This window comes from Kitasatospora sp. NPDC022856 (assembly GCF_055561235.1).
Genome location: NZ_JBVHHE010000012.1, coordinates 115,344 through 229,334 on the forward strand (window position 1 = coordinate 115,344; position 113,991 = coordinate 229,334).

Consider the following 113,991-nt stretch of genomic DNA (forward strand, 5'->3'; position numbering starts at 1 on the left):
GGTCACCAGGGCCGCTCGAACGTGCTTCATCACTGCTCTCCTTCGGGTCCCGCAGGACGTGTCGCCCTGGGCCGGCGGCCGCACGGCCCCCCTGTCGTCTACGGCGGCACGGCGGGCTCCGGTTCACCGCCCTGAGGTGGATCCGGGAGCCGCCGGGAAGCCCGGACAGGCCGCTGAACTGCGGCGCGTCGGCGATCCGTAGAGCGGAGTGGACCGTGTGACCGCAGCCCGCGCCAGGAGGAGAACAATGACCGCCGGCCCCGACACCGCGTACCGCCCCGCACCGGCGGCGGCGCTCGACGCCTTCGGCACCGTCCTGCTGCCGCGGCTCGCCCCCGCCCCCTGCCCCGCCACCGCGTCGCCGGCCCCGCTGCCCGTCGCACACCCCGCGGCGCGGCCCACGCTCCCGGCGCCCGCAGCGCGGTTCGCTCCCCCGCGACCCACGGTGCCCCCGCCCGTGCCGCGGTTCGCTCCCCCGCAGCCCAGCCTGCCCCCGCCCGCCCCGCGCCCCCTTCCGGAGCAGCGCCGCAGCGTGCTGGCCGTGCTGCGCACCGGGGAGCGCCGTGGCCGCGAGCAGCTGCGGCTCATCCGCTCGCCGCTGCACGGCAGTTGCCGGATCGCCGTGATCAGCGCCACCGGCAACGTCGGCAAGACCTCGCTGGTGCGTGCCCTGGGAGCGATGCTCGCCACCGAACGCGGCGAGCCGGTGGCCGCGGTGGACGCGGGGGCGCCGTACCCGAACTCGCCGGTCCGGCCGGCCGGTCCGCCGGCCCGGGTGGGCATCACCGAGCTCGCGGCGGCGCTGCGCGGCGGCGGCCCGGCGGCCGTCGACCCCCGGCCGTACCTCTCCCCGACCCCGAGCGGGCTGGCCGTCCTGGCCGGCCCGGCGTACCCCGCGGTGGGCCGGCCGCTCGACGAGGGCGACTACCGCGCCGTCCTGGCGGCGCTCGCCGAGCGGTACCCGCTCACGCTGACCGACGCGGGCGCGGGGCTGCTCGACGGCCCGATGCGCGGCGTGCTCGACCTGGCCGACCAGCTGGTCCTCGTCACCACGCCGAGCGTGGACGGCGCGGGCCGTGCCACCGCGACCCTCGACCTGCTGCACGCCCACGGGTACGGGGAGCTGGCCGAACGCTCCGTCACCGCGATCTCGGCGGTCCCCGGCGCCGGGCGCCCGGTCCACCCGGCGGATCTGCGGGCGTACTTCGGCACCCGCTGCCGGGGCGTGGTGGAGGTGCCGTTCGACGAGCACCTCGCCAATGCCGCGGAGTCCGAGCCGGGTCGGCTCGGCCACCGCACCCGCCGGGCGGTCCGCGAGCTGGCCGCGCTGATCGGCGACGAGCTGTGGCGGGCGGGCCGACCCACCGGCTGGTGAGCCCACCGGCGGCCGATCCACACCCCGCCGCCCCGACCGCCGACCGGCACACCAACGCCGCCTCCGGCCGCTCACCGGCCGACCCGACAGCGGCCGCCACCCCCGCCTGCTCCCGAACGCCCGCTCCCCCCGCCGCCCCCGGCTGCCCCTCCCACCTGCCCCAGAACGCCCGCTCCCCGCCGGAGCTGCCCGAAAGACCCGCCCGTTCGGGCAGAAGACCGTGCCCCGACGTGCATACCTGGTATGCCCGGCCACTCCCCTGCCGGACGCCTGCCGACCGGCGGCCGGCCCGGGCGGCACCCCGCCACCAGCGGCCTGACCGCCCGCTCGGGCCGCCGTACCCGGCCCCGACCAGCCGCTACGCCCGGAGCCTGCGGACCCCGCCGACGCCCGACGGCCCGCCCCACCGGCCGTGGACATGGCACGAGCGCGTCAGGTAGACCTGTCCACCCGGCCTCCCCGGAGGCCGCCGGCGCCCGCAACCACCTGACCGCCGTCAGTGAACTCCTCACGAACGGCGGTCGTACGCCGGGCGCCGGAGCGCCGTTCGAGCCGCCGGTGGCGGCCGGAGCCGGGATGCTTCGCTGACGTACCGCCGTCCGCCGGACGGCCCGGACCGCTCGTCGGGCGTGGCTAGACTGCGGCCGAGATGTGGACGGGAAGCTGAGACGATCCGCTTCTACCTGGGGGGATCCGTGTTCATTCGACTGCTGGGGCCGGTGGAACTGCGGGCCGCCGACGGTCGCGCCGTCGAACCGGCCGGCCCCAAGCGGTGCGCCGTCCTGGCCCTGCTGGCGCTCGAACTCGGCCGCACCGTCCCGGTCGAGCGGCTCTTCGAGCTGCTCTGGGGCGAGGCCCCGCCCGCCCGGGCCCGGGCCGCCGTACAGGGGCACATCGCCGCGCTGCGCAAGCAGATCGCCGACTCCCCCTTCACCCTGCTGACCCGCGCACCCGGCTACCGCCTCGACGGCCCGGCCGAGCTGGTGGACGCGCTGCTCTTCGAGCGGCTCACCGCGCTGGCCGCCGGGGAGTGCGCCCCAGGGGGCGACGAGGCCGCCGTCAAGCTGCTGCGCGAGGCCCTGGACCTCTGGCACGGCGGCACGGCCCTGGCCAACTTGCCCGAGACCGGTCTGCGGCACGCCGTCGCCGACCGGCTCGACCGGCGCCGCACCCGCGCGCTGGAGTGCTGGGCCGAGCGCCTGCTGCGGCTCGGCCGGGGCGCCGACGCCGTCACCGACCTCGACCGCGCCGCCGAGGCCGACGGCCTCCACGAGCCGCTGGCCGCCCTGCTGGTCCGCTGCCTCCACCAGGCGGGCCGCTTCGCCGACGCGCTCACCGCCTACCACCGCACCCGGCGCCGGCTCGCCGAGGAGCTGGGCCTCGCGCCGGGCCGCGCCCTGCAGTCGGCCGTGGACGACATGCTCACCGCCGACCCGGACCCGACCCCTGCCGCACCCGCTGCCCCCACCTCGCCGCCCGTACCGGTCGACCCGGTCGACCCGCCGGCCCCCCGCCCGACCGTGAACCAGCTCCCCCGCGCGGCAGCACGGTTCGTCGGCCGCGAGGCCGAACAGCGCTGGCTGGACGCCGAGTGCGCCGGACCGCACGGCGGCGGCAGCCTCGCCGTCGTGACCGGGCCGGCCGGCGCGGGCAAGACCGCGACCGTGGTCCAGTGGGCGCACGCCGCGGCCGGCGCCTTCCCCGACGGCCTGCTCTTCGCCGACCTGAACGGCTTCGGCCCGGGCCACCGCACCGGCCCGGTCGAGGTGCTGGGCAGGTTCCTCCGCGCTCTCGGCGTCGAGGAGCGCGAGCTGCCGGAGGACCGCTACGCCCGGGCCGCGCTCTACCGGGCGCTGACCGGCCGGCGCCGGCTGCTGGTCGTCCTGGACAACGCCGGTGACGCCGAGGACCTCGCGGACCTGCTGCCGGCCGGGCCCGACTGCGCCACCGTGATCACCAGCCGCAGCTCCCTGGAGGACGTGGTGGTCACCGAGGGGGCCGCCCTGCTGCGGCTCGGCGCGCTGCCGGCCGAGGACGCGCTGGGCCTGCTGGAGCACCTGCTGACCCCGGCCCGGGTCCGGGCCGAGCCGGAGGCCTCGGCCACGGTCGCCGAGCTCTGCGACCGCCTGCCGCTCGCGCTGCGGATCGCCGCGGCCCGGCTGGCCGCCCAGCCGGGCTGGGCGATCGCCGACCTCGTGCCCGAACTCGCCGACGAGCGCACCCGCCTGCAGACCCTGGACACCCAGGGCGCGATCAGCGTGCGCAGCGCGCTGGGCCTGACGGTCCGCCGGCTCTCGGCCACCGCCGTCCACCTGCTCGCCCTGCTCGCCGCGCACCCGGGCCCGGAGACCGACGCCCACGCGGCCGCCGCCCTGCTGGCCACCGACACCGCCGAGGCCCGGCGGGCACTCGGCTCGCTGGCCGCCCACCACCTGCTCACCGAGGACACCCCGGGCCGCTACCGCCGGCACGACCTGATCCGCCTCTACGGCGCCGAACTCCTCGACGAGCGGCCGGCGTCCGAGCGCGCCGGCGCCACCCTGGCACTGGTGGACCACTTCCTGGCGGCCGCCGCGCACGGCGCGGGGCTGCTCCAGCCCGGCCTCGACCCGTTCGGTCCGCCGCCGCTGCCCGGTCCGGCCCGGCCGCGGCTGCCCGACGTGCGCGCCGCGCTGGACTGGTTCCGCGCCGAGGAACCCACCATCCGCGGCCTGGTCACCTCGGCGGCCGACCTCGGCGACCACCGGCGCGCCTGGCGGCTGGCCTACCTGGCCAACTGCCTCTACTACGGCGCCGGCCGCCGGACGGACCGGCTGGCCTGCCTGCGCGCGGGGTTGGAGTCGGCCGTGCTGACCGGCGATCCGGCCGCCGTCGCCTCGATGGAGGCCTCGACGGCCCGCGCGCTGAGCGGCCTCGGTCGGGCCGAGGAGGCCCACCGGCTGGCCCTGCGAGCGGTCACCCGCACCGCGGACGCCGGGGGCGACGTCCATGTGCACGCCCTCACCGTGCTGGCGGTGGCCAGCGCGGCCCGCGGCGAGCACGCCGAGGCCGTCCGGCTGGGCGAGCGGGCGATCGCCCTGGCCGGCGCGCACGGCCTCGCGGAGCACGCGCCCTTCGCGTTCAGCAACACCGCCGCCCTGCACGGCTTCGCCGGGGACGCCGGGCAGGCCCTGCGCCGGGCCCGGGAGGCCCGGGCGCTGCTCGCGGAGCACCCGCAGGCGACGTACCACCTGTCCGCCATGGTCAACGAGGCGCACGCGCTCCAGCAGCTCCGCCGCCCGGCCGAGGCCGGACGGGCCTGGCGGGAGACCATGGAACGCTGTCGCGCCGCCGGCGCCGTCCACCTGGAGGCGGTGGCGGAGCGCCACTACGCCGACTTCCTGCTGGACGCCGACCGTCCGGTGGAGGCCGCCTCGCACCTGCGGTCCGCGCACTGCCTGTACGAGCGGCTCGGGGACGCCGGCGTCGCCCGGCAGCTGGAGCGCCGGCTGGCCACGCTGGCCGGCGCGGTCACCGTGGCGCCGTCCGCCCGGCGGGCGTTACCGGCCGCGTCCGGCGCCTGCCGGAGCCGGCCGCCCGACCGCGGCAGCCCGTGCGGGGAGGTCCCGCGCCACCCGGAGGCCGGGGTGCGCCGGAGCACGGTGACGGTCCGGCGGGCCTGCCGGTCCGGTGACCACCACCGGGCCGCCGCCCGGCCGGGCCGGGTCTAGGACGGCCCGGTCTGGGACGGCCCGGGTCTAGGACGGCCCGGCGTCCCCGGCCAGCTCGGCGATCAGCTCCTGCACGCCGTCCTCGCCGAACCGGTGCAGCAGCATCGCCACCCACTCCACCACCTCGGCCCGCTCCAGCGGCGCCCACCCGGGCGCGGACGGGTGCTCGTCGACCACCAGCGCCTCGGCGACCAGGCGCAGCCCGTCCGGCACCGGCAGCAGCCGTGAGCCGTCCAGTCCGCGCAGGGCGAGCCGCCGGGCCGCCGCCGCGACCTCCGCGCCGCCGGCCGGCGGCGCCGGTAGTCCGTGGCCGCACCCCGCTTCGCCCGTCGGCGCCTCCTCCCGGGGCTCCGCGGCCAACCAGGAGGCGATCAGCTCCCGGATCTCCGGCTCGTCCGCCATCTCCACCATGCCAGCAAGCATGCCAGCGCCTCGCTCGGTCATCATCACCGTCATGTGAACGAGAACGGCTGCCACCCCGTGCAGCGTTCAACTACGTCCGCGACCTGCGCCGGGACCACCTCGCCCGCCCCCGGCGCCGTGGCGGACCGACCGTCGGCCACCCGGCCCGGGAGGCAGTGGTCCGTACACACCCCGTCACCCGCCCGGGCCGTTCCGCGCGCCCCGGCGGGAGCGCCGCTACGCGCCGACCGTTCCGTCGATCGCCTCGCGCAGGAAGTCGGCGTGCCCGTTGTGCCGGGCGTACTCGTGGATCAGGTGCAGCATCACCAGCCGCAGCGACACGTCCGCGCCCCACTTCGGCATGTAGCCCGTGACGTCCAGCGACTCCGCCTCCCGCTCGATCCGCCGGGCGTGCTCGACCTCCGCCGTCCAGGCCGCGAAGGCCTCGCCGCGGTCGGCGGCGGCCGCGTCGTACGCCACCTGGAAGTCGCCCTCGGGGGACCAGACGAGCGGGACGTCCTCCCGGCCGATCACCCGGCGGAACCACGTCCGCTCCACCTCGGCCATGTGCCGCACCAGTCCGAGCAGGCTCAGCGTGGACGGCGGGCTCGACAGCTGCTTCAACTGCTCCTCGGTCAGCCCCTCGCACTTCATCGCCAGGGTCGCCCGGTGGTAGTCCAGGAACGCGCGCAGCATCTCGCGCTCGCCCCCGGTCAGCGGCGGAGCGACCCGTGCGTCGGTCGTCCCGGTGGTCGTGGTCGCGGTCGTCGTGGTCGTCTCGGTCGTCTCAGTCATCTCGGTCTCCCGGTCGGGTGGGTGCGGGCACCCCGGCCGGGCACCGCTTCCATCCCAGGCCCATCCCGGCCCCGCTGTCCACCCGATATTCCCGTCCGCCCCGCACCGTGGGCCCGCCCCGTCAACACGCCGTCACTCGCCGTACCTCCCAGGCCTCATTCGTCACGGTCCGCGTTCGGACGCCGACCGGTTTGGGTACGTACCTCGGCGCGCCCGAGGTCCGGGCGCCCGCCTCACGAGGAAGCCGAGCAGCGATGGACCAGAACCGCATTCCCGCGACCGTCCGACGGACGTACGGCGTCGACGACCTGAGTCAGGCCCCCAGCTTCGCGGGCGGATTCATCAACTTCGGCGACTGGAGCGGCATCGACACCGACGCGCCCACCCCGGAGGACCGCATCCGCAGCCAGGAGGAGCTGTACCGCCGGGTGCTGCGCACGTTCCCGGTCCCCACCGAGCGGCTGCGGCTGGCCGAGGTGGGCTGCGGCCGGGGCCTCGGCGCGGCCCTCGCGCTCTGCGAGTTCCGCTTCGCCGCGGTGACGGGCGTCGACATCCACCCGGACCAGGTCGAGCGGGCCCGCGCGGTCAACGCCCGCGCGCTGGCGACGTTCCCGGACCGTCTCGCCTACAGCCTGGGCGCGGCGGACGACCTGCCCTTCCCGGACGCCGCCCTGGACGGCCTCTACTCCGTGGAGGCGGCCCAGCACTTCCGTGAACTGACCGGTTTCGCCCGCGAGTCGGCCCGGGTGCTGCGCCCCGGCGGCCGGCTGGCCGTGACGACATTCTTCAGCTCCGGCCCGGAGGTCGCCGAGCGGCTCAGCATCCTGCTCGGCAGCTTCGCCGAGGGCCTGGACGTCGCCCACCCGCTCGCCGCCTTCACCGACGACCTCACCGCCGCCGGCTTCACCGAGGTCACCGCCGAGTCGATCGGCACCGCCGTCTGGCCCGGTCTGGACCGCTACCTTAAGGACACCGTGCCGCCCGGCCACTGGGCCCGCAACTTCCTCGCCGCCTGGCAGAGCAGCCTGCTCGACTACCACCTCGTCACCGCCACCCGCGTCTGACCGCACCGGGCGGCGCCCCCGGCCGAAATCCGAGGCTCGACGTGACCATGGCGGTGCGCCACACTCTTCCCTTGGCAACACACGCGCTCCCACCGCACCGACCGCCCCATGCCGAGGAGGCGACGCAGCCGCACCGCGCCGCTTCCACCACCGCACATCGGAGAGCACACGGTGACCACGAGTCAGCAACTGGAGATCGACTTCTCGTCCGGCAGATCCGGCACGGGACCGGCCACCTGGGGCCAGCAGGCCATCTGGGACGCCGTGGGCCGGCTGGCTCCGGCCGACGCGCCGCGCTACAACATCACGGCCTCCGCCCCGCTGGACCCGGGCCTGCCGGTGGCGGTCGTGCTGGGCGCCCTGGAGGGCCTGCTCCAGCTGCACGACTCGCTGCGCACCCGGCTCGTCGAGGACGACCGGGGGCGACTGCGGCAGATCGTCGACCCGGCCGGCCGGCTGACCGTGCACACCCGCCGGTGCGACGGCGACGCGGCCGACCTCGCCGCGGTCGGCGCCGCCCTGCAAGAGGAGTTGGCGGCGCTGCCCTTCGACTGCACCGCGCAGTGGCCGATACGCGTCGGCCTGGTCGAGACGGCCGGGCTGGTCCGGCACATGGCGCTCGTCCTCTCCCACACGGCCCTGGACGGCGCGGGCATGGGACTGCTGGTGCTGGACCTCAGCGAGCTGGCGCAGGGCGCCTCGGTGGAAGCCATCAGCACCCTCCGCGGCGCCCAGCAACCGCTCGAGGAGGCGGAGTTCCAGACCTCCGCGCGCGGTCTGCGGCGCGATGTGAACGCCCGCGCCCATGTGGTGCGCAAGCTACGGCTGGGGCCGCCGCGGCTCTTCCCGCCCGCCGCGACCCACGCGCCGGAGCCCTTCCCGAACGCCGTGCTCAGCTCCCCGGCGCTGCTCCGGGCGGTCGACACGGTCGCGGCCGGCCACCGGGCGAGCACTTCGTCGGTGCTGCTCGCCGCGGTGGCGGTGATGACCGCGCGGCTCTCCGGCTCTCCGGACGCGGTGCTCCAGGTGATCGTCAACAACCGGTTCCTGCCCGGGCTGGCCTCCGCGGTGAGCCCGGTGGCCGGCGATGGCCTGTTCCATCTGCCGGACGCGGACGGCGAGTTCGGTGACGCCGTCCGCCGCACCCATGCCGCCTCGATCGCCACCTACCGGCACGCCTACTACAACAAGCGCCTGCTGGACGAGGAGATCGCCCGGCTGACCGCCGAACACGGCCCGCTCGCCGACCGCTCCTGCGTCTTCAACGACACCCGCGACCTGCTCCCGTCGATGCTCGCCGCGCCCGACACCGAGTCCGATCCCGACCCCGGGCCCGACCCCGGGCCCGACCCCGGGCCCGACTCCGACCACGACCCCCGAGCCGGAGCAGGGGCGGCCGACGCCGGCACCACCCTCACCTGGCCGGTCGAGTTCCCGCCGCGCCCCGGCCTCTCCTACGCCCTGGACGCGCTCCAGACCCCGGACGCGCTCCAGCTCGCGATGACGGCGGACAGCTCGGTGCTCCCCCGCCCCGCGATGGAGCGGTTCCTCTACGGCGTCGAGGCCCTGATCCTCAGCGAGGCCCGGGCGCTGGCCCCGGCCCTGGCCGTGCCCGCCTCCTGACCACCCGCGCCGCCGCCCCGCACGGGGGCCCGGCCGACCGCTCCACCGGTCGGCCGGGCCGGTGCGTCAGTGCCGCTGCTCGTGGACCGAGTTGGTCTCCTGGATCTTCTTCCACGACTTCGGCTCCGGCAGCTGCGCCTTGGCCGTCGGCGCCAGGGCCGGCGCGCCGGCCGCGCCGGGCGCCGACGCCGCCGGGACGCCCGCCGAGGAGAGGGCCGGCTTCGAGTCGGTGAACAGCCAGGTGTTGAAGAGCTCCCCGAGCGGCTTGCCGGAGATCCGCTCGGCGAAGGCCTGGAACTGCGGGATGGTGGCGTTGCCGTAGCGGCGCTCGGTCGGCCACCCCTTCAGGATCTTGAAGAACTTCTCGTCACCGACGGCGTTGCGCAGCGCCTGGATGGCCACCGCGCCCCGGTCGTAGACGGCTCCGGCGAACTGGTGGTCCGGCCCCGGGTCGCCCGGCCTGACCGTCCAGAAGGCGTCGCCGGCCGGGTAGAAGGAGTAGACGTAGTCGGCGAGCTCCTGTGCGGTGCCCTCGTTCTCGTGCTCGGACCAGAGCCACTGCGCGTAGCGGGCGAAGCCCTCGTTGAGCCAGATGTCGCTCCAGCGCTGGACGGAGACGCTGTCGCCGTACCACTGGTGGGCCAGCTCGTGCACGACGACGGCGGTGTTGGCGCCGCGCGAGAACTGGGCGGGGCTGTAGAACACCTGGGTCTGGGTCTCCAGGGCGTAGCCGGTCCTCACGTTGGGGACGTAGCCGCCGACCGAGTCGAACGGGTACGCGCCGAAGTAGCCGCTCAGCCAGTCCACCACCTCGCCGGTCCGCTCGACGCTGGCCCGCGCCGCGCCGTCGTTGTCGCCGAGGTCCTTGCTGTAGGCGGTGGTGACCGGCAGCCCACCGGGCGTGGTGTCGGTCCTGATGTCGAACTTGCCGATCGCCAGGGTGGCCAGATAGGTCGCCTGCGGCTTGGCCTCGCGCCAGTTGTAGCGCGTCCAGCCGGCCTTGGAGCTCTGGCCGGTCAGCAGGCCGTTGCTGATCGCCTGGGTGCCGTCGGGCACCAGGACGGAGACGTCGAAGGTGGCCTTGTCGGTGGGGTGGTCGTTGCTCGGGAACCACCAGGGCGCGCTCTCCGGCTCGTTGGCCGCGACGCCGCCGTCGGGGGTGCGCAGCCAGGCGGAGAAGCCGTCGCGCTTCACCTCGCCGGGCTTGTCCGCGTAGCGGACCACCACGGTCACCGGGCTGCCCTTGGCGAGGGGCCGGGCCGGGGTGATCTCCAGCTCCGACTCGCCGGTGGCGGCGAACGTGGCCGGGCGGCCGTTGACCAGGATCTCCTTGACGCCGAGCACGAAGTCCAGGTTGAACCGGGTGAGGTCCTGGGTCGTGGTGGCGAGGATGGTGGTGGTGCCTTCCAGTTCGTCGGTCACGGGCTGGTATTTGAGTCGGATGTCGTAGTGCGAGACGTTGTACCCGCCGTTGCCGGCGTTGGGGTAGTAGGTGTCGCCGATGCCCGCGGCGCCCGGGCCGCCCTGGGCGGCGGAGGCGGGGACGGTCAGCAGCAGGGCGAGCGCGCCGGCGGCGGCGGGGACGAGCATTCTCTTGCGCAAGGCGGTCTCCGGGGTCACTGGGACAGTGGGTCGGATCGATCCCTGTCCCGGCGGGCCCCGGCCCACTCCTCCGGGATGAAATGTTCATGAGAAGAAATGAGCCGACATGGCGCCGCCGCGCGCCCGTCACCCCCGACCGCTCGCGACCCGGACCCGACCCGGCCTCACGCCCCCAGCGCCACCGGCGCCCGCACCAGCGAGCCGTACTCCGTCCACGAGCCGTCGTAGTTCTTGACGTCCGGGTACCCGAGCAGCTCGGTGAGCGCGAACCAGGTGTGCGCCGAGCGCTCCCCGATCCGGCAGTACGCGATCACCTCGCGGTCCCGGGAGACCCCCTGCCTGCCGTACAGCGCGCGCAGCTCCTCGGCGGACCGGAAGGTGCCGTCGTCGTTGGCCGCCTGCGACCAGGGGATGTTCACCGCGCCGGGGATGTGCCCGGGCACCTGTGCCTGCTCCCGCGGCAGGTGCGGCGGGGCCAGTGCCTCGCCCCGGTACTCGGCCGGCGAGCGGACGTCGACCAGGACGGCGTCGGTGCCGGGCTTGGCGAACACCTCGGCCGTGGCCAGCACCTCGTCGCGCAGCGCCCGCACCTCGGGGTGTTCGGGCCCGCTCAGCCGGAGGGCGCTGTGCTGGTAGTCCATCACCTCCTGGCTGAGCTCCCGCTGCTCCAGCTCCCACTTCTTGCGTCCGCCGTCGAGCAGCCGCACCGGTCCGAAGCCGCGCAGCCGCAGCAGCCAGTAGGCGTAGGCGGCGAACCAGTTGTTGTTGCCGCCGTACAGCACCACGGTGGTGTCGTCCTCCACGTCGGCCGCGCGCAGCAGCTGCTGCACGCCCTCGCGGTCGGCGTAGTCGCGGCCCACCCGGCTGTGCAGGTCGGTGGTCCAGTTCCAGCCGACCGCTCCGGGGATGTGCCCCTGCCCGTACGCCGTGGTGTCCTCGTCCACCTCGACGATGCGGACGGTGCCGTCGTCGAGGTGCCGGGCGAGCCACTCGGTGGGGACCAGCGCCTCGGGGTGTGCGTAGCCGTTGCCGGTCATCGCCGCCCTCCTTCACTCGGACTCTTCGAACCTACGTCCGACCGCAGGGCCCGGCCACCCCCGCCCGCCGCGGCCCGCTATCCCTCGGCCCCGGCCGGCCGCACCACGTAGTACAGGTTGAGCACGTCGCCCTCGACCCGCTTCGTCTCCATCGCGCCGAATCCGGCCTCGGCGAGCATCCGGCGGGCCGTCTGCTCGCCCCAGACCGTGCCCAGCCCCGCACCGCCCTCACCGAGCGAGACCGTCATGCAGTAGAAGGTCGACAGCGCGTACAGCGCCGGGGCGAGCGGGTGGTCGATGTTCTCCTCCAGCCGGCTGCTGGCGGCGATGTCGCCCATCAGGAAGACGCCGTCCGGCCGCAGCGCACCGGCGACGGCGGCCAGCGTCCGGGCCGGGCGGGCCAGGTCGTGGATCACGTCGAAGGCGGTGACCAGGTCGTAGGAGCCGGAGAGCGCGGCGGAGTCGGCGACCTCGAAGCGGGCGTTGGCCAGGCCCAGCTCGGCGGCCTCGGCCCGCGCCGCTTCGATGCCGGCCTCCGAGATGTCGACCCCGGTGCAGCGGCTCTCGGGGAAGGCCCGGGCGATCAGGTTGACGGCGTGCCCCTGCCCGGTGCCGATGTCGAGGGTGTCGATCCCGGCCCGCAGCCGCTCGGTCAGCCCGGGCACGAGCGGGAGGATGGCCTCCACCAGGGCCACGTCGTACACCCGCCGCGACTCCTCGCCCTGCAGGGCCTGGAACCGCGGGTACGCCGAGTAGGGCACCCCGCCGCCCTTCCGGAAGGCCTCCACCACCTGCTGCTCGACCTCGCCCATCAGCGCCAGGTACTGCATCAGCCCGGCCATGTTGTCCGGGCCGGCCGCCCTGGTCAGGGAGGCCGCGTGCTCGGGCGGCAGCGCGTAGGTGGACCGCTGCGGGTCGTAGTCGACGATCCCGCCGACCACCATGGCGCCCAGCCACTCCCGGACGTAGCGCTCGTTCAGCCCGCCGGCGCGGGCGATCTCCTCACTGGTCGAGGGGGCGAGCCCGGCCATGGTGTCGAAGAGCTCGGTCTGATGGCCGATGCTGGCCATGAATCCCAGGCAGGCGTCGTTCAGCAGGTGCAGGGTGCGCCCCGCGAACTCCTCTTGCCGGACCGGATCGAGTGCCGAAGCGGACATCATTCCTCCTCCGCCGTCGGAGCCGACGCGAACCCCTCCCCCAGCCACGCTACGCCGCCCGCCCCGCGGGGGCCGATCGGCGGCGGCCCCACGGATCGGCGCGGGCGGCCCGGCGATGACGACCGGGCCGCCCCGCGCCCACCGGGGTCGGCCGGCTCAGGAGAAGACGACGGACCGCAGGTGGAGCCGGTTGCTGTACTTCTTGCCCGGGAGCATCACGAAGAAGACGTCGCCCGCGCAGTCGAAGTCGAGGTAGACCGTGGCCGTCGAGCGGGTGTGGTTCTCGGGCGCGAAGGCCGGAACGTCGGTGGTGGCGCCCGGGAGGTCGACGCACTCGCCGCTCACCTGGTCGGCCAGACCGGTCTCCGCCCCGCGGCCGACCTTGTAAAGGAAGTCACCGGTGGCCGCACCGGCGGAGGCGGGTACCGCGAGGACGAGGGCGATGGCGCTGGCGGCGGCGAGCGTGGCGTTGCGGAGACGCATGGGGGAGGGGCCTTTCAGGGCGGTACACAGGGGTACCGGGGAAACTGATGCGAGAACACCCTAGAAGCCCAAAAAGCGCAGAAACGGTTCTTCCAATCCACTCTTTCGAGTGGTTTAGACGGAAATGCCGCTACCTGGCACCACTCCCCCGCACATGCGTCCTCACCCCGGCGGTGCGGTGAAGTAGTACCCGGAGTCGATCAGGACCGGCAGGTACGCCTTCAGTGCGGCCACCGTCTGCGAACGGTCGCCGCCGCCGTCGTGGTTGAGCACGATCGCGCCCGGCCGGACGTCCTTCAGGATCCGCTCGGTGATCACCGAGGTGCCCGGCCTGGCCCAGTCGCGCGGATCCACCGACCACCCCATCGACCGCATCCCGAGCGAGGCGCTGACCTTGAGCGCGGCCGTGGACCAGTCCCCGCCGGGCGCGCGGAACCAGGTCGGCGGCTTCCCGGTGGTCCGGTTCAGCAGGTCGGAGGTGCGCTCCAGTTCGTCGCGCACCTTGCCCTCCGAGAGGCTCCGCAGATCCGGGTGGGTCCAGGTGTGATTGGCGATGTGGTGGCCCCGCGCCGCGATCTCCCGGACCAGCCCGGGGTGCTCGACGGCGTTCTCGCCGATCAGGAAGAAGGTGGCCCTGATCCGGTACTGCTCCAGCAGGGCCAGCACGGTCGGGGTGTGGCGCGGGTCCGGGCCGTCGTCGATGGTGAGGGCCACCACCCGGCGTTCGGCGTCGAGTTCGTACACCGGCTTGCTCTCGGCGGCCGTCAGCACCCGGGGCGCGGCGACCGGCGCGACCGAGGCGGCGGGTGCGGAGGAGGCGGGGGCGGCGGGCGCCGAGGCGGGGCCGGCCGCGGAGGCAGAGGCGGAGGGGGCGGGCGAGGGAGCCGCGGAGGGCGGGGCCGAGGCGGCCGAAGCCGTCGCGGCGGCGGCGGGCACGGCGGCGGGCCCGTCCGAGGCCGCACCGGCGGCCTCGGCACCCGGCGCGGCGGCGGCCGCGCCGTCCAGCCCCTCCGACCCCCGGCAACCGGCGACCCCGAGCAGCGACATCCCGGCCGCGACCAGTAGCAATCTACGCGAAGTAATCTGACGATCAGACAGCATGATCGATGCTTCCCCCGCGAACCGTCACGCCTCCCACCGGCAACTCCGACGGCCCCCAGCATCACTCCGACGGCCCAGCCCCACCGCACCCCGGCGGACCGGGTGACCACCGCCCCGACCGGACCGCTACGCTGACCTCCCCAGTGTGATGATCTGTCTTCAGAGGACGTGGCCATGACGACAAGTCAGGACTTCTCCGACCAGGCCCAGGACGACGCCGTCGAGCTGAGCGAGTGGCAGCGCTTCGGCGTCGACACCAGCGCTCCGCACTCCGCACGCGTGTACGACTACTGGCTGGGCGGGAAGACCAACTTTCCGCCGGACCGCGCCATGGGACAGGCCATCGAGCAGGCCGTCCCCAGCGTGAAGGCGATGGCCAAGGAGAACCGGGCGTTCCAGGGCCGCGCCGTCCGCTACCTGGCCCGGGAGCAGGGCATCCGGCAGTTCCTCGACCTCGGCACCGGCATCCCCACCTCGCCCAACACCCACGAGATCGCCGAGGCGGTCAGCCCCGGCACCCGGGTGGTCTATGTCGACAACGACCCGATCGTGCTCGCCCACGCCCGGGCACTGATGGTCTCCACGCCCGCCAGCCGCACCACCTACATCCACGCCGACCTGGGCAAGCCCGCCGAACTGCTCGGCGACCCGGCGCTCACCTCCACGCTGGACCTCGACCGGCCGGTCGGCCTGCTGATGATCGCCGTCCTGATGCTGGTCGCCGACGAGGACGACCCGTGGGCCAAGGTCGCCGCGCTGCGCGACGCGCTGCCCAGCGGGAGCTGTCTGGCGCTCACCCACCCCACCCAGGACTTCGACCCGGCGAGCGTCGCCAAGGTCGCGGAGGCGGCCCGGGCCGGCGGGATGACCCTCGTCCCGCGCACCCGTGACGAGGTCGCCGCGTTCTTCGACGGCTGGGAGCTGATCGAGCCCGGGGTCGCCCCGGTGATGGGCTGGCGCCCGGACGGCGAGCCGCCGGCCGACCCGACCGCCGCCTACTACTGGGGCGGCGTCGCCCGGAAGCCGTAGGCGCGCCCGTCGGCACCCCCCGGGGCGGACCGGCCCCGGGGGCCCGCTATTTCAGCAGCCTCGACAGCCGCCGGTCCGCGAGCGGCTTGCCGCCGGTCTGGCAGGTGGGGCAGTACTGCAGCGAGGAATCGGCGAACGACACCTCGCGAACGGTGTCCCCGCAGACCGGGCACGGCTGCCCGGTCCGGCCGTGCACCCGCAGGCTGAGCTTCTTCTCCGCCTTGAGGTCCCCCGCCGCCAGCCCGCGGGAGCGCTCCACCGCGTCGCGCAGGGTGGCGCCGAGCGCCTCGAACAGCCGGGCCCGCTCGTCCTCCGTCAGGCTCGACGCCAGCTTGTACGGCGACATCCGGGCCGCGTGCAGCACCTCGTCCGAGTAGGCGTTGCCGACCCCGGCCAGCACGCCCTGGTCCCGCAGCACGCCCTTCAGCCGGCGGCGCTCGCCGCTCAGCAGGGCGGTGAAGTCCGCCAGGGTGAAGCCCGGGTCCAGCGGGTCCGGGCCGAGCCGGGCGACACCGGGGACGGCGGCCGGGTCCGTCACCACGTACACCGCGAGCCCCTTCTTGGTGCCCGCCTCGGTGAGGTCGAAGCCGTCCCCGTCGGGCCCCTCCAGCCGCACCCGCAGGGCCAGCGGGTTCTTCCCGCCCGGGCGCGGGGGCTCGGCCGGCAGGCTGTCCTTCCACCGGAGCCAGCCGGCCCGGGCCAGGTGGACGACCAGGTGCAGGCCGCCGGCCTCGATGTCGAGGAACTTCCCGTGCCGGGTGACGGGGCCGACCGTCCGCCCCTCCAACGCCGTCACCGGCGGGTCGTAGGTCTTCAGGGCGCTGATGGCCACCGGCTGCACCCGGGCGATCACCCGCCCGGTCAACCGCTCGGACAGGAAGGCGCTGAGGGCCTCGACCTCGGGCAGCTCCGGCATGCGCCCAGTCTCGCGCAGACCTCCGGCCCCCGCCCGCCGGTCGCCTTCCGGTCGTCCGGTTGTCCCGGTCGTCCGGTTGTCCGGTTACCGCCGCTCTCGTTGCCCCGCGGCGGCCGGTGGGCGCAGGCTGGAGGTGCCCCGCACCACCGCAGCGCCCGAGCCCGGGAAAGGTCCGGCCCCCTCATGAGCACGCTCGAAGAGCAGATCGACATCGATGCCCCGGTGCTGGCGGCCTGGGAGCAGCTGCACCGGGTCCACGACTACCCGCGGTTCGTGGGCGGGGTGCGCAGCGCCTACCCGCACGGCACCAGCCTCGCGCACCTCGGGGTGGAGATCGGCGGGACCGAGCGCGACGTCGAGACCGAGATCACCGACCGGGGCCGGGGCCGGGTGATGGCCTGGCGGACGCTGAACGGCCCGCGGCTGCACGGCGCGTTCGCGCTGCTCCCGCTGGACCGGAGCCACACCCGGCTGCAGATCCGCGTCGAGTACGACCCGGAGACGGTGCAGCAGGTGTTCGGCGGGCCACGCGGCTTCGCCCAGGCCGGCGCGATCGAGCGGGTGGTCCGTGCCGACCTGGAGCTGTTCCGGGAGATCGTCGAGGCCCGGACGGCCGCCGCCCGCCCCGGGCCGGCTGCCGAGAGCCCGCGATAAGGATCGAATAAGCCCAGCTCAGAGCTGGTGGTGAGGATCTTCACAGGAGTCCGTCGGCCAGGTCGTCCACCGTTCAACCTGTGGCAGACTCGGATGCCATGAGTACCGGCCCGGCCACCAGGACGCTTCGCGCGGCGATCTTCGCCGCGCTGGCCGTGCTGCTCGCCGGGCTCGGCCAGGTGCTGGTCACCGGACGCCCGCTGCCGCTCGGCACGCTGGCCGTGGCCGGCGGCGCCGTCTTCGCGGTGGCGTTCGCCCTGGCCGGATCCGAGCGCGGCTTCCCGGCGATCGCGGCGGTCTTCCTGCCGCTGGAGCTGGGTCTGAGCGCGCTGTTCGACTTCGCCCAGAGCACCTGCCCCTCGCTCCCGCCCGGCTCCGCGCGCGGCTTCGAGCCGCTGCTGTGCGGCGGCGGCTCGCTCGGCGGGGTCCTGCTGGGCCACGGTGTCTCCCGGTCCGCCGGCCTGCTGGTGCTGCTGGCACTGCACGGCGCGATCGCCCTGGCCGCCGCCTTCTGGCTGCGCCGCGCCGACGCCGCGCTGAGCGCGTTCGCCGCCTCCGCCCGGGTGCTGGGCGACTTCGCCCGGCGCTTCCCGGCCGCCGCCGGCCACTGGCTGCTGCTGCTCGCGGCGCCCGTCCCGGCCCGGCCGCTGGTGCGGATGCCGTTCCCGCGCGCCAGCCGCGTGCGCGTCCCCGTCGAGGACGTGCTGCTCAGCCCCGCCGTCCGTCGTGGGCCTCCGGTGCCCGTCCCGGCCTGCTGAGAGCACTCTCCCGAGCGTTTCCCGGCCGGTCGTTCTCGCCGCGCGCCCGTGCGCGCCCGCCCGTCACCGACCGAGAGCACAGGACGACACCCGCCATGAGCAAGAAGCCCCAGCCGATCAACGCCAGGACGACGAACACCCGGACCGCCAGGAGCGAGGCCCGGCGCGCCGCCACCGAGCGGATGCGCGAGGAGCGCGAGCGCACGGAGCGGGCGGCGAGGATCCGCCGCCGGACGATCGTCGGCGCCGCCTCCGCCGCCGTGCTGGCGCTGGCCGCCGGTGTGGCCTTCGCCGTCGGCGGCTCCTCCGGCCCGGCCGACACCGCCGCCGCCGGGCCGCTGGTCGTCCCCGCCAACGCGGGCGGCGCCGACGGCACCGTGATCACCTACGGCAAGGCCGACGCCCCGCACACCCTGGAGATCTACGAGGACTTCCGCTGCCCGTACTGCGAGCAGCTGGAGACCACCAATGGCAAGACCGTCCAGCAGCTCGCCGACGACGGCACCTACAAGATCGAGTACCACCTGGCGACGTTCCTGGACCAGGGCCTGGGCGGCAAGGGCTCGCGCACCGCGCTGGCCGCCGCCGGGGCGGCGCTCAACGAAGGCGTGGACAAGTTCAAGCAGTTCCACGACGTGCTGTACGCAAACCAGCCCGACGAGCGCAACGACGGCTTCGCCGACGTGAACCGGCTGCTGGACCTCGCCGAACAGGTCCCGGGTCTGAAGACGGACGCCTTCGTGAAGGCCGTCCAGGACGGCACCTACGCCCCGTGGGCCAGTCAGGTGAACAAGGCCTTCGACAGGAGCGGGGTCACCGGCACCCCCACGGTGAAGCTGGACGGTACCAAGCTCGACGTCTTCACGAACGGCGCGCCCGTCACTCCCGAGCGCTTCACCGCGATGGTCAAGCAGGTGACCGGGTGACGGCCGCCGGTACGGTCGCCGCACCCGCGCGCGGCCACGGCGCGAGCCGGCCGTTCGCGCTCCTGCTGCTGATCGGCGGCGCGATCGGGATCTTCGCCTCGGCCGTCCTCACGCTGGACAAGATCCGGCTGCTGGAGGACCCGTCGTACGTCCCCAACTGCAACATCAACCCGATCATCAGCTGCGGCTCGATCATGCGCAGCGACCAGGCCCAGGCCTTCGGCTTCCCCAACTCGCTGCTGGGCCTGGTCGGCTTCGCCGTGGTGATCGCGATCGGCGCCGGCCTGCTGGCCGGGGCGACGTACCGGCGCTGGTTCTGGCTCGGCCTCCAGGCCGGGACGGTGTTCGGGATCGGTTTCGTGACCTGGCTGATGTACCAGGCGCTGTACCGGATCGGCGCGCTCTGCCCGTACTGCATGGTGGTCTGGGCCACCATGATCCCGCTGTTCTGGTACACCACCCTGCACAATCTGCGCACCGGCGTGATCCCGACCCCGCGCGCCCTGCGCCCGGTGGTGCGGGAGGCCGCCCGCTACCACTGGGTGGTGCCGGCGCTCTGGTACGCGGTGATCGTGCTGCTGGTCCTCGACCGGTTCTGGTACTACTGGCGGACGCTGGTCTGAGCCTCCCACCGGCTCCGGGCTCGTCGCGGCCCGGAGCCGGTACCTCCGGATTCGATGCCCCCGGCGTCGGGGCTCAGACGCCGGCCGGCTCGAACGCGTAGGCCGCCACCTCGGCCAGCAGCGCCGCCCGGCGGTCCTCGTCCAGGAACGAGGCGCGGAAGGAGTTGGCGGCGAGCAGGCGCAGCGTCTCGGGCGCGAGCGCGAGGGCCCCGGCCACCGCACGGAAGTTGTCGTCGACGTAGCCGCCGAAGTACGCCGGGTCGTCGGAGTTGACGGTCACCAGCAGGCCGGCCGCGAGCATGGCGGGCAGCGGGTGGTCGGCCAGCGTGTCGACGCAGCGCAGGCGCACGTTGGAGAGCGGGCAGAGGGTGAGCGGGATCTGCTCGCGGACCAGGCGGTCGACCAGCGCCGGGTCCTCCAGGCAGCGCAGACCGTGGTCGATCCGCTCGACCCCGAGGACGTCCAGGGCCTCGGTGACGTACGAGGCCGGGCCCTCCTCCCCCGCGTGGGCGACCCGGTGCAGCCCGGCCTCGGCGGCGCGCCGGTAGACCTCGCGGAACTTGGCCGGCGGGTTCCCGACCTCCGCCGAGTCGAGCCCGATCCCGGTGATCCGGCCGAAGTGCGGCCGGGCGGCCTCGAAGGTCTCCAGCGCGGACTCGGCGGACTCGTCCCGCAGGAAGCACATGATCAGCCGGGTGCTGACGCCGTACCGCTCCTCGCTGCGGTCCAGGGCCCGCCCGAGGCCCTCCACCACCACGTCCAGCGGCACCCCGCGGGCGGTGTGCGCCTGCGGGTCGAAGAAGATCTCGGCGTGCCGCACCCCCTGCCCGGCGGCCCGGGCCAGGTACGCGTCGGCGAGGTCGGCGAAGTCCGCCTCGGTGCGCAGCACCGTCATCAGCGCGTAGTAGAGGTCCAGGAAGGACTGCAGGTCGCTGAAGGAGTAGGCCCGGCGGAGCTCCTCGGTGTCGGCGTACGGGAGCGTGACGCCGTTGCGCGCGGCGAGCGCGAAGGCGAGTTCCGGCTCCAGGGTGCCTTCGATGTGCAGGTGGAGTTCGGCCTTGGGCAGCGACATGGGTGATCGTTCCGAGTTCTGGGAGGGAAAGGAAGGGACGTCAGGATAGTCATCGTACGATCCGGTCACCCGATCACCACCTCGCCGGGCCCCCGTGGGCGGCGGCCGGGCCGCACGCCTCGCGAAAGCCCCCGGGGGCGACGACACTGCCGGTACGGGAGTCCCGTCGGCACGCCGGTGTACCGGCCGCGGTCGGGGGCACCCGGGTACGGGGGGATTCGCGCCGAGGAGGTAGTGGACCATGCGGCACCCGGACGACGCTCCGCACACCAGGCCCGCGGGGATCTCCCCGCACGCCCTGGGCAACGACACCCTGCTGCACGAGCTGGAGCAGCTGCACCGGACCAGGCACGAGACCTTCCTGTACGGGTCGGAGGAGGCCCTGAAGCGGCACACCCTGCGGACCGGGCAGCTGGAGGCGGAGTACCTGCACCGGTTCCCGAACCGGCTGGTCACGGCCGGCCGGACCAGGGCGGGCGCCCGCGCCCGGGAGGCCGCGGCGCGGGTGGAGTCGCTGCCGGAGTGAGGCCGCGGCGGTCGGCGCCCGGCGGGACACGCCGGGCGGCGGTGGTGCGCTCGGGGCGGGGTGTCGGCCAGGGTGGAGCAACGACTCCGGAGCAATCCCCCACGGACACCTGGGAGCCCACCGCATGGCCATCGCAAGCGTCAACCCCGCGACCGGCGAGACCCTGGAGACCTTCGAAGCGCTGGACGCCGCCGGCATCGAGCAGCGGCTGGCCCGCGCCGAGGCGGCGTTCCAGTCCTACCGCACCACCTCCTTCGCGTACCGCGCCGAGCTGCTGCGCCGCGCCGCCGACCTGCTGGACGCGGACCTGGAGTCCGTCGCCCGCACGATGACCGAGGAGATGGGCAAGCCGCTGGCGGCCGCCCGCGCCGAGGCCGCCAAGTGCGCGAAGGCGATGCGCTGGTACGCCGAGAACGCCGAGGGGCTGCTCGCCGACGAGCACCCCGCCCCGGCCGACGTCGCCGACTCCGGCGCCGCCCGGGCCTACGTCCGCTACCGCCCGATCGGGGCGGTGCTGGCCGTGATGCCGTGGAACTTCCCGTTCTGGCAGGTGATCCGGTTCGCCGCGCCGGCCCTGATGGCGGGCAACGTCGGCCTGCTGAAGCACGCGTCCAACGTCCCCCGGACCGCGGTGGCCCTGGAGGAGCTGTTCCGCCGGGCCGGGTTCCCGGAGGGCTGCTTCCAGACCCTGCTGATCGGCTCGGGCGCGGTGGAGGGCGTGATCCGCGACCGCCGGGTGGCCGCGGTGACACTGACCGGCAGCGAGCCCGCCGGGCGGGCGGTGGCGGCGACGGCCGCGGACGAGGTGAAGAAGGCCGTGCTGGAGCTGGGCGGCAGCGACCCGTTCGTGGTCCTGCCGAGCGCCGACCTGGACGCCGCCGTGGCCACCGCCGTCCGGGCCCGGGTGCAGAACAACGGGCAGTCCTGCATCGCCGCCAAGCGCTTCATCGTGCACACCGCCGTGTACCGGCCGTTCACCGAGGCGTTCACCGCGGCCATGCGGGCGCTGACCGTCGGCGATCCCATGGAGGAGGCGACCGAGGTCGGCCCGATGGCCAGCAGCCAGGGGCGGGACGACCTGGAGGAGCTGGTCGAGGACGCCCAGGCGCACGGGGCCGCGGTGGAGTGCGGCGGCCGCCGCCCCGCGGGCCGGGAGGCCGGCTGGTTCTACGAGCCGACGGTGCTGACCGGCATCACCCCGGCGATGCGGATCCACCTGGAGGAGACCTTCGGCCCGGTCGCCACCGTCTACGAGGCCGCCGACCTGGACGAGGCGGTGGCGCTGGCCAACGACACGCCCTTCGGGCTCAGCTCCAACGTCTGGACCACCGACCCGGCCGAGCAGGAGCGCTTCGTCCGGGACATCCAGGCCGGCGGGGTGTTCTTCAACGGCATGACCGCCTCGCACCCGGCCCTGCCGTTCGGCGGCGTCAAGCGCTCGGGCTTCGGGCGCGAGCTGAGCGGCCACGGGATCCGGGAGTTCTGCAACATCACCACCGTCTGGGTGGCCTGACGGCGGCCGGGGCGGGGCCGTCCGGGCCCCGCCCCGGCCGGGGTCACGCGGCCATCCGGTGCCTGCCCTGGCCGGGTGTCATCCAGCGGGCGACCATGCCGCACAGCGCGATCAGGGTGACGCCCCACACGATGCTGAAGACGATCAGCCAGGGCAGCGAGGTCACCTGGGACCCGACGGCGCCGAGGCCGAGCGAGAGCGCGAGCATCAGCACCACGGCCGTCGGACCGAGACTGAGCAGGCCGTGCCAGGCCCGGTGCGCCAGGCTCGGGTGCCGCGGCGCGTCGGGGCCGGTGTCGAGCGCCTTGTAGGTCAGTAGGTCCATCTGGGATCGCCTCCGGACGTCGGGGACTGCCGGTGATCAGCTCACCAAGGCCTCACGAGACCTTGCGGGGAGCTGCGGACTTCCTGCTGGTGGTCTTCTTCGCGGCCGCGGCCGGCTTCGCGGTGCCGGCCGCGGCCCTGGTGGCGGCCCGGTCCGCGGCGGCCCGGCCGGTGGCCGTCCTGGGAGCAGTCGCCTTCTTGGCCGCCGCTTTCCCGGCCGTCGCCTTCCCGGCCGTCGCCTTCCCGGCGGGCGCGCGCTTGCGGGCTGCCGGGGCCTCCACCGGGGGCGGCTCCTCCACCGCCAAGCCGGCCTCCGGTTCGGCGCCCGGCCCGGCCCGGCGGCCGCGGTGGGCGCCCTCGGCCTGCTTGAGACTGCTGCGCAGCGCCGCCATCAGATCGATGACGTTGTCCGGAGCCTCGCCGGACTCCTCCTCGTGCGGCACCTCGACGCCCTGGATCCGGGCCTCGATGACCTGCTGCAGCGCCCGCTGGTAGTCGTCGTGGAGCTGGGAGAGGTCGAAGTCCTCGGAGAGCGTGTCCATCAGCGAGCGGGCCATCTTCAGCTCCTGCGGCCGCACGGTCACCTGCTCGTCGGGCGCGATCCCGGCCGCCGGGCGGACCTCGTCGGGCCAGATGCAGGTCTGCAGCACCAGCGTCCCGTCGTGCACCCGCAGCACGGCCGGCGACTCCCTGGTCCGCAGCGCGATCTTGGTGACCGCGATCCGGCCGGATTCGGTGAGCGCGTCGCGCAGCAGCGCGTACGGCTTGGCGGCGGCCTTGTCGGCGACACCGACGTAGTAGGCCTTGGAGAACATCAGCGGGTCGATCTCGGCCGCGTCCACGAACGCCAGCACGTCGATGACCTTCTTGCTGGGCAGCGGCAGCTCGGCGAGGTCCTCGTCGGTGAGGGTGACGGTCCGCCCGTCGGGAGACTCGTAGCCCTTGGCGATCTCCGCGTAGGGGACTTCCTTCCCCTCCTGCTCGCAGTACCGCTTCATCCGCACCCGGCCGCCGTCCTTCGCGTGCACCTGGTGCAGCGGGACGTCGTGCTCCTGGGTCGCGGAGTACAGGTGGACGGGGATGCTGACCAGCCCGAAGCTGATCGTCCCCTTCCAGGTGGTCTGCATGGGGTGTCGCCCCTTCCCGGACGGTCCCCCTCCCGGAGATTTCCACTGTGCCCGGATTCACCCCGATCGGCCACACGGTCCCGGTCCGGGCCGACGCGGCGGGCCGGACCGGGCCGGACCGGCGGACAATGGCCGGGAGCCGAGGAGGTGGCGCCATGCCGGGGACGCGCCCGCCCCCGCCGTCCGAGCGGACCACGTACGTCGTGTCGTACGCCGTGGCCGGGGAGCCCGGGGTCCGGCGGGCGGAGGTCACGGTGGTGCCCGGGTACTCGCAGGAGAGCGACATCCCGCGGATCCTCGCCGCCCGCCTCACCGGGCGGCCGGAGGGCGCGCGGATCGTCCTGCTGGAGCTTCGCCCGGCCTGAGGGTCCGGCCGGGCGCGGGGGCGGGCCGACGGGCCCGGGCTGGACCCGCCGAACGGAGGCACCGGGGCGTGTCAGCGGGTGATCGCCCCGGATCGCCCGGCACCGCTCCCTAGCATCGGAACTCCGTGGTCCCGCCCGACCAGGCGTGACGGAACGTCACCCCCGGCCCCAGGAGCGTTCATGCCCTCGTCCTCGGGCGGCCCCGCCCGCATCCCCGGCCCGGCCCGCCCCCCGCAACCGCCCCGGCGCGGCGCCCTGCGGCGACTGGGCGAGTGGTGCGCGCGCCACTCGGTCCTGGTGATCGTGCTCTGGCTGGTCGCCCTGGCCGGCGTCCAGGTGATCGACCGGGCGGTCGGCGGGACGTTCTCGGACGACTTCTCGCTCTCGGACACCCAGGCGCAGGAGGGCCGCAACGTCCTCCAGGCGCACGAACCGGCGGCCGGCGGCACCAGCTCCCAGGTGGTGCTCCACGACAGCCAGTCACTGACCGGATTCCGGAGCCAGATCGACCAGGTGGTCGGCTCGCTGAGCGCGCTGCCGCACGTGCAGTCCGCGCAGAGTCCGCTGCCGCCCGCCGGCCAGCCCTCCCCGCCCGGCGGCCCGCTCGCTGCGGACGGCCTCACCGGGTACCTCACGGTCCGCTTCGACGTGAACCCCACGACCCTCGGCGACGACTACCTCGACGGCGTCGACACCGCCGTCGCCCCGTTGCGGGCGGCCGGGGTGGAGGTCGAGTACGGCGGGCCGCTGGGCGAACTGGCGCGCCCGGTGGCCGACGACCGGGTCAGCGAGCTGATCGGCTTCGGGGTCGCGATCGTCGTTCTGCTGATCGGCTTCGGCAGCGTGATCGCGGCCGGCCTGCCGCTGGTCACCGCCCTGATCGGGGCCGTCGTCGGCCTCGGTGTGCTCGGCCTGCTGGCCGCCGCCACCACCTTCGCCACGGTCGCCCCCACCCTGGCGACCATGATCGGCATCGGCGTCGGCATCGACTACGCGCTGTTCCTGCTCACCCGGCACCGACAGGGCCTGATGGACGGCAAGGACCCGGTGGCCTCCGCCGGGCACGCCGTGGCGACCAGCGGCCGGGCGGTGCTGGTCTCCGGCTGCACCGTGGTGATCGCGCTGGCCGGTCTGGTCGTCTCCCGGGTCAACTTCATCGCCAAGCTCGGCGCCGCCGCGGGGGTGACGGTGATCTCCGCCGTCCTCGCCGCACTCACCCTGCTCCCGGCCCTGATGGGCCTGATCGGCCGCCGGATGGACCGCTGGACGGTGCATTCGCCGGTCGCCGAGACCGGCGTCGCGCCCGGCGAGGAGATCACCGGGACGTGGCACCGCTACGCCCAGCGGGTGGAGCGCCGCCCGTGGTGGTTCCTGGCCGCCGGGGTGGTCGTCGTCGGCGTCCTCGCCATCCCGCTCTTCTCCATCCAGCTCGGCCACATCGACGACGGGGCCGACCCGACCACCTTCACCGACCGGCGCGCCTTCGACCTGATGTCCGACGCCTTCGGCCCCGGCTCCAACGGCCCGATCACCGTGGTCGTCGACCAGAGCGCCGTCGCGGCCGACGCCCGGCCGGCGCTGCTGAGCTCCGTGCAGCAGGCGCTGGCCGGCACGCCCGACACCTCCGGCGTCACCCCGCTCCAGACCAGCTCCGACGGCGACGTGCTGTTCGACACCGTCACCCCCGCCCAGCGGCCGCAGGACGAGCAGACCACCCGGCTGGTCGGGCACCTCTCCGGCACCGTCCTGCCGCAGGCCGTGGCGGGGAGCGGCGCCAAGACCTATGTGACCGGCACGACGGCCGCCCAGGTGGAGTTCGCCGACATCGTGGCCGCCCGGCTGCTGCCGATCATCGCGGTGGTGGTCGGCCTGGCCTTCCTGATCATCCTGGCCGTCTTCCGTGGCCTGCTGATCGCGGTGAAGGCGGCCGTGCTCAACCTGATCTCCATCGCCGCCTCCTACGGCGTCCTGGTGGCGGTCTTCCAGTGGGGCTGGGGCGGGCCCGCACTGGGGGTCGCCGGAACGGTCCCGATCGAGAGCTACGTCCCGATGATGATGTTCGCCATCGTCTTCGGCCTCAGCATGGACTACGAGATCTTCCTGCTCTCCCGGGTGCACGAGGCCTGGCTGAGCACCGGGGACAGCCGGGGCAGCGTGGCTCACGCCCTGGAGATCACCGCCCGGGTGATCACCTGCGCGGCGCTGATCATGGTCAGCGTGTTCGCCGCCTTCATCGTGAGCGACAACATCGTGATCAAGATGATGGGCCTCGGGCTGGCCGTCAGCGTGCTGATCGACGCCACCGTGGTCCGGCTGCTCCTGGTCCCGGCCGTGATGACCCTGCTGGGCCCCGCCGCCTGGTGGACGCCCCGCTTCCTGGACCGGGTGCTCCCGCACCTCGACACCGAGGGCGAGGGCGAGCGGGCCTGAGGGTGGCGGGGCGGGCCGGGCGGGCCGGACCGCCGGGCTCAGGCCCGGAGCGAGGCCAGCGTGACGATGGTGATGTCGGACGGCGCGCCGACCCGGACCGGCGGGCCCCATGCCCCGGCCCCACGGGTCACGTACAGCTGGGTGTCGCCGTACCGTTCCAGGCCGGCGACGGTGGGGTTGGCCAGTTCGGCCAGGTAGTTGCCCGGCCAGAGCTGGCCGCCGTGGGTGTGGCCGGAGAGCTGGAGGTCGACGCCGTGCCGGACGGCGTCGTGGATGGTGACCGGCTGGTGCGAGAGCAGCACCGAGGTGCGGGCCCGGTCGCGGTCGCCGAGCGCCTTGTCGAAGTCCGGGCCGTCGCCCTCGGTGCGCCCGGCGATGTCGTTGACCCCGGCCAGGTCGAACCCGTCGAGCTCCACCCGGGCGTTCTGCAGCGGGTGGACGCCCAGCTCGCGGACGAAGTCCACCCACGGGGCCGCGCCGGAGAAGTACTCGTGGTTGCCGGTGACGAAGTACGCGCCGTCCCGCGCCCGCAGCTGCGCCAGCGGCTCCGCCGCACGCCCGAGTTCGGCGACCGAGCCGTCCACCAGGTCACCGACGATCGCGATCAGGTCGGGCTGCGAGCCGTTGATCGTGTCGACGATCCGCCGGGTGTGCTCACGCCCGAGGATCGGGCCCAAGTGGATGTCGCTCACCACGGCGATCCGGTAGCCGTGCGCCCGCGCGGGCAGCTTCGCCAGCGGCACGGTCACCTGCTTCAGACGCGGCCCCCGCAGCACCCCGTAGGTGCCGGTGCCGACCACGGCGGCCGCCGCGCCGGAGGCGCCGATCGCGAGCGTCCGGGCGACGAAGAGCCGGCGCCCGGGCGAGGGCGCGGTGGTCGGCACCGGCTCGGCGGCCGCCGGCCCGGCTCCGTCGCCGTCCACCGCCGCGGGGGCGGCCACCGGCTCCGGCGGGGTCACCGCCCGCGGACGCGGCAGCCGGAGCAGCAGCGGGCGGAGGGCCTCGCCGACCGCCACCGCCATCAGCAGGTAGAGCAGCACCGCCAGCCAGAGGTAGCCCGGCCAGGCCAGCCAGCGCTCGACGGACATCGGCAACCCCCGCCCGCCGACCAGCGCGCCCAGCGAGAGCAGCGGCAGCACGACGGCCAGCACGGTGCCCGCACGGCGCCACCGACCGCCGGGAGCGGAGACGTCGAGCACCAGGCGCCGCCAGAGGTACCAGTGCGCGAGGGCCAGCACGGCCAGGACGGCGAGGACGCCGATCACCACGAGGACGATCATCACGCCGCCAGTATGAACGCCCGCCCGGCCGGCGCCGACGACGGCCCCCGAGGCCGCCGGACCGGCTGGCGCTGTGTCAGATTTGAGCTTTCCACCACCCCGGTCCACCTGCTCTGACCTGGCGCTTTGTGTCCGCTGAGCGAACATTTCCAAAGGCCTTGTTCCGATACTCGTAGGTAGAAGTTAAGTTGCACCGCAATGCGCGGGTCCGTCCCCCACCCTCCGGCGTTCGAGCCGAGGGGCAGCCGCGCGGGAAAGGCACAGGGCACCCTCGATGAGTGCGGAAACCACCACCTCGGCCGGCTCGCCGCCGGCCGATGCCGCTCCGCAGCAGCAGAAGCAGCTCCAGCACGGTCAGGGCGCCGACGGGCACCTGAAGGCCGGGCTCAAGAACCGCCACCTGTCGATGATCGCGATCGGCGGCGTGATCGGCGCCGGCCTGTTCGTGGGCTCCGGCGCGGGCATCGCGGCCACCGGCCCCGGCATCCTGCTCTCCTACACCCTGGCCGGCGTGCTGGTCGTCCTGGTCATGCGGATGCTCGGTGAGATGGCGGCGGCCGACCCGCAGAGCGGATCGTTCTCGGCCTACGCCGACCGGGCGCTCGGCCGCTGGGCCGGCTTCTCGATCGGCTGGCTGTACTGGTTCTTCTGGGTCGTGGTGCTGGCCGTCGAGGCCACCGCCGGGGCGAAGATCCTCAACAACTGGGTGCCCGGCGTGCCGCAGTGGGCGTTCGCACTGATCGTGATGGCGGTGCTGACCGCCACCAACCTCTTCTCGGTGGCCTCCTACGGCGAGTTCGAGTTCTGGTTCGCCGGCATCAAGGTGGTGGCGATCGCCGCCTTCCTGGTGATCGGCACGCTCGCCGCGTTCGGGCTGCTGCCCGGCACCCACGCGGTCGGCACGGAGAACCTGACCGGCCACGGCGGCTTCCTCCCGCACGGTGTGGGCGCGGTCTTCACCGGCATGCTCACCGTGGTCTTCGCCTTCATGGGCAGCGAGATCGTCACCCTGGCCGCCGGCGAGTCGGAGGACCCGGAGAAGGCGGTCAGCAAGGCCACCAACAGTGTGATCTGGCGCATCGGCATCTTCTACCTGGGCTCGATCCTGCTGGTCGTGACCCTGCTCCCGTGGGACTCGGCGGCCGTCAAGGGCAGCCCCTACGTCGCCGTGCTGGAGCACGTCGGCATCCCGGGCGCCGGCCAGGTGATGGACGTGATCGTGCTGACCGCCGTGCTCTCCTGCCTCAACTCGGGGATGTACACCGCCTCCCGGATGGCCTTCTCGCTGGGCCAGCGCGGCGACGCCCCCAAGGCCTTCGCCTCGGTGACCAGCCGCGGCGTGCCGCGGATCGCGATCCTCGTCTCGGTGGTCTTCGGCTTCGTGGCGGTGTTCTTCAACTACACCTCCCCCGACACCGTCTTCTCCTTCCTGCTCAACTCCTCCGGCGCGGTGGCGCTCTTCGTCTGGCTCGTGATCTGCTTCTCCCAGTTGAGGATGCGCAAGATCATCGAGCGCGAGACGCCCGAGCGCCTGACCGTCCGGATGTGGCTGTACCCCTACCTCACCTGGACCGCGATCGGCATGATCGGCTTCGTGATGGCGTACATGTTCACCGACGCCGACGGGCGGAAGCAGATGTACCTGTCGCTGGTCGCCGCAGCCATCGTGCTGACGGCATCGGCCGTGGTGGGCCGCAGGCGACGGGCTGCGGCAGTGGCGCCGGCTGCCTGAGCCGCCGCGCCGCCCGCACGCCGGGCCCGGGAGCCGTTGCGGAGGCTCCCGGGCCCGGTGGCGTTTCCCGGCCCGGCGCCCGGGGCCGGGCCCGTCTCCGGCGCGTGGTGCCCTTTCCGGCCCGGTGCCCGGCGGGCCCGCCCCCGGTACCGGATCAGGACGGGACGGAGATGACCCGCCGACGCCCAGCCCCTACCCTTCCCCCTATGCGAGATCTTGCAGCGGGGTTGGGGTACCTGGCCAAGGGCCAGAAGTGGGTGGGCCGGCACGGCCGCTGGTGGGGCTTCGGGATGCTGCCCGCGCTGATCACCCTGGTCGGGTACGTGGTGGCGCTGGTGTTCCTCGGCGGCTGGTCGGAGGAGCTCGCCGAGTGGGCCACCCCGTTCGCCGACGGCTGGGGCTCGCCCTGGCAGGGCCTGCTGCGCACCGCCCTCGCCGCGATCGTCTTCGGCGGCGGGCTGCTGATCTCCGTCATCACCTTCACCGCCGTCACGCTGCTGGTCGGCCAGCCGTTCTACGAGTCGCTCTGCGAGAAGGTCGACGAGACCGAGGGCGGCGCGCCCACCCCGCCGGACGTGCCGCTCTGGCGCGAGCTGGCCGTCTCGGCACGGGACAGCCTCTACGTGCTGGTCCGGGTGGCCGGGTTCGGCGTCCTGCTGTTCGCCTGCGGGTTCATCCCGGTGGTCGGGCAGACGCTGGTGCCGGTGGCCGGGTTCCTGGTGTCCGGCTTCTTCCTCACCGTCGAGCTGACGGCGGTGGCCCTGCAGCGCCGCGGCGTGCCGCAGCGCGAGCGGATCCGGCTGCTGCGCTCCCGGCTCGGGCTGGCCTTCGGCTTCGGCGTGCCGCTGATCCTGGGCTTCCTCGTCCCGTTGGTGACCGTCCTCGCGATGCCCGGCGCGGTGGCCGGTGCCACCCTGCTGGCGCGCGACCTGGTGCCGGTGGAGGACGCCGAGGACGAGCAGGACCGGCAGGACCGGCAGGACCGGCAGGACCAGGCGGACGACGCGGGCGGGGCACCCGGGGTGCCCGGGTACGGGCCCGGGTACGGCGAGCAGCGACCGGTGCCGGGGAACCCGTACGCGACGGGCCCGGAGCCGGTCCGGCCGTACGGGGGGCCGAACCCGTACTCCTCCCGCTGAGGGCCGGGGGCGCGGAGCGGTGACCGTCCGGTCACCGCGCGTCGCACCGGGGCCGCCGCGCTGTGAAGCCGCCCACACGGCTCCGCACTGCTACTGCCCTCGATAGTTGTCGCCGGGCCGGGGTCCGCCCACGCAGCCGCGGAGCGGCGCCCCCCGGCCGTGCCGGCCCAGTGGCCGGCCCCGGAGCGGACCGCGAAGAACGCAGGCCACCGCGCCGATTCACCCCCTGCTCCGTCGGACCGGCGGTCGACCGGCCGTCGGTCGACGGGATCGGACCGCCCACCTCGAAGCGCCCGGCCGCGGCCGGGCGCTTCGCCGTTCGGGCCGCCCCACCCACTACCCGCCGTAGTAGCCGCTGCCTTTGCCGCCCCCGCCGGGCTCTGCGAAGAATGGCCAGTCGCCAGGCAGCGCGAACCGGTCCGTCCGCCGCGCGTCCCGCCCGCCCCGCCGTCACGGCCGGGGTGCCATGGCCGTCCCGGACGGCATCGCGGGCCCTGTCCGCCCGTGTCCTCGTGCCGGAGCCCCCGTGCTCCCCGGTACGGCCCCCGACGGAAAAGGATCGTCCGCTCCATGCAGCTCAGCCATGCCCGCCGCAACTCGCTGATCACCGGTATCACCACCCTCGTGGTGGCGGGTGCGGCCACCGCCGCCCTCGCCGTCCCCCAGAGCGGCGGCAGCGTCGCCGAGGCGGCCGCCCCGGTGGCCGGTGTCTCCGTGGACGGGCAGCCGGTGGCCGCCCAGGCCGACCCGGCCGCGGCCGACGCCGCTGCTGCGGCCGCTGCCCAGGCGCAGGCGCAGGCCCAGGCACAGGCCGAGGCGGACGCCGCCGCGCAGGCGCAGGCCGCCGCGCAGGCCCAGGCCGAGGCGAAGGCGCAGGCGGACGCCAAGGCCAAGGCCGACGCGGAGGCCGCCGCCTCCCGCTCGCAGGAGCGCGCCGCGCTCAACGCCAAGCCCACCTACTCCGGCAGCGCCCGTGAGATCGCCGCCCAGATCGTCCCGGCCGGCCAGCTGCAGTGCTTCAGCAACATCGTGTCCCACGAGAGCAGCTGGAACCACCTCGCCGTCAACGCCTCCTCCGGCGCCTACGGCCTGGTCCAGGCGCTCCCCGGCTCCAAGATGGCCTCGGCCGGCGCCGACTGGCGCACCAACCCCGCCACCCAGATCAAGTGGGGCCTGGACTACATGAACTCCCGGTACGGCAGCCCCTGCGGCGCCTGGTCCTTCTGGCAGAGCCACCACTGGTACTGAGCCGACCCGGCCGGTAGCAGCCCCGAGGACCCCGCGCGGCAGACCCGCGCGGGGTCCTCGGCCTTTCCGTACCGCGAGGTCCGGGACCGCCCCGCGACCGGCCCGTCCGCGCGGGCACCGGCGCCGTCGTCGGATCCGGCCGGCGGCGCCGCTCGACGTGGACACGCCCGGCATGACGGGTGAAGATATGGCGCACGCTCGTACGATTTGACGCGGATTGATCAGAATTACCGACCGTCAGGGCTTTGCCACCTTCCGGCCGCGCTCCTACGCTCCGGCCTCATGCCCTCTCCCCTGATCAGCGTCGTGCTCCCCGCCTACGACCAGCAGAAACAGCTGGCGGAATGCCTCGACTCGCTCCTTGCGCAGTCCTTCCGCGACTTCGAGGTCATCCTGGTCGCGGACCGTTCCCCCGAGACCCCGGCCGACCTCGCCGACGCGTACGCGGCGCGGCACCCGCAGGTCTCGGCGCTGCACCTCAACGCCGCCGTCGGCGTGGGCGTCAGCCGGGACGCGGGCGCCGCCCGGGCGACCGGCGAGTACCTGCTCTTCCTCGACGCCGACCACCTGCTCCCCCGGGACGGCCTGCGCTCGCTCGCCGACCGGCTGGAGCAGACCGGCCCGGTGGACGTGCTGCTGTTCGGGCACACCCGGCGGCACGGCGGGCGCGACTGGCCGGGCGGCGCGGAGGCGGTGCTGGCCGAGGCCGGGCCCGAGGTCACCGGGCCGGCCGCCCGTCCCGAGCTGCTCGGCGCGCCCGCGCTGATCTGGGACCGGCTGCTACGGCGCGACTTCTGGCAGGGCCGCGCGCTCGCCTTCCCGGACGGCCGCTACGAGGAGATCCCGGCCGTGCACCGGGCCATGCTGACCGCCGGACGGATCGCCGTGCTGCCGCGCGCCTGCGTCCAGCTGCGGCGGCGGGAGACCGTCCACCCGGCCGGCTCGCCCGGCAGCAGCCAGTTCGACATCTTCGACCAGTACGAGCGCAGCTTCGCCCTGCTGGACGAGGTGGCGGCCTGGCAGCCGGAGCTGGAGGCCGTCCGCGACGCCCTGTTCACCCGGATGGTCCGGCACTACCTGTTCGTGTTCGACCTGGCCGGGTGCGTGGCGCGGGCCGAGCGGCCCCAGTTCTTCCACCGCGCCGCCGAGCACCACCGCCGCTTCCAGCCGGCCGGGCACCGGCGGCCCGGCGGGCGCGAGGGCGTGAAGTTCTCGCTACTGGCCGGCGGCGCCTACCCGGCCTTCGAGATGGCCAAGCTCTCGCACATCGCCAAGGGCACCCTCACCGGCTCGGCCCGCCGCCGGGCCTCGGCCTGACCCGGACGGCATCCCGGCGGCAGGAGACCGGACGTCCGTCCGGCGGAGGCGGAGCCGGCGTGCGGCCGACACTCCGTCGGCCGCACGCCGGGGTGGCCCGTACCGGGTGCGCCGTCCGGCTGGGATGATCGGCGGCGGTACGCCGAGCCCACCCCCGGGAGGACCCACGTGAGCCGACCGTCCGCCGCCCCCGGCGCCGACCTCGCCCGGGAGCTCGCCGCGACCCTGCGCGGCGACGTCCGCTTCGGCGCCGCAGAGCGCACCGTCTACAGCCACGACGCGTCCAACTACCGCCACCTGCCGCTCGGCGTGGTCAAGCCGGCCGACCTCGACGACGTCCGGACGGCCGTCGCGCTCTGCCGGCAGTACGGCGTACCGGTGGTGCCGCGCGGGGCCGGCACCAGCATCGGCGGGCAGGCGATCGGCCCGGGCGCGGTCGTCCTGGACTTCCGGCGCCACCTGGGCGCGGTGCACGGCGTGGACCCGGAACGCCGCACCGCCCGGGTCGAGCCGGGCGCCGTGCTGGACCACCTCCAGCGGGCCGCCCGCCCGCACGGCCTGCGCTTCGGGCCGGACCCGTCCACGCACAGCCGGTGCACCCTCGGCGGCATGATCGGCAACGACTCCTGCGGCGCCCACTCCGTCGTGTGGGGGCGCACCTCCGACAACGTCGAGTCCCTCGACCTGCTGCTCGCCGACGGCACCGAACTCACCGTCGGCGGCCCGCTCGGGCCCGCCGAACGCACGGCGCTGCGCGCCCTGCCCGGGCGCGCGGGCCGACTCCACCGCGACCTCCAGGACTTCACCGACCGCAACCTCGCCGTGATCCGCCAGGGCATGCCGGACCTGCCGCGCCGCACCTCCGGCTACCCGCTGGACGCCCTGCTCCCCGAACGCGGCCACCACCTCGCCCGGGCCCTCACCGGCACCGAGGGCACCTGCGCGCTGCTGCTCGGCGCCACCGTCCGACTGGTCGAGGACCCGCCCGCCCGCGCCCTGGTGGTGGCCGGCTACCCGGACGAGACGGCCGCCGCCGACGCCGTCCCCGCCCTGCTGCCGCTGCGCCCGCTGACCGTCGAGGGCATGGCCGCCGACCTGATCGCCGCGCTGCTCGCCGCCGGACCGCGCCCACCCGCACTGGACCGGCTGCCCGAGGGCGCCTGCTGGCTCTTCCTGGAGACCGCCGGCGCGACCCCCGCCGAGGCCCTCGACGCGGCCCGGCGGCTCGCCGACGCCGTCCGCCGGGAGCGCTCCGCCACCACCTCCGTCGTCACCGACCCCGGCGAGCAGCGCCAGCTCTGGGGCGTGCGCGAGGCCGGCGCGGGGATCGTCACCCGGCTGCCCGACGGCGGCGAGGCCTGGCCCGGCTGGGAGGACTCGGCCGTCCCGCCGGAGCGGCTCGGCGACTACCTGCGCGACCTGCGGGCGCTGCTGCGCCGCCACCACCTGCGCGGCGTCCCGTACGGGCACTTCGGCGAGGGCTGCGTCCACCTGCGGATCGACTTCCCGCTCACCGCGCCGCACGGGCCGGCGGTGTTCCGGGAGTTCCTGGAGCAGGCCGCCGACCTCGCGGTCTCGTACGGCGGTTCGCTCTCCGGTGAGCACGGCGACGGGCAGGCCCGCGCCGAGCTGCTGCCCCGGATGTACCCGCCCGGGATCATCGCGCTCTTCGGCGAGTTCAAGCGGATCTGGGACGCCGACAACCTGCTCAACCCGGGTGCCCTGGTGGACCCGCGCCCGCTCGACGCCGACCTGCGGCTGGCCGGGCCGGTACGCGCGCTCCCGCTCGCCCTCCCGTACGCGCGGGACGACGGCAGCCTCGCCAAAGCCGTGCACCGCTGCGTCGGGGTGGCCAAGTGCGTGGACCCCGAGACCGGGGTGATGTGCCCGAGCTACATGGCCACCGGCGAGGAGCGCCACTCCACCCGAGGCCGTGCCCGGCTGCTCGCCGAGATGCTGCGCGGCGCGGAGGGCGCGATCCCGGACGGCTGGCGCTCACCGGAGGTCAGGGAGGCGCTGGACCTCTGCCTCGGCTGCAAGGGCTGCGCCGGCGACTGCCCGGTCCACGTCGACATGGCCACCTACCGGACCGAGTTCCTGTACCAGCACTACCGGCACCGCCCCAGGCCCCTGTCGCACTACTCGATGGGGTGGCTGCCGCTCTGGCTGCGGGCCGTCGCACTCGCCCCCGGCGCGGCCAACGTGATCGCCCGGTCCGCCGCCGCAGGCCCGCTGAAGCGGCTCGGCGGGGTGGACCGGCGCCGACCGGTCCCGGTGTTCCCGCCCGAGACCTTCACCCGCTGGTACCGCCGTCACCGCGCCACGCACCCGGCCCCGGCCGGCACACGCCCCGTCCTGCTCTGGCCGGACACCTTCTCCGACCACCTCCAGCCGAACGTGCTGCGCGCCGCCGTCGAGGTGCTCTCCCACCTGGGCTTCGACGTCCGGCTGCCGGACGGCCCCGTCTGCTGCGGGCTCACCTGGTACTCCAGCGGCCAGCTGGGCACCGCCCGGCGGGTGATGCGGCGCAGCCTGCGCGCGCTCGCCGCCACCGGGCTGCCCGCCGACACCCCGGTGGTCGGCATGGACCCGAGCTGCACCGCCACCCTGCGCGAGGACCTGCCCCGGCTGCTCGGCGCCGACGGCCGCCCGCTCGCCGAACGGACGCGCACCTTCGCCGAGTTCATCGACCAGTACGCGCCGGACGCCCCGCTCCCCCGGCTCCCGCTGGACGCCGTCACCCAGACACACTGCCACCAGCACGCCGTCCTCGGCACCGCCGCCGACCGCCGGGTGGAGGCCCGCACCGGTCTGCGCAACCGCGTCCTCGACTCCGGCTGCTGCGGGCTGGCCGGCAGCTTCGGCTTCGAGCGGGGCCACTTCGAGGTGTCCGTGACGATCGCCGAACGCGTGCTGCTGCCCGAACTGCGAGCGGCGGCCCCGGACACCGTCGTGCTGGCCGACGGCTTCAGCTGCCGCACGCAGATCGCCCACCTGGCCGAGGGCCGCCAGGCCCTCCACCTCGCCGAACTGCTGCAGCGGGGCCTCCGGGAGCAGCGCTGACCGCCCGGTGGGAGCGGCGCGCGACCCTAGACCGCCTGCGGCTCCTGCACCTCCGTCGACCGCGGCGGCTCCTCCGCGCAGACCGCCGAGACGAACTCCGCCAGCCGGGCCTGCGGCAAGCCGCGCGCGATGTCCGCCTCGCTGATCATCCCGACCACCTCGTGCTCCGGGTGGTTGATCACCGGGAGCCGGCGCACCTGGTACTGCTCCATCATCCGCAGCACCTGCTCGGCGTCCTCGTCCGCCTCCACCGTCATCGGCCGGCCCTGGGCGATCTCGCCCGCCGTCACCTGTTCGGGGTCGCGGCCCTCGGCGACGCACTTCAGCACGATGTCGCGGTCGGTCACGATGCCGAGCAGCTTCTGCCGCTCACCGCAGATGGGCAACGCCCCGACGTCGCGTTCCCGCATGATCCGGGCGGCGGAGGCGAGGGTCTCGTGCTCACCCACGCACGCCGCCCCCGGGTGCATGATGTCGCTGGCTCTGGTCATGATCGGCCTCCTGACGTGCCTGCCACTCCCGTCCCTCCATCGTGGTCCGGGCCCGGGGGCGCCGCCACCGGGCCCGGCGCGGGGTGGTCGGGGCCGTTCAGCCGGCCCACCGGCGACTGCTCCAGCACCTCCTCCAGCGGCGGCAGTTCGAGCTGCTCCACCTCCGGAAGCCGCGGCGGTTCGGCCGGTGGCGGCTCCGCGCCCGCCTGCTCGCCGCCGTCGCCCGCCGTCCTGCGGTTCACCTCCGCCGCGCTGTCCAGGAACCGCAGCAGCTCGACCGGGAACGGCAGCACCAGCGTCGAGTTCTTCTCCGCCGCCACCTCCACCACGGTCTGCAGCAGCCTCAGTTGGAGCGCCGCCGGAGTCGCGCTCATCACCGCCGCGGCCTCCGACAGCCGCGCCGAGGCCTGGTACTCGCCGTCCGCCGTGATGATCCTCGCCCGGCGCTCCCGCTCGGCCTCCGCCTGCCGGGACATCGAGCGCTTCATCGACTCCGGCAGGGCGACGTCCTTGATCTCGACCCGGTCGATCTCGATGCCCCAGCCCAGCGCCGGGCTGTCGATCATCAGCTCCAGTCCCTGGTTGATCGGCTCCCGGTTGGCCAGCAGGTCGTCCAGCTCGCTCTTGCCGATGATCGAGCGCAGCGAGGTCTGGGCGACCTGCGAGATGGCGAAGTTGTAGTCCTGCACGTTGACGGTCGCCTTCACCGGGTCCTCCACCCGGAAGTAGACGACCGCGTCCACCCGGACGGTCACGTTGTCGCGGGTGATGCCCTCCTGGGCGGGGATCGGCATCGTCACGATCTGGACGTTCACCTTGCGCAGCCGGTCCGCCACCGGCATCAGCCGCACCAGCCCGGGGCCCTGCACCTGCTCGCGCACCCGGCCGAAGCGGAACACCACGCCCCGCTGGAACTGCTGCACGACCCGGACGCTCAGCCCGGCCCACACGGCCACCAGTACGACGGCCGCCAGCACCGCATCGAATATCAGCATCGCGGTCTCCTCGCGCGCACCACCGCCCCGGCGGTCGCCGCCCCGGCCCGGCCGGGGGCCGCCGGAGCAGCCGATTCCACGCTACGCCTGCGGAGGCGCCGCCGGAACGGGCCGCCCGTCGGCCGCCGGCCGCCGGCCGCCGCGCCTAAGATCGTCCCCATGTCCCAGCCCGCAGTCGACGGCCCGGCCACCGACCCCGAGGACCCGGGCCACCCCGTCGCGGCCGCCGCCCGCACGGCCACGGTCCCCGCGCTGGACGCCGTCGTCACCGGCTGCCGCGCCTGTCCCCGCCTGGTCGAGTGGCGCGAGGCGACGGCCCGCACCAAGCGCCGCGCCTACCTGGACTGGGACTACTGGGGCCGCCCGATCCCCGGCTTCGGCCCGCCCGACGCGCCGCTGGTCCTGGTCGGCCTCGCCCCCGCCGCGCACGGCGGCAACCGCACCGGCCGGATCTTCACCGGCGACCCGTCCGGCGACCTGCTCTACGCCACGCTCCACGCGCTCGGGCTGGCGAACCGCGCCGAGTCCGTCCGGCACGGGGACGGCCTGCGCCTGCACGGCGTCCGGATCACCGACCCGGTGCGCTGCGCGCCGCCCGACAACAAGCCGACCACCGCCGAACGGGACACCTGCCGCCCGTGGATCACCCGCGAGCTGGAGCTGCTGCGGCCGACCGTGCGGACCGTCGTGGCGCTCGGCGGCTTCGCCTGGCAGGCGCTGCTACCGGCGGTCGCCGCCGCCGGCTGGCGGGTGCCCCGGCCCCGGCCGGTCTTCGGCCACGGCGCCCGGGTCGCCCTGCCGGCCGCCGACGGCGGACCGCCGCTGGAGCTGTACGGGTGCTACCACGTCAGCCCGCGCAACACGAACACCGGCCGGCTGAGCACCGTCATGCTGCGCGAGCTGCTCCGCGAGGCCGCCCGTTCGGCCGGTCTGGACCCCCTCCCGGAGCGCCCGGTCGCCGGTGGGGAGCCGTAGCCGTCCGGCGGCCCCTCAGCCCGCCAGTACCTCGGTCAGCAGCCCGCCGACCAGCCGGACGCCGTCCTCAGTGAGGATCGACTCGGCGTGGAACTGCAGCGAGGCGAAGTGCGGGCCGCGCAGCGCGTGCACCTCGCCGGTGTCCGCGTCGCGGCTCACCTCGACCAGGCCGACGCCCTCGCACTCGACCTTGGCCTCGACGCTGCGGGCCGCGAAGGTGTTGTAGAAGCCCACCCGCTCCCGGACGCCGAAGAGGTCGATCTCCCGCTGCACGCCCTGGTTCGGCGCCTCCCGGCGGACCAGCGGGAGGCCGAGCCGCAGGCCGAGCACCTGGTGGCTGAGGCAGACCGCGAAGAACGGCCGCCGCTCCCGGAGCAGCGTGTCGATCGTCGACCGCAGCCGCGCGATCTTGGGGTGGCCCGCGCCGCGCGGATCTCCCGGGCCGGGGCCCATCACGACGAGGTCGTACCCGTCCGGCGCGTACGGCTCGTCGAACCGGCGGACCGTCACCGCGAGGCCGAGCGAGCGGAGCTGGTGGTCGATCATCGCGGTGAAGGTGTCCTCCGCGTCCACCACGAGCACCCGGCGACCGGTCAGGGCGGGCCTCGGCCGGGAGCGCGCGGACGCCGGTGCCAGCCAGAAGTCGGCGATGCCGGCGTTGCGCCGCTCCAGCGCGGCCCGGACGTCCGGGTGCGCGCCGTAGACGGCCGGGGCCTTGGCCGGGGCCCTGGCCGGGGTCAGGGCCGGGGTCGGGGCCGCCGGGCCGTCCGCCTGGAGGGCCGCGAGCAGGCCCGCCGCCTTCGCCCGGGTCTCGGCCACCTCCTGCTCGGGGTCGGAGTGGCGCACCAGGGTGGCACCCACCCCGATCCGGACCCGGCCCGCGTCGTCGATGTCGGCCGTGCGGATCAGGATCGACGAGTCCAGCGCGGGTCCGCCGTGCTCGTCGCGCCCGATCAGCGCGACCACCCCGCTGTAGTAGCCGCGCCCCTGCGGCTCGTACCGGCGGATGACCCGGCAGGCGCTCTCCAGCGGGCTGCCGGTGACGGTCGGGGCGAACAGCGTCTCGCGCAGGATCTCCCGCGGATCGCGGTCGGTGCGCCCCTCGATGAAGTACTCGGTGTGCGCCAGCCGCGCCATCTCCTTGAGGTACGGGCCCACCACCCGGCCGCCCTCCGCGCAGATCCGGGCCATCATCTTGAGTTCCTCGTCCACCACCATGTACAGCTCGTCGGCCTCCTTGCGGTCGGCCAGGAAGTGCATCACCCCGGGCAGGGTCGGGCCGGACTGCGGGTACCGGTAGGTCCCGCTGATCGGGTTCATCACGGCCTTGCCGCCGGCGAGGCTGAGGTGCCGCTCCGGGGTGGCGCCGACGAACGTACGGGCGCCGGTGTGCACGATGAAGGTCCAGTAGGCGCCCGACTCGCCCCGCACCAGCCGCCGGAAGAACGACAGCGCGCTGTGCGTGGTGTAGCCGGTGATGTCGGCGAGGAACGAGCGCTTGATGACGAAGTTCGCGCCCTCGCCCCGGCCGATCTCGTCGCCGACGACCCTGCGCACCGTCCCGGCGTAGGTCTCGTCGTCCACGTCGAAGTGGCCGCCGGCCAGCGTGATCGGCACGTCCGGGAGCCGTCGCAGCACCTCGGCCAGCGGCAGCACGCCCTGGTCGGTGACGGTCATCGCGATCAGCGGCTCGCCGTCGTCGGCGCAGGCGTAGCCGCGCTCGGCGATCTGCCGGTAGGGGACGATCGCCAGCACCTCGTGACGGGCGTCCCCGGCGGCGGCCCCGGCGGGGACGGCCCCGGCGGGGACGGGGAGCTCGGCGAGCGTCCCCGGCGTCGACACCGCGCCGACCAGCACGTCCAGCGCGTCCGGCCCGGTCGACTCCGGGCGGTGGATGAGGGCGAAGGGCGGCGGCCGCAGCCCCAGGACGCGGTCCAGCAGGTCCACGGGGTAGGGCGCCGCCCCGGCCCCGGTCATGCGCCGGCCTCCCCCGGGCCACCGGCCGCGACGGCGGCCGGCCGGAGCGCGGCGAGGACGTCGTCGGTGGTGACGACCACGGCGCAGCGCCGCGCCGCGTAGTCCAGGGCCAGCCGGTGGTACTCCTCGGAGAAGTCCGCGACGGCGTCCGCCACCAGGAACGGCTGGATGTCGTTGGTGAACGCCTCGACCGCGGACATCAGCACCCCGACGTGCGCGTAGACGCCGCAGAGGACGAGCTGGTCGCGGCCCTGCTCGCGCATCCGGTCCAGCAGGCCGGAGCGGAAGAAGGCGCTGTACCGCCATTTGGTGAACACCCAGTCGGCCGGGGCCGGTTCGAGCGGCTCGACGACCTGCCGGTCGACCGGGTCGACCCGCATGCCCGGCCCCCAGAAGTCCTTCAACAGGCCGCGCTCCTCCTCGGTCATGCCACCGGGCTGGGCGGTGTAGGCGACCGGGACCCCCAGGGCGGCGCCGCGCTCGCGCAACCGGGCGGCGTTGCCGACCAGGTGGTCGCGGACGGCCGCGGGGAACGGCCGCAGGAAGTAGCGCTGCATGTCGTGCACGAGCAGCACCGCCCGGTCCGGGTCCACGGTCCACCGGGCGGTGTTGCCGGGCAGGTCGGCCGCGGTCGGCATCGGGTACGGCGCGATGGGGGGTATGCCCGCCATGGCCTTCCTCTCCTGGGTTCCTGGGTCTGGGTTCCTGGGTCGAATCGCTGGTGGGGCTGGTGGGACCGAGCGCTGTCGGGCGGGAGCGGACGGGCCGCCGGGTGGGTGGTGCGGGCGGCCGCGCCGGTGGGCCGGTCCGGCGCCGCGGCCGCCGGGGGCGGTGGCGTCCGCTGTGCCGGACCGGGGCACGGTGGCGCCGCGGGTACGCGGCGCCGGGGCGGCGGGTGGGCTCAGCCCTGGGCCGCGGCGGCGCCCACCGGGGTCGACCGGCCGGTCAGCCACCAGGCCGAGACCACGGAGAGGGCCTGGCCCGGGTTGAGCCGGGGGTCGCAGAAGCTCGTGTACTTGGCCCCGACCTCGTCGATCCGGGCTTCGCTCTGGACGCATTCGGTCACGTCGTCGGGAGTGGTCTCCAGGTGGAGCCCGCCCGCCGTGCCGCCGGCGTTGCGGACGGCGTGCTGGAACTCCCGCACCTCGCGGGAGATCTCCCGCACGAACCGGGTCTTGAGGCCGTCCGGCGTGCTGACGGTGTTGCCGTGCATCGGGTCGCTGAGCCAGATCACCGGGTGGCCCGCGGCCTTCACCGCCTCGACGAGGACGGGCAGCCGCCCGGCCACCGCCTCGGCCCCCATCCGGGCGATCAGGGTGAGCCGGCCCGGCTCGCGCCGGGGGTCGAGCCGCTCGCACAGGGCCAGCAGGTCGTCGACCGCCATGGTGGGACCGACCTTGCAGGCCACCGGGTTCATCACCTCGGCGAGCAGGGTGACGTGGGCGCCGTCGACCTGCCTGGTCCGCTCGCCGATCCACGGCCAGTGGGTGGAGGCGAGCAGCAGCCGTCCCTCGTCGTCCCGGCGCAGCATGGGGACTTCGTAGTCGAGCAGCAGTGCCTCGTGGCTCGTCCAGACGGGCGTCCCGAGGGAGAGGGGCCCGCCGCGGCTGCGCCAGCCCAGGTGTCCCATGACGTCGTAGGCGGTCTGGTAGCCCGTCAGCAGTCTCAACGGGTCGGGGCGCCGCAGCTCCGGGTCGGGCTCCGGACTGTTGACCATGTGCCCCCGGTAGACCGGCAGTTCGACGTTCCCGACCCGCTCGGTGGGGTGGGAGCGGGGCTTGGCGAACTGTCCGGCGATCCGGCCGGCGCGGATCACCGGCTTGCAGGTGTCCAGTTGGAGCGCGCCCGCGAGCAGGTCGAGCACGCCGACCTTGCGGGCCACGTAGCCGGGGGTGCACTCGGCCGGGTCCTCCGCGCAGTCGCCCGCCTGCACCACGTGGGCTTCGCCCGCGGCGACCCGGGCCAGCAGCGCGCGCAGGGTAGAGACGTCCTCCGCCTCGACCAGTGCGGGGCGGGTCGCCAGTTCCTTCCGCACCTGGCGGACCAGCGCGGTGTCCTCCCACGGTGGTTGCTGCAACGCGCTTTCCAGTCGGATATCGAGCAGAGTACTTTCCACCGATTTCTCCAAATCGCGAACGGGCGATGGGCGCGGTCGCCCCACGGCCGAGCAGGCGAGCGTCGTGCGCGGCTGTCAACGGAGCCGGAATTCGAATCCACACAGGCCCGGGGGGCGCGGTCGCCGCACCGTCGGCGGGACCGGGGAACTTCTCGTTCGTCCTGGGTGAACGTCGATGGAACACGAGGGCTGTGGGCGCAGAGGTCGGGCCGGACCGCCCCACCGCGACGGTGGGCGCCGAACCGTCGGCGGCCTCCGCCACCGTCCAAATCATGGAACAGAACGGAGTGCCGGCCAACGTTCGTCATCGCACTTCGTCAGGTGACCGGCACTTCGTCAGGTGACCACTACTCCGTCAGGTGCCGAATAGTCCATCAGGTCGCTGCGGGCACGTAGCACCGCCGGCGGCCGCACCGGTTCGACGGGGCTCCGAAGCCGGTTCGACGAACTGAATCGGCGTCAAATCATCGTGACAGCGGAGGGACAGGCCGACCTGGTGACGTCCGGACGGGGGCCTGCGAGACTTCGGGCCATGAACAGCGACCTCCTCTCCGGCAGAATCGTCCTCATCACCGGCGCGAGCAGCGGCATCGGCGCCGCGGCGGCCCACGTGTTCGCCCGGGAGGGCGCCACCGTGGTGCTCACCGCCCGCCGGGAAGAACGCCTGGCCGCACTGACCGCCGAACTACGCGAAAAGGGAGCCCGCGCCGCGTACGTGGTCGGCGACGTATCCGTCGCCCGAGATGCCGCGAGGGCGGTCGAGTTCGCCGTGGCCGAATACGGGCGGCTCGACTCGGCCTTCAACAATGCGGGAATCGGCGGCGACCGCACCCCGCTGCACCTGATGTCGGACGACGTCTACGACACCGTCATGGACACCAATGTGCGCGGCGTCTTCAACTGCCTGCGGTACGAGATAACGGCGATGCTGGAACAATCCGGCGGGGGCACCATCGTCAACAACAGCAGTGTGGGCGGCCTGGTGTCGATCCCCGCCGCCGCCCCCTACATCGCCTCGAAGCACGCGGTCATCGGCTTCACCAGGGCCGCCGCCGACGAGTACGCCAAGCAGGGCATCCGGGTGAACGCGGTCGCCCCCGGAACCACCCGAAGCGAGATCACGGCCGACTGGTTCGGCCGCAATCCCGGCCTGGAGGATCTGGCCAACTCGCTGACGCCGCAGGGGCGTACGGCGGCTCCGGAGGAGATCGCGGAGGCGGCGGCCTGGCTGCTGAGCGACCGCTGCCCGTTCCTGACCGGCACCGTCCTGCCGGTGGACGGCGGCTTCGTCAACCGGTGAGCCGCCCCCGGCCGCCCCGCGGTGGCACCGTCACCGCCGCAGACCGTTGAACTCGACCCGGAAGGCCGGCTCCCCGCCCTGCGTGCCCGTGACCCGGACGGCGCACCGGGCGGGGTGGCCGGCCGGTGTCTCCTCCGCCTCGATCCAGCACGGCCGGTCGAACTCCACGTACCGCCGGAAGCTGGTGGCGACCCGCAAGGGCAGGAAGGACGACCGGCCCCGGAGGGCCTGCGCGGCCTGGGCCGCGGCCTCCAGCAGGGCCAGCCCCGGGACGTGGTCCACGGGGTGGTCGAAGAGCAGGTGGTTGTCGATGTCGTTGCGCAGCAGCCAGCGGTGCGGCCGGTCGCCCGGCGCGAGGGCGACGTCGGAGGCGCGCGGCCGGGCCACGAGGTCGGCGGCTATCGGCTCCGGTAACGGCCAGGCGCCCCAGCCGACCCCGAGGCCGTTTCCCCGCACCCGCCGGTAGGCGGCGGGCGAGATCCAGCCGAACTCGGAGTCCGCCCGGGCCGCCACGACGCCGTCGCAGCGGATCAGGATGCCCATCCGCAGAGAACTGACGGACCGTCGGTTCCGCACGGCGCCCGCCACGGTGACCCGTACGTCCAGCCTCGTGCTCCGGCCGCGTGGCACGCGGAAGTCCGGGTCGATCGTGTAGTCCAGGGTGCTCAACACGGTCTGATGGGTCAGCGGGACGCCGTACTCGGCGTGCGCGACGACCAGGCCGCTCTGCCGGATGGTCTGGGCGAGTATCCGCGGGTCGTACGGCAGGCCCACCTGCACGGCCGGCCACCGGACGCCGACCCCGAACTCGTCGGCCCCCAGCCGCTCCCAGCCGGTGACCAGGACGGACGTGCCCCGCCGCAGATGCGCGTAGGCGCCTACGAGAGCGGGCGAAGGAGTGGATGAACGTGGTGCGAGCGTGACGTCTTGCAAGGCCCCCCCTTGGTCTGACGGGTCGGCACAGCTCAGTGGACTGTGCTATTCAAGTACCGGCTCTCCGGTCGGTTTCGAACCATGAGCAAGTCTAGTTCAAGCAATGGTAAAGAGAATGCAGTGGAGGCATAAAGTGTCAAGGCAGGAGCGCGCGATCCATACCCGCCGGCTGATCCTGGAGGCCGCGGCCGAGATGTTCAACGAGCTCGGGTACGACGCCACCACCATCGGCGGCCTCATCGAGCGCATCCAACTCACCCGCGGTGGCCTCTACTTCCACTTCACCACCAAGGAGCAGCTCGCCCGCGGCGTGCTGGCCGAGGCGGTGACCATGGAGGGGCTGGCCCCGCAGGCCTTCAAGCTGCAGGAGTGGGTGGACCTCGCCCTGCTGCTCGCCCACCGGCTGCCCCGGGAGCCGATGCTGAGCGCCGCGATCCGGCTGTCCGTGGACGTCAAGTCGCGCGGCCTGTTCGGCACCCGCTGGCCCGACTGGATCGAGGTGGGGCAGGGACTGCTGACCGAGGCGAAGGAGCGCGGCGAACTGCTCGCGCACGTCGACCCGGCCGAGACCGCCCGGCTGTTCGTGGGGGCGTGGACCGGGGTCCAGCTGATCACCGAGACCCTGCCGGAGCGGACCCTCTCCCAGGAGATCTCGAACCTGTTCGCACTCGTCCTCCCCAATGTCGCCAGCGCCGGCGTGCTGGCCAGGCTGGACTCCTCCCCCTACCGCGCGAAGCGCCTCCTGGAGGAGGCCGGCCAGGCCGGGGCGCCGTCCCCCGTCGACTGACCGGCCGTCCGGACCACCGCCCGACCACCCTCGCCCCGGCGACCGTGCCGGCCGGCCGGCACGGAATTCGCACCTGCGATTCCCGTGTCCACGCGGCACGACGGGGCAGCCACCGTCCGCGCCGGCCTGTATAAATGAGAACAGGACAGCAGTCCTCTTTTGGGAGTCCGACGCGGACGACGCCGATGCGGGGCGGCGGTCCGTCCGGTCGGCTGGGGTGGCGGACCACGGGGGGATCAACCATGCGACACCTGCACCGATCCGTCGGCGCGACGGACGGCGAACCGGCCGCCGACACGGCGCTCGACCCCGAGCTCAGCGCCCAGTTGTTCGGCTCGCTGCGGCGCAGCGGCCAGCGGCTCAAGGCCGAGCAGTACGTCCGCGGCCTGCTCGCGCTGGAGGGGCGCAAGACCCTGCGCGGCATCGCGGCGCAGTTCGACGGCGCCGCGGCGCAGCAGAGCGTCCACCACTTCATCAGCGCGTCGCCCTGGGACTGGATGCCGGTACGGCACGCCCTGGCCCGCGAGGTGCAGCGGGCCCTGGCACCGCAGGCCTGGGTGATCAGACCGATCCTGATACCCAAGGCCGGCTCCCATTCGGTCGGCATCGACCAGCAACTGCTGCCGCTCGGACGGATCGTCAACGGCCAGCACGCGGTGGGGGCCTGGCTGGCCTCCGGACACTGCGCCGTCCCCGTCGACTGGCAGCTGCGGCTCTCCGACCGCTGGCTGACCGATCCGCTGCGGCAACGGGCGAGCGTTCCCGCCGACGCCGCGGTCGCCACCATCGAGGACTGCGTCCGGGCCGCGGTGGCCGACATCCGGGAGATCGGCGGGGTGCTGCGCGGGCCGGTCGTGGTGGACGTCGGGGAGGTGGACGCCGTGGCGGTCGCCCGCCACCTGGCGGCCCTGGGCGTCGCGTTCGTGGTGCGGGTCGGCCCGCAGGCCCAGCTCTGGCTCGACCGGACCGAACTGCCCAGCTACAGCGGCCGGGAGCACACCGTGGGCGAGCTCGCCGAGTCGCTCCCTCGGCTGCGCCGGCAGGTGAATCCGGGCGACGGCCCGACGACCGCGGTGGCGATCCCGGTGGTGACCTCGCCGGCCCGCGGGGAGCGGATGCTGCTGCTCGGCGAGTGGCGGCCGGCCGGGCGGCCGCGCCGGCGGCTCTGGCTCACCAACGCCGACGCGCCCTCCGTCCTCACCGCGCTGCGGCTCACCCGCCTGCCGGGCGTCGTGCTGCGGGACTTCACCGCGATCTCCGAGCGGGTGGGGGTACGGGACTTCGGCGGGCGGTCGTTCCCGGGCTGGCACCGGCACATCACGCTGGCGTCGGTCGCCCACCTGATCGCCACGCTGGAGAACCGGCGGCCGCTGCTGCCCGGCGGCCGGGCCGGACGCTGACCCACCGGCTCAGGCTTCACAGGACTACTGTCCGGTAATGTGACACTCTCACTCCTCGTGCCATGGCATCGCCTCCGATCGCTCCTTACTGTCTGGAGCAGTGCACGAGCACGTTCACGCCGCCACGGGAGACCGAACAGGAGTGTGCACACGTGGAGTTCACCTCTTTCGGACTTCCCTGGCGGCGCTCCGGCAGGGGCCCGGCGCAGGCCGTCTCGGCAGGACAGGACGGTCGTCCGCTCAGCCGTTGTGCCTCCCGCCCCTGATCGAACGCGGACCGATCGGCTCCCGCACTGAGGACAGGGACGCCGCACCGCCAAGAAGCCGCTCCCCCAGTCGCGGCAGGGCCCGGCGACGGCCGGTCCCGCTTCCGACCCTCACCCCGACCCGCGCCGCCCTGACCCGCGCCGACCCGACCCACCCCGACCCGCGCCGCCCCGCGCCGCCCCGCGCCGCCCCGACCGACGCTCCCGATCCACCCGGCCACCGCGAGGCCGACCCCGCCGCCGCCGTCCGGCGCCTCCCCCCGAACACCACGACCACGGAGACGACTTGACCTCTCAGACGTTGGCACAGCGACGGCGCGCCCAGGCTCCGGTCGGCGACAACGACCGGTCGAAGCCCTCCGCCCGCCCCCTGCGCCCCACCGGATTCCCCTCTTCCGTCCCGGCCCCCATCCCCGCCCCCATCCCGCCTGCGGCCGCCTCTCCGTGCCCGGCGCCGGCCGGTCCGCAGGGCTCCGCCTTCCCGGCCCGGCTCGCGCCCGAAGGGCCGTCCGTGGCCGCCGAGCCGTCCGGACCGGGCCCGGCCCGCCACCCCCGCACACCGTTCCCGCCCGGCGCCCACGACGTCCTGCTCACCGAGCTCTGCTCGATCCTGTTCACCTCGCTCTCCCGCAGCGACCAGTGCCGCAAGGGCATGCAGTACCTGCGCGGACTGCTGGAGACCGAGGGGCGCAAGTCGATCCGCAACATCGCGGCGCTGCTCGGCAAGCCGGCCTCGGAGCAGAACCTGCACCACTTCATCTGCAGTTCGACCTGGGACTGGATCCCCATCCGCCGGGCGCTGGCCCACCACCTGGCCGGCGCGGCGGCCCCCCAGGCGTGGGTGGTGCAGCCGATGATCATCCCCAAGACGGGGCAGCACTCGGTCGGTGTCGAACGGCACTTCTTCCCGACCCTCGGGCAGGTGCTGAACGCCCAGCACGCCATCGGCGTCTGGGCGGCCTCGGAGGAGCTGAGCACCCCGGTCAACTGGCGCCTGCACCTGCCCGAGGCCTGGCTCAAGGACGATCTGCGGCGCAGTCAGGTGTCGATCCCGGACGAGGCCGGGGTGGAGACCCTCGGCGAGTGCGTGACCGAGGCCTGCCTGGAGACCACGACGGGCTGGGGGCTGCCGGTCCGGCCCGTGGTGCTCGACATCGGTGAGTCACAGGCCATGACGATCTTCGGGAAGCTGCACGCCCACGGGGTGCCGCTGCTCGCCCGGGTCGGCGGCGACCTCCGGCTCTCCGTACTGGACCAGGCCCTGCCCGCCTCGGGGAGCAGGCCGCAGCCGGCCCTGCGCATCATGAGCCTGGCCAAGGACCTGCGCCGGCTCGTCCCCGGCCGGGAGCACGGCCGGGAGCACGGTCCGCACACGGCCCCCCGGGCGGTACCGGCCGCCACCGTCCGGGTCGGCCTGCCCGCGCCGCCCGCACCGGGCACACCGACCGCACCGACCGCACCGGGCACTCCGGGCACTCCGGGCACTCCAGGCGCTCCGAGTGGTGAACTCCTGCTGCTGGGCATCGGTGAGGAGGGCGGGCACTGGCCCGCGGAGCTCTGGCTGACCAATCTGACCGCCGTGCCACCGGCCACCCTGGTCCGGCTCAGCCGACTCACCGGAAAGGTCGACCGGGACTTCACGGAGATCGCGGACCGGGTGGGCATCCGCGACTTCACCGGGCGCTCCTTCAGCGGCTGGCACCGGCACGTCACGCTGGCCTCGGCCGCCCACGCGGTCGTCGCCCTCGCCGACCGGCGCGAGCGGCCCGCCTGAGCGAGCCACCACCGGCCGGGGGCGGCCGGGCTGGGGAGCGGCGGGGGCGGCGCCGGCCCCGCCGTCAGCAGCAGGACAGCGCGTCGCAGGGCTGCGCCGCCCGCCGCCCGCCGCCCTCGCCCCACTCCGCGCCGGCCGCCCGCTCGCCGCCCTCCGGCGGCTCCGCACTGCCCTCCGGAACGATCCCGGCCCGCGCCTCCGCCGTCGCGAGCTGCGGCAGCATCAACCGCCAGAACGGCGTGACCGCCTGACGCGAGTGCCACTGGGGGTCGCGCCGCCCGAGCACCTCCAGCCCGGCGACGACAGCGGTGATCGCGGCCACGGCGTCGTCGAGCACGATGTCGGCGGCCAGGCTGCCCTGGGCCCTGGCGACGGTCAGCATCAGCTGGACCCAGTCCTGCCACTGCTGCCACAGGTCGGCACCGCCCGGCCAGGTGGCGTCGCTGCCGAGGCAGAACCCGGCCCGCAGCACCGCGTCGGTGGAGAGCCGCCGGGCCAGCAGGTGCGAGGTGTCGACGAGCAGCTGGAGCGGTACGGGGTGCCGCAGTGGAACGTTCCCGGTGATGTGCAGCAGGGTTTCCGCGGCGGCCGATTCGACCGCCTCGCCGAGCGCCCGCTTGTTCCCGAAGTGGAAATGCAGCGCACCGTGGCTGAGACCGGCCCGGACACAGATCTGGGTTATGGAGGATTCCGCGAATCCCGATCGGGCGAAGGTCTCCGCGGCAGAACGGATCAGTTCCTGCCGGGTGCGGACGGCACGATTCTGCTTGGCCATGGGAGCGCTCCGGAAATGGGGTGAGCGACGGGTGAAACGCACGGAAGCATGCCGCGGGGCGACAAGGGAGGCGTCGATTCCGGTAGCCGTCACGCGGCCCGGCCGGATCGTGCCCGACAGCACTCGCGCCGGGGTGGATCGCGCCCGGTCCGGATCGGCCTGGATCGGCACCCGGAGATTATCGCCGGGGCCGCCGCCCCCGGCCTGATCGGCATGCGCGCATTCACGCGCACCGGGTCGGATCCTATCACCCCCGCAACCCTCCATGTACAGAACGTAATGACCCGGAGCGCTATCGCGGCTCGAATTGCTCGCCCTTTCGTTCGACCGCTCCGGCGGCCGCCCGGCATTCGCATGCCGCTGGAATATTCCGGCCCCCGGGCCACCCCGACCGGCCCCCGGCCGCATGCGAAACCGCCCGGAGGGCCGGCCCGACGAATGCGGGCCGGCCCTCCGGGCGACCGGGTGTACGGGTTGCGCCGCGGGCGGTGTGCGCGCTCCTGCGGTCAGCGTTCCAGCGGGCGGATCTCGAAGAGCTTGTAGGTGACGTCCACACCCGCCAGCTGCCGGTCGGCGCTGCCCAGCATCGTCAGCGAGCTCCCCGCCTCGGCGGCGAGCTGGGCGATCCGGGTGGCGTCACCGAAGCTGTTGAAGGTGACCAGGGCCCGGCCGCCGGGCAGCACCCGGTCGTGCACCTGGGCGAGGTAGCGGCCGAGGGCGCTGTAGCCGCGGTCGAAGATCGCCCACTCGACGTCCTGCTTGAACTCGAAGTCCTTCGGCGCCTCGAAGACGCTGCAGTTCCAGAAGACGGTGTCGAAGCGCTCCTCGGGGCCGAGCGCGTCGAACACGTCGCTGCGCAGCACCCGGACCCGGTCGGCGACGGCGTGCCGTGCGGCGTTGCGGGCGGCACTGTCGACCGCGGTGTCGGTGATGTCGGTGGCGGTCACCCGCGCACAGCCGTGCAGGGCCGCCCAGACCGCGGTGACGCCGGCCCCGCAGCCGATCTCCAGGAAGCTGCCACCGGCCGGGTAGGGGATCGCGCCGGTGTACCACTCGGTGCCGGTGCCCGGCCGCGGCTCGTAGGTGCCGGGGATCAAGTCCCACTCCAGGCCGAGGAGTTCGAAGGTGGTCGGCTCGGTCTCGACCGGGCCCAGCTGCTCGACGAGACGGCGCCCGAGGTCGTAGCGCTCCTCGAACTTCGCGGATGTCTGTTCCATGGTTCTCTGCTCCAGGGGTCGATGTCCGATGGGCGGTGGGTCGTTCGCGCGGCGGGCCGTCCGGCACCGCCGGGGGGGGTGCGGCGACGGCCGCGGGTCTCACCAGCCGAGGCGCTCGCCGAGCAGCTTCAGGTCGGCGGCGTACTTGGCGATGAAGGCGGGCGAGAGCTGCGGGATGTCCCGCGCCGGTCCGATCCCGGCGGCCCGGACGGCGGCCCGGAACCGGTCGGAGGGGATGACCGACCCGGGCACCGCCTCCTCCGGCCGCTTGAACGCGTGGACCAGCGGCAGCGCCGAGTGCTGTCGCTGCCCCTCAGGCAGGGCCCGCATCGCGGCCTCGAACCGGACGAACCAGTCGTCGTAGTCGGCAACCCGCTCGATCCGGTGCCCGGCCTCGACCAGCCAGTCCACGAAGCTGTCGAGCGACACCCCGTCGTCGTTCGGGTTGACCAGGCTGAAGGTCCGGTAGCCCTCGGTGCGCTGGCCGCCCAGGGCCACCACCGCGGCGGCGGTGAAGTCCACCGGCAGGCCGTCGTAGTGCGCCCGCCGGCGGTTCCCCCGGTCGTCGGTGCGGTAGAAGGAGTGCGGCGCGATGCCGGTGGCGATCACGCTGAGCAGCAGCCGGGTGAACTGGTCCGGGACGTTCAGCTGCCCGGCGTAGCGGCTGTGCGCGAGGATCATGTTTGACCGGAACGTGGTGACCGGGAGTCCGCACCGGTCGTGCGCCTCGCGCAGCAGGACCTCGCCGGCCCACTTGCTGGTCGCGTAACCGCCCGCGTAGCCCTCGTCGGTCTGCTGCACCGGGAGGGCGGTCCTGACGTCCGAGTCCTCGTCCAGCGCCCCGCCGGCCCGGGATGTGGCGACCGCCACGCTGGAGATGTAGGTGAAGGGCTTGATCCGGCCGGTGAGCCCCAGCCGGATCAGCTCGGCCGTGCCGACGACGTTGGCCTCGAACAGGTGGTGGTACGGGAGGACGTGGTTCACCAGGGCGCCGGCGTGGACGATCACGTCCACCTCCTCGGAGAGCCGCTTCCAGGTCGTGTCGTCCAGGCCCAGCCGCGGCTCCGCGATGTCGCCCGCCAGGACTTCCAGGTGCCCGTCGGCCAGCTCCCGGTAGCGGCGCACCAGTTCGTCGTCGCCGCTGACGAAGGCCGCGTCGAGGCGCCCGCGGGCCGCGTCCGCGTCCCGCCCGCGCACCACGCAGATCACCGTCCCGCCGACCGGGGCCAGCCGCTCCAGCCACTCCAGGCAGAGGAAGTGGCCGAGGTAGCCGCTCGCGCCGGTCAGCAGCACCGTCCGGGGCCCGCCCGAGGGCTGCGGCAGGGTCCGGGCGTCGGCGATGGTCCGGTCGTCGAGGAACTTGTCCAGCGTGAGGTCCCCGGCGCGGACCCGCGTGCCGTCCTCGCCGTGCACCGAGGCGAAGGTGACCCCCCGCGGGCCCGTCGCGCGCTTGGTCTCGATGTAGCCGGCCAGTTGACGCAGGTCGTAGGCGGGGCTGATGACGGTGTCGACGGGAACCCGTACGCCGAAGATCTCGTGGAGCAGGTTGGAGAAGGAGACGGCGGTCAGCGAGTCCCCGCCGATGTCCCGGAAGCGCGCGGCGGGGCCGACCTCGACGGTGGAGCCCGCGAGCAGCGCCCGGGTGGCCCGCTGGACCGTCTCCAGCACCGGCCGGTCGGCGCCCGTACGGCGCAGCTCCAGCAGCTCCCGGCTCTCCCGGGCGGCTATGTCGGCGTACAGCTCCTCCAGTTCGCGGCCGTAGCGTTCCTGGAGCCGGGGCCGCAGCAGCTTGCGGTGGTCCGAGAGCAAGCCGTTCGCCTGGTCGAAGGGCTCGGCCTCGATCAGGACGTCGCGCGGGATCTCGTAGGAGTTCAGTCCGGCCTCGCGGGCGATCTGCTGAAACGATTCGCTCAGCAGCTGGCGGAGGTGTTCCCGGTCGTCGCCGAACTGGTCGAGGGCGGCCGGCGTGGGCACGACCACGGCCAGCAGATAGGACCGCTCACTGTTGCCGTACACGAAGATCTGCCGGACCAGCGGGCTCGCCGCGAACTCGGACTCCAGTCGCGCGGTCGCCACGAACTCGCCCTGGGAGAGCTTCAGCACGCTCTTGCGGCGGTCCAGGATGGTGAACCGGTCCGGCCCGAGCTCCGCGACGATGTCGCCGGTCCGGTAGTAGCCGTCCTCGTCGATGATCTCCGCCGACAGCTCGGGCTGCTTGTAGTAGCCGGGCACGACGGCCTCGGACTTCAGCAGCAACTCCCCCCGCGGGTGCGGTGAGTCGGTCCGGTAGTAGCCGAGTTCGGGGACGTCGGCCAGCTTGTAGTCGATCACCGGTGGGCGGAGCAGCTTGTCGTCGACGGAGACGGCGGCGGCCTCGGTGGAGCCGTAGATGATGGTCAGCTCGAAACCCAGCAAGGCCTCGACGAAGACCCGTAGTTCGGCCGAGAGCGGGGCGGAGCCGCAGCTGGCCCAGGCGAGCCGGCCGCCCAGGAGGTTCTCCCGCAGCTCGGCCAGGACCTCGGCCTCGACCGCCCGCCGGTCGGCGCCGGCGAGCTCCCGCCGGTCCAGCTCGCTCTGGTACTTCTGGTAGAGCATCTCGCAGACCCGTGGCACCAGCGACAGTTCGGTGGGCCGGACCAGTGCGATGTCCTCGAAGAAGGTCGACATGTCGCTGCTGGCCGTGAAGTAGCTGATCCCGCTGCGGGCGAGGGTGTTCTTCAGCGACGAGTGCCCGGCGACATGGCTCATCGGCATGTAGTTGATGTTGATCGCGAGGAGGTCGGAGAACAGCTTCGACCAGGCCCCGCCCCACATCGCGCTCAGCAGGGTGTCGGTGTACATCGCGCCCTTGGGCGTTCCGGTGCTGCCCGAGGTGTAGATCAGCATGGCCAGCGGGTCGTCGCCGTCCTCGGGGACGAACAACGGCGCGTCGGGCAACGCGGATCCGCGGCCGACGACGTCCGCCAGGGTGTCGATCGCCACCTCGCGGCCGGCCTCTGCCAGGCGCTCGCGCGCGGCGGTGAACTTCTCGAACTGGTCGGTGACGTCCGGGTGGTAGTCGAAGACCACCAGCCGGCGGGCCGAGGGGTTGGCCAGCAGCAGTTCGACCGCGACGTGCAGCCGCTCGACGCTCGCCGCGACGACGAAGGGCTCGGTCTCCTCGACGATCGAGGCGAGTTGCGCCAGCGGGGCGCTGGTCTGCAGCGGGACGCTGACCACGCCGAGGTAGTTGCAGGCGAGGTCGACCACCGCGTAGTCGCCGCTGGCGAAGCCGAGCAGGGCGATCCGCTCGCCCGGTTCCAGCGGATGCTCCGGGTGCCGGTGCCATTCCGCGGCCACCGCGCGGACCCGCCCCCAGAGTTCGCTGTAACTGGTCGTTTCGTAGTGCGCCAGGAGGCGGAGCGAAACGCGGCCGGTGTCGGCGTCCCGCACGAACTCCTTCGCGCGTTCACCGATTGCGGGCCGGTCCGTGTGGCGCTGCATGACTTTTGCTAACGTTTGCGCAAGCCGCATTCTGGGTCTCCGCATCGCATCGCCGGCAGACTGCCGTGGCTGTTATTCGAAGGACCGGTGCTGGTCGGCCTGCACGCCGACGACGGCACACTCGTCTCCCGGACGCTCCGTCCATTGCTCCGAGTTCGTGCCCCGATGCTAACCAGAGCCGAACCGGGTTCCTGAACAAACGAACGACGATCTGTCAGGTCGGCCGTTTGCCGGGCCCCGTACGCCGAGTTCTCCCGGGCCCGCACAAAGTCCTTCGCCTGCGGCCTTGTTGCCGTCGGACCGGGTCGGCCGGCGGGAACTGCCGGCGCACCGCACCGCGGAGCGGGCGCATGCGACGCGGTCGAACGAGCCGACCGCGCGCCGCCGTCCATGACCGCCGACCGGGCCCGGAGAGCCGTAGTTGACACGCTTGCCGTGTTCGCCTTGCGCAGGTCTGGTTACTTAGGGCAGCATCAAGCTTATGCAATATAGCGCGTAGACAATTATCGCGGACGCGGGTTGAGCGCGCTCAAGATCATTCTAGTGGGAGGGATGTGCCCATGTCAGGCAGCTCGGCTCCGAGTGAACACCGGACGGGAGGCGACGCCTTGGCAGCACCCGAGGCGCCGTCCGAGACGGCAGCACCGGAGGTCCAGCAGGACTCCCTGCGCTGGTCGGCACGGTTATGGGTGTCGCTGCTGATCTTCAGCGGCGTGATCCTGCTCGACGGGCTCGACATCTCGATGATCGTGGTGACCATCCCCGAGATCCAGAACGAGCTCGGGATGACCGCGGCCACCGCCCAGTGGCTGGTCGGCGCCTACATCCTGGCCTTCGGCAGCTTCCTGCTGCTGGGCGGGCGGGTCGCCGACCTGTTCGGCCGACGCCGGGTGCTGGTGATCGCGATGGCCGCGTTCGCGGTCGTCTCGCTGTTCGGCGCGCTCGCCGACAGCTCGGTCCTGCTGATCGTCTCGCGCTTCGTCAAGGGCATGGCGGCGGGCTTCGCCGCCCCGGCCGCGATGTCGCTGCTGACCACGACGTTCCCCGAAGGGCCCCAGCGCAACAAGGCGTTCGGCATCTTCAACGTCTTCGAGGCGTCCGGCTACTCCTCCGGCCTGCTGGTCGGCGGCCTGCTCGCGGGCCTGAGCTGGCGGTCCATCTTCATCCTGCCGATCCCGCTCTCCGTGCTGCTGCTGATCGGCGCCCTGCGCTTCCTGCCGCCGGACCCGCCGCGCACCGAACGGCCGCGACTCGACATCGGCGGCGCCGCGACCCTGCTCGCCGGCACCCTCCTGCTGGTCTTCACCGTGGTCTCCGCCGCCGAAGCCGGCTGGGGCTCGGTGCGGACGATCGGCGGATTCGCCCTGTCCGCCGCCCTGCTGGCCGCCTTCCTGGTGATCGAGCGCAGCGTGAAGGAGCCGCTGATCCGGCTCGCCATCTTCCGCAACCGCAGCCTGGTGAGCGCCAACGTCAGCATCGCCCTGCTGTACGGCGGCGCGATGGGCTTCCAGTTCCTGCTCGCCCTCTACCTCCAGGACCTCCAGGGCTGGCGGCCGTGGCAGATGGCCCTGGTCCTGCTGCCGGCCGGCCTCATGGTGGTCATCATCGGTCCCAAGCTCGGCGCGCTGATGGAGCGGTTCGGCGTGACCAAGATCCTGATGGTCGGGCTGGTCGCCTTCCTCCCCTGCTACCTGCTGATGCTCTTCATCGGCCCCGAACCCGACCTCTGGCGCGTGCTGTTGCCCGCCTCCGTACTGTGGGGCGTGGGCTTCGCGCTCAGCATCGCGACGCTCATGGTCGCGGGCACCAACGGCGTCGCGGACGAGGAGCAGGGGCTCGCCGCCGGGCTGCTCAACAGTTCGCTGCAGGTCGGCGGCGCCTTCGGCCTCGCCGTCGTGACCGCGGTCATCATGCCCGGCACCGAGCTGTCGATGTTCTACCCCGGCCTCGCGGTCATCCTCGGCTTCGCCGTCCTCACCCTGATGGCGCAGTTGACCAACCGTCAGAAGTGACCGACCGGCGCGGCGGGCCGGAGCTCCGGTGACCGCCGCGCCGGACGCTCCGGCCCCGACCGGACGGTCGACCGGTCGGTGGAGGGGGAGCCCGGTCAAGGGCGGTTGCCCGGACGGCGACGGGAACCCGGTCGAGCAGCACCGCGGCCTGCACCCCGATCCGGTGGAGCACCACCGCACCCGCGGTGGTGTCGTGTGCGGCCATGCGCGTTCACCCCCTCACGTCGGGGTCGGCGGGACGCCTTCCAGGCTGGCCCGGGCCCCCGGACGGGCACGGGGCCCGGGCCCGTCCGGGGGGCGGGAACCGGCCGAACCGGACTCAGGGCCTCAGTTGGACCGCCAGCGACATCGTGTAGCCGACGAGCGCGGCGAAGAAGCAGACCGCGGTGGCGTGCCGCGCGGTGAAGGGCAGCCCGGACAGCGAGGGGAAGAGCAGGACGGCGGTGCCCGCGGCCAGGTCGGCGATGTAGAGGCCGCCGGGCGGGACCACCCCGGTGGAGCGGGCGGCCCAGCCGGTGGCCACCAGGAAGCCGGTGAGCAGGATGAACCCCGAGAGCAGCCCGGAGCCGATGCTGGCCAGGGCGGGGTGCGGCTCGGGCGGATCCTCGCCCTCGGGGAGGGCGGGGCGCAGCCGGTGGGCGACGGCGAGTGCGGTCATCGCGACCGTCACGGCCGCGACGGCGCTGAGCAGGGGGCCAGGGTTCACCTGCGGCTCCTGGAGGTCGGGGGGTGGTGGCCGAGGACCGCGGCCAGCGCGGCCGGGACCAGCACGGCGAGGATCATGACGGTGGCCCAGACGGTCGGTTCGAGGGCGGGCGGCGCGGGCCCGCCGGCCGGGGGCGGGGGCGCGGCGACGACCGCGACCGTCGCGGACGGGCTCGGGGGCGGGGCAAGGACCGGGGCGAGGACCGGAGCGCGAGGCGGGGCGGGAGCCGGGGTGGAACCGGCCGCGGGGTCGGGGTGACGGTGGCCACGGTCGCCGGGGCGACCGCCGGGTGCTGCGCGGCGGCGGTCTCCGCGGCCGCCGGCCCGGGCACGGCGGACCGGGTCGGGGCGGGCGGCGTCGGGGCGGCCGACATCGGGACCGGCGGCACGGGCTGGGCGGATCCCGGAGCCGACGGCGCGGGCGAAGGTGTGGCCGAAGGCGGTTGCCCCGGTACCGGACAGTGGATCGGCGGCAGGTGGCTGAACGGCGGCTCGGGCGGCTCGGGCGGCACGGGCGGCACGGGCGGCACGGGCGGCACGGGAAGCACCGGAGGCCAGAACGGTGGCGGCGAAGGGGGCGAAGGGAGCGAAGGAGGCCAGGACAGCGGAGCGGGCACGAGGGCGGGAGGGGCCGGCACCGGCGCCGACGGCCGGGGCGGCCCCTGCACCGGAGGGTGCGCCTCGGCGGCGGCGGGCGGACGCGGGTGCGCCGCGCCGGTGGCGTGGTCCATCGCCCGATTGTCGGAGCGCCGCCCCCTCCGGCGGCAGCCCCTGACGCCCGCTCACCCCGGCTCCGGCGCCCAAACCCATCCCACCGGTGAACCCACCACCCCCGTAGCGCAAACGAACGACCGTTGACGGGCCATCTGTTCGCCGGTCACCGCTCACCCGCCGACGCACCCTCGTGCGGCGTGTAAGCGTCGTGGCATACTCCGGGGCATGACGACTTCCACCCCTGCGACCAGGGCCCTGCGGGCCGCGGTGTTCACCGCGCTCGCCGTGCCGCTGTCCGCGCTGGGCCAGGTCGTCATCACCGGTCGTCCGCTGCCGCTCGCCCTGGTCGCCGCCGCGACCGTCATCGTCTTCCTGGTCGCGACCGCGCTGGCCGGCCGGGAGCGGCGGCTGCTGCACATCTCCGCCGTGCTGGTCCCGGTCGAGCTGCTGCTCAACACCACCTTCAACCTGGGCCAGGCCGGCTGCGGCCCGGTCCTGGGCGCCGGACACGCCCCCGCCCGCGGGATGAACCTGCTGGTCTGCGGCGGCGGTTCGGTGGACGGCTCGCTGTTCTCGGGGCCCCTGGGGCACACCGGGCCGGTCGCGCCCGCCGCCACCCAGCTGCTGGTCCTGCTGGCCCATCTGCTGGTCGCGCTGGCCGCCGCCGTCTGGCTGCGGCTGGGCGACGCCGCCCTGTCCGGTCTGGCCCGGGCGCTGCGCGCCCTGCGCCACGCGGTCGCGGCCCCGCTGCGGGCGCTGCTCCTGCTGCTGGCGCCGGTACCGCTGCGGCCGGTGCGGCGGGTGCCGCTGCCGGTCTCGGACCGCCCCCGGCCGCTCCGCGAGGCCGTGGTGCTCAGCCCGGCTCCGCGACGCGGTCCGCCGGCCTTCGCGCCTGCCTGCTGACACCCCCGTCCGGCACCACGCCGGCCCGTAGGGCTCCCGGCCCGCGGACCCCGCCGGCCGGGCCGGCCCCGGGCCACCGCCCGGCACTCGCAGGCAGCGCGCCGACTCCCGAGTCCACCGACCCGGCCCCCTCGTGCCCGCGGCCTTCCGTGCCGCGCCGAGGCGGCCACCCAGGAAGCGCATGTCGCGCGCCGTGTCCAGGAGTTGACCCATCATGGCCCAGCCCACCGAACAGCCCGCCCGTAAGCAGTCCCAGCGCGTCAGCGCCCGCGAGCGGATCCAGGAGGCGCAGCTGCGCGAGCGCGCCGCCGCCAAGCGCCGGCAGCGGATCGTCGTCGGCGTCTCGATCGTCGCCGTCCTCGCCCTGGCCGGCGGTACCGCGCTGGCGATCAACGCGGCGGGCGGCGACGACCCGTCCAGCGCGTCCGCCGCCGCCGACCCGACCGCGCTGGTCGTCCCGGCCAACACCACCGGCCCCGACGGCACCGTGATCGTGTACGGCAAGCCGGACGCCGCCCACACCCTCCAGGTGTTCGAGGACTTCCGCTGCCCGGTCTGCAAGAGCTTCGAGGCGACCAACGGCGACACCGTCAGGAAGCTGGCGGACGACGGCACCGTCAGGGTGGAGTACCACCTGGCGGCGTTCCTCGACAAGAACCTCGGCGGCAAGGGCTCGCGCACCGCGCTCGCCGCCGTCGGCGCGGCGCTCAACGAAGGCGTCGACAAGTTCAAGCAGTTCCACGACGTGCTGTACGCCAACCAGCCCGACGAGCGCGAGGACGGCTTCGGCGACGTCAACCACCTGCTGGACCTGGCCGGCCAGGTGCCCGGTCTGAAGACGGACGCCTTCGTCAAGGCGGTGACCGACCGCACCTACGCCCCGTGGGCGAAGAAGGTCGCGGACGCCTTCAACGACAGCGGGGTGACGGGCACGCCGACGGTCAAGCTGGACGGCAAGCCGATCACCCTGTTCAGCGGGAACCGCGCCACCACGCCGGAGCAGTTCACCGCCCAGGTGAAGCAGGCCGCGGGCTTGCAGTGAGCACCACCGGCCCGGCCGACCACCCGGCCGGGCCGGCCCTTCACACCCACCGGAGTGCTCCGCGATGACCGCCCCGACTGCCGTGAACCCGCCCCGCTCCCGCTCCGCCGCCTCCTCCCCGCCGCACGGCACGCCGATCGGCGCCGGCCGGGCGTTCGCCCTGTTCGTGTTCCTCGGCGGACTCCTCGGCCTCGCCGCCTCGGCCGTCCTGACCTTCGACAAGCTCCGCCTCCTGGAGAACCCGTCCTACGTCCCCAGTTGCAACATCAACCCGGTGATCAGCTGCGGGTCGGTGATGCGCACCGAGCAGGCGGAGGTCTTCGGCTTCCCGAACCCGCTGCTCGGCCTGGCCGCCTTCGGTGCCGTCGCCGCGGTCGGCGCCGGGCTGCTGGCCGGCGCCGCCTACCGGCGCTGGTTCTGGCTGGCCCTGCAGGCCGGCACCCTGGCCGGCGTGGTCTTCGTGCACTGGCTGATCGACCAGGCGCTGTACGACATCGGCGCGCTCTGCCCGTACTGCGTGGTGGTCTGGGCCACGGTGGTGCCGCTCTGCTGGTACACCACGCTGCACAACCTGCGCTCCGGGGTGGTACCCGTCGGCCCCCGGCTGCGACCGGTGGTCCGCGAGGCCGCCCGCTACCACTGGGCCCTGCCGGTGCTGTGGGCCGCGGTGATCGCCCTGCTGGTCCTCAACCGGTTCTGGTCCTACTGGAGCACCCTGCTCTGACGCCCCCCGGAGAACGCCCCCGCCCCGAGAACGACGTCGGCCTCCAGGACCCGTGGGGGGTCCTGGAGGCCGACGTCGGGTACCGGCCCCCGGGCGGGGGCCCGCGCTCAGGAGGCGCGGTGGAACCGCTGGGGAAGCGTCCCCTTGCGCCACAGCTGGTCGAGGCGCTCGAAGAAGCCGTCGGAATCGGCGGAGACCACGCGCCGCTCGTCCGCGGTCATCCGGGCGAACGGGTCGTCGAACGCGAGCTTCTTCGGCTTGACGCCGACGGAGCTGCACATCCGGCGGCACGCGTGGCACCACGTCCGCCAGAACAGCACCGGGCGGCCCGCCCTGCTGCCCTCGTAGACGTAGCTGCGCACCGCGACCTTCCGGCAGACCGGGCACTCCTTCTCCGACTGGTCGTCGACGAAGTTCGGCTGGGTCGCCAGCTGACGGATCTCACTGTCGATGTAGGACTTCATTCCGGTGCTCCCACTGCTCTCCTACTTCCTCCCCTTCGTCCGGCGGAGGTACTCGGCGTAGCGCTTGTCCGCGTAGGCCTCGGCCTGGGCCTCCATGTCGGGCAGGTGGCCGTTCTTGTGATGGTAGAGCTCGTGGAGGATCGTCCTGAGGGCCGTCTCCATGTCCCGCAGCCCCTCCGTGCTGATCTCGATCAGCGGGAGCTTGTTCGGCCCGACGACGGCGACCCGCAGCGCGTTCCCGTTGCCCTTCCCGGTGAAGGGGCTGCTGCCGAGGGCGACGGAGTTGGGGTGCTCGATCTTCGGGACGTGGACGATGTCGTACCCCTTGACGCTCATCCCGGCCCGGCCGAGGGCGATCCGCACCGACTTGATACTGACGCCGGTCCGGGCCGCCGCCTCGGACCCCCCGCCGGTCGCGGCGGCGGAGGTGCCGCCTCCGCCCGGCGTGCCGCCGGTGCCGGTGGGCGTGTCCCCGGTCGCGGCGGGCTCCCCGCCGCCGCCGTCGCCGGAGCCCTTCCCGCCCTCGGGCGCCTTGTCGGCCTTGCCCCCGCCGCCGGGTTCGCCGGGCTCCTTGCCGGTGCCCGACTTCGGGTTGCTGGGGCCCTCCGTCTTCGGTGTGGTGGGCGCGGGTTCCGCCTGCGGGGCGGTCGTGGTCGGCAGGTCGCCGTCCACGAACTTCCGGACCGCGCTGATGAAGCCGTCGCCCTCCGACATCGCGAGCTTGATGGCCTTGGCGCTCTTGAAGCCCCAGATGGTGCCCTTGACGAGGCCGACGCCGTCGATGGCCAGCGAGCCGATGGTGCCGGTCCACTGACCGGCGACGTAGGCGGTGGAGCTGGAGTCGGTGTCGAACAGCTCGGCCAGCGGGTCGTCGTCGACGTAACCGGTGTGGCCCAGCTTGTACGGGGTGTCGTTCTCGTAGTCGAAGATCTCGTTGAAGACCTCGTTGTCCCCGTTGTAGCAGTCCGCGGCGGCGTTCCACCCGTCCGAGAGGGTGTTGACGCTCCACTGCCACGGGTCGCCGACGACGGAGTCGCCGACGCCGGTGAAGAAGCCCCCGATGTCGTCGAGGCTCCACCACAGACCGGTCGGGTCGCTGCCCGAGACCGGGTTGTTCGCGGCGTAGGTGTAGCCGCCCATCTGGTTGGGATCGCCGGCCTCGAAGACCGGGTCCACCGACAGGAAGCGGCCGAGCACCGGGTCGTACTGGCGGGCGCCGAGGAGGTCCAGGCCGGTCGTCGGATCGGCCGGCTTGCCCAGGAAGCCGTGGTTGTCCGCCCAGGAGGCCGGGGCGGGACCGCGCTGGTTGCCGTACGGGTCGTAGGCCCGGCGGGTGATCGCCAGCGTCTTCGCGTCGACCTGGAGCTGGGCGGTGCCCTGCGGATTGGTCGGCTGGTAGCTGATGGTGCCGTTGCTCGCCCGGACGATGGTCGTACCGTCGGGGCAGCTGTAGTACCGCAGGGCGCTGACGGCCTTGGTGGCCTTGTCGAGGGTGAGCTGCTCCGTGCCGCCGAACAGGTAGAGCGTGGTGCTGGTGGGCCCGCGCTGGAGGAGCAGCGCGCCGTCGGCGTCGTAGAGGTAGGTGGTCTCCTTCCCGTCGGTGGTGATGCCGGAGGTCGCGCCCTCGGCGTCGTAGCTGATGACCTGGTCGAGCGGCGCCGCTCCGGTACCGACCCGCCTGGTGGTGTTGCCCGCGTTGTCGTACGTCGGGGTGAGCGTGCTGGTGCCGGTCGTCGGGTTCGAGGTGACGATCCCGGTCGCCGCGTTCGGCCGGGTGGTCGGCGTCGCCCCGGCCACCGGGTAGCTGCTGGACTGCGTGGTGTCCTTGGCCGCGTTGCCGGTCACGTCGTGCTTGACCTGGAGCGTGCGGTCACCGAGCAGGTCGTACTGCCAGTCGGTCCAGTACGGGGCCGGGCCGCCGATGGTCGAGGGACCGGGCGTACTGGTCTTGCAGGCGGCGAGCTGCCCGGCCGTCGGGCTGGTGATCCCCTTCGTGTCGGTCCAGGCGGTGGTCAGCCGGCGCAGTGCGTCGTAGCTGAAGCACTGGGTGTCGGTGACCCGGTCGGCACCGCCCGAGGACTGGGTCTCGGAGACGGTGGTGAGGTTGCCCACCTGGTCGTAGCCGTAGGTGGTGTCGGAGATCGGGTTGACGGTGTTGTTCTGCAGGGTGACCCGGTTGGTGGCCAGCCGGCCGGTGACCTGGTCGTAGGTCTGCGCGGTGCGCAGCTGCTTGGTCGGGGTGCCGATGGTGGTCTGCAGGACCTGGCCGAGCGGGCTGTAGCTGGTGGTGTTGACGTAGGGGGTGGTCGGCGAGCCCATGGAGACCAGGCCGCCCTGCAGGTTGTAGCCGAAGCCGACGGTCTCCTCGGCCAGACCGCCCGCGGCCCCGAAGGTCGTCGAGCCGAGCAGGCCGACGGTGTCGGTGTAGCTCGCGGCCGTGGTGTACGTGCCGGCGAGCTTGCCCTCGCCCACCGGGACGGTCACCGTGCTGCCGGTCGGCTGGTACGCGGTCGTGTACCCGTCGATCCGGGTGACGTAGGCGTCGCCGGCGCGGCCGTTGACGTACCGCGTCGTGGCGTCGGGGTAGCCCTTGGCCTTGGCGTCGAAGCTCCACTCGGCGAGCAGCTTCGTCTGGTCGGTGGTGCTGGTCCCCGCGTACTTCGCGGTGGTGCGGCCCATGCCGTCGTAGACGTACGACAGCCACTGGCCCCGGCCGTCCCGCGCCCTGGCGAGCCGGCCGAGGTCGTCGTACTCCTTGACCGAGGTGCCGCTGTCGGGGTCGGTCTGCGACACCAGCTGACCGCGCAGGTCGTAGGTGTAGCTCCAGACGTTGCCGGCGGTGTCCTTGACCGACGCGACGTCGCCCCTGGCGTCGAAGGTGTAGCTGGTGGTGACGTCGGCGCTGCCGACGGCGCCGACGGGCCCGGTGGACCAGACGACCGCGTTGGACGCGTTGGACACCGCGACCACGCCGTCGCCCCGGACCATGAGGTAGGCGCCGGTGGCACCGGTCGTGCCGCTCCTCCAGAGCCGCGCCGTCCTGCTCGCGTTCTGGACCACGAAGTCGCCGTCGGCCTGCATGACCGCCACGGCGCCCGGGTTGCCGGACGTGCCCGAGGACCAGAGCGTCCGGCCGTCGGCGAGCCCGGTCAGCACCAGGTTCCCGTCCGCCCGCATCGCCAGCCGGACGCTCTTGGACACCACCGACGTGCCCGAGGCGATCACCGTGCCGGCGGTCAGCTTCCGGTCGGGGGTGTCGTCGTGCACGACGGTCGAGGTGGTGCGGCCGAGGCCGTCGGTGTAGGTCGTCGTGCGCGCCGCACCGACCGTGGTGTCGACGCGGTCGGCACCCGGGTAGGACGTGCCGGACTGCCACAGGGTGCTGGCGAACGAGACCTGCTGGACCGAGACCGGCCTGCCCTGTCCGTCGTAGGCGGTCCTGGTCACCGACGGGCCGGTGTTGTTGGTCTCCGCCCACATGCCGGTGCCCGCCTCGTGCGCGGCGTCGGTGTAGGGGGCGATGTTGGAGACGGCCCAGCCGTGCGAGTCGTAGAAGCTCGACGACACGAGGCGCCCGGCGGAGTTGTCCGCGGTCGTGGTCTGGCTCTGCCGCGGCCTCAGCAGCCCGTCGTAGTAGGTGACGGACTTGTTGTACGAGCCGTTCTCGCGCAGGGTCTCGGTGGTGACGGCGGAGGGGTCCGGCTTGTCGCCGGCACCGTGCACGTCGTAGCCGAACTTGCGGTCGGGGCTCTGGGTCGCCTTGCTGCGGCCCGGCGTCCACACCTTGGTGCGGCGGCCGAGCGCGTCGAACTCGACGTCGGTGATCCGGCCGTTGACGTCGACGGCGTGCGTGACGGCGCCGCGCGCCACCGAGATCGTGCTGGTGGCCACCCAGCCCAACGGGTTCCTGGTCGACAGCGAGTCCGGGAGGACGCCGTCGGCCGGGAGGTAGGCGGTCGTGGTCGCGGCACCCGCCGCGTCCACCGTCTTGGTGACGCGGCCGTACTTGTCGTACTCCAGCCCGCCGAGCGACTGGTAGGACGGCTGCCCGGGGGCGGTGTACGACTTGATGGACTGGGTGCCGGTCACCAGGCCGAGCGAGCTGCCGTTGCGGCCGAGCACGCCGTAGGCGGCCGGGTCCGGCACTCCGGCGGCGCCGTCGTAGAAGAAGCGCTTGCCGTAGAGCGTGGTGGTCCCGCCGGGTGTGGTGCCGCACGGCCCGGCGACGGTGAGGACCTCGCTCGGGTAGATCAGCATCATCGGATTGGCGGCGGGCGCCGGGGCGTAGCCGGTGGTGGTGCAGGTCTGCTGCCCCGAGGCCGCCAGGTCGCCCTTCTCGTCGACCTGGTGGACCCGGCCGAGGTCGTCCATGGTGGTCACGGTCTGCACGGTCCGCCACGAGCCGTCGGACAGCAGGCCCAGCGAACGGGCCGAGGTCGAACGGACCTGGTGGGCCTTCAGGTCGGGGAGCGTGGACAGCTTCGCGGGTGCGGGGTCCTCCGAGGTCCAGGCCGTCCGGGCGGCACTGGCGGTCTCGGCGACCGTCGGCGGGTCGGCCAGCGTCTTGGCGACGACGCTGCCGCCGGCCTTGGTGAAGGTCTGCGTCTCGTAGGGGGCACCGGCCGACCAGGGGTTGTCGGTGATCTCCTCGTTGAGCGAGTTCCGCACCTTGACGGTGCGCCTGGTCCCGTCCGCCTTGTAGTCGCCGTCCATGCCCTGGAGGTAGGAGACGACGCTCTGGGTGATCGGGTCCGGGGCGGCGCCGGTGGTGGTGGTGACGGTGCGGTAGCCCCGGAACTGGTTCCAGGTGCGGTGCTGGTCGTCGGTCAGGTCGGAGTCGTCACGGTGCCAGGCGGCGCCGTCGCTGTAGGCGTAGTTGGTCACCTTGGCCGGCGAGCCGGCCTTGGTCCGGTCGCTGTCGGTGACCTGGGCGACCAGGGTCTTGTGGAACCAGTCCTCGATCGGGTCCTTCCCGCCGGGCGTCGTCCACCAGACCGGGTAGCAGGCCATGGTGTTGGCGTCGGCCGAGGCCGGCATGGTGTTCTTCTCGCGCGAGCACTCCGGCGCCCGGTAGGTGACCGCGACGGATTCGCCGGTCTCGGTCTGGATGCTGGAGACGCGCGGGTGGAACAGCGGCGGGGCGGCCGGAGAGAGGCCGTCGACCCGGTTGTCCATCTCGATGCCGGTGAAGGTGACCGGGTCGAGGGTGAGCGGGCCGCCGCCGCCGGCGGAGGTGTCCCGGCCGGTGTGGACGATCTCGGAGAGCCACATCACGGACTGCAGGGCGCCGGCGTTCGTCGGGTCCTGGGTCTTGCCGGTGACCGGGTCGTAGGTGCCGCCGGCATCGGAGAAGACCTGCTTCAGCTCGAAGCTGTCGACGTCCTGCCAGCCGGATCCGGTACGGACCTTGGTGTCCACCGACTTCAGCCGGAAGGTCGACCAGAAGGTCGGTCCGCCGGTGAGGCAGACCCCGTCGGTGTCGTCGTCCTCGACCTTGTTCTTGTCGGTGGCGAGGCAGGTCAGGTCGTACGGCGTGTCCGGCCAGTTGGTCGCGGTGTCCCGCGACAGGTTGTCGAGGGTGCAGACGCTGTCGGAGGTCGTGCAGCGCTGCGCCGCGTTGAACACGACCTTGGCGGCGGGCTCGCGGCCGGCCTGCGCGTCCGTCAGCTGGTAGCCGTAGGAGATCTGGGTGAGGCGGCCGCCCCGGGTGTACTGGGTGAGGGTGCCGCCCTTGTCGTCCTTGGCGACCTGGCCGTAGCCCATGTTGTAGTAGTTGGACTCGGTCGACCAGTCGTAGCGCTGGACGTTGCCGTGCGGGTCCACGGCGAAGTCGAGGTTGAACCGGTAGCCGACCGGCTGGTCGCACCGCGAGTCATTGCCGTCGGCGGAGTCGTGGCACGGGTCCTCCGCCTTCGGGTGGTAGACCGGCACGCCCCAGGCGCTGTTGGTCGCCGTGTCCGACGTGGTGCCCGGCGCGTGGTTCAGGCCCAGGTAGTACGCGGTGCCGTCGGTGGTGGTGACCTTGAAGTACTCACCCTGCCAGAGGCCGTTGGTGGCCCCGGTCAGCCGCTCGATCCTCGTGCCGTCGTCGTTCTGCAGCCGGTAGCCGCCCGAGGAGTCCCGGAGCAGCTCGCCGGTGTGCGAGCCGAGCGAGATCGTGGCGTTCCAGCCGCCCCAGCACTCGTCCCCGGAGTCCTCGATGCCCTGGTCCTTGCACGCCTTGTAGGAGCGCTCGATGAAGCCCGGGCTGTAGCCCCAGCCGTCACCGATCCACGAGGACTGCGAGTTGCGGGCCGAGGTCTCGCCGTCCACCGACTGCGAGTCGTAGGCGAGGGTGACCGCGGGCGCGGCGCCGCCGAGCGACGGCGGCACGGTGATCGGGTAGGCGTAGGTGAACGCGCCGGAGGCGGAGGCCGTCCAGGCGCCCGAGGCGGACAGCGAGGTCGCCCCGTAGTCGCCCTGCGAGCCGCCGGAGCCGGCGACCGCCGCGACCGCCATGGTGGCGCCGGCCGAGCGCGCGGCCGACGACGCGGCGGCGAAGCCGCTCGTACCGGTCCGCACGTCGGAGGCGACCGCGACCGTACCCGACAGCGTCCGGGCCCGCGGGTCGTTGGTGAACTCGATCGGCGTCTGCCGGCGGCACTCCGCGCGCTGCGGCGTCGTCAGTGCACAGCCCGGCAGCGCGACCAGCCGCAGCCGGGATGCCCAACCGCCGCCGTACGCCTGCTCGATGGAGCTGTAGTCGAGCGACACCGAGACGCCGCCCACCCCCGGCCTGCCGTCACCGCGGGCCAGTCCGACCAGGAGCCCGTCGACGCCGGCGGCCTTGGCGCCGCTCCGGTCGGCCAGCCGGACCTCGACCGAGGAGAGCGGCGCGACCGGGGCGACCGGGGCGATCAGGCGCCCGGACCGCGGGCCGAGCGCCGAGGTCGGGACGGCGGACACCGAGACCGGGGTACCGCCCGCCTTCAGGCGCCCGGTGGCCGGCGAACCGCCGAGGTCGACGGTGGCGGTGGAGCCGCCGGGCCAGCGGGCCGCCTCCGGGGTGTGCGTCCGGAGCTCCCGGGCGCCCTTCGGAACGGCCGGCTTCGGGGCGGGGCGCGCCGCGCCCACCGGCCCCCCGGGCACCTTCGGTTGCTGGGGGAGCGGGTCGGCCGACCATATCTCGCCGGTGTAGCGGTAGGGGCCTACGAGGACGTCGGTGGCCACCGCCAGCGGCGTCGCCAGCGAGAACGCGGCAACCGTCGCCATCGCGACCGTCCCCCGTCTCGCCCATCCCCTCCCCCGGGCAGCACGAGACCATCGCACTTTCGCGCGCATCGTGAATCATCCCCCTATTAACAGTTTTGGACGGCCCCGGGGCTGATGCACCATCACGCGATTTCGCCCCTGGCCAGGGCGAACCGTATTGCCACACACGCATCACCGGCAATACCCTTCCCCGGCAGTCACATCGCTCACAACAATCACACCCGACCCAGGGGTTTCGACGGGTCAGGTGTCCGATGCCTGCGATGTGGCCAAATCCACTGCCCGCCAGGGGGGTTGTGAATCCCCCCGCGAAACGGTCGCGGGCACCAGACACATTCGAAGGATCTTTCGTGGGGGAAAACACCCGCGTCCCACGCGGTGGGACGCGATCGCCAGGACGTCGGCTCGCGCTGACGGCGGCGCTCGCCGGCCTGATACTCGGCACCGCCGGCCCGGCCCTGGCCGACGACCGGCCCGCGGACCGGCCCGCCGTCTCCGACTCACCGATGAGGGCGGCCTCCGAACGCGCGAAGAAGGAGCGGAAGCCGGTCGCGGTCGAGGAGTTGACCTCCGAGACGACCCAGACGGTGGCCAACGCGGACGGCACCTTCACGCTGACCGACCACGTCCAGCCGGTCCGGGTGAAGCGCGACGGCTCCTGGTCGGCCGTGGACGCGACCCTGGGGAGGAACGGCGACGGCACCTTCTCGCCGAAGGCCACCCCGGCCGGGCTGGCCCTCTCCGGCGGCGGCTCCGGCCCGCTGGCCACGCTCACCGACGCCAAGGGCCGCCGGCTCTCCGTCACCTTCCCGGTCGCCCTGCCCGCTCCGGCCGTCACGGGTGACAGCGCGACCTACGGCAACGTCCTGCCCGGCGTCGACCTGCGGGTCATCGCCAACGACCAGGGCGGCCTGCGCGAGGTCCTGGTCGTCCACGACGCCACGGCCGCCGCCGACCCGGCGCTGAAGTCCCTGAAGCTCGCGGTCGCCACCAGCGACGGGCTGACCGTGGCCGCCGACGAGAACGGCTCCGTCACCGCGCGGACCACCGACGGGACGACGGCGTTCACCGCGCCGACCCCGGTCATGTGGGACTCCTCGACCACCGCCGGTACGGTCGCGGCGCGGCCCGCCCAGGCACCCGCCCCGGCGGCGCGCAAGGGCGAGCTCAGGTCGGCCCGCGTCGACGAGGCGCCGCCCGCCGCGCCCGCCCCCACCCGCTCCACCGAACGCGAGCCCGGCACCGGCGCGCAGCTCAAGCGGATCGCCGTGACGGCCGAGCCCGGCGCACTGACCCTGGTACCCGACGCCGGGCTGCTGACCGGCCCGGACACCGTGTGGCCGCTGTACATCGACCCCTCGGTCAGCCCGGTGACCAACGGCACCAGCCACTACGCCACGGTCCGGGAGGGCTGCCCCGGCATCGTCGCCTACGACGAGCCGCAGGACAACGGCCAGGGCGCCGGCTACCAGCACTGGAACGACTGCCAGGGCCTGTACCGGTCCTTCTACCAGATCGACACCAGCAACCTGACCGGTGACATGGTGGTCTCCCGGTCGGAGTTCCACATCACCGAGACCTACGGTGCGTCCTTCGACTGCAACCACACCGCGCCGGTGTCCCTGGCCACCGTCAGCGAGCTCGCGACCGACACCAAGTGGTCCAAGCAGCCCTGGGTGACCGGCGACGGGTGGCTCGGCGGCGCGCAGTACCCGAAGAGCTCCAACATCTCGAACCACTGCGGCAACCACGAGGCCGTGTTCAACGTCACCGGCCAGATGCAGAAGCTCGTCGGCCACAACTCCAACTGGACCGTCGGCATCTTCGGCAACGAGACCAAGTCGTCGGGCAACAACGACTTCATGCGGTTCAACACCAATCCGTACGTGGTCACGGTGTTCGACATCGCGCCCAACGCCCCCGACATGATCAGCGTCAGTCCGCAGCCGCACGGCCCGGACAGCAACGGCTGCGACGGCGTGAACATCGGCTGGATCGGCAACTCCGGCACCACCGGCAGCGCCTCCAACATCACCCTGAACGCCCGGCTCTCCACCAAGATGAGCGGTGTCAACCTCCAGGCCATGGCGCACGTCTGGGACAACATGTCCAACGACGGCGGTGGCAACCCGGCCAGCAAGTCCTGGCCGTGGAGCGCGTCGGTGAGCAACTGGGGCACCGTCTACGACAACGTCGGTTTCACCGTCGAGGACGGCCACCAGTACGGCTGGAACATGATCGCCAGCGACGGCACCCTGACCGGCCCCAGCTCCCCCTACTGCTACTTCAACGTCGACCTGACCCCGCCGAGCATCCCGACGGTCGCCGACAACGCGGCCTTCCCGCCGCTCGGCAGCGACCGGACGCCCACCGGCCACGCCGGCGCCACCGGGGCCAAGGTGCGGGTCACCGCCAACGACCCGGTGCCGGGCGGCTGCACCCGCGGCAGCTGCGTCAGCAGCGGGATCGACCGGTTCGAGTACTCGCTGGACGCCAACATCCCCGGCGGCGGCCCGTCCGTCCCCGCCGTCCAGGCGGCCGGCGGCACCGCGACCGCGGACGTCCCGATCAGTGTGAGCAGCGCCCAGTGGGGCACCCACACGCTGTTCGTGCGCGCCGTCGACAAGGCCGGCAACACCCAGGGCACCGTCGCCCAGTACAGCTTCTTCGCCCCGTTCGACCCCAGCGCCAAGGTGGCCCCGGGCGACCTGAACGGCGACGGGGTCCCGGACCTCGCCGCCACCACGACCGCCGGCGACCTGGTGCGCGTCCCGGGTGGCGGCTCCACCGAGGACCTCGAAACCATCTCCACCCCGGCGACCAGCCCGGACGGCACCGGCTGGAACAACTACCTGGTCGCCCACCGCGGCACCCTCACCGCGGCCATGGCCGACGACCTGTTCGCCTATCAGAAGACGACCCACAAGCTGTACCTGTACCAGAACGACGCCAACACGGCGGGCGGCACCACGGGCCACTTCACGCTGACCCAGAACGTCGTCCCCCTCAACAACTCCGCGGGCTGCCCCGCCAAGGGCTCGGACGGCACCTGGAACAAGGTCACCCAGATCCTGGCACCCGGCAAGCTCGCCCAGATGGCCGACGTACCGGACCTGGTGACGGTCGACAACGCGGAGCTCTGGTACTTCCCGGGCACCTACCAGGCGGGCTGCAACCTCGCCGCGGGCGTGAAGATCGGCACCGGTGACTGGTCCCGCACCACCCTGCTCGCACCGGGCACGGTGAACGGCGTCCCCACCCTGTGGGCCCGCGAGAACGCCACCGGCGCCGTCAGCAGCTTCCCGCTGACCTTCGACGGCAACGGCGTCCCGACCACCCGGATCACCGCTCCCACCAGGGCCCCGCTGACCTCCGGCGTGCTCGACACCGCCGGTAAGAACATGTGCCTGGACATCAACGGCTCGAACACCGCCAACGGCACACCGGCGCAGATGTACAGCTGCAACACCACCGACGCGCAGAGCGCCGCCCTCGGCACCGACAGCAGCGTCCACCTGCTGGGCAAGTGCCTCGACGTGAGCCGCGGCGGCCTCGACAACGGCAGCCCGGTCCAGCTCTGGGACTGCAACGGCACCGGCGCCCAGAAGTGGGTCCCCGGTCCGTTCGCCGGCTCGCTGCTCAACCCGCAGTCCGGCCGGTGCCTGGCCGACCCCGCGGCGTCCAACACGCCCAGGACCCAGCTGATCCTCTGGGACTGCCTGACCGACCACGCCGAGCAGGTCTGGGCCGCGACCACCACGGGCAAGGCCCTGCCGCCGGCCCAGCCGGTCCTCCCGACCGGCCTCGGCGACCGGCTGGCCCCGACCGTGGCCTCCCCCGGTGACGTCGACGGCGACGGCAACCCCGACCTGTACGGGACGTCCGCCACCGGCACCGTCACCCGGCTCCCGGGCGCCCGGACGCCGGCCGCCCAGGCGGCCGACCGCTGGAGGCTGACCGACACCACCGACAGCCGGCGGGCCAACGACCTGACCGTGGCCGGCGGAGCGGCCGTCGGCCCCGACGCCACCCGGGGCACGGTCCTGAACCTGCCCGGCGGCACCGGCTACGCGGTCAGTGCCACCGGCTCCGTCGACACGCGCAAGAGCTACACCGTCTCCGCCTGGGTCAAGCCCGGCGACCTGGCCAACACCTCCGTGTTCGTCAGCCAGGGCGGCACCAACAACGTCGGCCTCCAGCTGTACTACTCCGCCTGGGCGCACGCCTTCGCGTTCGGCCGCAACGTCGACGACTCGGCCGTCGACACCTTCAACGCCGTCTACGGCCCGACCACCGGCGGCCTCAGCCCCAGGCTCAACACCTGGACCCACCTGACCGGGGTCTACGACGCCGGCACCAAGCAGCTCCAGCTCTTCGTCAACGGCGCCGCGGCCGGTGCCGCGGCCTACGCCGGCACCGAGTGGAACGCCACCGGGCCGGTCCAGATCGGCCGGCGGGTCCTGGCCGGCGGGTACGCCCAGTACGCGACCGGCGCGGTCGGCGACGTCGTGATCGTCCCGTCCGCGCTGCCTGCCACCGCCGCCGCGGCGCTGGCCACCGACACCGCCCAGTTCGACGCCCCGGTGCTGTTCGGCGACGTCCACCGGCCCACCGACCGGTGGAGGCTCACGAACTCCGCCGACGAGATCCGGCCGGCCAACAGCCTCACCGTCTCGGGCTCGGCCTCGTTCGTCAACGACACCACCCGCGGCACCGTCCTCGGCCTGTCCGGCGCCACCGACGCGCTGGCCACCACCGGCGGCCCGGTCGTCGACACCGCCAGGAGCTACTCCGTCTCGGCCTGGGCCTACCTGACCGGGACGAACGACTACGCGACCGTGGCGGCCCAGTCGGGTACCAGCGTGAGCGCCTTCTACCTGCAGTACTCGAAGGCCTTCAACGCCTGGACGTTCGTCTCGCCGTCCGGCGACTCGACCGGACCGGCCTCCTACCCGGCCGCGTTCGCGAGCACGCCGCCGGCCCTCAACACCTGGACCCACCTGGTCGCCACCTACGACGCGCCCGGCCAGACCATGAGCCTGTACGTCAACGGCAAGCTCGCGGCCACCGCCGTCAACTCCACTCCGTGGGCCTCCACCGGCCCCCTGACCATCGGCTCGGCCAAGAACGGGAACAGCTTCCCCGGCCGGATCAGCGACGTCCAGACCTGGACCAGCGCGCTCTCCCCGGCCGCCGTCGCCTCGCTCGACTCGGAGCAGCCCGTGCTGACCCAGCTCGTCTGACCCAGCTCGTCCGACCCGCTGGGCCGGTCCATGACGTCGGCCTCCGGGACCCGCCAACGGTCCCGGAGGCCGACGTTGTGCTGTGTGGCGCCCCTGCGGACGGCTAGCCGAAGACCGCCCGGCGGAAGGCGTTGCGCAGGTCGGTGAGGGGCTGGGTCTCGCGGCTGTAGTGCACCTTGTTGGTGAGCAGCAGCGCCCAGCGGCCGAGCCGGCGGGAGACCCAGATCCCGGTGCCGGTGAAGCCGTAGTGGACGAAGGTGCCGTCGGCGGGGTCGGTGCCGGGGGCGCAGAGCCAGGACAGGCCGCGCGCGGGGGCGAGTCCGCCGGTCTGTTCGCGCAGCGACTCGGCGATCCAGGGTCCGGCCCAGGGCAGCGCGGCCGGCGGGTCGACCAGGGCGGTGAGGAAGCGTTCGAGGTCGCGGGCGGTGGAGAAGGCGCCCGCGTTGCCGCAGACGCCGCCGAGCAGCCGGGCCGAGGGGTCGTGCACCACCCCGCGCAGCGGGGCGCCGACGGCCCGGTCGTACTCGGTGGGTGCGGTGCGGGCGGCCGACGCCGGACCGAGCGGGCCGAAGCGGGTGTCGGTCATGCCGAGCGGGCGCCAGACCTGCCGTTCGGCGAGCGCGTCGAGCGGGGCGCCGGCCAGGTCCTCGACCAGGTGGCCCAGCAGCACGGCGGCACGGTCGGTGTACTCGACGGCGGTGCCGGGCGGGCGGTGCAGCGGGGCGGCGACGACGCCGGCCCGGATCGCCGCCCGGTCCCGGCCGTAGCGCTGCTCGAACTCCGTGCGCAGCGGCAGTCCAGCCGTGTGGGCGAGGAGTTGACGGGCCGTCACGCACCCCGTCGGCTGCCCCGCGGCCGGCGGCCAGTAGTCGCCGAGCGGGCGGTCGAGCGGGAGCCGGCCGGCCTGCCGGAGCGCGCCCGCACACGGCCAGAGGGCGACGATCTTCGTGAGGCTGGCGAGGTCGAAGAGCGTGTCGGGCCCCATCTCCAGCCCCTCGTACGGGCCTTGGCCGAGCACCCCGACGGAGCCCCGGCCCCGCCCGCCGGCGGCGTCGCCGACGGCCCAGACGCCGCCCGTGCCGACCCGGCGCAGCCCCGCCTCCACCAATCGCTCCAACTCGCCACCGGGGGCGCCGAGCACGGCCGGCGGGTCGGGGGCCGCGGCCCGTACCGGCTGCTCGTCCACGCCTGCCCCCGCCCGCTCGGCCACCGGTCCGCCCGGAGCCTACCCAGCGGGCGGGCGGTCAGACGGCGGGCACGCCGCCGAACTCCTTGCCGAGGCAGATGCTCTGCGGGTGGTCGCGGTAGATGCCGAACTTCTGGATCGGGTCGTAGCCCTCGGATCCGTAGAGCGCGACCGCCTCGGGCTGCTCGGTCCCGGTCTCCAGCACGAACCTGGTCCGGCCGGCCTCGGCGGCGGTCTGCTCCAGGCGGCGCAGCACCGTCCGCGCGAGGCCGCGCCCGCGGGCCCGGGGGACGACGAACATCCGCTTCAGCTCGGCGTCGCCGTCGCGCAGGCCGTGCGGGCCGGCCTGCTTGGCGCGCCAGCCGCCGCAGGCCACCGGCCGGCCGTCGAGGTAGGCGATCAGGAACAGACCGGCCGGCGCCTCGAAGTCGTCGGGGTGCAGCTCGGTGAGGTCGCCCTCGCCGTAGCGGCGGACGTACTCCTCCTGCACCTCCGCCGAGAGGCGCTGGGCGTCCGGGTGGCCGTAGCCGGTGACGCGGATCTCGATGATGTCGCCCTTGCCGTCCCGCAGCTCGGCGGTCCCCGTGATGCTCTCCATGGTTGAAGAGACTACGACCTCGGGTCAGCGGCCCTCGAACCGGGCGACCAGCTCCTCCTTGCCGAACATCCGGGCGGTGTCGACGGCGGACGGCGTACCGGCCGTCGGGTCGGCGCCGCCCGCCAGCAGGGCGGTCAGCACGTCCTCGGCGCCCTTGAAGACGGCGCCGGCCAGCGGGGTCTGGCCGCGGTCGTTGGCCCGGTTCGGGTCGGCGCCGCGCGCCACCAGGGCGGTGACGGTGGCGGCGTGCCCGTGGTAGGCGGCGAGCATCAGCAGGGTGTCGCCGCGGTCGTTGGTCAGGTTGGCGGGCGCGCCGGCGTCGACGTAGGCGGCGAGGGTGTCGGTGTCACCGGCCCGGGCCGCGTCGAAGAGCTTCCCGGCCAGCTCGACCACCTCGGAGTCCGGGGCGTCGGCGGGCTGCTGGCTGGCGGCGTCGGTCATGGCGGGCCTCTCCTGGGCGTTCTCGGGCACCCCGGGCCTCGCCCGGGAGCTTCTCGGTCTGTCGGTCGCGCGTACCGCACCGTAGCGGCCCGGTACGCGGACGATCCAGCGCGCGTCCGGACTTCGGACGCCGGCCGGACCGCGGCATTCCCCCGCACGACACACGGGCGGGAAGGTTTCGCCGCCGTTCGAGCGAACTTCCCGGCCCCCTCGGTGCCTTCCCGGCCACCCGCCGGGAATGCCTCGCCGCGCCGGTACACGGGGCCGCCGGGCCCCGTTCCGGGCGGTTCGCATACCTCCACCCGGCGCCCATCCGGGTATTGGCCGAGAAGACCACCCATTTGCACCGTTCCATCATCTATTACTTTTTGTCACGATTAAGGCACATTCCGTGACACTGTCCCTGTCCCCCTCCCCGAGGAGCAGAGCGTGATCCTCTCGATTTCCGGCATCGTCCTGTTCGGCACCATCGCCTTTCTCTTCTTCCGCAGGGACGGACTAAAGGTCTCCCACGCGATCGTCTGCGCCCTGCTCGGCTTCTACATCGCCGGTTCCTCGATCGCTCCGAGCATCACCGCGGGCGGCGCCAGCCTGGCCAGCCTGCTCGGCGGCCTCAAGTTCTAGCGCGGCCACTCCCCCGTACGGGCCCGGGCGCGGATCCCACCGCCCCCGGGCCCCGTCGTACACCCGACGCCGACCCCCTGAACCCGACCGTCCCACTCGCCCGGGGAGCCAAGGAATGCCGCTCAACCGCCACTTCAGCAAGGGCCGCGACCTCGCCCGCACGGCCGGCGACCACGCCTCCGACATGTTCGCGCCGCTGACCGTCATCGGGCGCGGGATGCGCCACCACGTCGCCTGGGCCAAGAGCCGCTGGCAGGCGACCCCGAAGGACCGGCGCGGACCGACGGTCTTCCTGGTCGCCGCCATGCTGCTCGGCATCTACCTGCTGCCGCACGGGCTGCTGTTCGCCCTGGTGGCCCTGATGGCCAGCGCCGCCTGGAACGGCCGCTCCCCCAAGGCCGCGGCGGGGCCGCCCGAACCGGACGTCGTCGACGTCAAGCTCACCGCCCTGTACGCCGCGCTGACCCCGTACCTGGCCTCACCGGACGACCTCAGCCCGCTCTACCACCACGAGGGCGGCTACAAGGACGTCTTCGGCTCCTGGGAGTTCGACGCCGAGGGGCGGCTCTCCCGGCTGGAGCTGGTCTACCCGGCCTACTTCACCGACACCGAGCCCGCCGCCCGGGCCCGGATCGAGCAGGTCGTGCAGGGAAAGGCCGGCCGCGCCCGGGAGTACCGCTTCGACTGGGACGAGGAGTCCAACCGGCTGCGGATCGCCGCCCTGGCCCCGCTGCCCACGGACATCGCGGCCCAGCGCTTCGTGACCACCCCCGGCGAGATCGTGCTGGGCTTCACCGACGAGGCCGGCAGCGCCCGGACCATCCCGGTGGGCCAGGGCGGCGCCGTCACCCAGCAACCGCCGGTGGTCTGGCGCACCGGCCCCCGCTCGGGCGAGCCGCACCTGCTGGCGCTCGGCGTGACCGGCTACGGCACCTCCAGCCTGATCCGGTCGATCGCGCTCCAGGCGCTGCCCCACGGCGACCTGGTGGTGATCGACGGCGCCGGCACCGGCGAGCACGCCTGCCTGGTCAGCCGGCCCGGCGTGCACACCGTGGAGACCAGCCTGCACGGCGCGCTGGCCGCGCTGGAGTGGGTCGCCCGGGAGACCGAGCGCCGGCTGACCGCGCTGAACGCCGCCCGGCACGCGGGGGCGGCCGCGCCCGAGGACGTCACCCGGCCGCTCTGGCTGCTGCTCGACCACCCGACCGAGCTGAGCGAGCTGGCCCACGCCGAGGGCCGGCCGGACCCGCAGGACCTGCTGGAGCTCCCGCTGCGGCACGGCCGGGCCGCCCGGGTCACCGTCGTGTTCGCCGACGACATCGAGGCCCGGGACCGGATCACCCCGACCGTGCGGGCCACCACCCGGGCCCGCGTCCTGCTCGGCCCGACCGGCCCCGAGGAGTCCTACGGCACGCTCGGCGCGCCGCTGGACATCGTGCCCGCCGCGCACGCCCCGGCCGGCCGCGGCTACGCCCGGATCGGCACCGGCACACCGGTCCGCCTCCAGGTGCCGGCCACCGTCGACCCGCTGGACGAGGAGGCCCCGGCCCAGCTGCGCGAGGCGGTGATCGCCCTGCTCCCGCACCGCGACACCCGGACCGAGGCGGCCGCTCCGGTCGACGTCCCGCCGCGCCCGGCCGGCCCGCCGCCGGTACCGGTGGCCGAGCCGGTCCAGCAGCCGCAGGCGGTCGACCTGGGCAAGGAGCACGCGCCCCTGCGGTTCCGTCCACTGGCCTGAAAGGGGCCCGCCGGGGCGGGGCGACGTAGGGCGGCGGATCCCGTCCCGGTACGCTCGTGGTGGAAAGGCCGACCGATCACCAGATGTGAAATAGGTGACACCTGGGGTGATATCCACGGCCAGATGTGACAAATCGGGCGCCGGTGGGTACAAACAGGGGCGGCACGACAGACGACGCATGTCCCGGGACGGGAATCTTCGTCGGAAGCCGAGCGTTGACCGAACGACGAAGAACAGCGACCACTAGTCCTGTGGGCCATAAGCCCGGGAGGCACGATTCATGAGCGAGCGAGCTCTCCGCGGCACGCGACTCGGGGCCACTAGCTACGAGACCGACCGTGGTATCGATCTGGCTCCCCGCCAGACCGTCGAGTACGCATGTCAGAACGGACACCGATTCGAGGTTCCTTTCTCGGTCGAGGCGGAGATCCCCTCGGCCTGGGAATGCCGCTTCTGCGGCCAGGAGGCAGTACTCCTCGACGGTGACGAGCCTGAGGAGAAGAAGACCAAGCCCACGCGTACCCATTGGGACATGCTGATGGAGCGCCGCACGCGCGAGGAGCTGGAGGAGGTGCTGGCCGAGCGGCTGGCCGTACTCCGCTCCGGAGGGATGAACCTCGCGGTACACCCGCGGGACACCCGCAAGAGCGCCTGACCCGTTTCCCGCCCCGGCGGGAGCACGCGAAAAGGGACCCTGGCCCCCAGGGTCCCTTTCGCATGTCCGGGTCCTTCGACGGCGGCCGCCCCGGGCGCTGATGCCCCGGGGCGGCCGCCGTCGCCGGTCAGCCCTTCAGCGGCGGACGGTAGGTGGTGTCCGGGCCCTGCGGGCCGGCGCCCGGCTCGACCACCTCGCCCTGGATCACCTTGCCGTCCGGGCGGTGGATGCGCAGCTGCTCCTGCAGCCGCACCGCGTCCGCGAGCGGATCGGCCCCGAGGCCGGCGGTGCTGCGCAGCGCCTTGTCCGCGAAGCGGCGCCCGGCGGCCCGCCAGAGCGCCCGGGTCGGCGGGAGGAGCAGGGTCAGCGCCAGCGCGTCCGAGAGGAAGCCCGGAAGCATCAGCAGCAGGCCGGCCAGCACGGTGAGGCTGGTTCCGGTCTGCGGCTGCTGCGACTTCGGGTCCCGGCTCTGGTCGATCGCCGCGGACAGCGCCTTCAGCCCCGCGCGCTTGATCAGCGAGCCGCCGATCAGGGCCCCGGCGATCAGCAGCAGCACGACGGTCAGGCCGCCCAGCCACGAGCCCACCTGGACCAGCAGCCAGATCTCCAGCACCAGCCAGGCGGTGACCACCAACGGCAGCACCCGGCGGAGCTTTCCGCGCCGGGCCTGAGGGGCAGGGGTAGCTTGCTGGGTCACGGTACGAATCCACTCCATAGCGGTGCTCTGCGCGCCGCACGGGAGATCCGGGCCGGCTACGGCACCACCTGGTCCAACGACCAGCCGCCGGCCGGTGTTCCACCGCCGCCCGGGCCGACGGGCCCGCCGACCGGCCGCGCCGGCTCAGGAGACCGTCGGGCCGGAGGGCTCGGAGGCGGCCGGGCGGGTCACCCGGCGGCGGCCGATCAGCAGGGCCGCCCCGCAGGCCAGCAGGCCCGCGACGGCCAGCGTCCACTCGGGCGCGACGCCCACCCGGTCCGCCACCGTGGTGCCGTCGCGCAGCGGGACGACGGCGGACAGCTCGGCGGCGGTCAGCTCCTCGGTGCGCTGCTGCACCGAGCCGTCGGGGGCGATCACCGCGCTGATCCCGCTGGTGGCGGCGATCAGCACGGCCCGGCCGTGCTCGACGGCACGCAGCCGGGACATCGCGAGCTGCTGCTCGGGCTGGCCGGTCTTCGCGTAGGTCGCGTTGTTGGTCTGGACGACGAGCACCCGGGCGCCCTTGTCCACGGTGTCGCGGACGATCTCGTCGTACGCCACCTCGAAGCAGATGACGTCGCCGATCTTCGCCGGGCCCAGCTGCATGACGCCGTTGTGGTCGCCGGGGTAGAAGTCGCGGGCGACCCGCTGCAGCCGGGTGATCACCTTCATCAGCTGGTCGCGGAACGGCACGTACTCGCCGAACGGGACGGGGTGCTGCTTGGTGTAGGAGGCGCCCGGACCGGTCTTCGGGTCCCAGACGATGCCCTCGTTCTGGACGTGCCGCTCGTCCGGCCCGTCCACCAGGGTGCCGACCAGGGTGGGTACGCCGACCGCCTTCACGGCGTCGTCGATGCGCCGGTAGGCCAGCGGGTCGCTGAACGGGTCGAGGTCGGAGGAGTTCTCCGGCCAGATCACCACGTCCGGCTTCTCCACCCGGCCGGCCTCGATGTCGGCGGCGAGCTTCTCGGTGGCGGCGGCGTGGTTGTTCAGCACCATCATCGGCCGGCCGAGGAAGTCCATCCCCGGGTTGGGCACGTTGCCCTGGATCAGGGCGACCTTGACGGTGTCGGCGGGCGCGGTGGGCACCGGGACCAGATAACCGGCCAGCAGGGCCGCGACGGCGCCCAGCGCGGCCAGCGCGGCGGCCCTGGGCGCCCGGCGGGGCCCGCGCAGCCGCAGCGCCGCCCAGGCCAGCAGGGCGCCGGCCAGCGCGACGGCGAAGGTCACCAGCGGGGCGCCGCCGATCGCGGCGAGCGGGGTGAACGGGGTGGCGGTGTTGGCGAACGCGAGGCGGCCCCAGGGGAAGCCGCCGAGCGGCAGCCGGTCACGGGCCCACTCCTGGGTGATCCAGAGGCAGGCCGCCCAGAGCGGCCAGCCGGGCAGCCGGGAGGTGAGCGCCAGGCCGGAGCCGAGGGCCGCCAGGAAGAGCGCCTCGATCACCGAGAGGCCGACGGTGGCGTCCCAGCCGACCACCCGCAGCCAGCTGAGCAGCAGCAGGAAGAACGGCAGCCCGAAGGCGAAGCCCGTCCAGGCGGCCTGCCGGACGGTGCGGCCGAGGGTGAGCAGCGAGAGCGCGGCGACGCCCACCAGCGAGAGCGGCCAGAGGTCGAACGGCGGGAAGGCCAGCGCGAGGAGCAGCCCGGCGAGGACGGCCAGGCCGGTGCGGGGCAGTCCGGCGCGCACCTTGGCGACGGCGCGGGCGACCCGGCCGGGGGCGGGGGCGTCGGACGTCACGGACGCCTCGGGGAGGGCGTCCGACCGCTCCTGTGTGACGTGGAGTGCCACCGGCGCACCATCTTCCTGGTCGGGCTGTCCGCGCTTGGCTGTCCGTTGGCGCGTTCTTCACCGCCCGTTGAGTTCGGACGCTGTGCGAAAGACGGTACCCCGGAACCGGCCCCGCGCGTGAGGCCGGGTGGCCCGCCGAGCAGCGGGCTCCCGGCCCTGGCGGGGCGGTGTCAGCGCGGGCTGTAGCGGACCGTGCGCAGCGGCCAGTCGGCGGCGAGCCAGGCGGCCACCGCGCGGTACAACGGGGCGTCCAGCTCGGCGCGGTCGGCGCGGACCCAGGAGCTGACCGTCGTGGTGGCCGGGTCCTCGTGGTCCGGGTAGATGTACACGCAGCCGACGACGTCGCCGCCGGGGTTCGCCAGCACGGTGTAGGTGAAGCCGCGGCGGTGCTCGAAGTCGGCGGCGTGCCGGCGCAGGTCGGCCAGGTTGCGCTCCGGCGTCATGCCCTCGGCGGGCGGCCAGCTGCCGGTCCAGCCCGGGGTGGCGTGGATGTGGTCGATGCTCGACGTCCAGGCCGCGAGGTCGGAGTCGTTGTGCTGCTCGCCGAGGGGCTCCAGGCGGAACCCCTCGGCGGCGAGGGTGCGGGGGACGACGAAGCCGGCGGGTACCAGCGGATGATCACTCATGCCGGTCAACCTACGCAGCGCGGGCCGCCCCGGTCACCCGGACCTACCGCGGGGCCGCCCGCTCCGCCACCGCCCGGTGGACGGTCCGGCCCCGGACCACGGTGCGCAGGCAGACCGGCAGCGGACGGCCCGGGGTGAGGTCGGGCAGCCCGGGGGTGCCGGAGCGCGGGTCGGTGGACCAGCCGGCCACCCGGGAGTCGGGGGCCTGGACCACGAGCTCGTCGGCGGCCCAGACCGCGTAGCTGGCGATCGCGCCGGGGACGAGCACGCCGTCCTGGTCGCGGCCGATCGCCCGCCAGCCGCCCCGGGTGTGGGCGGTGAAGGCGGCGCGGGCCGAGATCCGGTGGTCGAGGGTCCGGTGGAAGGCCGCCGCGCGGACGGTGCCCCAGGGATCGAGCGGAGTGACCGGGGCGTCCGAGCCGAAGGCCAGCGGGACGCCGGCCCGCAGCAGCGCGGCGAACGGGTTGAGCGCGGCGGCGCGCTCGGCGCCGAGCCGCTGGACGTACATGCCGTCCGGGCCGCCCCAGGCGGCGTCGAAGGCGGGCTGCACGGAGGCGGTGAGGCCGAGTTCGGCGAAGGCCGCGACGGACGCCCCCTCCAGTGCCTCGGCGTGCTCCACGCGGTGGCGCAGCGCCCTGACGCGGTCGGCGCCGACCCGCTCGCCGGCCGCCCGGACGCCCGCGAGGACGGCGCCCACGGCGGCGTCGCCGATGGCGTGGAAGCCGGCCTGCAGCCCGGCCTCGGTGCAGGCGGCGACGTGGTCGGCGACCTGCTCGGCGCTCAGGTAGGAGGTGCCGGTGTGGTCGGCGTCGGCGTAGGGGCTGTGCAGGCAGGCGGTGTGCGAGCCGATCGCGCCGTCGACGAAGAGGTCGCCGCCGGCGCCCACCGCGCCGAGCCGGCGGGCCGTCTCGACGCCGCCCAGCTCGCCCCAGTAGCCGAACACCTCGGGCCCCTCGCCGTCGGCGGCGAGGTCCAGCAGCGCGGCGAGGTCCTGCTCCGAGGAGATCTCCGGGCCGGCGCACTCGTGCAGCGCGCCGATGCCGAGCTCGGCGGCCCGGGCCAGCGTCGCGCGCTGGGCACGCCGGCGCTGCTCGGGGGTGAGGTGCGCGAGCGCGGTCCGGCGCACGGCGTGGTGGGCGTCGCGGGTGAGCGGGCCGTCGGCGGAGAAGCCGGGCCGGTCGGCGAGGCCGGCGGTGAGCGCGCGCAGCGCGGTGGTGGCCAGCGCGGAGTGCACGTCGGTGCGGGAGAGGTAGAGCGCGGCGCCGCCGGCGGCCGCGTCCAGCTCGGCGAGCGTCGGCGGTCGGCCCTCGGGCCAGCCGGTCTCGTCCCAGCCGTGCCCGATGAGCACGCCGCCCGGCTCGGGGCGGTCGGCCGCGAAGGCGGCGAGGGCCTCCAGCGCGGCGGCGAGCGAGGACAGTCCGGTGAGGTCCAGACCGGTGAGCGCCAGACCGGTGGCGGTGGCGTGCACGTGGGCGTCGACGAAGGCGGGGGTGACCAGGGCGCCGTCGAGCTCGACGATCTCGTCCGCGGCGTCGGCGTACGCCTCGGCCGCGCCGTCGCTGCCGACCCAGGCGACGTGCTCCCCCTCGACGAGCATCGCGGTGGCGAAGGGGTCGGCGGGGCTGTAGACGGCGCCGCCGCGCAGCAGGACGGTTCGTGGGCCCCTCTGGCCCGAGGGCGGGCCGGGAGGGAGGGTGCGTTCGGTCATGACGCCAAGTCTGCACCTCCCGGAGGGGCGGTCAGAGCTTCGGGGGCCTCGCCTCGTAGGGCGTCGAGAGCACGACGGTGGTGCGGGTGGAGACGCCGGCCGCGCTGCGGATCCGGGCCAGCAGGTCCTCCAGGTCGCCGGGGGCGCCGACGCGGACCTTGAGGATGTAGTTCTCGTCCCCGGCGACGCTGTGGCAGGCCTCGATCTCGGGCAGCCCGGCGAGCCTCTCCGGGGTGTCGTCCGGGGCGCTGGGGTCGAAGGGCTTGACCGAGATGAAGGCGGTCAGAGCCAGCTCGACCGCGTCGGGGTCGACGATGGCGGTGTAGCCGCGGATCACACCGCGCTGCTCCAGACGGCGCACCCGCTGGTGCACCGCCGAGGTGGACAGGCCGGTGGCCTTGCCCAGGTCCGTGTAGCTCATCCGGCCGTCCTCCAGGAGCAGCTGAACGATGCGTTGGTCGAGATCCTCCACAAGGCGCAAACCTACCCGGTCGGGGGCGCGCGCGGCGCCACAGCGGGCGCGCACGGTGTCACTCGCGGCCGCGCCGGGTGCCGGGCGGGCACATGCCGGGCGAATGTGGCGAAGGACACACCCGGTGCATCACAGTGCACCGGCCTGCAGGATTATGAGTCCGCGTCGGCGGGAAGTGCTGGTTGTGGCCCCGGGCGACCACGCCGGGCCCGATCCGAGGGGGATCACCATGCGTGCAACTGACCGGCACTCGCTGAGCGCCGACGACACCCACGATATGACCGGCCGCGAGGATCTCGCGGTCCCCCACGAGCCGTCGGCGGGGGTCGATCCGGGCGAGGGCGAGACCTGGGACATCGTCCGGGTGCACTGCCCGGAGTGCCGCCGTCCGATCGCCCTGGTGGGCGACGAGGAGCGGCTGCCGCAGCACGCCGTGCTGCCGACCGCCTGGCACCCCTTCTCGCCCGCGCTCTGCCCGGGCTCGGGAGCGCCGACGGACGACCTGGCGGAGGTGGAGTCGGCGGAGGACGCCGGGACCGCCGGTCTGGAGGCGCTGCTCGCCCTCCCGTCCGAACTCGACTGGCGCACCCAGCCTTTCTCCCACGCCGTGGCGCACCGCCCGGTGCGGACGGCGCCCGCGCCGGCCATCCCGCAGCAGCGCAGCCGGCTCGTCCGGCACTGACGGCCGCTCCCGTCCCGGGGGTTGACCGGCCGTCAGCCGACGGCCGGTCCCGACCACCGGGGCGGGAGACGCCTCCGGGCGTCACTCCGCACCCTGGAGTGACGCCCGGAGGCCGTTTCGGGGGCCGTCAGCCGGAGGTGAGGTGGCGGCCGATCACCAGGCGCTGGATCTGGTTGGTGCCCTCGACGATCTGCAGCACCTTGGCCTCGCGCATGTAGCGCTCGGCCGGGAAGTCCTGGGTGTAGCCGTAGCCGCCGAGGACCTGGACGGCGTCGGTGGTGACCCGCATCGCCGCGTCGGTGCAGAACAGCTTGGCCATCGCCGCCTGCTTGGAGAACGGCCGGCCGGCGTCGCGCAGCCGGGCGGCGGCCAGGTAGAGCGAGCGCCCGGCCTCGATCTGGGTGGCCATGTCCGCGAGCATGAAGGACAGGCCCTGGAACTCGGCGATCGGCCGGCCGAACTGGCGGCGGGTACCGGCGTACTCGACCGCGAGGTCGAGCGCGGCCTGGGCGACGCCGATCGCGCAGGCGGCGATGCCGAGCCGGCCGGAGTCCAGGGCGGCGAGCGCGATCTGGAAGCCCTGGCCCTCGCTGCCGATCAGCCGGCCGCGCTCGACCCGGGCGCCGTCGAAGTGCAGCTGCGCGGTCGGCGAGGACCGCATGCCCATCTTGTGCTCCGGCGGCGCGGCCGACAGGCCGGCCACCCCGGCGGGCACCAGCAGGCAGCTGATGCCGCGCGCGCCCGGCTCGCCGGTGCGCACCAGGGCGCTGTAGAAGTCGGCCTCCCCGCCGTGGGTGATCCACGCCTTGGTGCCGCTGACCACGTACTCCTCGCCGTCCAGGTCGGCGCGGGTGCGCAGCGCGGCGGCGTCCGAGCCGGACTGCGGCTCGGAGAGGCAGTAGGCGCCGAGCTGCTCACCGGAGAGCATGCCGGGCAGCCAGGCGGCGCGCTGCTCGTCGCTGCCGAAACCGGCCAGGGCGTGGCAGGAGAGGGTGTGCACGCTGACCCCGAGGCCGACCGCCAGCCAGCCGCCCGCGAGCTCCTCCAGGACCTGGAGGTAGACCTCGTAGGGCTGGTCGCCGCCGCCGTACTTCTCCTCGTACGGGAGGGAGAGCAGACCGGCCTCGCCGAGGGTGCGGAACACCTCGCGCGGGAAGCGGCCGGCGGCCTCGTCCTCCGCCGCGCGCGGCTGGATCTCGCGCTGGACCAGCTCCCGGGTGAGGCTCAGCAGTTCGCGGGCCTCGTCGGTCGGCAGCTGGCGTTCCACGGCGTTCGCTGGGGACGGGGTCATGGCGGCTGGTCGCCTCCTCGTTCGGGCACCGGGCCCTGGTGTGGCGGGCCCGACGCGGGTGTGGCACGTCGGGCCGACCGGCACCGGGTTACGGTGAACGGCCGTTCACATGCGTGGCGAAGTGAGTATGCCCGATCCCGGCGCTGCCGTCACGACCTGCACGGAATCACTGGCCGTCCTGGCGTGCGGGCCCCCGTAGGGTTGCCGATGTGGCCTCTTCCGAAACGTCCAGCACCCCTCCCGGCGGCCCGGCCGCCCCCGCGGCCGGCGGGGCGCCGGACGCGCCCGGCGGGCCCGGATCGCCCGCCGCGGCCGAGGGCCTCCCCGACCTCGCCGGCCTCGCCGCCGGGCTGCGCGCGCTGGCACCCTCCTGCGGCCCGGTCCGGCTGGTCGCGGTGGACGGGCACGCCGGCTCCGGCAAGACCACCTTCACCGGCCGGCTGGCCGCCGCGCTCGGGGGTGCGCCGGTGGTCCACCTGGACGACCTGGCCACCCATGCCGAGCCCTTCGGCTGGACGGAGCGGTTGCGCACCCAGGTGCTCGACCCGCTGGCCGCCGGCCGGGACGCGGCGTACCGGGTGTACGACTGGACGCTGGGGCGCTTCGCCGGCACAGCGGTGGTGCCGCTCGCCCCGGTGGTGCTGATCGAGGGCGTCGGCGCCGGCCGGCGGGCGGTCCGGCCCCGGCTGGCGCGGCTGATCTGGATGGAGCTGGCCGCCGAGGACGCCCGGCGGCGCGGGGAGGAGCGGGACGGTCCGGCCCTGGCGGAGTTCTGGGCGGGCTGGGCGCGGGCGGAGTCGGCGCACTTCGCCGCCGACCCCAGCCGCCCGTACGCGGCCACCGTCGTGGACGGAGTGACCGGGCGGATCGCACCGAGCACCGTCGGTGAACCTTCAACAAGCCCTTGACCTGCGGTGTCACCAGGACTTAGGTTCTCCTCAGTTGCCGAGGTTGTTGATCGCGCAACGTCGGACTCGGCATCCCCGGCTTGTTCCCCCGTGAGCCGGGGGTGCCGTCCCCCCCTCCCGCCGCCCGGACCCCGCCCGACCGGGGCCGAGGCCCGGCCGGATCGCACCGGCGCCCAATCCCCGCGCGCGCGATCGTATTTGACTCCGCACGGCACTCTTCCGGATCAGCGCCGCGCCGGTACGATTCCTGGAGGCGCATATGCGCCCCGGGGGCTATCGACGACCGGCCGGCTTCTCCGCACCTCGAATGGCCGACCGAGCCCCAGGCACACCGCGGGGGGCGTGAGTGACGACGGTGGACAGTTCCGACGGCAACAACACGGGCGGCCCGGCTCCGAACCGGCTCGCCGACCGCGCGTGGCTGCGTGCCATGGACGCCTACACGGCGGGCGCGTACGCCCGCGCGGAGGAGGAGTTCCGCGCGGCCGTGCGGCTCGATCCGGGGATGGCCGACGCCTGGCTCGGCCTGCACGCCCTGCGCAGCGACACCTCCGGGGCGCTGCTCGCGATGTACCGCCACCGGACGCGGTTCGGCGAGCAGCGGCGGCTCCACCGGCGCCCGCTCAGTTCCTGGTACTGGCTGGGCTGGTGGGTGCAGCCCGTCCTGGAGGACAGTCGCGACCTGGCGCTCGCGCACGCCTCGCACTGGCTGGACGGCCGCCATCTCGCCGAACTGGACAGGGCGTTGGAGCAGTGCCCGGTCCCGGAGGAGGACCCGTCCGCGCGCTTCCTGCACGCGTGCCGGTCCTACCTCCTCAAGGACTGGGAACAGCTGATCCGGGACACCGACCGGCTGCTGGACGACCAGCTGCTGGGCATCGAGGCCGGGCTCTTCGCGGGCATGGCACGGGTCCGGCTGGACATGTGCGCCCAGGCGCAGGCCCCGCTCGCCGCCTCGCTGGCCCGCTGCCGCTCCGAGCAGCCGCAGCGCAAGGAGCTGCGGTACTGGCTCGCCCGGGCCTACGAGGGCGCCGGGCGCAGCGCCGCCGCGCTGCCGCTCTACCGGGCGGTGCACCGGGCCGATCCGGCCTTCATGGACACCGCGACCCGGCTCGCCGCGATCTCCGCCGAGGACGGCGTGGTCGACGCGCTGCTGGACGCGGTGGGCGGACTCGGCCGTGAGGGCGGGAAGCCCTCGGGCGGCGACGAGGCGTTCGACGCGCTGTCGCTGGGCCTGGACACGGTGGGCGCCGAGGAGGCCGGGCTGGACGACGCGGCGCTGGAGGCCTCGGGGTGCGAGGCCCCGGACCTCGAAGCCGCCGGGTACCCGGGCGAGGCCTACCCCGGTGAGGCCCTCTCCGGCGAGACCTACCCCGGTGAGCCCTACCAGGCCGCGCCCTGTTCCGGCGAGCCGTACCGGACCGAGCCCGGCCAGAGCGAGGCGTACCCCGCCGGGGCCTTCCCGGCCGGGACCGGTGGGCCGGGCGGGCAGGAGCCGCCGGGGGCGGGCGCGGCCACCGACCGGGAGGCCGGACCGGCGCTGCCCGCCGGTGAGCGCTCCGGCGCGCCGCTGCCCCCCGCCGGCTCCGGGCCCGCCGTGCCGGTCCGCGGCGAGGCGCCGCCCAGACCCGCGGGCGGCTACCCGGCCGCCGGACGCGACGGCGACGAGCGGGAGCTGGACGCGGCGCTGGCCGAACTCTCCCGGATGGTCGGTCTGGAGCCGGTCAAGCGCCAGGTCCGGGCGCTCTCCGCGCAGTTGCGGATGTCCCGGCTGCGGGCGGCGCAGGGCCTGCCGGTGCAGCCGCCCAAGCGCCACTTCGTCTTCTCCGGCCCCTCCGGTACCGGCAAGACCACCGTGGCGCGCATCCTCGGGCGGGTCTTCCACGCCCTCGGGCTGCTCTCGGGGGACCACCTGGTGGAGGCCCAGCGGGCCGACCTGGTGGGCGAGTTCCTCGGCCAGACGGCCGTCAAGGCGAATGAGCTGATCGACTCCGCGCTGGACGGCGTGCTCTTCATCGACGAGGCCTACAGCCTCTCCAACTCCGGCTACAGCAAGGGCGACGCCTACGGAGACGAGGCGCTGCAGGTGCTGCTGAAGCGGGCCGAGGACAACCGCGACCGGCTGGTGGTGATCCTGGCCGGCTACCCGGAGGGCATGAACCGGCTGCTCGCCACCAACCCCGGCCTCAACTCCCGCTTCACCACCCGGGTCGACTTCCCCAGCTACCGCCCCGGCGAACTCACCGCGATCGGCGCCGCGCTGGCCGACCGGGACGGCGACGGCTGGGACGAGGACGCCGCCGAGGAACTGGCCAGCATCTGCATCCACGTGGTCCGCGAGGGCTGGATCGACGACCTGGGCAACGGACGGTTCATCCGCACCCTGTACGAGAAGTCCTGCGCCTACCGGGACCTGCGGCTCTCGCTGCTGCGCGAGCCGCCCGGGCGCGAGGACCTGGCGACCCTGCGGCTGCCGGACCTCGTGCAGGCGTACGGCGAGCTGATCGACGGCCGGGGCTGAGCCGGCGGAGCGGGTCCGCCGGCTCCGCCGCTCAGCTCCCGAGCACCTTCGCCTCCCGCTCCGCGTCCAGGCCGACCACCGGCCGGTCCGGGCGCTGCGGGGCGGTGCCGCCGATGGACCGCAGCCAGGCCCAGGTGTCGGCGACCGTCTCCGCGACCGGGCGGCAGCGCAGCCCGGCGGCGACCGCCTTGGCCACGTCGGAGCCGTGCACGGTGTCGTGCAGCTCGCCCGGCGGGACCCAGACCGGCAGGTCGCTCCACGGTTCGATGCCGGCCGCCAGGATCCGGTCGGGCTCCGTCCAGCGCAGCTCCGCGTCCGAGCCGGTGGCCCGGACGCAGGCCTCCAGCAGCTCGCCCATGGTGGCGTGCCCCTGCGGGCTGACCAGGTCGTACGCACCGCCGTGGCCGGCCACCAGGGCGTCCAGGGTCCAGACCGCGATGTCCCGGGCGTCGATGTACTGCACCGGCAGGTCGCGCGGGCCGGGGGCGAGCACCGGGCCGCCGCGGGCGATCCGGCCCAGCCACCAGGGCAGCCGGCCGATGTTCTCGTACGGACCGATGATCAGCCCGGCCCGGGCCAGCAGCGCCCGGTCGCCGAAGGCGTCCAGCAGCGCCAGCTCGGCGCCGCGCTTGGCCTGCGGGTAGGCGACCTCACCGGCGTCCGGCGAGCCCTCGACCAGCGCGGCGCTCTCGTCCGCCCCGGCCGGGGTCGGGTACGCGTACACCGACCGGCTCGACACGTAGGCGTAGCGGCCGACCCGGCCGGCCAGCAGGCGGGCGCTGTCGCGCACCGCCGAGGGCGCGCCGGACCAGGTGTCCACCACCGCGTCCCACTCCCCCTCGGCCAGCGCGGCCAGGCCGTCCTCGGCCCGCCGGTCGCCGTGCAGCGCCCGCACACCGGCCGGCGGCGCGTGCGTCCCCCGGTGGAAGACCGTCACCTCCCACCCGCGCTCCAGCGCCTCCTCGGTCACGGCCCGACCGACGAACTCCGTCCCACCCAGCAGCAGCAGTCTCATACCGACCACCCTGCCGAGCGGACGGCGTTCTGGGAACGGCCGCATGCTCAGAGCAGAATCGCCCACAGCGGAACCCGGCGGCCCGGGAGGGCGGCCGCCGGGACGGCCCGTCAGGCGGCGGAGCGGTGGTCCGGGTCGTGCACCTCGCCGACCAGCTCCTCCACCACGTCCTCCAGCGTCACCACGCCGAGCGTGCGCCCGTCCTGGTCGACCACCGCCGCCAGGTGGCAGGCGGCCCGGCGCATCGCGCCGAGCGCGTCGTCCAGCGGGAGCGTGCCACGCACCACGGTGATCGGGCGCCAGAGGCGGGCCGGCACCGGTGCCGCCTGGTCGTCGACGTCCAGGATGTCCTTGAGGTGCAGGTAGCCCAGGTAGCCGGCGGCCGGGTCGCCCTCGGTGACCGGGAAGCGCGAGAAGCCGGTGCGCAGCGCCAGCTCCTCGACCTGGGCGGCGGTCACCTTGGTGTCCACGGTGACGAGCTGCTCGGGCTTGAGCAGCACCTCCGTGACCGGGCGGCGGCCCAGCTCCAGGGCGTCCTCCAGGCGCTCCTGGCGGCCCTCGTCGAGCAGGCCGGCGTCCCGGGAGTCGACCAGCAGGTACATCAGCTGCTCGGTGGTGAAGACCGACTCGACCTCGTCCTTGGACTCGACCTTGAACAGCCTCAGCACGGCGTTGGCGAAGGCGTTCAGGAAGAAGATCACCGGCGCGAGCCAGCGGGCCAGCCGGTCCAGCGGCGGGCCGAGCCGGAGCGCGGCCTTCTCCGGCCCCGCCAGCGCGAGGTTCTTCGGCACCATCTCGCCCATCACCATGTGCAGGAAGACCACCACGGCCAGCGAGATCCCGTAGGAGAGCGGGTGCATCAGGCCGGCCGGCACGCCGAGGGCGTGGAACGGGCCCTCCAGCAGGTGGGCGATGGTCGGCTCGGCGAGCGCGCCCAGGCCCAGCGAGCAGACGGTGATGCCGAGCTGGGCGGCGGCGAGCATGGCGGAGACGTTGGAGAGCGCGTGCAGCACGGTGCGGGCGCGCTTGTCGCCCGCCTCGGCGAGCGGTTCGATCTGGCTGCGCCGGACGGAGACCACCGCGAACTCGGCGCCGACGAAGAACGCGTTGCCCAGCAGGAGCAGGACGGCGAGGGCCAGTTGGAGCACGGTCATCGGGCGCCGCCCTCGTCGTCACCGGGGCGCGGGCGCCCGCTCGTGCGCTCCACCCGCACCCGGCTGGTGCGGTGGCGGTCCACGGCCTCGACGGTGAACCGCCAGCCGGGCAGCTCGGCCTGCTCGCCCGGGACGGGCAGCCGGCCGAGGAGGTCAGAGACCAGGCCGGCCAGGGTCTCGTAGGGGCCGTCGGGCACGTGCAGGCCGATCGACTCCAGGTGGTCGATCCGGGCCCGGCCGTCGGCGGCCCAGACCGGCAGCCCGTGCAGCGGCGGCAGCGGGATCAGTTCGGGGGTGTCGGCGGGGTCGTGCTCGTCCTGCACCTCGCCGACCAGCTCCTCGACGATGTCCTCGACGGTGACCACGCCGGCGGTGCCGCCGTACTCGTCGACCACGATGGCCATCGGCTGGAGCCGGCGCAGCTGGTCCAGCAGGCGCTCGGCGGGGAGCGTCTCGGGCACCAGCAGCGGCGGCACCGCCAGATCACCGACCCTGACCAGAGCGCGCCGGGCGGGCGGTACCGCGAGGGCGTCCTTGAGCGTGACGGTGCCGGTGACCTCGTCCAGGCTGTCGGTGTAGACCGGGAAGCGGGAGAGGCCGGTGGCCCGGGTGAGGTTGAGCACGTCGGCGGCGCTGGCGTCGCGCTGGAGGGCGACGACGTCGATCCGCGGCGTCATCACCGACTCGGCGGTGAGGTCGCCGAGGCCGAGGGTGCGCACGAACAGGGTGGCGGACTCCTCGTCCATCACCCCGGCCCGGGCCGAGTGCCGGGCGAGTGAGCCCAGCTCGGCGGGGGTCCGGGCCTGGCCCAGCTCCTCCTGCGGCTCGACGCCGAGGGCGCGGACGGTGCGGTCCGCCGAGCCGTTCAGGAAGCTGATCAGCGGGCGGCAGGCGTGCGAGAAGGCCATGTGCGGGGCGGCCACCGAGCGGGCCACCTGGAGCGGCCGGGAGATCGCCCAGTTCTTCGGGACGAGCTCGCCGATCACCATCTGCACCACGGTGGCCAGCAGCATGCCGACGATCACCGCGACGCCCCGGGCGGCCCCGTCGGGCAGGCCGACGGTGGTGAACACCGGCTTCAGCAGGACGGAGAGGGCCGGCTCGGCGAGCATGCCGACCACCAGCGAGGTGACGGTGATGCCGAGCTGCGCGCCTGAGAGTTCGAACGAGAGGTGCCGCACGGCGCGGACGACCCGGGCTGACCGGGCGTCGCCGGCTTCGGCGGAGCGCTCCACCGCACCCCGCTCCACGGTCACGAAGGCGAACTCGGCGGCCACGAACAGGCCGTTGGCGAGGATCAGCAGGAACGCCGCGAACAGCAGCAGCCAGGCGGTGATCACAGTGCCGCCTGCCTTCCGATACCGGGAAGCCGGGCGGCGCGGGTACTACCGGACGGATCGTCCATGGACGGGGGGAGTCACTCCTCAAGTCGTTTCCGCGCAGGGCCCGCTGTCGGGCGGCGCCGGTCAAATGGCATGGCTTTGCCCTGCTTTTTACCAGCGTAGACGATACCCGTGCGACTGTCGGCCCCCCGTTCGGACCCGCCAGGGGGCGGCGCCGGGCGGACAGGGGTCGGCCCGGGCGGCGTAGGGGGCGGGTAGGGGGCGGGCGAACCGGGGGTGGTCGGGGCGGCGGATCAGCGACCGCGGCGCTCGACCAGGTCGCGCAGCGCCCGGGCGTCCGCGATCGCCTGCGCCTTGCCGAGCCCGGACTGGATGCCGACCACGGCCAGCGAGGTGCCGTCGGCCAGGTCGAGGGTCGCCCACGGGTCCCCCTGGCGGAAGTTGACCCGGACGATCTCCGCCCAGGCCAGCCGGCGGCGGCGGACGAAGTTCACCACGGTGATGCCCTCGGTGTCGGCGCTCACCCGGGGCCGGGCCAGCATCAGGCCGACGCCGGCGAACAGCACGCCGCTGAGCACCATCATGAGCCGGTCGTTGAACTGCCAGCTCGCCGGGAGCGCGAGGGCGATCGCGACGAACATCACGACCAGCAGCACGCAGACCGGCAGCAGCACGGCCCGGGTGCGGCGCGGGGCCCAGGTGACGGGGAACTCGGCGGGGCTGGTCACGTGCGGTCTCCGGGGGGTCCAGGCGGGGCGGCACCGGCGGCCGGGTGCCGGCCGTCGACGAAAGGGCGGGGGCGCCGACCGGCGCCCCCGCCCCATTGAACCGCTGTTTAACTCCGCTGCTTCACGCGCGGGGGTGTCAGAGGCGGCAGGCGTGGATGTTCGTCACCAGGATGGCCCGGGCGCCGATGCCCCACAGGTCGTCCATGATCCGCTGGGCCTCCTTGCGGAGCACCATCGAACGGACGGCCACCCAGCCCTCGGTGTGCAGCGGGGAGACGGTCGGCGACTCCAGGCCGGGGGTCAGCGCGACGGCGGCGCCCACGTTCTCGGCACGGATGTCGTAGTCCATCAGGACGTAGCGACGGGCCACCAGCACGCCCTGGAGGCGGCGCAGGAACTGGTCGACGCCCGCGTCCTCCCCCGCGCCCTTCGGGCGGATCACCACGGCGTCCGAGACCAGGATCGGCTCGCCGAAGACCTCCAGCCCGGCGTTGCGCAGGCTGGTGCCGGTCTCCACCACGTCGGCGATCACATCGGCCACGCCCAGCTGCACCGCGGTCTCGACCGCGCCGTCCAGCTTGGTCACGGTGGCCTTGACCCCGTGGTCGGCCAGGTGCTGCTCGACCAGGCCGGTGTACGAGGTGGCGATCCGCAGCCCCTCCAGGCCCTGCACGTCCTTCACGTCCACGCCCTCCGGGCGGGCGAAGCGGAAGGTGGAGCCGCCGAACCCGAGGGCCAGCACCTCCTCGGCGTTGGAGTGCGAGTCCAGCAGCAGGTCGCGGCCGGTGATGCCGACGTCCAGCCGGCCGGAGCCGACGTACACCGCGATGTCGCGCGGGCGCAGGAAGAAGAACTCGACCTCGTTGTTCGGGTCGACGAGCACGAGCTCCTTGGGGTCCTTGCGCTGGCGGTAGCCGGCCTCATGGAGCATCTCCGCCGCGGGACCCGAGAGCGAACCCTTGTTGGGGACGGCGATGCGCAGCATGGAAGTCGGTTCCTTACCTGGTGGGGGTGGGGTGTGCTGTTCGGACCGGTTCAGAGGTACTTGTAGACGTCGTCGAGCGTCAGCCCACGGGCGACCATCATCACCTGAAGGTGGTACAGGAGCTGGGAGATCTCCTCGGCGGTCTGCTCGTCCGACTGGAACTCGGCGGCCATCCAGACCTCGGCGGCCTCCTCGACGACCTTCTTGCCGATCGCATGGACGCCCTGCTGGACGAGCTGCGCGGTACGGGAGGACGAGGGGTCGCCGGTGGCGGCCTTCTGCTGGAGCTCGGTGAAGAGCTCCTCGAATGTCTTCGAAGCCATGATGGACTCACCTTACGGCGTGCGGGCTACAGGCGGTAAACGGTCCCGGACCGTGGACAGTCCGGTGGACGTCCACGGTCCGGGACCGTGCCGTTGGCCGGTGGGCGCGTCAGGCGAGCGACTTGAGGACGGCGGCGGTGGCGACGGCCGCCGTGACGGCCTCGTGCCCCTTGTCCTCGGAGGAGCCGGGCAGGCCCGCGCGGTCCACCGCCTGCTGCTCGTCGTCGCAGGTCAGGACGCCGAAGCCGATCGGGACGCCGGTGTCGACGCTGACCTGGGTGAGGCCGGCGGTGGCGGCCTGGCAGACGTAGTCGAAGTGCGGGGTGCCGCCGCGGATGACCACGCCGAGCGCGATCACCGCGTCGTAGCCGCGGTCGGCGAGGCGCTTGGCGGCGACCGGCAGTTCGAAGGTGCCGGGCACCCGCAGCACGGTCGGCTCGTCGATGCCGAGCTCCTTGAGGGCGCGGTGGGCGCCGTCCAGCAGGCCGTTCATCACCTGCTCGTGCCACTGGGCCGCGATCACGGCGACCTTGAGGCCGGCGGCGTTGTCGATGGTCAGCTCGGGGGCTCCGTGGCCGCTCATGTGCTGTTCCTCTTTCGGGGGTCGTGACGGGGGTGCTTCAGGAGCCGAGACCGGGCAGGTCGTGGCCCATCCGGTCGCGCTTGGTCCGCAGGTAGCGCAGGTTGTGCTCGCCCGCCGGGGTCTCGACCGGCTCGCGGCCCTTGACCTTCAGGCCGTGCTCGGTGAGCGCGGCGAGCTTCTCGGGGTTGTTGGTGAGCAGGGTGAGCGAGCGGACGCCGAGGTCGCCGAGCATCTGGGCGCCGATGCTGTAGTCGCGGGCGTCGGCGGGCAGGCCGAGGTCCAGGTTGGCGTCGACGGTGTCGCGGCCCTGCTCCTGGAGCTCGTAGGCGCGCAGCTTGTGGGCGAGGCCGATGCCCCGGCCCTCGTGGCCGCGCAGGTAGAGGACGACGCCCCGGCCGGCCTCGGTCACCCTGCGCAGCGAGGCCTCCAGCTGCGGGCCGCAGTCGCAGCGCAGCGAGCCGAACACGTCACCGGTGAGGCACTCGGAGTGGACCCGCACCAGCACGTCCTCGCCGTCGGGGAGGCGGCCGTCGGCGTCCAGGCCGCCGGCCACCAGGGCGAGGTGCTCGACGCCGTCGATGGTGCCGCGGTAGCCGACGGCGGTGAACTCCCCGTACGCGGTGGGCAGCGCGGTGACGGCGGCCCGGTCCACGTGGAGTTCGGTGCGGCGGCGGTAGGCGATCAGGTCCTCGATGGAGATGATCGCCAGGCCGTGCTCGCGGGCGAAGGCGACCAGCTCGGGCAGCCGGGCCATCGTGCCGTCGTCGTTGACCACCTCGGCGATGGCGCCGGCCGGTGCCAGCCCGGCCAGCCGGGCCAGGTCGACGGCGGCCTCGGTGTGGCCGGGGCGCACGAGCACGCCGCCCTCGACGGCCCGCAGCGGGAAGACGTGCCCGGGGCGGGTGAGGTCGCCGGGCTCCGTCCCGGTGGAGGAGAGCAGCCGGACGGTCCGGGCGCGGTCGGCGGCCGAGATGCCGGTGTCGACCCCGTCGCGGGCGTCGACCGAGACGGCGTAGGCGGTGCCCTTGCGGTCCTCGTTGACCTGGGTCATCGGGGGCAGCTTGAGCCGGTCCAGCTCCGGGCCGGTCATCGGGACGCAGATCACGCCGGAGCTGTAGCGGATGGTGAAGGCCATCAGCTCGGGGGTGGCGGCGGAGGCGGCGAAGACGATGTCGCCCTCGTTCTCGCGGTCCTCGTCGTCGACCACGATCACGGCTCGGCCGAGCGCGATGTCGGCGACGGCCCGCTCGACCGGGTCGAGCGCGAGGTCGAGGTCGGCGGTCTGGTTGGCGGTCATGCCGTGGCTCCCTGCGGGACGGTGGCGGACGTGGTGCGCGGCTCACGGGTGCTCAGCCACCAGGAACGCAGGCCGAGCAGTACCAGGACGAAGTAGATCGAGTAGGTGAGGCCGGAGAAGGAGTAGCCGCTGTTGAAGGCGAGCGGGACGCCGACCACGTCGACGGCGATCCAGGCGAACCAGAACTCCACCCAGCCGCGGGCCTGGGCGACCATCGCCGCCAGCGTGCCGACGAAGATGTAGGCGTCCGACCAGGGGCTCCAGGAGAGGCTGGGGTTGGCCAGGAAGAGCCAGGCCAGCGCACCGGTGCCGAGCGCGGTGCCGGCCACCAGGGCGGCCCGCTCGGGCCAGCTCGCGAACCGGACGGCGATGCCGTCCGCCCCGCGGCGGCCGCGCCGCCACTGCGTCCAGCCCCAGGCGGCCGTGGCGACCACGATCAGCTGCTTGCCGATCAGGCCGGGGACGTGGCCGTTCAGGTAGGCCGTGATCAGCACGGCGCCGGAGAGCAGCTGCACCGGCCAGCTCCACACCGAGCGGCGCCAGCCGAGCGCGAGGCCGCCCAGGCCGAGCAGGTTGCCGATCATGTCGGCCCACTTCACGTGCTCACCGAAGACGGTGAACGCTTCTCCGCTCAGCCAGTTCACTGGGCTTCTCCGGTGATCGTCGAGGGCAGGGTGCGGGAGTCGAGCAGCCGCTCCACGTACTTGGCGAGGACGTCGACCTCCAGGTTGACGCTCTCGCCGACGGCCTTGGTGCCGAGCGTGGTCAGCGCGAGGGTGGCCGGGATGAGGCTGACGGTGAAGCTGTCGCGGGCGGCCTCGACCACGGTCAGGCTGACGCCGTCCACGGTGATCGAGCCCTTCTCCACCAGGTAGCGGGAGATGGTGGCGGGCAGCGAGAAGCGCAGCACCTCCCAGCGGAGCTTGCCGTCGGCGTCGCGCTCGCCGGGCTCGCGGCCCAACAGGGCGCCGGTGGCGTCGACATGGCCCTGGACGAGGTGCCCGCCGAGCCGTGCGCCGAGGGCCATCGCGCGTTCCAGGTTGACCCGGGAGCCGGGGGCGAGCTCGCCCAGACTGGAGCGGTGGAGCGTCTCGGCCATCACATCGGCGCTGAACTCACCGGACCGGCCGGCCAGTTCCTCGGGAGTGTCGACGACGGTCAGGCACACGCCGTTGACCGCGATGGAGTCGCCGTGGTGCGCGTCCTGACAGACCACCGGTCCGCGCAGGCGGATTCGCGAGGAGTCGCCGATCTCCTCGATCGACACGACCTCGCCGAGCTCTTCGATGATGCCGGTGAACACCCGGGTTCTCCTCGCGCTTGGGGGCGCGGACTCCGGGGCGGGCATGGGAGAGGACACGGACGGGCACGGGTGCGCGGGCCACCGGACAGGACCCGTCGCCGGGCTGTCGCGCAACCGCCGGGAGAGAGCTCTCCCGTCGCACACCTGCCCGCGGTCCACCGGGGGACCACGGGTACTGCTCATCGTCCGCCGCGCACGCCTCCCATCCGGACTTTAACCGTCGGTCCAGGAATTTCACCTGGTCAACCGGCCGCTGGCTGCGGACGGGTCGCGGACTGTAACCGCCGGTTCGGATTTTCACCGACCCCGGAGTGCGCTGAACGTCACTGCTACTACTGACGTCATTGTGCCATGGCCCGCACAGGCCCAGGGAGAGGCTTCCGCTGTGGTCTGTTTCACGCGGGCGGCGGGAATGCGCGGGGCGGCGCGGGCCCGGTGGGGCGGCCCGCGGAGGGGTGCCGGGCCGGCCGGGCCGCCGTCCGGTGGCGGCCCGGGGTGCGACGGGCGCAGGCTGGTGGTACACGGCCGGCGCCGACCGGCCGGGACTCCTGGAGGTGCGAGAACGATGGCCAAGTTCATGGACGTCCACCACGGCATGACCGGAATCACCGGCGAGGAACTGCGGATGGCCCACCAGGCGGACCTGGCGGTCCAGGAGAACGAGGGCGTGCAGTTCGAGCAGGCCTGGGCCGACCCGGAGTCCGGCACCGTCTACTGCCTCTCCGAGGCGCCGTCGAAGGAGGCCGTGCAGCGCGTCCACGAGCGCACCGGCCACCCGGCGGACGAGATCCACCCGGTGCCGCTCGTGGTCTGACGGCCCTCGCCCGGCCGGTCGCCTGCGCGCCGGGGCGGGGCGGCGTTTCAGGTGGCCGGTACCAGGGTGAAGTGGCTGACCTCGGGCGGGTGCGCGAGGTAGCGCAGCTCGCCCTCCGACCAGACCGGCCGGATCCGCCACATCGGCCCCGCGTACCCGCGTAGCGCCTCCTCGTCGCGCCACCGGCTGAGCACCAGCACCCGGTGGCCGTCCTCCGTCACCGAGCGCAGCAGTTCGCCGCCCAGACAGCCGTCGGTCCGGCCGAGCTGGGGGATCACCTGCGTGGCGAGCACCGCGCAGAACTCCTCGACGTGTCCGGCCATGACCTGCCCGGCCCAAATCCTGACGATCACGTCCACCACCTCCCGCGAAAGTCCTTGGCCCCATTATCGGCGCGGAACCGCTGGTGGGGAGGGTCCGGTGGCTCCCCGGGCAGGACCAGGGCGCCGGCCGCCGGACGAGCTTCGCTAGATTCCCGGTATGACCACCACACCGGAGACCGCCGTTCCGTCCAGCACCCCGCCCGAGGCGCCGGAGAGCCTGTTCGCCGCCCTCGGCGCCCACGCGCTGCGCACCGCGGCGGACCTCCGGGAGGTCTACGAGCAGCCCGGCGACCACGCGCGGCGCAAGCAGGTGGACCACATCCACGAGCCGGCGCGGCAGTTGATCGCCTGCTCCTCGCTGGTCCTCGTGGCGAGCGCGGACGCGGCCGGACGGTGCGACGTCTCGCCGCGCGGCGGGCCGCCCGGGCTGGTGTCGGTGCTGGACGAGCACACCCTGGCCGTCCCCGACGCCACCGGGAACAAGCGGCTGGACACCCTGCACAACATCATCGAGACCGGCCGGGTCGGGCTGCTCTTCGTGGTGCCGGGCCGGGACACCACGCTCCGGGTCAACGGGCGCGCCTGCGTCTCCACCGACCCGCGGCTGCTGGAGCAGCTGACGGCGGTCGGCAAGCCGCCGCGCAGCGCCGTCGTGGTGGCGGTCGAGGAGGTGTACGCGCACTGCCCGAAGGCGTTCCTGCGCGGCTCGGCCTGGAAGCCGGAGAACTGGCTCGGCAAGGACGAGCAGCCCAGCTCCGCCGAGGTCACCCTGTCCCACCTGCGCGATCCCGGCCTGACCATCGAGATGATCGAGGAGACCGAGCGGGAGTCGCTGCTCTACCGGTACGAGTAGGCGGTCCCGGCCGGGCGGGCCCGCACCGCGCGGCGCTGGCCCGCCCACACGTGCCGGGCTCAGGCCGCGGCCCCGACGTCCACCACGGTCGCGTCGGCGGCCGGACGGGTGAAGCGGCGCGGATGCGTGGTCCGCGGGCGTGCCGGGCCGGCGGGTGGTGGCTTGAATGGACGGATGGACTGCGTCTTCTGTGCGGTGGTGGCGGGCGAGGAGCAGGCCCACCGGGTGCTGGACGACGAGGCGGCGGTGGCCTTCCTGGACCGGCGTCCGCTCTTCCCCGGCCACGTCCTGGTCGTGCCGCGCGCCCACCACCGCACGCTGGCGGACCTGCCGGCGGCGGAGGTGGGGCCGTTCTTCCTGCGGGTGCGGCGGGTGGCCGCCGCCGTGGAGGCGGGGCTGGGGGCGGCGGGCAGCTTCGTCGCGGCGAACAACCGGATCAGCCAGTCGGTGCCGCACCTGCACGTGCACGTCGTGCCGCGCAATCCGAAGGACGGGTTGCGCGGCTTCTTCTGGCCACGGGGGACGTACCCGGACGAGGCGGCCGCGGCGGCGGTCGCCGAGCGGCTGCGGGCCGCACTCGCCGCGCCCGGGTAGCCGGACGGCCCGGGCGTCGGGTCCGCCGGGCCGGACGCGGGCGCGGCGCGACCGGGTGCGACGGGGCCGGGTGCGACGGGGCCGGGTGCGACGGGACCGGCACCGGACCGGGCGTCAGTCGGCTTCCAGCCGGGTGGTGAAGCTGAACCGGTCGCCCCGGTAGAGCGAGCGGACCCGCTCCAGCGGCACGCCGTCCGCGTCCCTGGTGAGCCGGTGGAGCAGCAGCATCGGCAGGGCGGGCGGGGTGCCGATCAGCAGCGCCTCGCGCGGGGAGGCGAGCACCGTCTCGATCCGCTCGTCGGCCCCGCCGAACTCGATGCCGGCCTTCTCCCGGAGGAAGGCGTAGAAGGACGCCCCGGGCTCGAACTCCCGGTCCAGCGCGGGCACCCGGGCCACCGCCAGGTAGGTGCTCTCCAGGCCGACCCGCTCGCCGTCCGCGAGCAGCACCCGCTCCAGGTGCCAGACCTGCTCCCCCACCGCGACGGCCAGTTGCCCGGCGAGCAGCGGATCGGCGGCGAACCGCTCCAGCCCGATCAGGTTGCGGCCGGGCAGCCGCCCCTGGCGGCGGACGCCCTCGGTGTAGCTGGCCAGCGAGAGCGGCTGCTCCAGCTTCGGCCCGGCGACCACGGTGCTGCGGCCGCGGCGGCGGACCCGGCCCTGGATCAGCAGATCGCGCAGTGCCTGGCGGAGGGTCTCCCGGGCCACCTCGAATCGGGCCGCGAGATCGCGCTCGGTCGGCAGCACGCCGCCCTCGCCGAGCTCGTCCAGCAACTCCTCCAGCCGGCCCTTGACGGCGTAGTACTTGGGCACCCGACCGTGGTCGGGGATCCCCGACCTGTTCGGCGCGCCGGGACCGGTCGAGGCGGCCGGCCCGGGAGTCTCTTCCATGGCGCCATCCTCGCAGACTCCGCGGCACCGTCCGGTTCCGGCCGAATTCGCCCCGAACCCCCGTCATGCCCTTGACAGGTATAGACCATTCCGCTTGAGTCTGGGGTTAACCCCGCACGGCCCGCACCGGCCCGTACCCCCGGCCGGCCCGCACCTCCCCCGGCCGCATCCCGGTCGGCCGCACCTCGGGCGGCCCGTCCCCCCACGACGCGCCGCACACCGCGGGGCCGCGCGCTCCCTGTCACGACCCACCTCCCTCCACGACCGTGCGGCCCCCACCGCACAAGGGGTGATCAAGTGTCAACGAAACGCCTGCTCGCACTGCTGTCCGCGCTGGTCACGGCGCTGGCCGTGTTCCTGCTGCTGCCCGCCTCGGCGGCCAACGCGGCCGCCTGCGCCACGCCGTGGAACGCGTCCACCGCGTACACCGGCGGCGCGGCCGTCTCCTACAACGGGCACAACTGGTCCGCCAAGTGGTGGACCCAGAACGAGACCCCGAGCACCGCCGGCACCGGCGTCTGGGCCGACCAGGGCTCCTGCGGCGGGTCGACCGACCCGACGCCGACCCCGGGCGGCTGCGTCTACCCGGACTGGGTCGCCGGACGCGCGTACACCACCGGCGCGATCGTCCGCTACACCAACGGCGGGTACTACCGGGCCACCCACGACAACCCGGGCTACGACCCGGTGATCAGCACCTGGTACTGGGAGCCGTACAGCTGCGGCCCGACCACCCCCACCACCCCGAACCCCGGCGGGTTCCCGGTCAGCCAGGCGCAGTTCAACCAGATGTTCCCGAACCGGAACTCCTTCTACACCTACCAGGGGCTGCTCGACGCGCTCAGCGCCTACCCGGCCTTCGCGAACACCGGCGGCGACACCGTCCGCAAGCAGGAGGCCGCGGCCTTCCTCGCCAACGTGAACCACGAGACCGGCGGGCTGGTCTACGTGGTCGAGCAGAACACGGCCAACTACCCCCACTACTGCGACAGCTCGCAGCCGTACGGGTGCCCGGCCGGGCAGGCCGCGTACTACGGGCGCGGTCCGATCCAGCTGAGCTGGAACTTCAACTACAAGGCCGCCGGCGACGCCCTGGGCATCGACCTGCTGCACAACCCCGGCCTGGTGCAGACCGACCCGGCGGTGGCCTGGAAGACCGCCCTCTGGTACTGGAACACCCAGACCGGCCCGGGCACCATGACCCCGCACAACGCCATGGTCAACGGGGCCGGCTTCGGCGAGACGATCCGCAGCATCAACGGCTCGCTGGAGTGCAACGGCGGCAACCCGGCGCAGGTGCAGAGCCGGATCAACGCCTACCAGTCCTTCACCCAGATCCTCGGCACCGTCCCGGGCCCGAACCTGGGCTGCTGACGCCGCGCCAGGGGCGACTCCGCCCCGCTACGCCCCGCCGCTCTCCCCGCACATCAGGGGGAGCAGCGGGGCGTACTCCTGACGGAGGACCGGCGGGGGCGGGAATCGTCGTCCGGGCGGACGACCGGGCTCCGCCGGACACCTAGGCTCGAAGCCATGAACGACCTTGGCAGCCTTGTCCAACAGACCGCCGACCGGCTCGCGACCCAGCAGGTCGGCGTGGTGGTCGCCGGCCTGGCCGGCGGCGCGGTGGAGATCCGGGGCGCCGGGAGCACCGCCGCCGGCCGGCCCGGTGACGTGCCCGGCCCGCGGACGGTCTTCGAAATCGGTTCGGTGACCAAGGTGTTCACCTCGCTCGCGCTGGCCCGAATGGCGCTCGACGGCTCGACGGCGCTCGACGAACCGCTGGCGGACGTCCTGGCGGGCGCCCTGCCGGCCGGGGTGAGCGTGCCGGCCAGGCGCGGCAGGCCGATCGCGCTGCGGCACCTCGCCACCCACACCTCCGGCCTGCCCCGGCTGCCCGCCGGGATGCTGCTGCCCGCACTGCTCCGCCCGAACAAGCCGGACCCGTACCGCGACTGCACCTCCGACATGCTGCTCACCGGGCTCGCCCGGACCAGACCCCGGGCCGCTCCCGGGCGGGGCTTCCGCTACTCCAACCTCGGCGCCGGGCTGCTCGGCCTGGCGCTGGCCCACCGGGCCGGCACCGGGTACGAGGAGCTGGTGACCCGGGAGGTCTGCGAACCGCTCGGGCTCACCGACACGGTGATCCGCGTCGACGGGGAGCGGGCCGGCCGGCTCGCCCAGGGCCACACGCCCGGGCGCCGACCGGTGCCCGGCTGGCAGCTGGCCGACCTCGCCGGCGCCGGCGGGCTCCGCTCGACCGCCGCCGACCTGGCGGTACTGCTCCGGGCCCAGCTGGCCTGCGGCACGGGCGGCGGCGAGCCCCTGGCGCCGGCGATCGCCCTCACCCGGGAGGTGGAGCACCGGGTCAACCCGTTCGCCTGGGTGCACCTCGGCTGGCTCGGCCACCGGCTGCACCCCCGCCAGGGCGGCCACCTGCAGATCTGGCACAACGGCGGAACGGGCGGCTTCCGCTCCTTCGTCGCCTTCGACCCCGAGAAGCAGGTGGGCGTGATCGCCCTGGCCAACACCCGCCGCTCGGTCGATCCGGGCGGCATAGCCCTGCTGCGGACCCTGCAGAGCCGTTACCCGGAGGCCGCCGCCTGACCGGACCCGAGGACGGAGGAGGTTCGATGGTTGGATTTCCAAACCCACTCCCCTATAGTGGGTTCGGCTTTCCAACTACCCTCGTGCCCCGGGCCCGACCGCCCGGCGCCCCTCGCAGAGGAAGGCGGCCGTCATGCGTGACGCCGTAATCGTCGAAGCTATCCGCACCCCCATCGGCAAGGGCAAACCGGGGGCGCGCTCTCCGCCGTCCACCCGGTGGAACTTCTCGCGCACACCCTCCGGACCCTGGTCGGACGCAGCGGGATCGACCCGGCCCTGGTCGACGACGTGATCGGCGGCTGCGTCGACCAGGTCGGCGAGCAGGCCATGAACACCACCCGCTACGCCTGGCTGGCGGCCGGCCTGCCGGAGTCCGTCCCGGCGACCACCGTGGACCGGCAGTGCGGCTCCTCCCAGCAGGCCGTCCACTTCGCCGCCCAGGGCGTGATCGCGGGCGCGTACGACCTGGTGGTGGCCTGCGGCGTCGAGTCGATGAGCCGGGTGCCGATGTGGTCCAACGTGCCGCCCGGCGCGGACCCGTTCAGCGCCGCGATCAACGCACGCTACCCCGGCGGGCTGATCCCGCAGGGCGTCAGCGCCGAGCTGATCGCCGCCAAGTGGTCCGTCACCCGGGAGGCGATGGACGCCTTCGCCCTCGACTCGCACGCCAAGGCCGCGCACGCCCACGCCGCCGGCTGGTTCGAGGCGGAGCTGGCCCCGGTGCCGACGCCCGCCGGGATCGTCACGAGGGACGAGTCGGTGCGTCCGGGCAGCACACCCGAGGTGCTCGCCGGACTGCGGCCCTCCTTCACCGACCCCGCCATGGCCGAGCGGTACCCGCAGATCCAGTGGTCGGTGACGCCCGGCAACAGCAGCCCGATCAACGACGGCGCCTCGGCGGTGCTGATCACCAGCAGCGAGACGGCCGCCCGGCTGGGCCTGCGCCCGCTGGCCCGGCTGCACTCCTTCGCGGTGACCGGTTCGGACCCGCTGCTGATGCTCACCGGCGTGCTCCCCGCCACCGAGAAGGTACTGCGGCGGTCCGGGCTCTCGCCGGCGGACATCGACCTGTTCGAGGTGAACGAGGCGTTCGCCTCGGTGGTGCTGGCCTGGCTCCAGGAGACCGGGGTCGACCCGGCCAAGGTCAACGTGAACGGCGGCGCGATCGCGCTCGGCCACCCGCTCGGGGCGAGCGGCACCCGGCTGATGACCACCCTGGTGCACGCGATGCGCCGGCGCGGCGCGCGCTACGCCCTGCAGACCATGTGCGAGGCAGGCGGCCTGGCCAACGCCACCGTCCTGGAGGCGCTGGACTGACCTCGCGGGCCCGACCGCGGTGGCGCGCCCCCGTCCCGCCCCGAGCGGCCGTGGCAGGGCGGGCGGCGGCGCCCCGGCGGAGTGCGCGGGGCGGGGGTGCGGGGGCCGTGGGAAGATGGCAGGGCTGGCAGAAACGATCTCCGGGCGGTTCTCTGGCCATGGTGAACGAGCAACGTGATACCGGCGGCTCCGAGGGGCCGCGCCCGGGCGCCGGGGGGTCGCGTCAGGACGCCCTGCTGATGGTCCCGATCGCGACCGCCCTGATCGAGGCGGACGGGCGGATCCTGCACTGGAGCAGTGACGCCGAGGCGTTGCTCGGTTACAGCGCCGAGGAGGCCATCGGTTCGCTGGCCGCGCAGCTGCTGGCCACCGACGACCAGCGGCCCGAGGTCCTGGAGCTCTTCCAGGAGATCGTGGACGGGCGCGGCTGGTCAGGCGTCTTCCCGGTCCGGCACCGGGACGGCCACTACGTGAACCTGGAGTTCCGCACCCACCCGATCTCCGGCCCCGGCGGCAGTCCGCTGGTGCTGGCCGTCGCGTCCGACGTGACGACGCTGCGCCGGATCCAGGCGGACCTCGCCGTCCTGGACGGGTTCTTCACGCAGTCCCCCGTCGGGATGGCCGTGTACGACAGCCGGCTGGCCTTCGTCCGGCTGAACGACGCACTGGCCCGGGTCAACGGCCTGCCCGCCGAGGCGCACCTGGGCCACCGCCTCACCGAACTGCTGCCCGGCATCAACGGCGCCGAGAGCGAGGAGGTGATGCGGCAGGTGCTGGAGAGCGGCGATCCGGTCGTGGACGCCCGCTCGCACGGCCGCACCCCCGGCGACCCGACGCACGACCACGCCTGGTCGGCCTCCTACTTCCGGCTGGAGGACCCGGGCGGCGAGGTCCTCGGGGTCAGCTCGACGCTCATCGACATCACCGAACGGTTCCGCGCGGACGCCCGGGCCGCCCGCGCCCAGGAGCGGCTGGCGCTGCTCGTCGACGCCACCGCCTCCATCGGCACCACCCTGGACCTGCGGCAGACCGCCCGGGAGCTGGCCGACGCGATGGTGCCCAGGGTCGCCGACATCAGCGGGGTGTTCGCGCTGGAGGCCCTGGTCGCCGGACGCACCGTGGAGCCGCTCGACCCGTCCGTCCCGCACCTGGTCCGCCGGCTGGCGCTCGCCACCACCGACCCGCTCTACCCCGCCGAGGCACTGCCGGTGGACTCGGTGTACGAGCTGTCGCCGGACTCCCCGTACGGGAGGGCGCTGGCGACCGGGCGGACGGTGGTGACGCCGTCCTGGGAGCTGCCGCCGCTGAGTTCGGCGATCACCGAGAGCCGCCGGCAGGCCTACCTCGGCGACCGGCCCCGCTCGGTGCGGATCACCCCGCTGGTGGCGCGCGGCACCACGCTCGGCATGGTGGTGTACTCCCGGCGCGGCGAGCGGGAGGCGTTCGCCGAGGCGGACATCACGCTCGGTGACGAGCTGGCCTCGCGGGCCGCCGTCGCCATCGACAACGCCCGGCTCTACCTGCGCCAGCACCAGACGGTGCTCGCCCGCCAGCAGGCGCTGCGCGAGGCGAAGGCCGCGCAGGAACGGCTGGCCCTGGTCAACGTCGCCTCGGCGCGGATCGGCACCACCCTCGACCTGGCGCAGACCGCGAAGGAGCTGGCCGAGGTCGCGACGCCCCGGCTGGCCGACACCGTGGTGGTGGAGGTGCTGGACGACCTGGTGCGCGGCGAGCGCGAGGTCCGCGCCCCGGCGGACGGCTCCGCCGTGCTGCGCCGGATGGCGTTCCACTCGGCGCACGGCTCGACGCTGGAGCCGATCGACCGCACCGGCGGGGTGCAGCGGTTCGCGCCCGGCTCGCCGTACGCGTGGAGCCTCGCCCACCGCAAGCCGGTGCTGGTGCCGCGGATGGACGAGGAGGGGATGGCCTGGTTCGCCGACGACCCCGTCCGCACCGCGGCCGCGCGGGAGCAGAACGTCCTCTCGTTCATGGTGGTGCCGCTGATCGCCCGCGGCTCGCCGGTCGGCGTCGCCGCCTTCTACCGGACGGTGGTCGAACGACCGTACGAGGACGACGACCTGGCGCTCGCCGGGGAGCTGGCGGTCCGGGCGGCCGTCTCGATCGACAACGCGCTGCTGTTCACCCGGGAGCGCGACGCGGCCGCCGCCCGCCAGCGCGCCCTGGACGAGGCCTGGGCGGCCCAGCAGCGGCTCTCCCTGCTCAACGAGGCGAGCACCCGGATCGGCACCACGCTCGATCTGCACCGCACCGCCGAGGAGTTGGTGGAGGTGGTGATCCCGCGGTTCGCCGACTTCGTCACCGTCGACCTGCGCGACGCGGTGCTCGGCGGCGAGGACCCGAGCCCGGTACCGGACGACGGCTCCGTCCTGATGCGGGCGGTCGCCGTCGGCGAGGCCAGCCCGGACGGCACCATGGCGGCCGCCGCCGACCAGGTGGGCGCCACCTCGCAGTCCGCCCAGGTGTACGCGCAGAGCCTGCGCACCGGCCGGTCGATCCTGGTCTCGGAGGTGGACGAGACGGCGCTGCGCGGGATCGTGGCCGCGCCGGACCGGGTGCAGCCGGGCCTGGACGCCGGGGTGCACTCCTATCTGATGGTGCCGCTGCTGGCCCGCGGGATGGTGCTGGGCGGCGCGGAGTTCCTGCGGACGAGGAACCCGGTGCCGTACGGGCCGGCGGACCGCGCCCTCGCCGAGGAGCTGGCCGCGCGGACGGCGCTCGCGATGGACAACGCCCGGCTCTACCGCCGCGAACGGGACACCGCGCTCACCCTGCAGCGCAGCCTGCTGCCGCAGGAGATCCACCGCGCGATCGGCCTGGAGATCGCCTACCGCTACCTGCCCAGCAGCGTGGTCAGCGAGGTCGGCGGCGACTGGTTCGACATCGTCCCGCTCTCCTCCGGCCGGGTCGCGCTGGTGGTCGGCGACGTGATGGGCCACGGCATCCGGGCCGCCGCCACGATGGGCCAGCTGCGCACCGTGGCACGGACGTTGATCACCCTCGACCTCGACCCGGAACGGGTGATGCACCGGCTCGACGAGGCCACCGCGGAGATCGGCGAGGGCCAGTTCGCCACCTGCGTCTGCGTGATCTACGACCCGGTGGACCGGCGCTGCACCGCCGCCTGCGCGGGCCACCTGCCGCCGGTGGTGGCCGACGCCAACGGCCGGGCCCAGCTGGTCGAACTGCCCCCGGGCGCACCGCTCGGCGTCGGCGGGGTCCCCTTCGAGAGCATCGAGTTCACGCTCCCGGAGGACGGCATCCTGGCGCTCTACACGGACGGCCTGGTCGAGCGCCGGGGCCGCGACCTCGACGAGGGCCTGGACCTGCTCTGCCGGACCGTCGGCGACCGGCACCGCACGCTGGAGCAGACCTGCGACGCCGTGCTCGCCCAACTCACCGGCCGCACCAGCGAGGACGACATCGCGATCATCCTGGCCCAGGCCCGGCCGACCGGCACCGACCGGATCGCCACCCTCTCGCTCAGCGACGACCACGCGATGGTCGCGCACTCCCGCCGCTTCACCCGGGAGACGCTGACCGGCTGGGGCCTGGGCGCGCTCGCCGACTGGACCGAACTGCTCACCAGCGAGCTGATCACCAACGCGCTGGTGCACGCCGGATCCCCCGTCCAGCTGCGGCTGTTCCACAACCGGGTGCTCACCGTGGAGGTCGCCGACCGGGACAGCGAGTCGCCGCGGATCCGCCGCGCCCAGGAGGAGGACGAGGGCGGGCGCGGCATGCACCTGGTCAACGAACTCGCGCACCGCTGGGGCACCCGCCGCACCCGGGAGGGCAAGGTGGTCTGGTTCGAGCTGGAGCTGCCGCCGGGCAGCCGGCCCTGGTAGCTCCTCTCCCGGCCGCGCACCCGCCCCGGCCTGGTACGACAACCGATCCTTGTCGCCGCCCACGCCGGGTTGTTGGCCCGCCCGGCGGCCGGGCGGTTGGCTTGGTCCCACAGGACGGCGCGGCCGGGCGAGGGGCCCGGCGACCGTCCGGGACCGCAACCCGAGGAGCCGTCGTGAACCGAGCCGTCGTGAACCAGCTGGCCCCCCGCACCGTCGTGGAGCGCTACGTCACCGCCATCGCCGAGGGCGACCTGCCCACCGCGGCGGCCTCGTTCGCCGAGGACGCCACCTGGTCCTACCCGGGCGACCTGCCGCTGTCCGGGGTCTGGCGCGGCCGGACCGCCATCCTCGACGACTTCCTCGGCTCGGTGGGCACGCTGTTCGCGCCCGGCACCCCCCTGGAGGTGACGCTGACCGGTCTGCTCGCCGACGGCCCGCAGGTGGTCGCCGAGTGGACCGCACGGGGGACGGCGGCCAACGGCGCCGCCTACCACAACCGGTGCCTGGGCGTCTTCACCGTCGAGAACGGCCTGATCACCGCCGTCCGCGAGTACCTCGACACCGACCACGCGGCGCGCACGCTCTTCGCGCCCGCGGCCGCGCCCGCGCCCGCGGCCGGCTGACGGCTGACGGCTGACGGCTGACGGCCGGCTGACGGCCGGCCGCCGCCCGGCCGGGCCTAGTCCGGCAGCAGCAGGTTGACGTCGCCGAACTCGTGCCACAGGTAGCGCTCCTGGACGGCCGCCGCGTAGCAGCGTTCGAGCAGCGGCCGGCCGGCCACCGCGGCGAGCATCAGCAGATGGGACGCGCGGGGCTCGTGCCAGCCGGTGAGCAGGCCGTCCACCGCGCGCACCCCGCGCTCGGGGGTGACCACCACTTCGGTCCAGCCCTCGGCCTCCCGGACGCTCCCGTCCGGCCCGACCGCCGACTCCAGGGCCCGGACGGCGGTGGTGCCGACCGCGATCACCCGCCCGCCACCGGCCCGGACGTGGCCGACCAGCCGGGCCGTGGCGGCCGGTACCCGGAACCACTCGGCGTACGGCGCCTCGTGCGCCTCCGGCGAGGCGACACCGGTGTGCAGCGTGATCGGCGCGACCAGCACGCCCCGCCCGGCCAGCCGGGCCACCACCCCGGCGGTGAACGGCCGGGCGGCGCTGGGCATCTCGCTGCTGCCCGGAACGGTGGCGAAGACCGTCTGGTAGGCCTCGATCGGCCAGTCCCGGTCCACGTAGCCGTACCGGATCGCCTTGCCGTGGCGGCCCAGGTAGGCCACCAGCGGTTCGGGCAGGGCGAGTCGGGCGTGCCAGAGCCGGGGCGTGAACGCCTCGACCAGGTCGGCCGCGGCGCCGCCCGGCAGCGCCACCCGCAGCCCCGGCCGGGCCGGGGACTCCTCCGATGGCCAGAAGGCGGCCGCCGCGCCGGGGGCGGGGCGGCGCAGCTCGACCAGGAAGGCCCCGCGCCGGTCCGGCCGGGCCGAGGAGAGGTGCAGCGCCACGGGGGTGCCGTCGGCCAGCCGGCCGGGCAGCGCGGCGGGCAGGGTCGCCGAGTTGTTCACCACCAGGAGGTCCCCGGGGCGCAGCATCTCGGGGAGCTCGGTGAAGCGGCGGTGCCCGACGGCCGGCCCGCTCCGGCGGCCGACCAGCATCCGCACGCCGTCGCGGGCGGTGCCGCGCGCCTCCGCCGGGGCCCGGGCGGAGAGTTCGGGCGGGACGGTGACGTCGATCCCGGGGACCGCGGCGGCGGTCATCGCGCGGCCCGCGCACCTGCCGGGAGGTGCGCGGCACGGTAGCGGCCGGAGGGCCGGCTGCCGCCCACCAGGGCGAGCAGCGCGGGCACCACGGTCTCGGGGAGCGGCTCGCCGGAGATGTCCTCGCCCGGGCAGGCGTCCTGGTACATCCGGGTGCGCATGCTGCCCGGGTCCACCGCCCAGACCCACACCGCCTCCTCCTCCCGGGCCAGCACGGCGGAGGCCTGGTCCAGTGCCGCCTTGCTGGCGCCGTAGCCGCCCCACCCGGGGTAGGCCTCGACGGCCGCGTCCGAGCTGATGTTCAGGACGGCCCCGCCGTGCCGGCGCAGCTGGGGCAGCACGAGCTGGGTGAGCGCGATCGGCGCCAGGGCGTTGACCTCGAAGGTCTCCAGCAGATCGGGCAGCGGGACGTCGGCGAGGCGGGGCAGCGGGACGTCGGTCGTGTCGGAGCCGTTGAGCGTGCCGGCGTTGTTGACCAGGAGCCGTGCTCCGCCGAGGCCGGCGGCCGCCTCGGCGAGGCGGGCCCGGTGGCCGTCGTCGACGACCGAGCCGGCCGGCGCGACCACCGTGGTGACGGCGGCCAGTTCGGCCTCGACGGCGGAGAGTTCGGCCGCGTCGCGGGCGGTGATCACCAGCTGCCAGCCGTCGGCGGCGAGCGCCCGGGCCAGCGCCCGGCCGAGGCCGCGCGAGGCACCGGTGACCACGGCGACGGGGGCGGCGGATCCTGCGGTGTGCTGAGGTGCGTTCATGGCACCACGATCGCTCCGGGGCGGTCCGGTGCGGATCGGACCGCAGGCCGGGGGGCCGGTGGTCCGTTCGGCCTAGATCGCCGGACCGAGGCCCGGGCCGTGGTCCCGGTCCCGGTCGGAGTCCTCGTCGGAGTCCCGGTCCGGGTCCCGGGCCGGACGGGGTGCGGGGACCGGCGCGTCGGCGGCCGCCCAGGACTGCGGATCGGCCCAGGCGGCCAGGGTGCGGCGGGTCTCGAAGCGGTGCGGCCGGCCGGTCAGCGGGTCGGTGAACTCGACCACGGAGGCGAGCAGTTGCAGCGGCCGGCGGAAGTCGTCCGGGGCCGGCTCGGGCAGCACCACCGGGTACACCGGATCCCCCAGGATCGGCACCCCGAGGCCGCTCATGTGCAGCCGCAGCTGGTGGGTGCGCCCGCTGAGCGGCCGCAGCCGGTAGCGGCCCAGACCGTCCCGGTGCTCGACCAGGTCGATCCGGCTCTCGCTGTTGGGCGGGGCGTCCAGCTCCCGCGCCGCGATCACGCCGCGCTCCTTGACGATGTGGCTGCGGACCGTACGGGGCAGCGCGAGCGCCGGATCGTGCGGTGCGACCGCCTGGTACTCCTTGCGCACCAGCCGGTCCCGGAAGAGCGTCTGGTACGCTCCCCGGTCCTCCGGCCGCACCACGAACATCGCCAGGCCCGCCGTCAGCCGGTCCAGCCGGTGCGCCGGGCTGAGCGCGGGCAGGTCGAGCCCGTGCCGCAGCCGGGAGAGCGCCGTCTCGACGACGTGCCGGCCGCGCGGGGTGGTGGCCAGGAAGTGCGGCTTGTCGACCACCACCAGGTGGTCGTCCCGGTACAGCACCTCCAGCTCGAACGGGACGGGGACCTCCGCGGGCAGGTCCCGGTAGAGCCAGAGGTGACCGGCGGGGCGGAACGGCTCCTCCGGCCCGATCGGGCCGTCCACGCCGACGATCTCACGCCCGCGCAGCAGCGCGTCGATCCGCGCCGGGTCGACGGTCGGCAGCCGCTCGGCCAGGTAGGCGCGCACCGTCGGCCACGGCCCCTCGGCGGGCAGCCGCAGGTGCACCGGGTCCACCCCGCGGCGCTGCGGGAGGGGTGCGGTCGGTGCCTTGCGCTTGCGTCTCATCTCACCGCCACCCTAACCGGGGCCACCGCGGCTCCCGGGGCTCGGCCGGATGCCCGAGGTGCCGGGGACGGCCGGGCCGGTGGAGAGTGGACAGTGGGCCCCGCCCACCGGAGGTGTACGCGTGACCAGAGTCGGCCCGGAGGACGCGCTGCCGGCGTTGCGCCTGCCCCGGCGGGCCAAGCGGCTACTCGGCTGCGCGTTCCTGCTGCTGGTCGCGGCCGTGGTGGCCGACCTGATCACCGGGCCGGGGACGACGCTCTCCCCCGTGCTCGCGGTGGCGCCGATGCTGGCGGGGGCGATCACCCGCTCGGCCCGGGTACCCCTGTTCGCCGGGGCGGTCGCCACCGCCGCCGTGGTGCTGCTGGAGCTCAGCAACAGCGGGCTGCCGCTGTCCGTGCACCTCGCCGCGCTGATCACCGTCCTGGCCGCCACCCTGGCCAGTGCCGCCAACGTCGTCCTGGTGGCGGCCCGGGAACGCGAACTCACCCAGGTCCGGACGGTGGCCGAGGC

General features: G+C 74.1%; 90 protein-coding genes, 2 pseudogenes and 1 riboswitch (2 of these 93 running past the window's edge). Of the genes and pseudogenes, 43 read left to right on the plus strand and 49 right to left on the minus strand.

The genetic code is table 11. From position 1 onward, the window contains the following. A protein-coding gene (locus ACZ34W_RS17190; protein ID WP_465604911.1) for a hypothetical protein crosses the window boundary here: on the minus strand, nucleotides 1-30 show its beginning. It extends 759 nt beyond the left edge of the window; only the first 30 of its 789 coding nucleotides appear in the window; it begins with the start codon at nucleotides 28-30; its stop codon lies off the left edge, out of view. Between the two features lie 217 nt (nucleotides 31-247). Between ACZ34W_RS17190 and ACZ34W_RS17195 the strand changes: the two genes are divergently transcribed. Both ACZ34W_RS17195 and ACZ34W_RS17200 read left to right on the plus strand, forming a co-directional pair. After that, nucleotides 248-1,375 (plus strand): MinD/ParA family ATP-binding protein, encoded by a 1,128-nt coding sequence (locus ACZ34W_RS17195; protein ID WP_465604914.1) that lies wholly within the window; start codon nucleotides 248-250, stop codon nucleotides 1,373-1,375. Nucleotides 1,376-2,070: 695 nt separating this feature from the next. After that, a complete protein-coding gene (locus tag ACZ34W_RS17200) occupies nucleotides 2,071-5,085 on the plus strand; it encodes an AfsR/SARP family transcriptional regulator (RefSeq protein ID WP_465604916.1) in 3,015 nt (1,004 codons plus the stop codon). Nucleotides 5,086-5,112: 27 nt separating this feature from the next. On the opposite strand, the gene ACZ34W_RS17205 is transcribed toward ACZ34W_RS17200, so the two are convergent. Then, the gene (locus tag ACZ34W_RS17205) at nucleotides 5,113-5,496 is read right to left on the minus strand and encodes a hypothetical protein (protein ID WP_329486442.1); all 384 of its coding nucleotides are present in this window, start codon (nucleotides 5,494-5,496) and stop codon (nucleotides 5,113-5,115) included. A 228-nt stretch (nucleotides 5,497-5,724) separates the two neighbouring features. Beyond that, nucleotides 5,725-6,282 (minus strand): DinB family protein, encoded by a 558-nt coding sequence (locus ACZ34W_RS17210; protein WP_465604920.1) that lies wholly within the window; start codon nucleotides 6,280-6,282, stop codon nucleotides 5,725-5,727. A 254-nt stretch (nucleotides 6,283-6,536) separates the two neighbouring features. Here ACZ34W_RS17210 and ACZ34W_RS17215 point away from each other — a divergent pair, with 254 nt between their 5' ends. Together ACZ34W_RS17215 and ACZ34W_RS17220 are read left to right on the plus strand one after the other, a co-directional pair. Then, a complete protein-coding gene (locus ACZ34W_RS17215; RefSeq protein ID WP_465604923.1) occupies nucleotides 6,537-7,346 on the plus strand; it encodes a class I SAM-dependent methyltransferase in 810 nt (269 codons plus the stop codon). 171 nt (nucleotides 7,347-7,517) lie between these two features. Next, nucleotides 7,518-8,969 carry a condensation domain-containing protein gene (locus tag ACZ34W_RS17220; protein WP_465604926.1) on the plus strand — a complete coding sequence of 484 codons (1,452 nt, stop codon included), beginning with the start codon at nucleotides 7,518-7,520 and terminating at the stop codon, nucleotides 8,967-8,969. Nucleotides 8,970-9,035: 66 nt separating this feature from the next. Here the strand turns inward: ACZ34W_RS17220 and ACZ34W_RS17225 are convergent, their stop codons facing one another. The 5 genes from ACZ34W_RS17225 to ACZ34W_RS17245 form a co-directional block, all read right to left on the minus strand. After that, nucleotides 9,036-10,559, minus strand: coding sequence for a M1 family metallopeptidase (locus ACZ34W_RS17225; protein ID WP_442906935.1), 1,524 nt, complete (start codon nucleotides 10,557-10,559; stop codon nucleotides 9,036-9,038). Between the two features lie 176 nt (nucleotides 10,560-10,735). After that, complete coding sequence (locus ACZ34W_RS17230; RefSeq protein ID WP_465604929.1) at nucleotides 10,736-11,608, minus strand: sulfurtransferase; 873 nt, start codon at nucleotides 11,606-11,608, stop codon at nucleotides 10,736-10,738. 77 nt (nucleotides 11,609-11,685) lie between these two features. After that, a complete protein-coding gene (locus ACZ34W_RS17235) occupies nucleotides 11,686-12,765 on the minus strand; it encodes a class I SAM-dependent methyltransferase (RefSeq protein ID WP_465604932.1) in 1,080 nt (359 codons plus the stop codon). Nucleotides 12,766-12,921: 156 nt separating this feature from the next. Beyond that, the gene (locus tag ACZ34W_RS17240) at nucleotides 12,922-13,248 is read right to left on the minus strand and encodes a hypothetical protein (protein WP_465604935.1); all 327 of its coding nucleotides are present in this window, start codon (nucleotides 13,246-13,248) and stop codon (nucleotides 12,922-12,924) included. A gap of 162 nt (nucleotides 13,249-13,410) precedes the next feature. Beyond that, entirely contained in the window at nucleotides 13,411-14,349 is a 939-nt protein-coding gene (locus tag ACZ34W_RS17245) for a polysaccharide deacetylase family protein (protein ID WP_329486452.1), read from the minus strand. A gap of 174 nt (nucleotides 14,350-14,523) precedes the next feature. Between ACZ34W_RS17245 and ACZ34W_RS17250 the strand changes: the two genes are divergently transcribed. Then, nucleotides 14,524-15,378, plus strand: a complete 855-nt coding sequence (locus ACZ34W_RS17250) for an SAM-dependent methyltransferase (protein ID WP_359803885.1) — start codon at nucleotides 14,524-14,526, stop codon at nucleotides 15,376-15,378. A 46-nt stretch (nucleotides 15,379-15,424) separates the two neighbouring features. Here the strand turns inward: ACZ34W_RS17250 and ACZ34W_RS17255 are convergent, their stop codons facing one another. Next, complete coding sequence (locus tag ACZ34W_RS17255; RefSeq protein ID WP_465604939.1) at nucleotides 15,425-16,294, minus strand: Fpg/Nei family DNA glycosylase; 870 nt, start codon at nucleotides 16,292-16,294, stop codon at nucleotides 15,425-15,427. 183 nt (nucleotides 16,295-16,477) lie between these two features. Here ACZ34W_RS17255 and ACZ34W_RS17260 point away from each other — a divergent pair, with 183 nt between their 5' ends. From ACZ34W_RS17260 to ACZ34W_RS17275, 4 genes are all read left to right on the plus strand, one after another. Then, nucleotides 16,478-16,948: an SRPBCC family protein gene (locus ACZ34W_RS17260; protein ID WP_329486456.1), complete on the plus strand. Its 471-nt coding sequence runs from the start codon at nucleotides 16,478-16,480 to the stop codon at nucleotides 16,946-16,948. 98 nt (nucleotides 16,949-17,046) lie between these two features. Next, nucleotides 17,047-17,706, plus strand: a complete 660-nt coding sequence (locus ACZ34W_RS17265) for a hypothetical protein (protein ID WP_465604943.1) — start codon at nucleotides 17,047-17,049, stop codon at nucleotides 17,704-17,706. A 95-nt stretch (nucleotides 17,707-17,801) separates the two neighbouring features. Next, nucleotides 17,802-18,632, plus strand: a complete 831-nt coding sequence (locus ACZ34W_RS17270) for a DsbA family protein (protein WP_329486461.1) — start codon at nucleotides 17,802-17,804, stop codon at nucleotides 18,630-18,632. Beyond that, on the plus strand, nucleotides 18,629-19,255 hold the full coding sequence (locus ACZ34W_RS17275) for a vitamin K epoxide reductase family protein (RefSeq protein ID WP_465604946.1): 627 nt from the start codon (nucleotides 18,629-18,631) through the stop codon (nucleotides 19,253-19,255). Before ACZ34W_RS17270 ends, ACZ34W_RS17275 begins: the two co-directional genes overlap by 4 nt. 73 nt (nucleotides 19,256-19,328) lie before the next feature. On the opposite strand, the gene ACZ34W_RS17280 is transcribed toward ACZ34W_RS17275, so the two are convergent. After that, the gene (locus tag ACZ34W_RS17280; protein WP_465604949.1) at nucleotides 19,329-20,327 is read right to left on the minus strand and encodes an adenosine deaminase; all 999 of its coding nucleotides are present in this window, start codon (nucleotides 20,325-20,327) and stop codon (nucleotides 19,329-19,331) included. Between the two features lie 241 nt (nucleotides 20,328-20,568). On the opposite strand from ACZ34W_RS17280, the gene ACZ34W_RS17285 reads away from it, so the two are divergent. Continuing rightward, nucleotides 20,569-20,853: a DUF6158 family protein gene (locus tag ACZ34W_RS17285; protein WP_352288819.1), complete on the plus strand. Its 285-nt coding sequence runs from the start codon at nucleotides 20,569-20,571 to the stop codon at nucleotides 20,851-20,853. A gap of 124 nt (nucleotides 20,854-20,977) precedes the next feature. Beyond that, on the plus strand, nucleotides 20,978-22,366 hold the full coding sequence (locus ACZ34W_RS17290; protein WP_465604953.1) for an NADP-dependent succinic semialdehyde dehydrogenase: 1,389 nt from the start codon (nucleotides 20,978-20,980) through the stop codon (nucleotides 22,364-22,366). Nucleotides 22,367-22,409: 43 nt separating this feature from the next. On the opposite strand, the gene ACZ34W_RS17295 is transcribed toward ACZ34W_RS17290, so the two are convergent. Further along, nucleotides 22,410-22,691: a hypothetical protein gene (locus tag ACZ34W_RS17295; protein WP_329486470.1), complete on the minus strand. Its 282-nt coding sequence runs from the start codon at nucleotides 22,689-22,691 to the stop codon at nucleotides 22,410-22,412. Between the two features lie 52 nt (nucleotides 22,692-22,743). Next, on the minus strand, nucleotides 22,744-23,817 hold the full coding sequence (gene ku / locus ACZ34W_RS17300; protein ID WP_465604957.1) for a non-homologous end joining protein Ku: 1,074 nt from the start codon (nucleotides 23,815-23,817) through the stop codon (nucleotides 22,744-22,746). A 155-nt stretch (nucleotides 23,818-23,972) separates the two neighbouring features. On the opposite strand from ku, the gene ACZ34W_RS17305 reads away from it, so the two are divergent. Next, entirely contained in the window at nucleotides 23,973-24,182 is a 210-nt protein-coding gene (locus ACZ34W_RS17305) for a hypothetical protein (protein WP_329486472.1), read from the plus strand. 180 nt (nucleotides 24,183-24,362) lie between these two features. After that, a complete protein-coding gene (locus ACZ34W_RS17310) occupies nucleotides 24,363-26,612 on the plus strand; it encodes an MMPL family transporter (RefSeq protein ID WP_465604961.1) in 2,250 nt (749 codons plus the stop codon). Between the two features lie 38 nt (nucleotides 26,613-26,650). Here ACZ34W_RS17310 and ACZ34W_RS17315 read toward each other — a convergent pair whose 3' ends face one another. Continuing rightward, complete coding sequence (locus ACZ34W_RS17315) at nucleotides 26,651-27,892, minus strand: metallophosphoesterase (protein ID WP_465605170.1); 1,242 nt, start codon at nucleotides 27,890-27,892, stop codon at nucleotides 26,651-26,653. A gap of 274 nt (nucleotides 27,893-28,166) precedes the next feature. Here ACZ34W_RS17315 and ACZ34W_RS17320 point away from each other — a divergent pair, with 274 nt between their 5' ends. The 5 genes from ACZ34W_RS17320 to ACZ34W_RS17340 all read left to right on the plus strand — a co-directional run bounded on the left by ACZ34W_RS17320 (nucleotide 28,167) and on the right by ACZ34W_RS17340 (nucleotide 36,391). Next, nucleotides 28,167-29,624, plus strand: coding sequence for an amino acid permease (locus tag ACZ34W_RS17320; RefSeq protein WP_380393866.1), 1,458 nt, complete (start codon nucleotides 28,167-28,169; stop codon nucleotides 29,622-29,624). 206 nt (nucleotides 29,625-29,830) lie between these two features. Further along, entirely contained in the window at nucleotides 29,831-30,763 is a 933-nt protein-coding gene (locus ACZ34W_RS17325) for an EI24 domain-containing protein (protein ID WP_465604964.1), read from the plus strand. A 570-nt stretch (nucleotides 30,764-31,333) separates the two neighbouring features. Beyond that, nucleotides 31,334-32,011: an aggregation-promoting factor C-terminal-like domain-containing protein gene (locus tag ACZ34W_RS17330; RefSeq protein WP_329486476.1), complete on the plus strand. Its 678-nt coding sequence runs from the start codon at nucleotides 31,334-31,336 to the stop codon at nucleotides 32,009-32,011. Nucleotides 32,012-32,293: 282 nt separating this feature from the next. Further along, entirely contained in the window at nucleotides 32,294-33,328 is a 1,035-nt protein-coding gene (locus ACZ34W_RS17335) for a glycosyltransferase family 2 protein (RefSeq protein WP_465604968.1), read from the plus strand. A 168-nt stretch (nucleotides 33,329-33,496) separates the two neighbouring features. Further along, nucleotides 33,497-36,391 carry an FAD-binding and (Fe-S)-binding domain-containing protein gene (locus ACZ34W_RS17340; RefSeq protein WP_465604971.1) on the plus strand — a complete coding sequence of 965 codons (2,895 nt, stop codon included), beginning with the start codon at nucleotides 33,497-33,499 and terminating at the stop codon, nucleotides 36,389-36,391. Nucleotides 36,392-36,417: 26 nt separating this feature from the next. On the opposite strand, the gene ACZ34W_RS17345 is transcribed toward ACZ34W_RS17340, so the two are convergent. After that, nucleotides 36,418-36,882, minus strand: a complete 465-nt coding sequence (locus ACZ34W_RS17345) for a CBS domain-containing protein (RefSeq protein ID WP_465604974.1) — start codon at nucleotides 36,880-36,882, stop codon at nucleotides 36,418-36,420. Then, nucleotides 36,879-37,877 (minus strand): slipin family protein, encoded by a 999-nt coding sequence (locus ACZ34W_RS17350; protein ID WP_329486481.1) that lies wholly within the window; start codon nucleotides 37,875-37,877, stop codon nucleotides 36,879-36,881. Before ACZ34W_RS17350 ends, ACZ34W_RS17345 begins: the two co-directional genes overlap by 4 nt. A 159-nt stretch (nucleotides 37,878-38,036) precedes the next feature. On the opposite strand from ACZ34W_RS17350, the gene ACZ34W_RS17355 reads away from it, so the two are divergent. Beyond that, nucleotides 38,037-38,852, plus strand: a complete 816-nt coding sequence (locus ACZ34W_RS17355) for a uracil-DNA glycosylase (protein ID WP_465604978.1) — start codon at nucleotides 38,037-38,039, stop codon at nucleotides 38,850-38,852. A 15-nt stretch (nucleotides 38,853-38,867) separates the two neighbouring features. Here ACZ34W_RS17355 and ACZ34W_RS17360 read toward each other — a convergent pair whose 3' ends face one another. From ACZ34W_RS17360 to ACZ34W_RS17370, 3 genes are all read right to left on the minus strand, one after another. Further along, nucleotides 38,868-40,829 carry an anthranilate synthase family protein gene (locus ACZ34W_RS17360; RefSeq protein WP_465604981.1) on the minus strand — a complete coding sequence of 654 codons (1,962 nt, stop codon included), beginning with the start codon at nucleotides 40,827-40,829 and terminating at the stop codon, nucleotides 38,868-38,870. Continuing rightward, complete coding sequence (locus ACZ34W_RS17365) at nucleotides 40,826-41,500, minus strand: isochorismatase family protein (RefSeq protein ID WP_465604984.1); 675 nt, start codon at nucleotides 41,498-41,500, stop codon at nucleotides 40,826-40,828. The genes ACZ34W_RS17360 and ACZ34W_RS17365 overlap by 4 nt, the downstream gene beginning before the upstream one ends. 230 nt (nucleotides 41,501-41,730) lie before the next feature. Further along, complete coding sequence (locus ACZ34W_RS17370; RefSeq protein ID WP_465604987.1) at nucleotides 41,731-42,945, minus strand: 3-deoxy-7-phosphoheptulonate synthase; 1,215 nt, start codon at nucleotides 42,943-42,945, stop codon at nucleotides 41,731-41,733. Nucleotides 42,946-43,477: 532 nt separating this feature from the next. Between ACZ34W_RS17370 and ACZ34W_RS17375 the strand changes: the two genes are divergently transcribed. Then, entirely contained in the window at nucleotides 43,478-44,245 is a 768-nt protein-coding gene (locus ACZ34W_RS17375; protein ID WP_329486488.1) for an SDR family NAD(P)-dependent oxidoreductase, read from the plus strand. A gap of 30 nt (nucleotides 44,246-44,275) precedes the next feature. Here ACZ34W_RS17375 and ACZ34W_RS17380 read toward each other — a convergent pair whose 3' ends face one another. Further along, nucleotides 44,276-45,178, minus strand: coding sequence for a ScbA/BarX family gamma-butyrolactone biosynthesis protein (locus ACZ34W_RS17380; RefSeq protein WP_465604991.1), 903 nt, complete (start codon nucleotides 45,176-45,178; stop codon nucleotides 44,276-44,278). A 133-nt stretch (nucleotides 45,179-45,311) separates the two neighbouring features. On the opposite strand from ACZ34W_RS17380, the gene ACZ34W_RS17385 reads away from it, so the two are divergent. From ACZ34W_RS17385 to ACZ34W_RS17395, 3 genes are all read left to right on the plus strand, one after another. Next, nucleotides 45,312-45,965, plus strand: a complete 654-nt coding sequence (locus ACZ34W_RS17385) for a ScbR family autoregulator-binding transcription factor (RefSeq protein ID WP_465604994.1) — start codon at nucleotides 45,312-45,314, stop codon at nucleotides 45,963-45,965. Nucleotides 45,966-46,207: 242 nt separating this feature from the next. Next, nucleotides 46,208-47,365 carry an IS701 family transposase gene (locus ACZ34W_RS17390; protein ID WP_465604997.1) on the plus strand — a complete coding sequence of 386 codons (1,158 nt, stop codon included), beginning with the start codon at nucleotides 46,208-46,210 and terminating at the stop codon, nucleotides 47,363-47,365. Between the two features lie 777 nt (nucleotides 47,366-48,142). Further along, nucleotides 48,143-49,405: an IS701 family transposase gene (locus ACZ34W_RS17395; protein WP_465605001.1), complete on the plus strand. Its 1,263-nt coding sequence runs from the start codon at nucleotides 48,143-48,145 to the stop codon at nucleotides 49,403-49,405. 64 nt (nucleotides 49,406-49,469) lie between these two features. Here the strand turns inward: ACZ34W_RS17395 and ACZ34W_RS17400 are convergent, their stop codons facing one another. From ACZ34W_RS17400 to car, 3 genes and pseudogenes are all read right to left on the minus strand, one after another. Further along, nucleotides 49,470-50,180, minus strand: a complete 711-nt coding sequence (locus ACZ34W_RS17400) for a ScbR family autoregulator-binding transcription factor (protein ID WP_465605004.1) — start codon at nucleotides 50,178-50,180, stop codon at nucleotides 49,470-49,472. Nucleotides 50,181-50,686: 506 nt separating this feature from the next. After that, the gene (locus ACZ34W_RS17405; protein WP_329486495.1) at nucleotides 50,687-51,397 is read right to left on the minus strand and encodes a methyltransferase domain-containing protein; all 711 of its coding nucleotides are present in this window, start codon (nucleotides 51,395-51,397) and stop codon (nucleotides 50,687-50,689) included. Between the two features lie 99 nt (nucleotides 51,398-51,496). Continuing rightward, nucleotides 51,497-54,937 (minus strand): annotated as a pseudogene (gene car, locus ACZ34W_RS17410) (carboxylic acid reductase); the annotation flags it as partial. Between the two features lie 551 nt (nucleotides 54,938-55,488). On the opposite strand from car, the gene ACZ34W_RS17415 reads away from it, so the two are divergent. Continuing rightward, nucleotides 55,489-56,892 carry an MFS transporter gene (locus ACZ34W_RS17415; protein ID WP_329486496.1) on the plus strand — a complete coding sequence of 468 codons (1,404 nt, stop codon included), beginning with the start codon at nucleotides 55,489-55,491 and terminating at the stop codon, nucleotides 56,890-56,892. Between the two features lie 319 nt (nucleotides 56,893-57,211). Here the strand turns inward: ACZ34W_RS17415 and ACZ34W_RS17420 are convergent, their stop codons facing one another. Continuing rightward, nucleotides 57,212-57,598, minus strand: a complete 387-nt coding sequence (locus ACZ34W_RS17420) for a hypothetical protein (protein ID WP_329486498.1) — start codon at nucleotides 57,596-57,598, stop codon at nucleotides 57,212-57,214. A 938-nt stretch (nucleotides 57,599-58,536) separates the two neighbouring features. On the opposite strand from ACZ34W_RS17420, the gene ACZ34W_RS17425 reads away from it, so the two are divergent. The 3 genes from ACZ34W_RS17425 to ACZ34W_RS17435 all read left to right on the plus strand — a co-directional run bounded on the left by ACZ34W_RS17425 (nucleotide 58,537) and on the right by ACZ34W_RS17435 (nucleotide 60,980). After that, complete coding sequence (locus tag ACZ34W_RS17425) at nucleotides 58,537-59,214, plus strand: hypothetical protein (RefSeq protein ID WP_465605009.1); 678 nt, start codon at nucleotides 58,537-58,539, stop codon at nucleotides 59,212-59,214. Nucleotides 59,215-59,428: 214 nt separating this feature from the next. Further along, nucleotides 59,429-60,256 carry a DsbA family protein gene (locus ACZ34W_RS17430; RefSeq protein ID WP_329486501.1) on the plus strand — a complete coding sequence of 276 codons (828 nt, stop codon included), beginning with the start codon at nucleotides 59,429-59,431 and terminating at the stop codon, nucleotides 60,254-60,256. A gap of 64 nt (nucleotides 60,257-60,320) precedes the next feature. Then, a complete protein-coding gene (locus tag ACZ34W_RS17435; protein ID WP_465605014.1) occupies nucleotides 60,321-60,980 on the plus strand; it encodes a vitamin K epoxide reductase family protein in 660 nt (219 codons plus the stop codon). Nucleotides 60,981-61,087: 107 nt separating this feature from the next. Here the strand turns inward: ACZ34W_RS17435 and ACZ34W_RS17440 are convergent, their stop codons facing one another. Continuing rightward, on the minus strand, nucleotides 61,088-61,444 hold the full coding sequence (locus ACZ34W_RS17440) for a hypothetical protein (RefSeq protein WP_329486504.1): 357 nt from the start codon (nucleotides 61,442-61,444) through the stop codon (nucleotides 61,088-61,090). A 21-nt stretch (nucleotides 61,445-61,465) separates the two neighbouring features. After that, a complete protein-coding gene (locus ACZ34W_RS17445) occupies nucleotides 61,466-68,695 on the minus strand; it encodes an RHS repeat domain-containing protein (RefSeq protein WP_465605017.1) in 7,230 nt (2,409 codons plus the stop codon). Between the two features lie 350 nt (nucleotides 68,696-69,045). On the opposite strand from ACZ34W_RS17445, the gene ACZ34W_RS17450 reads away from it, so the two are divergent. After that, entirely contained in the window at nucleotides 69,046-73,938 is a 4,893-nt protein-coding gene (locus ACZ34W_RS17450) for a LamG-like jellyroll fold domain-containing protein (protein ID WP_465605020.1), read from the plus strand. A 103-nt stretch (nucleotides 73,939-74,041) separates the two neighbouring features. Here the strand turns inward: ACZ34W_RS17450 and ACZ34W_RS17455 are convergent, their stop codons facing one another. From ACZ34W_RS17455 to ACZ34W_RS17465, 3 genes are read right to left on the minus strand one after another with little or no spacing between them, the layout of a single operon-like run. Continuing rightward, on the minus strand, nucleotides 74,042-75,124 hold the full coding sequence (locus ACZ34W_RS17455; protein ID WP_465605023.1) for a serine hydrolase domain-containing protein: 1,083 nt from the start codon (nucleotides 75,122-75,124) through the stop codon (nucleotides 74,042-74,044). A gap of 58 nt (nucleotides 75,125-75,182) precedes the next feature. Further along, nucleotides 75,183-75,722, minus strand: coding sequence for a GNAT family N-acetyltransferase (locus ACZ34W_RS17460; protein WP_329486508.1), 540 nt, complete (start codon nucleotides 75,720-75,722; stop codon nucleotides 75,183-75,185). Between the two features lie 24 nt (nucleotides 75,723-75,746). Further along, a complete protein-coding gene (locus ACZ34W_RS17465; RefSeq protein WP_465605026.1) occupies nucleotides 75,747-76,163 on the minus strand; it encodes an ankyrin repeat domain-containing protein in 417 nt (138 codons plus the stop codon). Between the two features lie 429 nt (nucleotides 76,164-76,592). On the opposite strand from ACZ34W_RS17465, the gene ACZ34W_RS17470 reads away from it, so the two are divergent. From ACZ34W_RS17470 to ACZ34W_RS17480, 3 genes are all read left to right on the plus strand, one after another. Next, entirely contained in the window at nucleotides 76,593-76,787 is a 195-nt protein-coding gene (locus tag ACZ34W_RS17470; protein ID WP_327674940.1) for a hypothetical protein, read from the plus strand. 115 nt (nucleotides 76,788-76,902) lie between these two features. Next, nucleotides 76,903-78,525: a hypothetical protein gene (locus ACZ34W_RS17475; protein WP_465605030.1), complete on the plus strand. Its 1,623-nt coding sequence runs from the start codon at nucleotides 76,903-76,905 to the stop codon at nucleotides 78,523-78,525. Between the two features lie 280 nt (nucleotides 78,526-78,805). After that, nucleotides 78,806-79,180 carry an RNA polymerase-binding protein RbpA gene (locus ACZ34W_RS17480; protein ID WP_030396357.1) on the plus strand — a complete coding sequence of 125 codons (375 nt, stop codon included), beginning with the start codon at nucleotides 78,806-78,808 and terminating at the stop codon, nucleotides 79,178-79,180. A 127-nt stretch (nucleotides 79,181-79,307) separates the two neighbouring features. Here ACZ34W_RS17480 and fxsA read toward each other — a convergent pair whose 3' ends face one another. The 5 genes from fxsA to ACZ34W_RS17505 form a co-directional block, all read right to left on the minus strand. Then, complete coding sequence (fxsA, locus tag ACZ34W_RS17485; protein ID WP_329486512.1) at nucleotides 79,308-79,877, minus strand: FxsA family membrane protein; 570 nt, start codon at nucleotides 79,875-79,877, stop codon at nucleotides 79,308-79,310. Nucleotides 79,878-80,021: 144 nt separating this feature from the next. Beyond that, nucleotides 80,022-81,665, minus strand: coding sequence for an apolipoprotein N-acyltransferase (lnt, locus tag ACZ34W_RS17490; protein WP_465605034.1), 1,644 nt, complete (start codon nucleotides 81,663-81,665; stop codon nucleotides 80,022-80,024). A gap of 170 nt (nucleotides 81,666-81,835) precedes the next feature. Next, on the minus strand, nucleotides 81,836-82,291 hold the full coding sequence (locus tag ACZ34W_RS17495; RefSeq protein ID WP_329486514.1) for a GNAT family N-acetyltransferase: 456 nt from the start codon (nucleotides 82,289-82,291) through the stop codon (nucleotides 81,836-81,838). 43 nt (nucleotides 82,292-82,334) lie between these two features. Continuing rightward, nucleotides 82,335-83,999, minus strand: coding sequence for an amidohydrolase (locus ACZ34W_RS17500; RefSeq protein WP_465605038.1), 1,665 nt, complete (start codon nucleotides 83,997-83,999; stop codon nucleotides 82,335-82,337). Between the two features lie 31 nt (nucleotides 84,000-84,030). Continuing rightward, nucleotides 84,031-84,471, minus strand: coding sequence for an Lrp/AsnC family transcriptional regulator (locus ACZ34W_RS17505; RefSeq protein WP_329486516.1), 441 nt, complete (start codon nucleotides 84,469-84,471; stop codon nucleotides 84,031-84,033). Nucleotides 84,472-84,700: 229 nt separating this feature from the next. Between ACZ34W_RS17505 and ACZ34W_RS17510 the strand changes: the two genes are divergently transcribed. Beyond that, the gene (locus tag ACZ34W_RS17510) at nucleotides 84,701-85,153 is read left to right on the plus strand and encodes a hypothetical protein (protein WP_329486517.1); all 453 of its coding nucleotides are present in this window, start codon (nucleotides 84,701-84,703) and stop codon (nucleotides 85,151-85,153) included. Nucleotides 85,154-85,280: 127 nt separating this feature from the next. On the opposite strand, the gene ACZ34W_RS17515 is transcribed toward ACZ34W_RS17510, so the two are convergent. Continuing rightward, nucleotides 85,281-86,444 carry an acyl-CoA dehydrogenase family protein gene (locus ACZ34W_RS17515; protein ID WP_329486518.1) on the minus strand — a complete coding sequence of 388 codons (1,164 nt, stop codon included), beginning with the start codon at nucleotides 86,442-86,444 and terminating at the stop codon, nucleotides 85,281-85,283. Nucleotides 86,445-86,794: 350 nt separating this feature from the next. Between ACZ34W_RS17515 and ACZ34W_RS17520 the strand changes: the two genes are divergently transcribed. Further along, nucleotides 86,795-87,352: a uridine kinase family protein gene (locus ACZ34W_RS17520; protein WP_329492034.1), complete on the plus strand. Its 558-nt coding sequence runs from the start codon at nucleotides 86,795-86,797 to the stop codon at nucleotides 87,350-87,352. A gap of 430 nt (nucleotides 87,353-87,782) precedes the next feature. Beyond that, nucleotides 87,783-89,873: an AAA family ATPase gene (locus tag ACZ34W_RS17525; RefSeq protein ID WP_465605173.1), complete on the plus strand. Its 2,091-nt coding sequence runs from the start codon at nucleotides 87,783-87,785 to the stop codon at nucleotides 89,871-89,873. A 31-nt stretch (nucleotides 89,874-89,904) separates the two neighbouring features. On the opposite strand, the gene ACZ34W_RS17530 is transcribed toward ACZ34W_RS17525, so the two are convergent. From ACZ34W_RS17530 to ACZ34W_RS17575, 10 genes are all read right to left on the minus strand, one after another. Further along, nucleotides 89,905-90,888 (minus strand): NAD-dependent epimerase/dehydratase family protein, encoded by a 984-nt coding sequence (locus ACZ34W_RS17530; RefSeq protein WP_465605044.1) that lies wholly within the window; start codon nucleotides 90,886-90,888, stop codon nucleotides 89,905-89,907. A gap of 110 nt (nucleotides 90,889-90,998) precedes the next feature. Then, complete coding sequence (locus tag ACZ34W_RS17535) at nucleotides 90,999-92,042, minus strand: hemolysin family protein (RefSeq protein ID WP_329486520.1); 1,044 nt, start codon at nucleotides 92,040-92,042, stop codon at nucleotides 90,999-91,001. Further along, nucleotides 92,039-93,382, minus strand: a complete 1,344-nt coding sequence (locus ACZ34W_RS17540; RefSeq protein WP_465605048.1) for a hemolysin family protein — start codon at nucleotides 93,380-93,382, stop codon at nucleotides 92,039-92,041. Before ACZ34W_RS17540 ends, ACZ34W_RS17535 begins: the two co-directional genes overlap by 4 nt. A gap of 296 nt (nucleotides 93,383-93,678) precedes the next feature. Beyond that, a complete protein-coding gene (locus ACZ34W_RS17545) occupies nucleotides 93,679-94,113 on the minus strand; it encodes a PH domain-containing protein (protein ID WP_329486522.1) in 435 nt (144 codons plus the stop codon). Nucleotides 94,114-94,249: 136 nt separating this feature from the next. Further along, nucleotides 94,250-95,098: an ATP phosphoribosyltransferase gene (gene hisG, locus ACZ34W_RS17550; RefSeq protein WP_329486523.1), complete on the minus strand. Its 849-nt coding sequence runs from the start codon at nucleotides 95,096-95,098 to the stop codon at nucleotides 94,250-94,252. Between the two features lie 50 nt (nucleotides 95,099-95,148). Beyond that, a complete protein-coding gene (locus ACZ34W_RS17555; RefSeq protein ID WP_030306151.1) occupies nucleotides 95,149-95,421 on the minus strand; it encodes a phosphoribosyl-ATP diphosphatase in 273 nt (90 codons plus the stop codon). A 109-nt stretch (nucleotides 95,422-95,530) separates the two neighbouring features. After that, on the minus strand, nucleotides 95,531-96,004 hold the full coding sequence (ribH, locus tag ACZ34W_RS17560; protein ID WP_465605053.1) for a 6,7-dimethyl-8-ribityllumazine synthase: 474 nt from the start codon (nucleotides 96,002-96,004) through the stop codon (nucleotides 95,531-95,533). Nucleotides 96,005-96,041: 37 nt separating this feature from the next. Beyond that, complete coding sequence (locus ACZ34W_RS17565) at nucleotides 96,042-97,301, minus strand: bifunctional 3,4-dihydroxy-2-butanone-4-phosphate synthase/GTP cyclohydrolase II (protein WP_329486526.1); 1,260 nt, start codon at nucleotides 97,299-97,301, stop codon at nucleotides 96,042-96,044. Further along, nucleotides 97,298-97,945: a nicotinamide mononucleotide transporter family protein gene (locus ACZ34W_RS17570; RefSeq protein WP_329486527.1), complete on the minus strand. Its 648-nt coding sequence runs from the start codon at nucleotides 97,943-97,945 to the stop codon at nucleotides 97,298-97,300. The genes ACZ34W_RS17565 and ACZ34W_RS17570 overlap by 4 nt, the downstream gene beginning before the upstream one ends. Then, the gene (locus ACZ34W_RS17575) at nucleotides 97,942-98,604 is read right to left on the minus strand and encodes a riboflavin synthase (RefSeq protein ID WP_329486528.1); all 663 of its coding nucleotides are present in this window, start codon (nucleotides 98,602-98,604) and stop codon (nucleotides 97,942-97,944) included. The genes ACZ34W_RS17570 and ACZ34W_RS17575 overlap by 4 nt, the downstream gene beginning before the upstream one ends. 190 nt (nucleotides 98,605-98,794) lie before the next feature. Continuing rightward, nucleotides 98,795-98,922: riboswitch (FMN riboswitch) on the minus strand. A 247-nt stretch (nucleotides 98,923-99,169) separates the two neighbouring features. Here ACZ34W_RS17575 and ACZ34W_RS17580 point away from each other — a divergent pair. After that, nucleotides 99,170-99,418, plus strand: coding sequence for an SCO4226 family nickel-binding protein (locus ACZ34W_RS17580; protein ID WP_329486529.1), 249 nt, complete (start codon nucleotides 99,170-99,172; stop codon nucleotides 99,416-99,418). Between the two features lie 47 nt (nucleotides 99,419-99,465). Here ACZ34W_RS17580 and ACZ34W_RS17585 read toward each other — a convergent pair whose 3' ends face one another. Next, a complete protein-coding gene (locus ACZ34W_RS17585; protein ID WP_329486530.1) occupies nucleotides 99,466-99,771 on the minus strand; it encodes an antibiotic biosynthesis monooxygenase family protein in 306 nt (101 codons plus the stop codon). 127 nt (nucleotides 99,772-99,898) lie between these two features. Here ACZ34W_RS17585 and ACZ34W_RS17590 point away from each other — a divergent pair, with 127 nt between their 5' ends. Further along, entirely contained in the window at nucleotides 99,899-100,594 is a 696-nt protein-coding gene (locus ACZ34W_RS17590) for an MSMEG_1061 family FMN-dependent PPOX-type flavoprotein (protein WP_465605060.1), read from the plus strand. A 174-nt stretch (nucleotides 100,595-100,768) separates the two neighbouring features. After that, nucleotides 100,769-101,188, plus strand: coding sequence for an HIT family protein (locus ACZ34W_RS17595; protein ID WP_465605063.1), 420 nt, complete (start codon nucleotides 100,769-100,771; stop codon nucleotides 101,186-101,188). A 114-nt stretch (nucleotides 101,189-101,302) separates the two neighbouring features. Here the strand turns inward: ACZ34W_RS17595 and ACZ34W_RS17600 are convergent, their stop codons facing one another. After that, nucleotides 101,303-102,076, minus strand: a complete 774-nt coding sequence (locus ACZ34W_RS17600; RefSeq protein WP_465605066.1) for a GntR family transcriptional regulator — start codon at nucleotides 102,074-102,076, stop codon at nucleotides 101,303-101,305. A 297-nt stretch (nucleotides 102,077-102,373) separates the two neighbouring features. On the opposite strand from ACZ34W_RS17600, the gene ACZ34W_RS17605 reads away from it, so the two are divergent. The 5 genes and pseudogenes from ACZ34W_RS17605 (at nucleotide 102,374) to ACZ34W_RS17625 (ending at nucleotide 110,486) form a co-directional block, all read left to right on the plus strand. Next, nucleotides 102,374-103,450 carry a glycoside hydrolase family 19 protein gene (locus ACZ34W_RS17605; RefSeq protein ID WP_329486534.1) on the plus strand — a complete coding sequence of 359 codons (1,077 nt, stop codon included), beginning with the start codon at nucleotides 102,374-102,376 and terminating at the stop codon, nucleotides 103,448-103,450. Nucleotides 103,451-103,606: 156 nt separating this feature from the next. Further along, nucleotides 103,607-104,680, plus strand: coding sequence for a serine hydrolase domain-containing protein (locus ACZ34W_RS17610; protein WP_465605070.1), 1,074 nt, complete (start codon nucleotides 103,607-103,609; stop codon nucleotides 104,678-104,680). Nucleotides 104,681-104,813: 133 nt separating this feature from the next. Beyond that, nucleotides 104,814-105,997 (plus strand): annotated as a pseudogene (locus ACZ34W_RS17615) (thiolase family protein). A 239-nt stretch (nucleotides 105,998-106,236) separates the two neighbouring features. Beyond that, on the plus strand, nucleotides 106,237-109,863 hold the full coding sequence (locus ACZ34W_RS17620; protein ID WP_465605073.1) for a SpoIIE family protein phosphatase: 3,627 nt from the start codon (nucleotides 106,237-106,239) through the stop codon (nucleotides 109,861-109,863). A 173-nt stretch (nucleotides 109,864-110,036) separates the two neighbouring features. Further along, nucleotides 110,037-110,486: a nuclear transport factor 2 family protein gene (locus ACZ34W_RS17625; protein WP_465605076.1), complete on the plus strand. Its 450-nt coding sequence runs from the start codon at nucleotides 110,037-110,039 to the stop codon at nucleotides 110,484-110,486. 56 nt (nucleotides 110,487-110,542) lie between these two features. Here ACZ34W_RS17625 and ACZ34W_RS17630 read toward each other — a convergent pair whose 3' ends face one another. The 3 genes from ACZ34W_RS17630 to ACZ34W_RS17640 form a co-directional block, all read right to left on the minus strand. Continuing rightward, a complete protein-coding gene (locus ACZ34W_RS17630) occupies nucleotides 110,543-111,610 on the minus strand; it encodes an S-adenosylmethionine:tRNA ribosyltransferase-isomerase (protein ID WP_465605079.1) in 1,068 nt (355 codons plus the stop codon). Then, the gene (locus ACZ34W_RS17635) at nucleotides 111,607-112,359 is read right to left on the minus strand and encodes an SDR family NAD(P)-dependent oxidoreductase (RefSeq protein ID WP_465605082.1); all 753 of its coding nucleotides are present in this window, start codon (nucleotides 112,357-112,359) and stop codon (nucleotides 111,607-111,609) included. Before ACZ34W_RS17635 ends, ACZ34W_RS17630 begins: the two co-directional genes overlap by 4 nt. Before the next feature lie 72 nt (nucleotides 112,360-112,431). After that, on the minus strand, nucleotides 112,432-113,481 hold the full coding sequence (locus ACZ34W_RS17640) for a pseudouridine synthase (RefSeq protein WP_329486542.1): 1,050 nt from the start codon (nucleotides 113,479-113,481) through the stop codon (nucleotides 112,432-112,434). 121 nt (nucleotides 113,482-113,602) lie between these two features. Between ACZ34W_RS17640 and ACZ34W_RS17645 the strand changes: the two genes are divergently transcribed. Beyond that, nucleotides 113,603-113,991, plus strand: partial view of a PP2C family protein-serine/threonine phosphatase gene (locus ACZ34W_RS17645; RefSeq protein WP_465605087.1) — the beginning only. Its footprint extends 703 nt past the window's final position; the window shows 389 of its 1,092 coding nt (coding positions 1-389); it begins with the start codon at nucleotides 113,603-113,605; the stop codon falls past the right edge of the window.

What these genes read in the sequence shown, in the direction of transcription:
- ACZ34W_RS17195 (WP_465604914.1), top strand. Translation starts at nt 248, where the DNA reads ATGACCGCCGGCCCCGACACCGCGTACCGCCCCGCACCGGCGGCGGCG.
- ACZ34W_RS17205 (WP_329486442.1), bottom strand. Translation starts at nt 5,496, where the DNA reads ATGGTGGAGATGGCGGACGAGCCGGAGATCCGGGAGCTGATCGCCTCC.
- ACZ34W_RS17210 (WP_465604920.1), bottom strand. Translation starts at nt 6,282, where the DNA reads ATGACTGAGACGACCGAGACGACCACGACGACCGCGACCACGACCACC.
- ACZ34W_RS17215 (WP_465604923.1), top strand. Translation starts at nt 6,537, where the DNA reads ATGGACCAGAACCGCATTCCCGCGACCGTCCGACGGACGTACGGCGTC.
- ACZ34W_RS17225 (WP_442906935.1), bottom strand. Translation starts at nt 10,559, where the DNA reads ATGCTCGTCCCCGCCGCCGCCGGCGCGCTCGCCCTGCTGCTGACCGTC.
- ACZ34W_RS17230 (WP_465604929.1), bottom strand. Translation starts at nt 11,608, where the DNA reads ATGACCGGCAACGGCTACGCACACCCCGAGGCGCTGGTCCCCACCGAG.
- ACZ34W_RS17235 (WP_465604932.1), bottom strand. Translation starts at nt 12,765, where the DNA reads ATGTCCGCTTCGGCACTCGATCCGGTCCGGCAAGAGGAGTTCGCGGGG.
- ACZ34W_RS17240 (WP_465604935.1), bottom strand. Translation starts at nt 13,248, where the DNA reads ATGCGTCTCCGCAACGCCACGCTCGCCGCCGCCAGCGCCATCGCCCTC.
- ACZ34W_RS17245 (WP_329486452.1), bottom strand. Translation starts at nt 14,349, where the DNA reads ATGCTGTCTGATCGTCAGATTACTTCGCGTAGATTGCTACTGGTCGCG.
- ACZ34W_RS17250 (WP_359803885.1), top strand. Translation starts at nt 14,524, where the DNA reads ATGACGACAAGTCAGGACTTCTCCGACCAGGCCCAGGACGACGCCGTC.
- ACZ34W_RS17255 (WP_465604939.1), bottom strand. Translation starts at nt 16,294, where the DNA reads ATGCCGGAGCTGCCCGAGGTCGAGGCCCTCAGCGCCTTCCTGTCCGAG.
- ACZ34W_RS17260 (WP_329486456.1), top strand. Translation starts at nt 16,478, where the DNA reads ATGAGCACGCTCGAAGAGCAGATCGACATCGATGCCCCGGTGCTGGCG.
- ACZ34W_RS17265 (WP_465604943.1), top strand. Translation starts at nt 17,047, where the DNA reads ATGAGTACCGGCCCGGCCACCAGGACGCTTCGCGCGGCGATCTTCGCC.
- ACZ34W_RS17270 (WP_329486461.1), top strand. Translation starts at nt 17,802, where the DNA reads ATGAGCAAGAAGCCCCAGCCGATCAACGCCAGGACGACGAACACCCGG.
- ACZ34W_RS17280 (WP_465604949.1), bottom strand. Translation starts at nt 20,327, where the DNA reads ATGTCGCTGCCCAAGGCCGAACTCCACCTGCACATCGAAGGCACCCTG.
- ACZ34W_RS17285 (WP_352288819.1), top strand. Translation starts at nt 20,569, where the DNA reads ATGCGGCACCCGGACGACGCTCCGCACACCAGGCCCGCGGGGATCTCC.
- ACZ34W_RS17290 (WP_465604953.1), top strand. Translation starts at nt 20,978, where the DNA reads ATGGCCATCGCAAGCGTCAACCCCGCGACCGGCGAGACCCTGGAGACC.
- ACZ34W_RS17295 (WP_329486470.1), bottom strand. Translation starts at nt 22,691, where the DNA reads ATGGACCTACTGACCTACAAGGCGCTCGACACCGGCCCCGACGCGCCG.
- ku (WP_465604957.1), bottom strand. Translation starts at nt 23,817, where the DNA reads ATGCAGACCACCTGGAAGGGGACGATCAGCTTCGGGCTGGTCAGCATC.
- ACZ34W_RS17305 (WP_329486472.1), top strand. Translation starts at nt 23,973, where the DNA reads ATGCCGGGGACGCGCCCGCCCCCGCCGTCCGAGCGGACCACGTACGTC.
- ACZ34W_RS17310 (WP_465604961.1), top strand. Translation starts at nt 24,363, where the DNA reads ATGCCCTCGTCCTCGGGCGGCCCCGCCCGCATCCCCGGCCCGGCCCGC.
- ACZ34W_RS17315 (WP_465605170.1), bottom strand. Translation starts at nt 27,892, where the DNA reads ATGATCGTCCTCGTGGTGATCGGCGTCCTCGCCGTCCTGGCCGTGCTG.
- ACZ34W_RS17320 (WP_380393866.1), top strand. Translation starts at nt 28,167, where the DNA reads ATGAGTGCGGAAACCACCACCTCGGCCGGCTCGCCGCCGGCCGATGCC.
- ACZ34W_RS17325 (WP_465604964.1), top strand. Translation starts at nt 29,831, where the DNA reads ATGCGAGATCTTGCAGCGGGGTTGGGGTACCTGGCCAAGGGCCAGAAG.
- ACZ34W_RS17330 (WP_329486476.1), top strand. Translation starts at nt 31,334, where the DNA reads ATGCAGCTCAGCCATGCCCGCCGCAACTCGCTGATCACCGGTATCACC.
- ACZ34W_RS17335 (WP_465604968.1), top strand. Translation starts at nt 32,294, where the DNA reads ATGCCCTCTCCCCTGATCAGCGTCGTGCTCCCCGCCTACGACCAGCAG.
- ACZ34W_RS17345 (WP_465604974.1), bottom strand. Translation starts at nt 36,882, where the DNA reads ATGACCAGAGCCAGCGACATCATGCACCCGGGGGCGGCGTGCGTGGGT.
- ACZ34W_RS17350 (WP_329486481.1), bottom strand. Translation starts at nt 37,877, where the DNA reads ATGCTGATATTCGATGCGGTGCTGGCGGCCGTCGTACTGGTGGCCGTG.
- ACZ34W_RS17355 (WP_465604978.1), top strand. Translation starts at nt 38,037, where the DNA reads ATGTCCCAGCCCGCAGTCGACGGCCCGGCCACCGACCCCGAGGACCCG.
- ACZ34W_RS17360 (WP_465604981.1), bottom strand. Translation starts at nt 40,829, where the DNA reads ATGACCGGGGCCGGGGCGGCGCCCTACCCCGTGGACCTGCTGGACCGC.
- ACZ34W_RS17365 (WP_465604984.1), bottom strand. Translation starts at nt 41,500, where the DNA reads ATGGCGGGCATACCCCCCATCGCGCCGTACCCGATGCCGACCGCGGCC.
- ACZ34W_RS17375 (WP_329486488.1), top strand. Translation starts at nt 43,478, where the DNA reads ATGAACAGCGACCTCCTCTCCGGCAGAATCGTCCTCATCACCGGCGCG.
- ACZ34W_RS17390 (WP_465604997.1), top strand. Translation starts at nt 46,208, where the DNA reads ATGCGACACCTGCACCGATCCGTCGGCGCGACGGACGGCGAACCGGCC.
- ACZ34W_RS17400 (WP_465605004.1), bottom strand. Translation starts at nt 50,180, where the DNA reads ATGGCCAAGCAGAATCGTGCCGTCCGCACCCGGCAGGAACTGATCCGT.
- ACZ34W_RS17405 (WP_329486495.1), bottom strand. Translation starts at nt 51,397, where the DNA reads ATGGAACAGACATCCGCGAAGTTCGAGGAGCGCTACGACCTCGGGCGC.
- ACZ34W_RS17425 (WP_465605009.1), top strand. Translation starts at nt 58,537, where the DNA reads ATGACGACTTCCACCCCTGCGACCAGGGCCCTGCGGGCCGCGGTGTTC.
- ACZ34W_RS17430 (WP_329486501.1), top strand. Translation starts at nt 59,429, where the DNA reads ATGGCCCAGCCCACCGAACAGCCCGCCCGTAAGCAGTCCCAGCGCGTC.
- ACZ34W_RS17435 (WP_465605014.1), top strand. Translation starts at nt 60,321, where the DNA reads ATGACCGCCCCGACTGCCGTGAACCCGCCCCGCTCCCGCTCCGCCGCC.
- ACZ34W_RS17440 (WP_329486504.1), bottom strand. Translation starts at nt 61,444, where the DNA reads ATGAAGTCCTACATCGACAGTGAGATCCGTCAGCTGGCGACCCAGCCG.
- ACZ34W_RS17445 (WP_465605017.1), bottom strand. Translation starts at nt 68,695, where the DNA reads ATGGCGACGGTTGCCGCGTTCTCGCTGGCGACGCCGCTGGCGGTGGCC.
- ACZ34W_RS17460 (WP_329486508.1), bottom strand. Translation starts at nt 75,722, where the DNA reads ATGGAGAGCATCACGGGGACCGCCGAGCTGCGGGACGGCAAGGGCGAC.
- ACZ34W_RS17465 (WP_465605026.1), bottom strand. Translation starts at nt 76,163, where the DNA reads ATGACCGACGCCGCCAGCCAGCAGCCCGCCGACGCCCCGGACTCCGAG.
- ACZ34W_RS17475 (WP_465605030.1), top strand. Translation starts at nt 76,903, where the DNA reads ATGCCGCTCAACCGCCACTTCAGCAAGGGCCGCGACCTCGCCCGCACG.
- ACZ34W_RS17480 (WP_030396357.1), top strand. Translation starts at nt 78,806, where the DNA reads ATGAGCGAGCGAGCTCTCCGCGGCACGCGACTCGGGGCCACTAGCTAC.
- ACZ34W_RS17495 (WP_329486514.1), bottom strand. Translation starts at nt 82,291, where the DNA reads ATGAGTGATCATCCGCTGGTACCCGCCGGCTTCGTCGTCCCCCGCACC.
- ACZ34W_RS17500 (WP_465605038.1), bottom strand. Translation starts at nt 83,999, where the DNA reads ATGACCGAACGCACCCTCCCTCCCGGCCCGCCCTCGGGCCAGAGGGGC.
- ACZ34W_RS17510 (WP_329486517.1), top strand. Translation starts at nt 84,701, where the DNA reads ATGCGTGCAACTGACCGGCACTCGCTGAGCGCCGACGACACCCACGAT.
- ACZ34W_RS17515 (WP_329486518.1), bottom strand. Translation starts at nt 86,444, where the DNA reads ATGACCCCGTCCCCAGCGAACGCCGTGGAACGCCAGCTGCCGACCGAC.
- ACZ34W_RS17525 (WP_465605173.1), top strand. Translation starts at nt 87,783, where the DNA reads ATGGACGCCTACACGGCGGGCGCGTACGCCCGCGCGGAGGAGGAGTTC.
- ACZ34W_RS17530 (WP_465605044.1), bottom strand. Translation starts at nt 90,888, where the DNA reads ATGAGACTGCTGCTGCTGGGTGGGACGGAGTTCGTCGGTCGGGCCGTG.
- ACZ34W_RS17535 (WP_329486520.1), bottom strand. Translation starts at nt 92,042, where the DNA reads ATGACCGTGCTCCAACTGGCCCTCGCCGTCCTGCTCCTGCTGGGCAAC.
- hisG (WP_329486523.1), bottom strand. Translation starts at nt 95,098, where the DNA reads ATGCTGCGCATCGCCGTCCCCAACAAGGGTTCGCTCTCGGGTCCCGCG.
- ACZ34W_RS17555 (WP_030306151.1), bottom strand. Translation starts at nt 95,421, where the DNA reads ATGGCTTCGAAGACATTCGAGGAGCTCTTCACCGAGCTCCAGCAGAAG.
- ribH (WP_465605053.1), bottom strand. Translation starts at nt 96,004, where the DNA reads ATGAGCGGCCACGGAGCCCCCGAGCTGACCATCGACAACGCCGCCGGC.
- ACZ34W_RS17565 (WP_329486526.1), bottom strand. Translation starts at nt 97,301, where the DNA reads ATGACCGCCAACCAGACCGCCGACCTCGACCTCGCGCTCGACCCGGTC.
- ACZ34W_RS17580 (WP_329486529.1), top strand. Translation starts at nt 99,170, where the DNA reads ATGGCCAAGTTCATGGACGTCCACCACGGCATGACCGGAATCACCGGC.
- ACZ34W_RS17590 (WP_465605060.1), top strand. Translation starts at nt 99,899, where the DNA reads ATGACCACCACACCGGAGACCGCCGTTCCGTCCAGCACCCCGCCCGAG.
- ACZ34W_RS17595 (WP_465605063.1), top strand. Translation starts at nt 100,769, where the DNA reads ATGGACTGCGTCTTCTGTGCGGTGGTGGCGGGCGAGGAGCAGGCCCAC.
- ACZ34W_RS17600 (WP_465605066.1), bottom strand. Translation starts at nt 102,076, where the DNA reads ATGGAAGAGACTCCCGGGCCGGCCGCCTCGACCGGTCCCGGCGCGCCG.
- ACZ34W_RS17610 (WP_465605070.1), top strand. Translation starts at nt 103,607, where the DNA reads ATGAACGACCTTGGCAGCCTTGTCCAACAGACCGCCGACCGGCTCGCG.
- ACZ34W_RS17620 (WP_465605073.1), top strand. Translation starts at nt 106,237, where the DNA reads ATGGTCCCGATCGCGACCGCCCTGATCGAGGCGGACGGGCGGATCCTG.
- ACZ34W_RS17630 (WP_465605079.1), bottom strand. Translation starts at nt 111,610, where the DNA reads ATGACCGCCGCCGCGGTCCCCGGGATCGACGTCACCGTCCCGCCCGAA.
- ACZ34W_RS17635 (WP_465605082.1), bottom strand. Translation starts at nt 112,359, where the DNA reads ATGAACGCACCTCAGCACACCGCAGGATCCGCCGCCCCCGTCGCCGTG.
- ACZ34W_RS17640 (WP_329486542.1), bottom strand. Translation starts at nt 113,481, where the DNA reads ATGAGACGCAAGCGCAAGGCACCGACCGCACCCCTCCCGCAGCGCCGC.